This window comes from Prochlorococcus sp. MIT 0801, assembly GCF_000757865.1.
Taxonomy (GTDB): Bacteria; Cyanobacteriota; Cyanobacteriia; order PCC-6307; family Cyanobiaceae; genus Prochlorococcus_B.
This window is the reverse complement of the sequence record NZ_CP007754.1, coordinates 1,755,925-1,871,267: the sequence shown is the minus strand read 5'-3', so window position 1 is coordinate 1,871,267 and position 115,343 is coordinate 1,755,925. Positions and strand designations below refer to the sequence as shown.

General features: G+C 34.9%; 100 protein-coding genes, 1 tRNA gene and 1 riboswitch (2 of these 102 only partly in view). Of the genes, 62 read left to right on the top strand and 39 right to left on the bottom strand.

Annotation, left to right across the window (positions count from 1 at the left end):
* A protein-coding gene (locus EW15_RS10010; RefSeq protein ID WP_038654787.1) for a hypothetical protein crosses the window boundary here: on the bottom strand, window positions 1-68 show its 5' end (the start). 355 nt of this gene lie to the left of the window's left edge; only the first 68 of its 423 coding nucleotides appear in the window; the start codon lies at window positions 66-68; its stop codon lies off the left edge, out of view.
* Between the two features lie 118 nt (window positions 69-186).
* On the opposite strand from EW15_RS10010, the gene EW15_RS10005 reads away from it, so the two are divergent.
* Complete coding sequence (locus EW15_RS10005; RefSeq protein WP_038654784.1) at window positions 187-738, top strand: SprT family zinc-dependent metalloprotease; 552 nt, start codon at window positions 187-189, stop codon at window positions 736-738.
* Between the two features lie 92 nt (window positions 739-830).
* Window positions 831-1,364, top strand: a complete 534-nt coding sequence (locus tag EW15_RS10000) for a hypothetical protein (RefSeq protein WP_038654781.1) — start codon at window positions 831-833, stop codon at window positions 1,362-1,364.
* 5 nt (window positions 1,365-1,369) lie between these two features.
* Here EW15_RS10000 and EW15_RS09995 read toward each other — a convergent pair whose 3' ends face one another.
* From EW15_RS09995 to EW15_RS09975, 5 genes are read right to left on the bottom strand one after another with little or no spacing between them, the layout of a single operon-like run.
* Entirely contained in the window at window positions 1,370-1,957 is a 588-nt protein-coding gene (locus EW15_RS09995) for a chorismate lyase (RefSeq protein WP_038654778.1), read from the bottom strand.
* A gap of 5 nt (window positions 1,958-1,962) precedes the next feature.
* Window positions 1,963-3,933: a tRNA uridine-5-carboxymethylaminomethyl(34) synthesis enzyme MnmG gene (mnmG, locus tag EW15_RS09990; protein WP_038654775.1), complete on the bottom strand. Its 1,971-nt coding sequence runs from the start codon at window positions 3,931-3,933 to the stop codon at window positions 1,963-1,965.
* Window positions 3,934-3,967: 34 nt separating this feature from the next.
* On the bottom strand, window positions 3,968-5,383 hold the full coding sequence (gene dnaB, locus EW15_RS09985; protein ID WP_038654774.1) for a replicative DNA helicase: 1,416 nt from the start codon (window positions 5,381-5,383) through the stop codon (window positions 3,968-3,970).
* Window positions 5,384-5,440: 57 nt separating this feature from the next.
* Window positions 5,441-5,899, bottom strand: coding sequence for a 50S ribosomal protein L9 (rplI, locus tag EW15_RS09980; RefSeq protein ID WP_038654773.1), 459 nt, complete (start codon window positions 5,897-5,899; stop codon window positions 5,441-5,443).
* 44 nt (window positions 5,900-5,943) lie between these two features.
* Entirely contained in the window at window positions 5,944-6,873 is a 930-nt protein-coding gene (locus EW15_RS09975; RefSeq protein ID WP_038654772.1) for a fatty acid desaturase, read from the bottom strand.
* A gap of 79 nt (window positions 6,874-6,952) precedes the next feature.
* On the opposite strand from EW15_RS09975, the gene EW15_RS09970 reads away from it, so the two are divergent.
* The 5 genes from EW15_RS09970 (at window position 6,953) to EW15_RS09950 (ending at window position 12,792) form a co-directional block, all read left to right on the top strand.
* Window positions 6,953-7,687, top strand: a complete 735-nt coding sequence (locus EW15_RS09970) for a hypothetical protein (protein ID WP_038654771.1) — start codon at window positions 6,953-6,955, stop codon at window positions 7,685-7,687.
* Window positions 7,688-7,725: 38 nt separating this feature from the next.
* Window positions 7,726-8,991 carry an aminotransferase class I/II-fold pyridoxal phosphate-dependent enzyme gene (locus EW15_RS09965; RefSeq protein WP_038654770.1) on the top strand — a complete coding sequence of 422 codons (1,266 nt, stop codon included), beginning with the start codon at window positions 7,726-7,728 and terminating at the stop codon, window positions 8,989-8,991.
* Between the two features lie 20 nt (window positions 8,992-9,011).
* On the top strand, window positions 9,012-9,398 hold the full coding sequence (gene gcvH, locus EW15_RS09960; RefSeq protein WP_038654769.1) for a glycine cleavage system protein GcvH: 387 nt from the start codon (window positions 9,012-9,014) through the stop codon (window positions 9,396-9,398).
* 101 nt (window positions 9,399-9,499) lie between these two features.
* The gene (gene gcvP / locus EW15_RS09955; RefSeq protein WP_038654767.1) at window positions 9,500-12,406 is read left to right on the top strand and encodes an aminomethyl-transferring glycine dehydrogenase; all 2,907 of its coding nucleotides are present in this window, start codon (window positions 9,500-9,502) and stop codon (window positions 12,404-12,406) included.
* Window positions 12,407-12,531: 125 nt separating this feature from the next.
* Window positions 12,532-12,792, top strand: a complete 261-nt coding sequence (locus EW15_RS09950) for a hypothetical protein (RefSeq protein ID WP_038654764.1) — start codon at window positions 12,532-12,534, stop codon at window positions 12,790-12,792.
* Between the two features lie 3 nt (window positions 12,793-12,795).
* Here the strand turns inward: EW15_RS09950 and EW15_RS09945 are convergent, their stop codons facing one another.
* The 7 genes from EW15_RS09945 to rpmI all read right to left on the bottom strand — a co-directional run bounded on the left by EW15_RS09945 (window position 12,796) and on the right by rpmI (window position 17,579).
* Window positions 12,796-13,944: a glycosyltransferase family 1 protein gene (locus EW15_RS09945; protein WP_038654761.1), complete on the bottom strand. Its 1,149-nt coding sequence runs from the start codon at window positions 13,942-13,944 to the stop codon at window positions 12,796-12,798.
* 35 nt (window positions 13,945-13,979) lie between these two features.
* Window positions 13,980-15,173 carry an NAD-dependent epimerase/dehydratase family protein gene (locus EW15_RS09940; protein WP_038654757.1) on the bottom strand — a complete coding sequence of 398 codons (1,194 nt, stop codon included), beginning with the start codon at window positions 15,171-15,173 and terminating at the stop codon, window positions 13,980-13,982.
* A 56-nt stretch (window positions 15,174-15,229) separates the two neighbouring features.
* Window positions 15,230-15,397 (bottom strand): hypothetical protein, encoded by a 168-nt coding sequence (locus tag EW15_RS09935; protein ID WP_038654754.1) that lies wholly within the window; start codon window positions 15,395-15,397, stop codon window positions 15,230-15,232.
* A 49-nt stretch (window positions 15,398-15,446) separates the two neighbouring features.
* Entirely contained in the window at window positions 15,447-16,253 is an 807-nt protein-coding gene (locus EW15_RS09930) for a thiazole synthase (protein ID WP_038654751.1), read from the bottom strand.
* Window positions 16,254-16,281: 28 nt separating this feature from the next.
* On the bottom strand, window positions 16,282-16,839 hold the full coding sequence (locus EW15_RS09925) for a tetratricopeptide repeat protein (protein ID WP_038654748.1): 558 nt from the start codon (window positions 16,837-16,839) through the stop codon (window positions 16,282-16,284).
* A gap of 143 nt (window positions 16,840-16,982) precedes the next feature.
* Window positions 16,983-17,330, bottom strand: a complete 348-nt coding sequence (gene rplT, locus EW15_RS09920) for a 50S ribosomal protein L20 (protein WP_038654745.1) — start codon at window positions 17,328-17,330, stop codon at window positions 16,983-16,985.
* 51 nt (window positions 17,331-17,381) lie between these two features.
* The gene (gene rpmI, locus EW15_RS09915; protein ID WP_038654742.1) at window positions 17,382-17,579 is read right to left on the bottom strand and encodes a 50S ribosomal protein L35; all 198 of its coding nucleotides are present in this window, start codon (window positions 17,577-17,579) and stop codon (window positions 17,382-17,384) included.
* A 92-nt stretch (window positions 17,580-17,671) separates the two neighbouring features.
* Between rpmI and EW15_RS09910 the strand changes: the two genes are divergently transcribed.
* Both EW15_RS09910 and EW15_RS09905 read left to right on the top strand, forming a co-directional pair.
* Entirely contained in the window at window positions 17,672-19,225 is a 1,554-nt protein-coding gene (locus EW15_RS09910) for a SpoIID/LytB domain-containing protein (protein ID WP_038654738.1), read from the top strand.
* Window positions 19,226-19,270: 45 nt separating this feature from the next.
* The gene (locus EW15_RS09905) at window positions 19,271-20,587 is read left to right on the top strand and encodes a glycosyltransferase family 2 protein (protein WP_038654735.1); all 1,317 of its coding nucleotides are present in this window, start codon (window positions 19,271-19,273) and stop codon (window positions 20,585-20,587) included.
* Window positions 20,588-20,601: 14 nt separating this feature from the next.
* Here EW15_RS09905 and EW15_RS09900 read toward each other — a convergent pair whose 3' ends face one another.
* The 4 genes from EW15_RS09900 to tig form a co-directional block, all read right to left on the bottom strand.
* Window positions 20,602-22,299, bottom strand: coding sequence for a DNA polymerase III subunit gamma/tau (locus tag EW15_RS09900; protein ID WP_038654732.1), 1,698 nt, complete (start codon window positions 22,297-22,299; stop codon window positions 20,602-20,604).
* A gap of 161 nt (window positions 22,300-22,460) precedes the next feature.
* On the bottom strand, window positions 22,461-23,816 hold the full coding sequence (gene clpX, locus EW15_RS09895) for an ATP-dependent protease ATP-binding subunit ClpX (protein ID WP_038654729.1): 1,356 nt from the start codon (window positions 23,814-23,816) through the stop codon (window positions 22,461-22,463).
* 105 nt (window positions 23,817-23,921) lie between these two features.
* A complete protein-coding gene (gene clpP, locus EW15_RS09890) occupies window positions 23,922-24,578 on the bottom strand; it encodes an ATP-dependent Clp endopeptidase proteolytic subunit ClpP (protein WP_038654726.1) in 657 nt (218 codons plus the stop codon).
* 43 nt (window positions 24,579-24,621) lie between these two features.
* A complete protein-coding gene (gene tig, locus EW15_RS09885) occupies window positions 24,622-26,040 on the bottom strand; it encodes a trigger factor (protein WP_038654723.1) in 1,419 nt (472 codons plus the stop codon).
* Between the two features lie 153 nt (window positions 26,041-26,193).
* Between tig and EW15_RS09880 the strand changes: the two genes are divergently transcribed.
* The 3 genes from EW15_RS09880 to EW15_RS09870 all read left to right on the top strand — a co-directional run bounded on the left by EW15_RS09880 (window position 26,194) and on the right by EW15_RS09870 (window position 30,154).
* Window positions 26,194-27,231, top strand: a complete 1,038-nt coding sequence (locus EW15_RS09880; RefSeq protein ID WP_038654721.1) for an aspartate-semialdehyde dehydrogenase — start codon at window positions 26,194-26,196, stop codon at window positions 27,229-27,231.
* Entirely contained in the window at window positions 27,224-28,132 is a 909-nt protein-coding gene (gene dapA / locus EW15_RS09875; protein ID WP_038654718.1) for a 4-hydroxy-tetrahydrodipicolinate synthase, read from the top strand. Before EW15_RS09880 ends, dapA begins: the two co-directional genes overlap by 8 nt.
* Before the next feature lie 72 nt (window positions 28,133-28,204).
* A complete protein-coding gene (locus EW15_RS09870; protein ID WP_038654715.1) occupies window positions 28,205-30,154 on the top strand; it encodes a ribonuclease J in 1,950 nt (649 codons plus the stop codon).
* On the opposite strand, the gene tilS is transcribed toward EW15_RS09870, so the two are convergent.
* On the bottom strand, window positions 30,140-31,153 hold the full coding sequence (gene tilS, locus EW15_RS09865) for a tRNA lysidine(34) synthetase TilS (RefSeq protein ID WP_052041250.1): 1,014 nt from the start codon (window positions 31,151-31,153) through the stop codon (window positions 30,140-30,142). The two genes, EW15_RS09870 and tilS, sit on opposite strands and share 15 nt — an antisense overlap.
* Window positions 31,154-31,283: 130 nt before the next feature.
* On the opposite strand from tilS, the gene EW15_RS09860 reads away from it, so the two are divergent.
* Both EW15_RS09860 and uvrB read left to right on the top strand, forming a co-directional pair.
* Window positions 31,284-32,063, top strand: coding sequence for a DUF561 domain-containing protein (locus EW15_RS09860; RefSeq protein WP_038654712.1), 780 nt, complete (start codon window positions 31,284-31,286; stop codon window positions 32,061-32,063).
* Window positions 32,064-32,152: 89 nt separating this feature from the next.
* Window positions 32,153-34,189 (top strand): excinuclease ABC subunit UvrB, encoded by a 2,037-nt coding sequence (gene uvrB / locus EW15_RS09855; RefSeq protein WP_038654709.1) that lies wholly within the window; start codon window positions 32,153-32,155, stop codon window positions 34,187-34,189.
* 7 nt (window positions 34,190-34,196) lie between these two features.
* On the opposite strand, the gene EW15_RS09850 is transcribed toward uvrB, so the two are convergent.
* Both EW15_RS09850 and holA read right to left on the bottom strand, forming a co-directional pair.
* Entirely contained in the window at window positions 34,197-35,963 is a 1,767-nt protein-coding gene (locus EW15_RS09850) for an aspartate kinase (RefSeq protein WP_038654706.1), read from the bottom strand.
* A gap of 27 nt (window positions 35,964-35,990) precedes the next feature.
* Entirely contained in the window at window positions 35,991-37,019 is a 1,029-nt protein-coding gene (gene holA / locus EW15_RS09845) for a DNA polymerase III subunit delta (protein WP_038654703.1), read from the bottom strand.
* A 58-nt stretch (window positions 37,020-37,077) separates the two neighbouring features.
* Here holA and EW15_RS09840 point away from each other — a divergent pair, with 58 nt between their 5' ends.
* Window positions 37,078-37,722, top strand: a complete 645-nt coding sequence (locus EW15_RS09840) for a precorrin-8X methylmutase (protein WP_038654700.1) — start codon at window positions 37,078-37,080, stop codon at window positions 37,720-37,722.
* Between the two features lie 22 nt (window positions 37,723-37,744).
* On the opposite strand, the gene mutS is transcribed toward EW15_RS09840, so the two are convergent.
* Complete coding sequence (gene mutS, locus EW15_RS09835; RefSeq protein WP_038655532.1) at window positions 37,745-40,525, bottom strand: DNA mismatch repair protein MutS; 2,781 nt, start codon at window positions 40,523-40,525, stop codon at window positions 37,745-37,747.
* Window positions 40,526-40,649: 124 nt separating this feature from the next.
* Between mutS and psbZ the strand changes: the two genes are divergently transcribed.
* The 5 genes from psbZ (at window position 40,650) to EW15_RS10385 (ending at window position 46,085) form a co-directional block, all read left to right on the top strand.
* Window positions 40,650-40,892 carry a photosystem II reaction center protein PsbZ gene (gene psbZ / locus EW15_RS09830; RefSeq protein ID WP_225866568.1) on the top strand — a complete coding sequence of 81 codons (243 nt, stop codon included), beginning with the start codon at window positions 40,650-40,652 and terminating at the stop codon, window positions 40,890-40,892.
* A 105-nt stretch (window positions 40,893-40,997) separates the two neighbouring features.
* Window positions 40,998-41,474, top strand: a complete 477-nt coding sequence (gene ribH, locus EW15_RS09825) for a 6,7-dimethyl-8-ribityllumazine synthase (RefSeq protein WP_038654698.1) — start codon at window positions 40,998-41,000, stop codon at window positions 41,472-41,474.
* Between the two features lie 83 nt (window positions 41,475-41,557).
* Window positions 41,558-41,629 (top strand) — tRNA-Gly (locus EW15_RS09820).
* 22 nt (window positions 41,630-41,651) lie between these two features.
* Complete coding sequence (locus EW15_RS09815; RefSeq protein WP_038654695.1) at window positions 41,652-43,802, top strand: tetratricopeptide repeat protein; 2,151 nt, start codon at window positions 41,652-41,654, stop codon at window positions 43,800-43,802.
* 30 nt (window positions 43,803-43,832) lie between these two features.
* Complete coding sequence (locus tag EW15_RS10385; protein WP_052041220.1) at window positions 43,833-46,085, top strand: tetratricopeptide repeat protein; 2,253 nt, start codon at window positions 43,833-43,835, stop codon at window positions 46,083-46,085.
* 1 nt (window position 46,086) lies between these two features.
* Here EW15_RS10385 and EW15_RS09805 read toward each other — a convergent pair whose 3' ends face one another.
* Window positions 46,087-46,536 carry a GNAT family N-acetyltransferase gene (locus EW15_RS09805; RefSeq protein WP_038654691.1) on the bottom strand — a complete coding sequence of 150 codons (450 nt, stop codon included), beginning with the start codon at window positions 46,534-46,536 and terminating at the stop codon, window positions 46,087-46,089.
* Window positions 46,537-46,572: 36 nt separating this feature from the next.
* Between EW15_RS09805 and rfbA the strand changes: the two genes are divergently transcribed.
* The 6 genes from rfbA to EW15_RS09775 all read left to right on the top strand — a co-directional run bounded on the left by rfbA (window position 46,573) and on the right by EW15_RS09775 (window position 55,039).
* Window positions 46,573-47,457: a glucose-1-phosphate thymidylyltransferase RfbA gene (gene rfbA, locus EW15_RS09800; protein ID WP_038654688.1), complete on the top strand. Its 885-nt coding sequence runs from the start codon at window positions 46,573-46,575 to the stop codon at window positions 47,455-47,457.
* A 27-nt stretch (window positions 47,458-47,484) separates the two neighbouring features.
* On the top strand, window positions 47,485-48,060 hold the full coding sequence (gene rfbC / locus EW15_RS09795; protein ID WP_038654684.1) for a dTDP-4-dehydrorhamnose 3,5-epimerase: 576 nt from the start codon (window positions 47,485-47,487) through the stop codon (window positions 48,058-48,060).
* Between the two features lie 34 nt (window positions 48,061-48,094).
* Window positions 48,095-49,006 carry a dTDP-4-dehydrorhamnose reductase gene (rfbD, locus tag EW15_RS09790; protein ID WP_038654681.1) on the top strand — a complete coding sequence of 304 codons (912 nt, stop codon included), beginning with the start codon at window positions 48,095-48,097 and terminating at the stop codon, window positions 49,004-49,006.
* The gene (gene rfbB / locus EW15_RS09785) at window positions 49,006-50,058 is read left to right on the top strand and encodes a dTDP-glucose 4,6-dehydratase (protein ID WP_038654678.1); all 1,053 of its coding nucleotides are present in this window, start codon (window positions 49,006-49,008) and stop codon (window positions 50,056-50,058) included. The genes rfbD and rfbB overlap by 1 nt, the downstream gene beginning before the upstream one ends.
* Before the next feature lie 121 nt (window positions 50,059-50,179).
* Window positions 50,180-51,364 (top strand): class I SAM-dependent methyltransferase, encoded by a 1,185-nt coding sequence (locus EW15_RS10380; protein WP_052041219.1) that lies wholly within the window; start codon window positions 50,180-50,182, stop codon window positions 51,362-51,364.
* 21 nt (window positions 51,365-51,385) lie between these two features.
* Window positions 51,386-55,039, top strand: coding sequence for a glycosyltransferase (locus EW15_RS09775; RefSeq protein ID WP_038654675.1), 3,654 nt, complete (start codon window positions 51,386-51,388; stop codon window positions 55,037-55,039).
* 2 nt (window positions 55,040-55,041) lie between these two features.
* Here EW15_RS09775 and EW15_RS09770 read toward each other — a convergent pair whose 3' ends face one another.
* Window positions 55,042-56,007, bottom strand: coding sequence for a GDP-mannose 4,6-dehydratase (locus EW15_RS09770; protein ID WP_038654672.1), 966 nt, complete (start codon window positions 56,005-56,007; stop codon window positions 55,042-55,044).
* A 602-nt stretch (window positions 56,008-56,609) separates the two neighbouring features.
* Here EW15_RS09770 and EW15_RS09765 point away from each other — a divergent pair.
* The 12 genes from EW15_RS09765 (at window position 56,610) to EW15_RS09710 (ending at window position 75,357) form a co-directional block, all read left to right on the top strand.
* Complete coding sequence (locus EW15_RS09765) at window positions 56,610-63,422, top strand: Calx-beta domain-containing protein (protein WP_038654669.1); 6,813 nt, start codon at window positions 56,610-56,612, stop codon at window positions 63,420-63,422.
* Between the two features lie 66 nt (window positions 63,423-63,488).
* Window positions 63,489-64,682 carry a glycosyltransferase family A protein gene (locus tag EW15_RS09760; RefSeq protein ID WP_038654665.1) on the top strand — a complete coding sequence of 398 codons (1,194 nt, stop codon included), beginning with the start codon at window positions 63,489-63,491 and terminating at the stop codon, window positions 64,680-64,682.
* 2 nt (window positions 64,683-64,684) lie between these two features.
* Window positions 64,685-65,455 carry a glucose-1-phosphate cytidylyltransferase gene (rfbF, locus tag EW15_RS09755; protein ID WP_038654662.1) on the top strand — a complete coding sequence of 257 codons (771 nt, stop codon included), beginning with the start codon at window positions 64,685-64,687 and terminating at the stop codon, window positions 65,453-65,455.
* The gene (gene rfbG / locus EW15_RS09750; protein WP_038654659.1) at window positions 65,449-66,576 is read left to right on the top strand and encodes a CDP-glucose 4,6-dehydratase; all 1,128 of its coding nucleotides are present in this window, start codon (window positions 65,449-65,451) and stop codon (window positions 66,574-66,576) included. The genes rfbF and rfbG overlap by 7 nt, the downstream gene beginning before the upstream one ends.
* 4 nt (window positions 66,577-66,580) lie before the next feature.
* Entirely contained in the window at window positions 66,581-67,111 is a 531-nt protein-coding gene (locus EW15_RS09745) for a dTDP-4-dehydrorhamnose 3,5-epimerase family protein (RefSeq protein WP_038654656.1), read from the top strand.
* A gap of 4 nt (window positions 67,112-67,115) precedes the next feature.
* Window positions 67,116-68,342: a class I SAM-dependent methyltransferase gene (locus EW15_RS09740; protein WP_038654653.1), complete on the top strand. Its 1,227-nt coding sequence runs from the start codon at window positions 67,116-67,118 to the stop codon at window positions 68,340-68,342.
* Between the two features lie 10 nt (window positions 68,343-68,352).
* On the top strand, window positions 68,353-69,480 hold the full coding sequence (locus tag EW15_RS09735; RefSeq protein ID WP_038654650.1) for a DegT/DnrJ/EryC1/StrS aminotransferase family protein: 1,128 nt from the start codon (window positions 68,353-68,355) through the stop codon (window positions 69,478-69,480).
* On the top strand, window positions 69,477-70,109 hold the full coding sequence (locus tag EW15_RS10375) for a NeuD/PglB/VioB family sugar acetyltransferase (protein ID WP_052041218.1): 633 nt from the start codon (window positions 69,477-69,479) through the stop codon (window positions 70,107-70,109). The genes EW15_RS09735 and EW15_RS10375 overlap by 4 nt, the downstream gene beginning before the upstream one ends.
* 4 nt (window positions 70,110-70,113) lie before the next feature.
* Window positions 70,114-71,727: an asparagine synthetase B gene (locus EW15_RS09725; RefSeq protein WP_038654647.1), complete on the top strand. Its 1,614-nt coding sequence runs from the start codon at window positions 70,114-70,116 to the stop codon at window positions 71,725-71,727.
* Window positions 71,709-72,509 (top strand): cephalosporin hydroxylase family protein, encoded by an 801-nt coding sequence (locus EW15_RS09720; RefSeq protein WP_038654644.1) that lies wholly within the window; start codon window positions 71,709-71,711, stop codon window positions 72,507-72,509. The genes EW15_RS09725 and EW15_RS09720 overlap by 19 nt, the downstream gene beginning before the upstream one ends.
* Window positions 72,510-72,685: 176 nt before the next feature.
* Window positions 72,686-74,113, top strand: a complete 1,428-nt coding sequence (locus EW15_RS09715) for an asparagine synthase C-terminal domain-containing protein (RefSeq protein WP_197049681.1) — start codon at window positions 72,686-72,688, stop codon at window positions 74,111-74,113.
* Window positions 74,114-74,127: 14 nt separating this feature from the next.
* Window positions 74,128-75,357 (top strand): glycosyltransferase, encoded by a 1,230-nt coding sequence (locus EW15_RS09710; RefSeq protein ID WP_038654638.1) that lies wholly within the window; start codon window positions 74,128-74,130, stop codon window positions 75,355-75,357.
* Between the two features lies 1 nt (window position 75,358).
* On the opposite strand, the gene EW15_RS09705 is transcribed toward EW15_RS09710, so the two are convergent.
* The 6 genes from EW15_RS09705 to gmd all read right to left on the bottom strand — a co-directional run bounded on the left by EW15_RS09705 (window position 75,359) and on the right by gmd (window position 82,161).
* Window positions 75,359-75,964, bottom strand: a complete 606-nt coding sequence (locus tag EW15_RS09705) for a methyltransferase domain-containing protein (protein ID WP_225866567.1) — start codon at window positions 75,962-75,964, stop codon at window positions 75,359-75,361.
* A gap of 3 nt (window positions 75,965-75,967) precedes the next feature.
* Window positions 75,968-77,107, bottom strand: coding sequence for an HlyD family secretion protein (locus EW15_RS09700; RefSeq protein ID WP_052041217.1), 1,140 nt, complete (start codon window positions 77,105-77,107; stop codon window positions 75,968-75,970).
* The gene (locus tag EW15_RS09695; RefSeq protein ID WP_038654636.1) at window positions 77,104-80,061 is read right to left on the bottom strand and encodes an ABC transporter transmembrane domain-containing protein; all 2,958 of its coding nucleotides are present in this window, start codon (window positions 80,059-80,061) and stop codon (window positions 77,104-77,106) included. Before EW15_RS09695 ends, EW15_RS09700 begins: the two co-directional genes overlap by 4 nt.
* Window positions 80,062-80,081: 20 nt before the next feature.
* The gene (locus EW15_RS09690) at window positions 80,082-80,798 is read right to left on the bottom strand and encodes a peptidylprolyl isomerase (protein ID WP_038654633.1); all 717 of its coding nucleotides are present in this window, start codon (window positions 80,796-80,798) and stop codon (window positions 80,082-80,084) included.
* 11 nt (window positions 80,799-80,809) lie between these two features.
* Window positions 80,810-81,001, bottom strand: coding sequence for a DUF6447 family protein (locus EW15_RS09685; RefSeq protein ID WP_038654630.1), 192 nt, complete (start codon window positions 80,999-81,001; stop codon window positions 80,810-80,812).
* Window positions 81,002-81,105: 104 nt separating this feature from the next.
* Window positions 81,106-82,161, bottom strand: coding sequence for a GDP-mannose 4,6-dehydratase (gene gmd / locus EW15_RS09680; protein WP_038654627.1), 1,056 nt, complete (start codon window positions 82,159-82,161; stop codon window positions 81,106-81,108).
* Between the two features lie 200 nt (window positions 82,162-82,361).
* Here gmd and secA point away from each other — a divergent pair, with 200 nt between their 5' ends.
* From secA to EW15_RS09665, 3 genes are read left to right on the top strand one after another with little or no spacing between them, the layout of a single operon-like run.
* Window positions 82,362-85,202, top strand: a complete 2,841-nt coding sequence (gene secA, locus EW15_RS09675) for a preprotein translocase subunit SecA (protein ID WP_038654624.1) — start codon at window positions 82,362-82,364, stop codon at window positions 85,200-85,202.
* Between the two features lie 15 nt (window positions 85,203-85,217).
* Complete coding sequence (locus EW15_RS09670) at window positions 85,218-86,588, top strand: ABC transporter ATP-binding protein (protein ID WP_225866566.1); 1,371 nt, start codon at window positions 85,218-85,220, stop codon at window positions 86,586-86,588.
* The gene (locus EW15_RS09665; RefSeq protein ID WP_038654617.1) at window positions 86,560-87,357 is read left to right on the top strand and encodes an ABC transporter permease; all 798 of its coding nucleotides are present in this window, start codon (window positions 86,560-86,562) and stop codon (window positions 87,355-87,357) included. The genes EW15_RS09670 and EW15_RS09665 overlap by 29 nt, the downstream gene beginning before the upstream one ends.
* On the opposite strand, the gene cysE is transcribed toward EW15_RS09665, so the two are convergent.
* From cysE to miaA, 4 genes are all read right to left on the bottom strand, one after another.
* A complete protein-coding gene (gene cysE / locus EW15_RS09660) occupies window positions 87,349-88,104 on the bottom strand; it encodes a serine O-acetyltransferase (protein ID WP_038654614.1) in 756 nt (251 codons plus the stop codon). The genes EW15_RS09665 and cysE overlap by 9 nt on opposite strands.
* Before the next feature lie 20 nt (window positions 88,105-88,124).
* Entirely contained in the window at window positions 88,125-89,114 is a 990-nt protein-coding gene (locus tag EW15_RS09655; RefSeq protein ID WP_038654611.1) for a GntR family transcriptional regulator, read from the bottom strand.
* 91 nt (window positions 89,115-89,205) lie between these two features.
* Window positions 89,206-89,814, bottom strand: coding sequence for a translation initiation factor IF-3 (infC, locus tag EW15_RS09650; RefSeq protein ID WP_038654608.1), 609 nt, complete (start codon window positions 89,812-89,814; stop codon window positions 89,206-89,208).
* 60 nt (window positions 89,815-89,874) lie between these two features.
* A complete protein-coding gene (gene miaA, locus EW15_RS09645; RefSeq protein WP_038654605.1) occupies window positions 89,875-90,774 on the bottom strand; it encodes a tRNA (adenosine(37)-N6)-dimethylallyltransferase MiaA in 900 nt (299 codons plus the stop codon).
* 171 nt (window positions 90,775-90,945) lie between these two features.
* On the opposite strand from miaA, the gene gyrB reads away from it, so the two are divergent.
* From gyrB to EW15_RS09625, 4 genes are read left to right on the top strand one after another with little or no spacing between them, the layout of a single operon-like run.
* Window positions 90,946-92,913 (top strand): DNA topoisomerase (ATP-hydrolyzing) subunit B, encoded by a 1,968-nt coding sequence (gene gyrB / locus EW15_RS09640; RefSeq protein ID WP_038654602.1) that lies wholly within the window; start codon window positions 90,946-90,948, stop codon window positions 92,911-92,913.
* The gene (locus EW15_RS09635; RefSeq protein ID WP_038654599.1) at window positions 92,913-93,242 is read left to right on the top strand and encodes a hypothetical protein; all 330 of its coding nucleotides are present in this window, start codon (window positions 92,913-92,915) and stop codon (window positions 93,240-93,242) included. Before gyrB ends, EW15_RS09635 begins: the two co-directional genes overlap by 1 nt.
* A 3-nt stretch (window positions 93,243-93,245) precedes the next feature.
* Window positions 93,246-93,620: a CrcB family protein gene (locus EW15_RS09630; RefSeq protein ID WP_038654596.1), complete on the top strand. Its 375-nt coding sequence runs from the start codon at window positions 93,246-93,248 to the stop codon at window positions 93,618-93,620.
* A 12-nt stretch (window positions 93,621-93,632) separates the two neighbouring features.
* Window positions 93,633-93,965, top strand: a complete 333-nt coding sequence (locus EW15_RS09625) for a CrcB family protein (protein WP_038654592.1) — start codon at window positions 93,633-93,635, stop codon at window positions 93,963-93,965.
* Here the strand turns inward: EW15_RS09625 and EW15_RS09620 are convergent.
* On the bottom strand, window positions 93,962-94,438 hold the full coding sequence (locus EW15_RS09620) for a glutathione peroxidase (RefSeq protein ID WP_038654589.1): 477 nt from the start codon (window positions 94,436-94,438) through the stop codon (window positions 93,962-93,964). The two genes, EW15_RS09625 and EW15_RS09620, sit on opposite strands and share 4 nt — an antisense overlap.
* A gap of 63 nt (window positions 94,439-94,501) precedes the next feature.
* On the opposite strand from EW15_RS09620, the gene mgtE reads away from it, so the two are divergent.
* Window positions 94,502-95,911 carry a magnesium transporter gene (gene mgtE / locus EW15_RS09615; RefSeq protein WP_038654586.1) on the top strand — a complete coding sequence of 470 codons (1,410 nt, stop codon included), beginning with the start codon at window positions 94,502-94,504 and terminating at the stop codon, window positions 95,909-95,911.
* A gap of 100 nt (window positions 95,912-96,011) precedes the next feature.
* Window positions 96,012-97,019, top strand: coding sequence for an RpoD/SigA family RNA polymerase sigma factor (locus EW15_RS09610; RefSeq protein ID WP_038654583.1), 1,008 nt, complete (start codon window positions 96,012-96,014; stop codon window positions 97,017-97,019).
* On the opposite strand, the gene EW15_RS09605 is transcribed toward EW15_RS09610, so the two are convergent.
* A complete protein-coding gene (locus EW15_RS09605) occupies window positions 97,004-97,903 on the bottom strand; it encodes an alpha/beta fold hydrolase (RefSeq protein WP_038654579.1) in 900 nt (299 codons plus the stop codon). The genes EW15_RS09610 and EW15_RS09605 overlap by 16 nt on opposite strands.
* Window positions 97,904-98,081: 178 nt before the next feature.
* On the opposite strand from EW15_RS09605, the gene mutT reads away from it, so the two are divergent.
* Complete coding sequence (mutT, locus tag EW15_RS09600) at window positions 98,082-99,236, top strand: 8-oxo-dGTP diphosphatase MutT (RefSeq protein WP_038654576.1); 1,155 nt, start codon at window positions 98,082-98,084, stop codon at window positions 99,234-99,236.
* 36 nt (window positions 99,237-99,272) lie between these two features.
* Window positions 99,273-100,289 carry a carbohydrate kinase gene (locus tag EW15_RS09595; RefSeq protein WP_038654574.1) on the top strand — a complete coding sequence of 339 codons (1,017 nt, stop codon included), beginning with the start codon at window positions 99,273-99,275 and terminating at the stop codon, window positions 100,287-100,289.
* Here EW15_RS09595 and tsaE read toward each other — a convergent pair.
* Entirely contained in the window at window positions 100,235-100,759 is a 525-nt protein-coding gene (gene tsaE, locus EW15_RS09590) for a tRNA (adenosine(37)-N6)-threonylcarbamoyltransferase complex ATPase subunit type 1 TsaE (protein WP_038655511.1), read from the bottom strand. The genes EW15_RS09595 and tsaE overlap by 55 nt on opposite strands.
* 24 nt (window positions 100,760-100,783) lie before the next feature.
* Here tsaE and ahcY point away from each other — a divergent pair, with 24 nt between their 5' ends.
* Window positions 100,784-102,217 carry an adenosylhomocysteinase gene (gene ahcY / locus EW15_RS09585; protein WP_038654571.1) on the top strand — a complete coding sequence of 478 codons (1,434 nt, stop codon included), beginning with the start codon at window positions 100,784-100,786 and terminating at the stop codon, window positions 102,215-102,217.
* A 24-nt stretch (window positions 102,218-102,241) separates the two neighbouring features.
* Entirely contained in the window at window positions 102,242-102,898 is a 657-nt protein-coding gene (locus EW15_RS09580; protein ID WP_038654568.1) for a DedA family protein, read from the top strand.
* 10 nt (window positions 102,899-102,908) lie between these two features.
* Here the strand turns inward: EW15_RS09580 and EW15_RS09575 are convergent, their stop codons facing one another.
* Window positions 102,909-103,298, bottom strand: a complete 390-nt coding sequence (locus EW15_RS09575) for a single-stranded DNA-binding protein (protein ID WP_038654565.1) — start codon at window positions 103,296-103,298, stop codon at window positions 102,909-102,911.
* Window positions 103,299-103,383: 85 nt separating this feature from the next.
* Between EW15_RS09575 and EW15_RS09570 the strand changes: the two genes are divergently transcribed.
* The 6 genes from EW15_RS09570 (at window position 103,384) to EW15_RS09545 (ending at window position 108,474) form a co-directional block, all read left to right on the top strand.
* Entirely contained in the window at window positions 103,384-104,436 is a 1,053-nt protein-coding gene (locus EW15_RS09570) for a rod shape-determining protein (RefSeq protein WP_038654550.1), read from the top strand.
* Between the two features lie 4 nt (window positions 104,437-104,440).
* Window positions 104,441-105,196, top strand: a complete 756-nt coding sequence (gene mreC, locus EW15_RS09565; protein ID WP_038654547.1) for a rod shape-determining protein MreC — start codon at window positions 104,441-104,443, stop codon at window positions 105,194-105,196.
* Window positions 105,183-105,683, top strand: a complete 501-nt coding sequence (locus EW15_RS09560) for a hypothetical protein (protein ID WP_038654544.1) — start codon at window positions 105,183-105,185, stop codon at window positions 105,681-105,683. Before mreC ends, EW15_RS09560 begins: the two co-directional genes overlap by 14 nt.
* A gap of 167 nt (window positions 105,684-105,850) precedes the next feature.
* Window positions 105,851-106,591, top strand: coding sequence for a response regulator transcription factor RpaB (gene rpaB, locus EW15_RS09555; RefSeq protein WP_038654541.1), 741 nt, complete (start codon window positions 105,851-105,853; stop codon window positions 106,589-106,591).
* Between the two features lie 69 nt (window positions 106,592-106,660).
* A complete protein-coding gene (lysS, locus tag EW15_RS09550) occupies window positions 106,661-108,181 on the top strand; it encodes a lysine--tRNA ligase (RefSeq protein WP_038654538.1) in 1,521 nt (506 codons plus the stop codon).
* Window positions 108,182-108,222: 41 nt separating this feature from the next.
* Window positions 108,223-108,474 carry a hypothetical protein gene (locus tag EW15_RS09545; protein WP_038654535.1) on the top strand — a complete coding sequence of 84 codons (252 nt, stop codon included), beginning with the start codon at window positions 108,223-108,225 and terminating at the stop codon, window positions 108,472-108,474.
* Between the two features lie 62 nt (window positions 108,475-108,536).
* Here EW15_RS09545 and smpB read toward each other — a convergent pair whose 3' ends face one another.
* Window positions 108,537-109,034, bottom strand: a complete 498-nt coding sequence (gene smpB, locus EW15_RS09540; RefSeq protein WP_038655508.1) for an SsrA-binding protein SmpB — start codon at window positions 109,032-109,034, stop codon at window positions 108,537-108,539.
* A 47-nt stretch (window positions 109,035-109,081) separates the two neighbouring features.
* On the opposite strand from smpB, the gene ruvB reads away from it, so the two are divergent.
* The 5 genes from ruvB (at window position 109,082) to thiC (ending at window position 113,957) form a co-directional block, all read left to right on the top strand.
* A complete protein-coding gene (ruvB, locus tag EW15_RS09535) occupies window positions 109,082-110,149 on the top strand; it encodes a Holliday junction branch migration DNA helicase RuvB (protein ID WP_038654532.1) in 1,068 nt (355 codons plus the stop codon).
* Complete coding sequence (locus EW15_RS09530) at window positions 110,146-110,934, top strand: tetratricopeptide repeat protein (RefSeq protein WP_038654529.1); 789 nt, start codon at window positions 110,146-110,148, stop codon at window positions 110,932-110,934. The genes ruvB and EW15_RS09530 overlap by 4 nt, the downstream gene beginning before the upstream one ends.
* A complete protein-coding gene (locus EW15_RS09525) occupies window positions 110,931-112,115 on the top strand; it encodes an amidohydrolase (RefSeq protein ID WP_038654526.1) in 1,185 nt (394 codons plus the stop codon). Before EW15_RS09530 ends, EW15_RS09525 begins: the two co-directional genes overlap by 4 nt.
* 12 nt (window positions 112,116-112,127) lie before the next feature.
* Window positions 112,128-112,349 carry a DUF3188 domain-containing protein gene (locus EW15_RS09520; RefSeq protein ID WP_038654523.1) on the top strand — a complete coding sequence of 74 codons (222 nt, stop codon included), beginning with the start codon at window positions 112,128-112,130 and terminating at the stop codon, window positions 112,347-112,349.
* A 60-nt stretch (window positions 112,350-112,409) separates the two neighbouring features.
* Window positions 112,410-112,513: riboswitch (TPP riboswitch) on the top strand.
* 43 nt (window positions 112,514-112,556) lie between these two features.
* Window positions 112,557-113,957 (top strand): phosphomethylpyrimidine synthase ThiC, encoded by a 1,401-nt coding sequence (gene thiC / locus EW15_RS09515; protein WP_038654520.1) that lies wholly within the window; start codon window positions 112,557-112,559, stop codon window positions 113,955-113,957.
* Between the two features lie 56 nt (window positions 113,958-114,013).
* Here thiC and tkt read toward each other — a convergent pair whose 3' ends face one another.
* Window positions 114,014-115,343, bottom strand: partial view of a transketolase gene (tkt, locus tag EW15_RS09510; RefSeq protein WP_038654517.1) — the 3' portion only. It continues 683 nt past the right edge of the window; the window shows 1,330 of its 2,013 coding nt (coding positions 684-2,013); the start codon falls outside the window, past its right edge — the gene reads right to left on this strand; its stop codon occupies window positions 114,014-114,016.

Genomic DNA, 115,343 nt, shown 5'->3' with positions numbered 1-115,343 from the left:
AGGAGAAGTGCTCCAACTCCAACGAAGAGAGCTTTTAATCCAATTGCCTTGATAAGAGCACTATCCATTTTGTGAATTCCTTTTAGTTAAAGATTCTGACTTATTAGCCATGAGATTAGCTTGTTTGTTATCGATAGTCAGACAGAATGTTATCGGAATTATTATGCTAATGAGTTTTAGGCATCAATGTCTTTAATACCTGTATTGCCATTATTTCTTGAATTAAACAGGCAATATTTTCAGAACTCTTTATCCGAGAATGGACTCCCCAGAGTCTCTGTTCGTTGGAGTGATGGCCGCATGCGTACAACTGCTGGGATCTATAGAAGTAAAACGAATTTCTTTGGAAATAAAGCTAGTGCAATAATTCTGTCCAGACCAGTATTAGAGAATCTTCCCCAAAAAGCTTTGACGAGTACATTGTGTCACGAAATGATTCATGCCTGGATAGATCTTGTCCTGAAAGTTGAAGAGGCACATGGCCCTAATTTTCACCAACGTATGGCAGAGATCAATTCCGCTCAAACTGATTTTCAAGTAACAGTTCGTCACTCGTTCCCAATATTAAAAAGAATCCCCAAATGGGTGGCAACATGCCCTTCATGTAAAAAAAGTTTTAGTTATAGACGTATTGTTAAAGGCGCTGCCTGCCGCAGTTGTTGTAATAATTATTTTGGAGGTCGATGGAATCAAAAATGCGTTCTTGAATTTCAACCTTTTTCTAGAAGTAATAAATAATTTTCTTCTTTAATTGGCTTTTATTTGAATTTTTGAATAATTTCATCTTTACGGTGATTCACTTGTTGGTTTGAAAGCGTTAAATTTAAAAGATGATCTCACATAACAATCGCAATCAAATTCGTCAGCGATCTCGAGCGCCTCTTGATCGCAGAATGGATAAATGGATACAAACTGGAAAACAGGTTGTAGATGGTGTTGCAGGTAATCGCCCAGGTCAAAGAAGGGGAGGGTGGCAAGATAAAGAAACTTCAGCAAATTTCGAAAAAGTTGGTCGTTGGATGGAAGAGAAAATCGATTGGTTTTTTGAGGATGATGACGATTGGTTGGATAATGAAGATTTAGTTGATGAATCGTTTCAAGAAAGCACAAACAATTTAAAAAGACCCTTAAGTGCTATTTCCTTAAGAACTCCTAAAGCTTTACCACCTCAGATTGAAGGAAGGAGAAATAATACAGACGAACTAGATGAATGGCCCGACGATCAATCTTTTAAATTAAATAAGTGGGAAAGAAAAGATAATTTAATTAAACAAAATGCATGCGATGCAAACGATTCTTGTGTCGAGGAACGAACTCCTCCAAGAAGAAAAAACATACCAAGATCTAGTCGAAGAAAATACTAGTTTTCTCAAAAAGCTTTCCTCGGAACTGGTCCTAGCCATTTTTCTAGCTTTGGGCTAAATACTTCTCTGATTACAGTTAATTCTTTTTGTTGACGAAAAAATCGGTAATGCCTGCTCCAAAAAGGACCCTCTTCTTCGAATTCTAATTTCAGCCAATTGGCATCTACTAAACCCAATCCATCTACTTCTCTAAAAAGTTCTGAGCGTCCTTGGGTGAGGCTTTTCCAGATAGGTTGATCCTTATTGCGCAGATGTTTTTCTGCTTCCTGATAATTCCACCAACTTTCAGCCCATGCAAGGGTTAAGTCTCCGCATGTCAGCCAAACTTGTCTTCGTATTAAAGGTGGTTCTAGCTCATTGACTTCTTCTGGTACACCAATTCCATTATTATTTTCAGTAGCCATGGATATAACCTTGATGGCAACTTCATGACCTGTTAATAGCTTGAGATGTCTTGTTGGACTTCCGTCACCCAATAGCATTAACTGCCAAGCCCCAGACAGCTTATGGTTGCCTCTCCCTGAAAGAACATTTTCTTTTGATGCTTTCCAAATTACTAAAGGAGAAGGTAATTGAGATTGACGTGAATTCACTGCTATTAACTTTTTATTTGAAGTGAATCTTTGCTTTTAACTTTTTTCATTTGCTCTATTTTTAACCATACGAGAAGTGCAGTGAGATCAGCTTTGCTCACGCCTGGAAGTTGAGCAGCATGCCCCAGGCTTTTTGGCTGAGAAATTGTTAATTTTTCCCTGGCTTCTTTAGATAATGTTTCTATATTATTGTAATTTAAATTTTTTGGTAATAACTTTTTACTTTGCTGTTTTAATTGATTTATTTGAGCTTTTTGCCTGTCTAAATAACCACTATATTTAATATCTATCTCAACTCCTTCCTCAACATCTAAAGGAATACTTTGAGTTGTTAAATTATAAGTAATCAAATCTTTATAGTGAATATTTGTTCTTCTCAGGAAATTTGCTAAAGTCAAAGATCCTTTTATAGGTATTCCTGTTGTGGAATATATTTCCTTTGCACACTTATCACTTTCTTTAATTCTCTCTTTCTCTAGTCTCTCTTTCTCTTGATTGATTAATTGTTGCTTAGCATTAAATATTTTCCATCTTCTTTCATCGATTAATCCTAATTTATAGCCAAGAGGAGTCAATCTTCTATCTGCATTATCACCCCTAAGGATTAATCGGTACTCACTTCTACTGGTTAACACTCTATATGGCTCTTTTAAATCTTTTGTAACTAAGTCGTCAATCATGGTTCCAATATAACTACTTTCTCTTTCGAAAATAATTCCTTCTTTATTGTTCACTAATCTTGCAGCATTTAAACCTGCTACTAAACCTTGAGCTGCAGCTTCTTCGTATCCTGTTGTTCCATTTAGTTGGCCTGCACTATATAAACCACTTACTCTTTTTGTTTCTAATGTTGCGTCTAGTTGTGTTGCTGGTATGTAGTCATATTCCACTGCATAAGCAGGTCTAAGCATTACGCATTTTTCTAAGCCTGGCAGAGTCCTTAAAAGTTCTAATTGTAAGTTTTCGGGTAGTCCGGTTGAGAAACCTTGCACATACATTTCTGGAGTATCTCTACCTTCCGGTTCCAAGAAAATCTGGTGCGATTCTTTATCAGCAAAACGTACAATTTTATCTTCAATGGATGGACAATATCTTGGACCTTTACTATCAATAAAACCTCCATAAATAGGAGTTAAATGAAGATTATTTTTAATCAGTTGGTGAGTTTCTTTTGTTGTTCGAGTGATATGACAACTCATTTGTTCTCCACTTTTCCACCAAAGAGGATCAAACGAGAAGAATTTATCTGAAGCATCGCTCAATTGCTCATCGAGGGATTTAAGGTCAATAGTTCTTCTATCGACGCGAGCAGGTGTGCCTGTTTTTAAACGATCAGTAGTAAAGCCCAACTTTTTTAACTCTTCCGTTAACCCTTCAGAGGCCTGCTCTCCTGATCGACCTGCACTCATAGATTGATTGCCAATCCAAATCCTGCCTCCTAAAAATGTTCCTGTTGTAAGTACAACTGCTTTTGCATAAAAAACGCTTCCAAAATAGGTTTTAACTCCCTTTATAAATCCAATTCTCTCTTGAATTGCTGGTATTTTTTTGTCAATTTGCTTGGAATAATGTTCAATTTCTAGCCCAGTAACCATTGCTTCTCTAATCTTTAAATTTGGCGTATTTTGGAGGATTTTCAGCATTTCATGTGCATATGACCGCTTATCTGTTTGTGCTCTCAATGCCCTAACCGCAGGTCCTCTGCTTGCGTTAAGCACTCTTTTTTGAAGAGCTGTTAAGTCGGCTAATTTTCCGATTATCCCTCCTAGCGCATCAACTTCATGAACTAATTGACTCTTGGCTGGTCCCCCTACTGCGGGATTACATGGTTGCCATGCGATGCGATCTAAATTGAGTGTAAATAAAGCTGTATTACATCCCAATCTTGCTGAAGTCAGGGCAGCCTCGCAGCCCGCATGACCACCTCCTACAACAATTACGTCAAAACTTTCATTTGAAGATTGTTTAGTAATCATCAATTAAGCATTTAGGAATTTAATTTTCGAACAATTAAGCAGCAAGATTTCTAAATCTAGTGAATTGGGGTTCAAAAAGTAATTTAACTGTTCCAACAGGTCCATTTCTGTGTTTTGTCACGATAACTTCTGTAATTCCTCTATCAGTAGTTTCTGGATTGTAATATTCATCCCTATAAATCATTAGAACCAAGTCCGCATCCTGTTCTATTGAGCCAGATTCACGCAGATCGCTAAGCATTGGTCTTTTATTTGTTCTTGATTCAACTCCTCTACTTAATTGAGATAAAGCGATTACAGGTACTTTAAGTTCTCGTGCCATACCCTTAAGACCTCGAGTAATTCTTGAGATTTCTTGAACTCTATTCTCTGACGTACCTTCCATTAGTTGTAGATAATCAATCACAATTAGTCCCAGTTCTTTGCCTTGTTCGGCAATTAGGCGACGACACAAGGACCTCATCTCAAGAACACTTGAATTTGGTTTGTCGTCAATGAAGATTGGTAATTGACCAAGAGTATTAATACCTTGACCAAGCAATGGCCATTCATCTTGCTGCAAACGTCCAGTTCTTAATCTACTGCTTTCAATACCTACCTCGCTTGATAGCAATCTGTAAGTTAGCTGCTCTTTACTCATCTCAAGACTGAAAACACATACAGGTAAGTCATGTAGTTGCGCTACGTTTTTAGCCAAATTAAGAACAATTGAAGTTTTTCCCATTGCTGGTCTTCCGGCAACAATTATTAGATCGCTCCTCTGAAGTCCTTGTGTCATTGCATCCAGATCGTAAAAATTAACTGGTATTCCTGCAACTGAAGTACCAAGTGATCTACTTTCGATTTCATTGAAAGTACTTGTTAAAATTTCCGACGTGGGTGTTAAACCTTTGGATGGTTGCTCTTGGCTAATAGCAAAGATCTTCTGTTCAGCTTTATCAATAGCTTCTTCCATTGGAAGACTTTGATCAAAGCCTAATTTGATAACATCATTTCCAGATTTAATTAATTGTCTGCGCAGAAATTTATCGCTAATTAATTTAGCAACTTGCTCTATTGAAGCGGTAGATGTAACCCGCTCAACTAGTTCAACTAATCGGTTGTTGCCTCCAACTTTTTCTAAAGAATTTGTATCGGCAAGCCAAGCGCTCATTGCGGTCAAATCTGTAGGCTTGCCTTGGCTATGAAGCATTAATGCAGTTCTATATATTTCTTGATGAGCAGATATGTAAAAAGCTTCAACTTGAAGTAAATCAGCTATTCTTCCTATCGCATCAGGATCCAATAAAATTCCACCAAGAACAGATTCTTCTGCTTCTAAATTTTGTGGTGGTATTTGTTCAGGTTGAGCTTCAAAACGAGGCTTATCAATCTTGGAATTATTAAAAGCTCCAAAATCTCTACCTTGTTTTGAGAAATCCCCGTTATTTGAAGAGGGGGTGCTTATCATCTATTGCTTTTTGAACAAGGACACTTACTTTGGCTTGTTCAGGCAAAGATGCAACTATTAGTAACTTGTGACTTCAAGGTTGATCTCAGCATTTACTTCGTTATGAAGTTTGATTTGCACTTTATATTTCCCAACACCATGTATTTCAGGGACAGATATGTCTCTTCGATCTATATCCTTTTTGGTAGCTTCTTTTACAACTTCGGCTACATCTCCATTTGTCACTGTTCCAAATAAAACTCCATCTTCTCCTACTTGTTTTTTGACAGTAAATCTTCCAATTGTTGTCAGAGCTGTTTGGAAATCAATAGCTTCTTGTTTTTTAGCAGCTTCTTTTTCTGCTTGTTTTGCTCTTCTATGCTCCACTTGTTTTAAAACAGTGGGAGTAACTGGTAATGCTTTTTTGTTAGGTAATAAAAAGTTTCTAGCAAAACCAGGAGCGACCTCAACAAGGTCACCATCTTTGCCAAGACTTTTTATGTCTTCATTTAGAACAACTTGAACTCGCTTAGCCATGAATCGAAAAAGAATTAATTCTATTTAACTTGTTGTTATTAATATTACGACGCGATAGGGAGTCTAATTTTTTTGGCTAACCCAATTGCTTTTAAAAAACGTATGTGTTGCCAAGTTAGATCTATTTGATTTCGTTGAAGGCCATGCTTCGCTGAATTGGGAAAAGCATGATGATTGTTGTGCCACCCTTCTCCAAAAGTAAGCGCTGCAACCCATTTATTATTTTTGGAATTATCTCCACTCTCATATGCAATAGAACCCCAACAATGTGTTGCTGAATTAACCAGCCAAGTTATGTGATAAACAAAAACCAGTCTTAAAGGAATTCCCCATAGGACCATTGCCCATCCTCCAACCCCAGCTGATTGGCCAATTAAATAGAGCGTTGCGCCTAAAGGTAATTGCAAAAGTAGAAAATTCTTATTTAAGAAGCGATAGTAAGGATCTTTGATTAAATCTCCAGAGAGTCTTGGAACGGCTTTCATTGCAGGCACATCTTCAAACATCCATCCCATGTGACTCCACCAAAATCCTTTGTTGCTGTCATGATGATCAGCATCAGTATCGGAAAAAGTATGATGATGCCTATGAAGACCAACCCAATCAATTGGACCATGTTGGCAACTTAATGCTCCACAAGTTGCAAAAAATCTTTCAAGCCATTTTGGAACTTGAAAAGAACGATGTGAAAGCAGGCGATGATATCCAGTAGTTACTCCCAAGCAAGCAGTTACCCAATATAAGAAAATAAATCCAGAGAATGCTAGCCAACTCCAGAATTGAGCTTGCAACGTAAATATTGTTAGAGCATGTATTGCTAACATAAATATAACCGTTCCCCATCTTCTTCTGGCCCTTTGGTTATGAATCCGTCTTGGTACATGCCCTTGGAGCTTTTTCGATGCAGCCATCGCTTTATCGGCAGCAACTGGTTTTTTTAATGGAGCCGAAGCCTCGATTAAACTTGAAACCATTAGTGATCCGTCTAATTGTTGTATATAATATACGATAAGGATCCTAACCGGTTTTATCCGTCAATCTTGAATGTGATTTGTGACTTCTAGTTTTCGGGACCAACTGACAGCAGGCAGAAGGGCAATGGCTCATCTAGTGCATGTATGGCATGAGCGCAATGGCTGGTCTCATAAAGTTCTTCCTGCTTTGGCCGAATGTTTAGATCTGGGTAGAGTTCATAGTTCTCAAATCTCAAATCTTCGAAATGGCAAACTTGTTTCTCCAAGTCCTGAGGTGTTTTTTGCTTTGGGGAAAGTAAATCAAGTACTTTCCCGTGGGTTAGAAAATATTGAAAGTCAAATATTGACTGTCCATCCTGAGTTGCATAGATCACTTCAAGAATCAGCTATTGCTGTTGATGGAAATGATAATAATCCACTCTCTGCTGGTGACTTCTTTGAGATTTTTGTTGGTTTAGCTCCTTTACCTTCGTCCTTTGATTGGTTTATTGAGGAAGCTGAGGCAGCTGTGCTCAGTGCCGCTTTGGCAGATTATTTATGTAAAGGAAGGTCATGGAGAATGTGTAGAGAACAAGTTATGTCAGCATATCCAGTAAGCAAAAAACAACGAAGAGAAAGATTTGAAGCAGTTATGGCGGGTTTGAAGGATTACACTGCCGAGGAACTTGATGGTGAATTGTTAGATTTACATGCAACAAATAAATTGTTAAATACAAATAATTTGCAAGGTGCAGATGGATTTTTGGAAAATCTTCGCCAACGAGGCTTATTACTTAAAGATCAAGAAAAATTAGAAATTATTTTTTCAGATTAATTTAAGAAAAACTTATTTTTGCTTAATTAAAAACTAAGATGTTAAAAAATTCTGCTAAAAATTTTGTTAATCAAATAGAAAAAAAATTATATTTATCTATTAATGAAAAGATTGATAGCATTTCATTTAAATTAGAAAAAGTATTAAATGCTTTCATTAATTCTCATCTAAATGTGCAACATTTTGCCTCTTTAACAGGATATGGACATGGAGATTTAGGTAGAGATATAATTGATAAAATTTATGCAGATATTTTAGATTCTGAAAAAGCAGCAGTAAGGCTTCAGTTTGTAAGTGGAACCCATGCTATTACATCATCTTTGTTTGGGGTTTTAAGACCAGGAGATTATTTATTATCTGTTACTGGAAGGCCCTACGAATCACTTGAAGAGGTGATTGGATTAAGGGGAAACGGCCAAGGATCCTTGATTGAGTTTGGTATTAACTATGAGGAGGTATCTCTAAAAAATGACGGAAATATAGATTTTGTCGCTTTAGAAAAAGCTTTAAATATACCTAGAAAATTAATTTTTATACAACGTAGTTGTGGTTACACATGGCGCCCATCTTTGAGTATTGAGGTTATTAAAGAGATTTGTGACCTATGTCATAAGATTCAGCCTAATTGTATTTGTTTTGTAGATAATTGTTATGGAGAGTTTGTCGAAACTAAGGAACCAACCTCAGTAGGGGCAGATTTGATTGCAGGTTCTTTAATAAAAAATTTAGGGGGAACTATCGTTCCTACTGGTGGGTATGTCGCAGGAAAAGGTGATTTAGTTGATAAAGCATGTTGCCGCTTGACTGCTCCAGGTATTGGATCTGAGGGTGGAATTACTTTTGACTTAAATAGAACTATTTTGCAAGGACTTTTTCTTGCGCCTCAAATGGTCGCTGAGGCCCTAATTGGTGCTGAGATTATTTCTACTACATTCAGTGAATTGGGCTTTCAAGTTTTGCCCACCCCAGGTTCTATTCGAACTGATTTGATCCAAGCAGTAAGAATAGGCGATCCAAAAATTTTACAAATTATTTGTAGGTCTTTTCAAGAAAAATCACCTATTGGATCTTTTCTCGATCCAGTACCTGCACCTATGCCAGGTTATGAAAACAACTTAGTCATGGCTGGAGGAACTTTCATAGATGGTAGTACGAGTGAATTTTCTGCTGATGCGCCTCTAAAACCTCCATTTGATCTTTTTATACAAGGAGGATCTCATCGAGCACATGTCAAAATTGCTTTGATTCATGCACTATCCAATTTATTTCAGGCAGGATTGATCAAATTGCCCCAGAATGATTAAGCCTTTTTCGTTTTGACGCAATGGCTTTTTCCTTCCCAGATCATTTTCGTTTTGCTGACAGTCACGAATATGCTTGTGCTGATGATGCTTTAGTTCGAATTGGCATCAGTGAATTTGCGGTCGATCAGTTAGGTGATATCGTTTTTGTTGATCTACCAGAGGAAGGCACTGCAATAGCCAAAGGACAGAGCTTTGGTTCAGTAGAGTCAGTAAAGGCTGTTGAGGATATGTATGCTCCAGTGAGCGGAGAAATTGTCCATAGAAATAATTCTGTTTTAGCAAGCCCAGAGGAACTTCAAAATGATCCTCATGGCGAAGGATGGCTATTAATAATTCGTCCTGAAAATCCTGAACAATTAAAAGACCTTATGGATTCTGAAACTTATTCAAAAAAAATTGCTGCCTAAAACTTGACTGAATAATTTTTTCTTACAACAAATTAGGAAATTTTTCTCTACACTGGCATTCATTCTAATAGCTTAATTTGCTTGTGCTTGAGAACAAGCTCATGTCAAAAGCAGAATTAAAGGATTTTACTTTTAAGTCTCGCCATATAGGACCAACTAACGAAGAAGAAGCCTTAATGCTTCAAATTCTTGGGTTTGAAAATTCTGAAGAATTTATATCTTCTGTAATTCCCAATGAAATCTTTGATTCTGAAAACATTGGTGTTTCAATACCAGATGGGTGTGATCAAAATCAAGCGTTAAAAGAAATCAATTCAATTGCAAAGAAAAATGTTGAAAATCGTTCCCTGATTGGGCTTGGTTACCATTCGACTGTTTTACCTCCAGTTATACAAAGAAATGTTCTAGAAAATCCCAATTGGTACACTGCTTACACTCCTTATCAAGCAGAAATATCGCAAGGCCGATTAGAAGCTTTATTTAATTTTCAGACTTTAATAACTGAATTAACAGGTTTACCAATATCAAATGCGTCATTACTTGACGAAGCAACTGCGGCAGCTGAGGCAATAAGTTTAAGTTTGGCTGTTAGAAAAAATAAAAATGCTGATAAATTTTTAGTAGATCAAGAAATTTTGCCGCAAACATTTGATGTATTAAAAACTCGATGTGAACCACTAGGAATTGTTCTTGAGATCTTTGATAACAATAAGTTTGAAATTGATAGTAATGTCTTTGGAATCATTATTCAGTTACCTGGAAAAAACGGTCGTATTTGGAACCCAACATCAATAATTAATCAGGTACACAAATTCGATGCACTTGTTACTGTCGCAATCGACCCTTTGGCTCAGGTTTTGATTAAACCAATGGGAGAATTTGGTGCAGATATTGTTGTTGGTAGCGCTCAAAGATTTGGTGTCCCTATTGCTTGTGGTGGACCTCATGCAGCTTTTTTTGCAACTAAAGAAATATATAAAAGACAAATACCAGGAAGGATAGTCGGTCAATCAGTTGATGTAGATGGCAATAAAGTTTTGAGACTGGCTCTTCAAACAAGAGAGCAACATATTCGAAGAGATAAAGCTACAAGTAACATTTGCACTGCTCAAGTTTTATTGGCTGTTCTTTCTTCTTTCTATGCATTACATCATGGTCCAGATGGTCTTAAACAAATAGCAAAAAAGATAATTAAATATAGATCATATTTTGAAAATATTTTAAGTAATTTAGAATATCCATTAGATAGATATCCCAGGTTCGATAGTGTTGATATCTTTTGTCCAGAGGCAGTAAAAGTAATTAACTTAGCCTCAGAAGAAGGGTATAACCTCAGAGTACTTCCCATTGGATCAGATACTGAAAATGCTAAAGGTTTTGGTGTGACTTTTGATGAATTAACTTGTGATGAAGAAATTTATAAACTGCATCAAATTCTTGCAAAAGTCAAAGGAAAAAACGTCAAAGATATTGATACTTATATGAATAAAAATGTAGAAATCATAGATATTCCACTTCGAGTAAAACCTTGGCTTGAACAATCAGTATTTAACCAATATCAAAGTGAAACTGATTTAATGAGATATATTCATTTTTTAGTTTCTAAAGATTTTTCTTTAGTTCAAGGAATGATTCCCCTTGGGAGTTGCACAATGAAATTGAATGCAGCTGCAGAACTTTTACCCATTGAATGGAGCGAGATTTCTTCTATACATCCTTTTGCTCCTCAGGCTCAATTATCTGGATTCCGCGAAATAATTAATGACCTTGAAAGTTGGCTGTCTGCTTTGACTGGTTTTAAGGGAGTTTCTCTTCAGCCAAATGCAGGCTCTCAAGGAGAATTTGCCGGCTTGCTTGTAATACGTTCATGGCATCAGTCTCTTGGAGAAGGCCATAGGAATATTTGCTTGATCCCAACAAGTGCTCACGGCACCAATCCAGCTAGTGCGGTAATGTCTGGCTTTAAAGTTGTTTCCGTTAAATGTGATGAATACGGCAATGTTGATTTAGATGACTTAAGAAATAAATCTAAAATTTATTCAAATAATTTGGCTGCATTGATGGTTACCTACCCTTCAACTCATGGAGTATTCGAGCCAAATATCCGTGAAATGTGCAAAGTCATTCATCAGGAGGGTGGTCAAGTTTATTTGGATGGAGCTAATCTGAATGCTCAAGTAGGTATTTGCAGGCCTGGATCTTATGGCATAGATGTGTGCCATTTAAATCTTCATAAAACTTTTTCCATTCCTCATGGTGGTGGAGGCCCCGGTGTAGGGCCCATAGCTGTAGCAGATCATTTGGTTCCTTATCTTCCTGGACATTCAATTATTAAGTGCGGAGGCGAAAAGGCTATTTCGGCAGTATCTGCCGCTCCATTTGGTAGCGCTGGAATATTGCCCATCAGTTGGATGTACATTCGAATGATGGGTAGCGATGGGTTACGCAAAGCAAGTTCTATAGCAATTCTCTCTGCTAATTATTTAGCAAAAAGACTTGATCCTTATTATCCAGTTTTATTTAAAGACCCCAATGGGCTAGTAGCTCATGAATGCATATTAGATTTACGACCTTTAAAGAGTCAGTTAGGTATAGAAGTTGAGGATGTTGCCAAGAGATTGATGGATTATGGATTTCATGCTCCAACTATAAGTTGGCCTGTTGCTGGAACATTGATGGTTGAACCAACAGAGAGTGAAAGTTTGCCTGAATTAGATCGTTTTTGTGACGCGATGATAGGAATCCGCGAAGAAATTGAACAAATCAAATTAGGAAAGATTGATCCTATAAATAATCCTTTAAAACAATCTCCACATACTTTAAAAACAGTTACCTCTGATGATTGGGATAAACCTTATTCTCGTAAAGAAGCTGCTTATCCATTGCCTGAGCAAGAAAAATATAAATTTTGGCCATCAGTTTCACGTATTAATAATGCTTATGGAGACAGGAATTTGATATGTAGTTGTCCTTCAGTTCAAGATTTAGAAGATACCAATTCTATTTGAATACTGGTTAAAACTTGTTTTATTAGTTAAATTTCAAGCGAAAACCAAATCATTGGTTTTTTTTGGGCTATTTTGCAATTTTTCTTTTAATTTTTGCCAAAGCCTAAAAATTATATGGGGACCAAATGAACAAAAAGACATCTTTTGATCTGTCAGATCAAATAAATAAAAAGGATGATTTGTCCTTGCCTTCTTTTTCTAATTGCTTTGAATCTGTTTTAAATAACGGAGAACTTTTACAAGTTGATGGAACGAATGTCGTTAGAGTTCCATTTGGGGTTCGTCAGCCTAAGAAACAAAGGCCAGCAAAACTTTCTCCATGGGCGACTTTGGTTTTACCATTGCAATCATTTGATTCTCCAACTCCACCTCCTCATGCTGCGTAAAAACTAAGCAGCAATATTTGATTGTTTTTTGTCTAGTACGTCTTCGTAATAACTTCTCAATTGTTTTGTAGCTCCTGCCCACCCCCATCTCTCAGCTTCTGAACGAGCTGCTTGTCTCATTGTTGTCCGCTCTATTTCGTTGCCCAATAATTTTTTTGTAGCCTCAATTAAACTAACAGCTCCATCATTTTCTCCGTCAGGATTGTATAAACATCCATTTTCTCCATCTGAAATAATATCTGGTATGCCTCCTTTATTGGCTCCTACGACTGGGCATCCAGCAGCCATTGCCTCTAAAAGAACTAATCCCAAGGTTTCTGTGCTCGAGGGGAATAAAAAGGCATCACCTGAGGCATAAGCACTTGCTAGTTCCTTCCCACTTAAATATCCCACAAAGGTAGTGGAGGTTCCCTGAAAAATTTTTTCTAATTGTTGTCTATATGGACCATCTCCCACAAGAGCTAGTCGAGTGTTTGGAAGTGCTTCAAGTACAGGTTTAATTCTTTCAATTTGCTTTTCTGCTGAGAGTCTTCCCACATACATCAATAGAGATCCTTCATCGCTAAAGTTTCCTAAAAGACGCTTTCTCATTTCTTTGTCTCTGAGTTCTGGCTTGAAAATATCTGTATCAACTCCTCTTTGCCATAAGGCGGTATTTTGAATTCCTTTTTCTGAGAGTTCTTGCACCATTGCAGTGGAAGTACATAGATTTAGAGTTGCTTGATTATGAGCAGCTTTTAACAACTCCCATAAAAGCGGCTCTAACATGCCCATTCCATAGTGCTCTAGATACTTTGGTAAATGAGTGTGATAACTCGCGACAAGGGGGATATTGTTTGTTTTGGCTAGCCAAATACCACCCAATCCTAGTACTGCAGGGTTAACAACATGTATTAAGTCAGGTTTGAAGTTTTCTAATTCATCTGACACCCCTGGACCAGGGAGCCCTAGTTTGAGTTCTGGATATAAAGGTAATGGCATCGCGGGTACACCTATAACTTTTGCACCCATATAGTTTGATGGACAGCCTTCTGGACAAAAAACGGTTACCTCATCACCAGAATCCACTAAATTTTGAATTGTTTTAGTTAATCGAGTAACTATCCCATCGACTTTGGGTAGGAAAGTTTCTGTAAAGAAAGCTATTTTCACTGAGCGTGTCTTTTCAAGATTTTGTACTGGTAGGTTTAGGATTTATTAATTGCTTTTGCTTGGGTTGATGTCCATGCAGATACACAAGGTATTCGTTTTAAATCACATCGATTGGAAAATTTTTTCGCGACATTAACAACTTCTTCTAAAAGTCCATTATCGAGAGTTGTCGGATCTAATCCAAGCTCAATAAAACATCGATTATCAACTATCAAATCATTTTCGACGGCTTCGTTTCTTGGGTTTGGAAGATAATTAATTTTTGCTCCAGTGAGAGAGGCTACTTTTTTAGCTAATTCCCCAACTTGGTGGCTTTCCGTCATTTGGTTGAAGATTTTCACTCTTTCACCTTTCTCAGGAGGGTTCTCGAGTGCCAATTGAACGCACTTTACTGAATCTTGAATATGTATAAAAGCTCTTGTTTGTCCACCAGTACCATGAACAGTTAATGGATAGCCAATGGCTGCTTGCATTAAAAATCTATTTAACACTGTTCCATAATCACCATCATAGTCAAATCGATTAGTCAGTCTTGGGTCACGACTTGTAACGTCAGTATTCGTTCCCCATACAATTCCTTGATGAAGATCAGTGATTCTGATCTGGTCATTTTTGTTGTAGTAAAGAAATAGCAATTGATCAAGCGTTTTGGTCATGTGATAAACGCTGCCGGGACTTGCTGGATGAAGGATTTCTTCTTCAAAACGACTGCCATCTGGTTGGGGTACTTCCACTTTTAAGTAACCTTCAGGAATGGTCGCGCCTCTATGAGACCCATAGCCGTAAACTCCCATCGTCCCAAGATGAACAATGTGAATATCTAATTGAGATTCAACAATTGCGGCAAGTAGATTATGAGTCCCATTGACATTGTTATCAACTGTATATCTCTTGGTTGCGCTACTTTTCATGGAATATGGAGCAGCACGCTGTTCAGCGAAATGAATTATTGAATCAGGCTTTTCCTCGATCAACAGATCTAAAAGCTTTTGATATTCAGAGGCAAGGTCTAAATGAATAAATTGAATAGGTTTTCCACCTATCTCAGACCAAGCTTTAATCCTTTCTCCAATACTTGTAATTGGAGTTAAGGATTCAACTTCAAGGTCTATATCGATTTTTCGACGACTGAGATTATCCACGATGAATACATCATGACCCTTGTCAGCAAGATTCACTGCACAAGGCCATCCGCAGAAGCCGTCACCACCAAGAACGAAAACTTTCACTCTAAACTCCAAAAGACAGAGCAAATGCTCATATTATTCAAGCTACTACAAGCGTTTCACTTGATTGTTAAAGAATATGCGATAAGCCCAATTACAAGGATAACTCCAGCAAGGGTCAAAAGCCAAGAAGCTTTGTTGCGACTGCTTTCTTTTGTAAGTATTTCAATTCTTGGCTCATCCGCAAAAACGTTCAGCCTGCCTTGACTTTCTCTAGTGACTGCCATGTTTTTTTGTTTATTAGCTTATTACGTTACTAATTTTTAACGAATTGCTCTAATTATTTGAAATAACTCCATCTAGTGGAGAGCTTGCATTGGCAAGAGGGTTCTCTTGCAATCTTCCAGCTAGATAACCATCTCTGCCCGCCTGGGTAGCCTTAGAGAAGGCTTGAGCCATAAGAATTGGGTTCTGAGCTAAAGCAATAGCACTATTAATTAGAACCCCATCAGCACCCATTTCCAATGCTTGAGCTGCTTCGCTTGGAACTCCAATACCTGCATCAATAATTATTGGGATTCGAGATTCTGCGATAATCATGGCAATGTTCGCAGCATTTCTTATGCCTTGCGCAGATCCAATGGGGGAACCAAGAGGCATAACAGTTGCACATCCAATTTCTTCAAGTTGTTTTGCAATTATTGGATCAGAATTTATATATGGAAGAACAGTAAATCCTTCTTTTACTAATTGCTCGGCTGCTTTTAAGGTGCCAATTGGGTCGGGTAATAAATATTTTTTGTCAGGAATAACCTCTAATTTGACAAAATTATTATTTTCTTGACCTGCTAACTTTGCTAATTCTCTGCCAAGCCTTGCTATTCGAATAGCTTCTTCCGCATTTGAGCATCCTGCAGTGTTTGGCAGCATCCATATTCTTTTCCAGTCTATTGATTCCATTAATCCTTTATGTCCACGTTCTAGTCCTTGAATTCTTCTAACTGCGACAGTAACTATTTCACATTTTGTATTTATTAGGCTTTTCTGCATGACTTCTAGGGATGGGTATTTACCTGTTCCAACAAGAAGTCGACTTTTGAACTCTTTATGTCCTATTTTTAGAGATTGATTAGTTTTTTGCATGGATAAAATATGATGAATTAATCTTTATTTAGAAGCCTTTTTTATTCAATAATTGATCTTTATCTTTTCCAACTATACGTTCAAGTCTTTTAATTTGAGAGATCGCGGTTTTATTTTTAGGATCTAGCTTTAAAACCTCTTGATAATTTTTATAAGCTTCATCTTCTTTAAGCAAGCGTTGATAAGCAAAGCCGAGATTATTTAATGCAACTGGGTACTCAGATTTAGCTGTTAAAGCTTTTTTGTAATGAATTACTGCTGATTTAAAGTCATTTTGAGCAGCGAGTGCAAAGCCTAATGCATTTTCAATAAGTGCTTTAGCCTCTTCTGGCTCGCCATCAAGTTTCTTTAAGGCTTGTTTTAAGGTTGATGTGGCTTGAGGGTATAATCTTTTCTTTAATTGAACAGATGCTAATTCATACATTTTTGCTGAATCTTCTTGTGTATTTGAATCTTCTTTCTCTAATTTGAGAAGCTTCATTTCATCTTTTCTTACTTTATATAGTTGGCTTCCTACTAAAATAGAGATAATTACTAAAAGAAAACAGAGTCCTACTAAATAAGTTTGAGGAAGATTAACCATCATCAACTAAAACTCAAAATTGGTTAACAGTATAGTAATTATTTATTATTACCATATTCTTAATTTTTGGAATTTCTTCTTTATTTCTTATCTTAATTGATTACTTATTCATAATTTTAAATAAGATAAACAACACTCAAGGATACTTAACTTTTTGAACTAACTGCAACGTTTGAGAATGTTTTAGGATCCATAACTGCTAATTGAGCCAGCATTTTTCTGTTAATTCTTATATCTGCTTTCTTTAAACCACCTATAAATTTGCTGTAGCTTAATCCATTTAACCTTGCTGCTGCATTAATTCTTGCAATCCAAAGTCTTCTAAAATCACGTTTTCTTCTTCTTCTGTCTCTATACGCGTTACAAAGGGCCTTCATTACTCTTTGATTTGCGGTTCGGAAAAGAGTTCCATTACCTCCTCTAAATCCTCTAGCTAGACGAAGGATTTTGTTTCTACGTTTTCTAGCAACATTACCTCTTTTAACACGTGCCATAATTAATAACCAGAAATCAAGAAATTGAACTAATAAACGTTTTAAGAAAACTTAAGCATAGGGAAGCATAAGGCTTACGTTCTCTGCATCACGTTCATCTACGACTGCTTTTGTTTTAAGGTGCCTTTTTAATTTAGGACTCTTATGGTCGAGTAAGTGATTGTGAAATGCACGACGTCTCATGAATTTGCCAGTGCCTGTTGCTTTGAACCGCTTTGCAGCAGCTTTGCGGGTCTTGAGCTTTGGCATTGATAAAGCATAGTTGATTTAAGACAATACGTCCTTGAGCTCACTTAAGCCAACCCAAAATTATTAAATTCTCATGGAAAGAGATTTTTGTTGTGATTAAAAGTTATTTACAGGCTCAAAAAAGTTTTTTTGTTTGGGGTTTGCTTCTCTTGATTGGTGTGTCTCATTCCAATCAAGTAAGTATTGCGAATCCTCGCAAAGTTAAGTTTTTTGGAACTCATCAGGCCCCACCTGAGACGCCTTTAATTAGTTCCGAAAAAAATGTTCTACTTGTTGGAATAAAGCCATATTTAGGAAAGGAAATCATCAATGATCTTAAATCTCCAACTTTGAGGCTTGTAAGTAATGGCAGAAACTTGATTCTCAAAGATGCTGATGGAGTCATTAGAAAGGCCAAAGAAATTAATATTGGCTGGCGAGCAAAACAATTATTAAATCCAAAAGTATTTGTTCGACACAAAATTGGTCCCTTCGCAAGTTTCGAGTCTGCTGAAAGATTGGCAAATGATTTAAAAGATAAAAGTATTAAATCAACTATTGCTCATCCTTTTGATTGGGAGGTTTGGGTATCAGGCGACACCGAGATTCCTGCATCCATCAAGGCGACTTATCAAAAAATAAAAGTTTCAAAGATTGTTTTTCCTTATCTTGATGGAAATGATGGAAAAATTGCCCTCAAAGGTCCTATCTCTTTGCAAGCCCCTGATGGGTTGCGCTGGGAGCAGGGGATATACTTAGGTCCATTTTCGATCCAGTCAGATGCATATGGCAGTTGGACTTTGGTTGAGCATGTTCCGATTGAGAGATATTTAAACGGAGTAGTCCCTTATGAAATTGGTGCCAGTTCACCTGAAGCAGCATTAGCAGCTCAGGCGATACTAGCCCGAACATGGGCTATAGCTAATAGCCATAGATTCAAAGTTGATGGATACAATCTTTGCCACGATACCCAATGTCAGGTTTACAAAGATCCATCTAACGTCAATTTAAAAATTAAAACAGCTATACAAAAAACTTCTGGCAAAATTCTTACTTGGAATAAAAAGCCAATAAATACTGTTTATCACGCAACTAATGGTGGAGTCATGGCATCGGTCGATGAGGCATGGTCAATTAATCAAGTTCCTTATTTGCAAACGCGCTTGGATGGTCCAAAACAGTGGACTCGTTCGGTTGATTTACCTCTATCAAATGAGAAATATTTGAAATCTTTTTTATTTTCCAAGTCTGAGGCTTTTGGATCTGATCATCCACTTTTTAGATGGGAAAGAACGCTAGATGCTTCTCAGATATCTAAACAGCTCAATCAAGCTAAAAAAGTTGGCAGTTCTTTTGATCCCAATAAAATTGAGGTTGTAAGTAGAGGAAGTAGTGGGAGAGTCACTTCGTTGAAAATTAACGGGAAGAGTGGTTCAGAAATTTTCCTTAAACTTGATGACATTCGTCGTGTTCTTAGAAAATTACCAAGCACATTATTTGTTGTTAAAGAAATTAAAGAAGGTAAATGGCTGTTTTCTGGTGGAGGTTTTGGCCATGGAGCAGGAATGTCTCAGTCTGGGGCTATAGAGTTAGCAAAAAATGGATGGACTACTAAGCAAATTCTTTCTCATTATTATCCGAAAACTAAATATGGATTTTTGCCTTAGTGATGAAAGCCTCTTAGAGTCACTAATTGATAAAAGGATCACTCCATGGCTTTAGCCAAAATCAGTGGAGAAAACCGACGCATTAAATCAATATTATTTTTGATTTGCTGCGCTTTGGCAGGAATTTTTCCTCATTTGATGGAGCCTAGTAAGAATTTATTCCCTTCAATTATTTTGGCCGTCTTGCTGGGTGGGTATGGGTTAAGAGTTGTTTTACGAGATCGTAGGGATAATTATCAATTACAAAACGAGTATCTAATTAAAAGTGAAAAATTTGTTGAGACTCTTCCCAAAGTGGATGTGTTGGTGGCAGCACGTGATGAAGAAAATGTAATAGAGCGATTAGTTTCAAGACTTTTATCAATTGAATATCCAGAGGAGAAGATTTCTTTATGGATCATTGATGATGGCAGCCAAGATCGAACACCTGATTTATTAAAAAAATTACGTACTCGTTTCTCAAGAATTAATGTTTTAAGTCGCCCTTTGATTAGTGATGGTGGAAAATCAGGAGCTCTGAATTCTGTGTTGAATAAAACTGATGGAGAATGGTTATTTATTCTTGATGCGGATGCACAACTACAGAGCAATGTATTACTTAGAGCAATAGCTCTTGCTTTGCATGGTGGATGGTCTGCAGTGCAGTTAAGAAAATCAGTTGTAAATTGTGAGTTGAATCAAATTGCCTCATATCAAGCAATGGAGATGGCAATGGATGCTGTTATTCAAAGAGGCAGACTTGCTAGTGGTGGTGTGTCGGAGTTAAGAGGTAATGGTCAATTAATTAATAGAAAAGTTCTGGAATGTTGCGGAGGCTTTAATGAACAAACTATTACTGACGATTTAGATTTAAGTTTCCGATTTTTATTAACACGATCGCCAATAGTAATAATGTGGGATCCACCTATTCAAGAGGAAGCAGTGGAATCATTGTCGGCTTTATTCCGACAAAGAAAAAGATGGGCTGAAGGAGGCTTGCAAAGGTTCTTTGATTACTGGCCCTTATTGATCTCAAAACGCCTATCAAAATTTAAAAAAATAGATCTAGCTTGCTTTTTCTTATTGCAATATGTTTTACCAGTTGTATCATTTATAGATTTTATTGTATCAATTATTTTATTTGAAATGCCACTATATTGGCCCCTATCTATAGTTGCATTTAGTATTTCTAGTTTAGCTTTTTGGAAAGGATGTTCTCAAAATAGCGAAGGTCCACGATTACCATCACCTAATTTTATTAATATACTTGGAGCAACAATTTACCTTGCACATTGGTTCATTGTTATACCATATATAGTTGTTAAAATGTCATTATTTCGTAAGACTTTGATTTGGGAAAAAACTGATCATATTGGTTCGTGACAAAGTTATCTTATTCATTCAAGATTCACAATCTCTCCATTAAAGAAGTCTGCGAATTTCTTAGCTTTTTGATCAATAGAATTTATCTCCAAATTATTTTTTGATTCTTTTTTCTCCTCTTTAAAAGTATTTTTATTTGGCTCTCTATCAATTTTAATCTGATTTCTTTGTTCTATTTTTTGAAGATTATTTTTAACTTCTTTATGACTTGATAAGTTATCTTTTTGTTGTATTAACAGAACTTTAGTTGATGATCCTCTAGCTTTATAAAAAGCATCTTCAATCAGATTCTTTCGACTTTGAATCATATTTATCCATTTTTCTGAAATTGCTATTTCAGCAGAATCCGATGTCAGATTTATTAATTTAGCTTGTTGTGAAAGCAGCATCTTTGTTGAAGGGAGATCTAACATGGCTATAACTTTTTTCCAAATATCATCAAGACTTAAATCTGGACTTGTTTTAGTTTCGTCTCGAAAAGCTGTTTTTTGAATTGGTTCTTTTTCTGGATTAGGAACTATACTTTCTGATGTATTATTTACATTTTCAGATTCAGAATTATCTGATAGTTTGCTTTTTAAAAGGGATTGCTTTATTCTATTATTTTCTTTTGAATCTTCATCTGAGAGCATTCCAAGTAAATGAATTTCTAACCATAATTTTGGTTGGTTACTGTTTCTTATATTGCTTTCTGATCCTTTTAGCTTGGCCTGTAGGTTGAGTATTTGATCAAGATTACTAGAAGTTGCTAAGTCGTTTAAACTTTCACTATTTTCTGGAGAAATATTACATAAATTCGTTGGATTAGTTGTAACTTTTGTTACAACTAAGTCTCTTAATATAGATGCTATTCCTTGTAAAATTGCAATTGGCTCTTTCCCTTTATTTATTAGGCTATTACAAACATTCAAAATAGAATTCGGATCTTTAATTATTAATGACTTTGCTAATTTAATTAATTCTTCTTCTGGTATAGCTCCTATCAAATTAATGATGTTTAATTGAGTTATTGGCGGAGGAAGTAAACTTACTTGATCAAGTAAACTTTCTGCATCTCTCAACCCTCCTTGTGAGTGTTTCGCAATTAATGATATTGCTTCTTCGTTGATTTGGATTTCTTCTTTTTTAGCAATACTGATTAAATGACTTTCTAAATCATGCAGAGCTATTCTTCTAAAATCAAACCGCATACATCTACTAAGAATTGTAGGTAAAACGCGTTGAGGGTCAGTTGTCGCAAGAATAAAAACGACTTGACGGGGAGGTTCTTCTAAGGTTTTTAAAAGTGCATTAAAGGCTGCGGTTGAAAGCATATGGCATTCATCTATAACATAAACTTTCCAGCGAGCTTTTGCAGGAGCAAATCTAGATCTTTCTATTAATTCACGAATATTTTCAACACCTGTATTCGAGGCTGCATCAATTTCAATTACATCCAATGCATTCCCAGAGCTAATTCCCTTACAGAGTTCACATTGACCGCAAGGCACGGTTGTTGATTTTTCACTTTTTAAGCAATTTAGAGATTTTGCGAAAATTCGCGCGCTTGAAGTTTTCCCTGTTCCTCGAGGTCCAGAAAATATATATGCAGGGGAAATTCGATCACTTATTAATGCCTGTTTTAAAGTTGACTTGATTGGATCTTGCCCAACTAGTTCGTCAAAGCTTGTTGGGCGATATTTATGATGTAATGGCTCATAAGTCGTTATCATTTCAATTGAAAATATGTATGAATTTGATCTTGATTTATTTAATCATATTCACAAAAGATATTCATTCATCAAATATATGACTAATTTAATTTTTGAGAATTTTATAATTTTTCTTATTACTCTAATTAAATTGAATAAAGGTATTCAGAAGTTCATTTTTTCTAAGCAGATTCCTTAACAATTCTTTTTTCATTTGATAAAAGAGGAACTACTTTCCCACCAGTACTTTCATCAACCATTTTTTTTGTTACATTGAAATTTTTAATCTTAGTTTGAGATGGAAGGCTATACATTAGATCTAGCATGATTTCTTCAACAATTCCTCGCAATGCTCTAGCTCCAGTTTTTCTTTTATAAGCTTCTTGCGCAATTGCCTCAACAGCATCTTCATCAAATGAAAGTTCTACATTATCCATACTTAATAGAGTTCTAAATTGTTTTACTAAAGCATCTCTTGGTTCCGTCAGAATGGACTCAAGTGCTTTAGCATTTAGTGGCTCTAATATTGCACTGACAGGCATTCTCCCAATAAATTCGGGAATTAGACCATATTTCACTAAGTCGTCAGGCTGAAGATCATTAATTAGATCTGCACCAATACGATCTCTATTAGATTTTGTTCTTGTCCTATTGTCATTTTGTATGAAACCAATTGAATTTTTCCCAAGTCTTTTTTCAACTACATCATCTAAACCAACAAATGCTCCACCACATATAAAGAGTATTTGGCTCGTATCAATTTGAATAGAGTCACCGTAAGGATGCTTTCTTCCTCCCTGAGGAGGAACGTTGGCGACAGTACCCTCGAGCATTTTTAGAAGAGCTTGCTGCACGCCTTCTCCAGAGACATCTCTAGTAATGGATGGGTTTTCACTTTTTCTCGCAATTTTGTCAATTTCATCTATGTAAATAATTCCTCTTTGTGCTAAATCCACGTCCATATCTGCTTTTTGCAGGAGACGTAAAAGAATGTTTTCTACATCCTCTCCAACATATCCAGCTTCAGTAAGAGTTGTTGCATCAGCAACAGCAAATGGAACATCAAGCATTTCGGCTAATGTTTGGGCAAGCAAAGTTTTCCCACAACCGGTTGGTCCAATTAATAAAATGTTAGATTTTTGTAATTTTGTTGCCGTTAAATCAGTCTCACCAGACCCGTCTCCTTTCCAAGCAAGTCTCTTATAGTGATTGTAGACAGCTACCGATAAGATTTTTTTTGCTGGTTCTTGCCCGACTACTTGGTCATCTAAAAACTTTTTAATTTCAATGGGCTTTGGTATTGATGCCAAGGTTGGAGCCGGTTTAGCTGACGTTGTGGCAGCTTTAGATTTGCGATTTTTGTCATGACCATTACTTTGATGCGTTGGATTATCAATTAGTTCTTCATCTAAAATTTCGTTGCATAAGTCGATACATTCATCGCATATGTAAACTCCTGGACCAGCAATGAGTTTCCTCACCTGATCTTGCGCCTTGCCACAAAAGGAGCATTTAAGATGGGCCTCAAATTTTGCCATCGAGCTCAAAAAAAAAACAGGTTAGATAGACCGATAATTAATTTTATTCAGTCTCAATTAATAGGATCATTGAGGATTGATGCCTTGTCAGCCTTCCTTAATGATTCATATGGAGTTGAGATTGGAAACCACTTTGTCGATCAGGCCATATTCAACCGCTTCTTGGGGAGAAAGAAAGTGGTCTCGATCAGTATCTTCTGAAATCTTTTGAATATTTTGTCCAGTATGCTCAGCTAAAAGTGAATTAAGAGTCTCTTTTAAATAGAGAATTTCTTTGGCTTGAATTTCAATTTCGACAGCTTGACCTTGCGCTCCACCAAGAGGTTGATGAATCATGATTCTGGAATTTGGCAATGCAAGTCTTTTTCCTTTTGTCCCTCCTGAGAGAAGAAAAGCACCCATGCTTGCTGCAAGCCCATAGCAAATTGTTATGACATCAGGACTAACTTGCTGCATGGTGTCATAAATAGCTAGACCAGCAGTCACTGACCCCCCAGGGGAGTTGACGTACAACTGAATATCTTTTTCTGGATCATCAGCTTCTAAAAAAAGCATTTGAGCTACCAATGCATCAGCAACTTGATCATTGACATCAGTTCCTAGAAAGATGATTCTTTCACGAAGTAATCGAGAGTAAATATCAAATGCCCGATCACCTTGACCTGATTGTTCAATTACTGTTGGCAAAACTCCAGGTCCTGAAAATAGACAGGAGTTATTCCATAAACTATTAATGGGGTGACTTTGTCTTGCTTCAATCAACTTGAATTTTAAGTAGCTAATAATCCTAATCTATGCGTAGAAACTAGGATTTGGGTGTTTTAGAACTTTTCTTTTCTTTATTTGTTTTTGTTGTTTTCTTTTTAGAACTTTTCTCCTTAATTGTATCCAAGGCTTTTTCTGGGGGTTTTTCTACAACAGTATTATTTTCTTCAAGCCAAACAAATAATTTTTCTTGCAGTAAGTCATCAGTAATAGCCTCTTTGAGACGATCTGCGTCGATATTTTTTTCGTTTGAAAGTTTAATTTCAGCTTCAACTTGTTCAAGTTTTGAGTTGATTTCTTTGTCTGAAACTTCAATCTTTTCTGACTTAGCCAAAGCATTTAGAGCAAATTTTTGACGCAGCTTTTTCTCTGCTTCGCCTTTTGAAGATTCCATAAGTGATTTCACAAGCTCAGGAGTAAACATTGATTTGACATCAATGCCTTGCTGAGCAAAATTTTGAGCCGTTTGTTCAACAATTATTCGAACTTCCTGGTCAATAAGACTTTTTGGTAGTTCAACTTCAAGTTCTTTGACTAATACGTCAAGAAGCGAGTCCTGACGAGTTTTGGCTTGTTTTCTTTCAGTATCCTCTTTGAGTCTCTTTTCAAGATCTGCGCGTAAGTCAGACATATTTTCTTTGTCACTTGCTTGCTTTGCAAACTCGTCATTGAGTTCAGGTAATTCTTTGATTTTTAAATCTTCAAGACTGACTTTGAATTCAGCTTTTCTGCCTTTCGCTTCTTCCTGATGATAATCCTTGGGAAATTCACACTTCAATATTTTTTCATCTTTAATATTCATTCCAATTACTCCCTCAATAAAACCAGGAATCATTCGCCCTTCTTCAAGTTCTATTTCTATTGAATCGGCGCTTCCGCCTTCAATTTCGCTTCCATCATCTGAGAAACTACCTTTAAAGCTGACTAAGGCAATATCTCCTTTCTTTGCCGCACGATCACTAACTGGGACTTTAGTTGCTAGTTGAGCTCGGGATTGCTCAATAAGTTCATCAACTTTTTTCGGATCAAATATTAAATTTTCTACTTCCGCAGTTAGACCTGATGATTTTTTTAAAGTTGGGATAGGGGTAATATCGGTTTCAAGTTTTAATACTAAAGTTTTTTCAGGGTTAAAATTCTCCAAAATAGTTTCAAAGCCATCTTCTAGTTCAGGCTCACATAAAGGTTCTATTCCCTCTTGATCTAAGGTTTCTGTCCATACTTTTTGTAAGAGTGATTCCAGTGCAGAGGCCTGTATCCTTTTGACTCCAAGTTGCTGGATTACTACTGTTTTAGGGACTTTACCTTTGCGAAAGCCTGGGATTGAGATAGATCTGCTGAGTTTGCTTAAAGCTTCGTCGTAACTATTTTTGCATCGATCTGCTGGCACCTCTATCTCTACAGCAATTCTGCTATTGGGTTTTGAACTGGTTTTTACGTTTAATTTGGCAGCACTCATTGAAACGGAATTCTCAAATTTGGTTAGCGTAAGAAAGCGTTAATTCACTTCCAAAGCTATTGTGGCCTAAAAAGTATCGAAAAATTTGTTATTTGTTGATTTTTCTAATAAGAAAAACTTTTTTGTTAAATCGTTTAATTCTCCTCATCAAGTTTGAAACCACAATTTCTCCTTCCAAATAGACCCCTTACAGTTGCGATTCTCGGATCGAGTGGAGCTGTAGGCAAGGAATTATTGGCTTTGCTTGAAGAGAGATCGTTTCCTATTAAAAAGTTAATTTTACTAGCCTCTCATCGTTCAGCAGGGGACATTCAGAGTTTTTGCGGGACTGAGTTGAAAGTCGAAGAGACAACTAAAGATAGTTTTGAAAATGTAGATTTAATTTTGGCTTCAGCTGGTAGTTCAATATCTCTTAAATGGAAAGATATAATTCAAAGTTCTGGAGCTTTGATGATTGATAACTCCAGTGCCTTTCGAATGAACGAGAATGTTCCTTTAATTGTTCCAGAAGTCAATCCTTCAGATGCTATTAAGCACAAAGGTATAATTTCAAATCCTAATTGCACCACTATTTTATTAGCATTGGTTTTATCTCCATTGACTAGGCATATCCCCATCAAGAGGATTGTTGTATCAACCTATCAATCCGCTAGCGGTGCAGGTGCAATGGCAATGGAAGAATTAGAAAAATTAAGCCAAGAAGTTTTAGATGGAATAACTCCAAAAAGCAAAGTTCTTCCGTATTCTTTGGCGTTTAATCTTTTTTTGCATAATTCACCTTTGCAATCGAATAATTATTGTGAGGAAGAGATGAAAATGGTTAATGAAACCCGAAAGATTCTTGGAGATCCTGATCTTTCATTGACCGCAACATGTGTAAGAGTTCCAGTTTTTAGAGCCCATTCTGAATCGGTCAATATTGAATTTACAAAGCCTTTTCCAGTAAAAGAAGCTTATGAGATTTTGGAAGCTGCACCAGGAGTTGAGATACTTGAGGACTTGGAAAATAATCGTTTTCCGATGCCACAAGATGTAACTGGCAGAGACCCCATATCAGTTGGCCGAATAAGGCAAGATATAAGTAACCCCAATGCTTTGGAACTATGGTTATGTGGAGATCAAATCCGCAAGGGTGCCGCACTGAATGCAGTGCAAATTGCTGAACTTCTATTGCCAAAAAATCATGAATAAGTCAGCTTCATTATCACCAGCACCTTTTGGAAGGCTGCTAACCGCAATGGTGACACCATTTAATGATGAAGGGAAAGTTGATTATGGCCTTGCTGCCGATTTGGCAAATTATTTAGTAGATCAAGGTTCAGATGGCATTGTTGTCTGTGGAACTACGGGTGAGTCACCTACTCTAACTTGGCAAGAACAACAAAAAATGCTGGAAACAGTGAGAAATTCTTTAGGCTCTAGGGCCAAAGTTTTAGCTGGAACTGGAAGTAATTCGACCTCTGAGGCAATTGAAGCTACAAAGGAAGCGGCTAATTCTGGTGCTGACGGTGCATTAGTTGTTGTTCCTTATTACAATAAACCACCACAAGAAGGATTAGAAGTTCATTTTCGAGCTATTGCAAATGCAGCTCCAAAGTTGCCTTTAATGCTCTATAACATCCCTGGGAGGACAGGTTGTTCGATATCACCTAGTATTGTAAGTAAGCTTATGGATTGCAGTAATGTAGTCAGTTTTAAAGCCGCAAGTGGAACAACCGAGGAAGTGACTCAATTAAGGAACTATTGTGGATCAGATTTAGCTATTTATAGCGGTGATGATGCTTTGGTTTTACCAATGCTTTCAGTTGGGGCTGTTGGCGTTGTTAGTGTCGCAAGTCATTTGGTTGGTCCTAATTTGAAGAAAATTATAGAGAGTTTTTTAGAGGGTAAATATGCTGAGGCACTTTATTTGCACGAGACATTGCAACCTCTTTTTAAATCCCTTTTTGCAACCACAAATCCAATTCCTGTTAAATCGGCACTTCAACTCATCGGCTGGTCTGTTGGACCTCCTCGAAGTCCTCTAGTCTCTTTAAACAGTGAAATGAAAGAAGAACTCGTGAAGATACTCTCTTCTATGAGATTGATTTGATCTACCCCCTTTCTAATAGTGGGTTTGGCTTTCATTTAGGTAACAATCAAGTTTTTTCACATAAATTTTTCCATGACATCAAGTTCAATGAATTCTCAAGGTTCAAAAAATAATCAAACAAATTCTCCTTGTTTGAGAATTATTCCCTTAGGTGGCCTCGGAGAAATCGGAAAAAATACTTGCGTATTTGAATACGGAGACGACATCATGATTCTTGATGCTGGTCTGGCTTTCCCAACGGATGGGATGCATGGAGTAAATGTTGTTATGCCTGACACTACTTATCTACGTGAAAATCAAAATCGGATAAGAGGTTTGGTGGTTACTCATGGGCATGAGGATCATATTGGAGGAATTTCTCATCATTTAAAGAACTTTAATATCCCAATTGTTTACGGCCCGCCCCTTGCTATGTCAATGCTTAGGGGAAAAATGGAGGAAGCTGGAGTTGCTGATCGGACAACAATACAAGTATGTGGACCCAGAGAAGTTATCAAAGTTGGGCAACATTTTTCAGTTGAATTTGTAAGAAATACACATTCAATTTCTGATAGTTATTCCTTCGCAGTGACGACTCCAGTGGGAGTAGTATTTTTCACTGGTGATTTTAAGTTCGACCATACCCCACCTGACGGACAGCCTGCCGATCTAGCCAGAATGGCTCACTATGGAGATAAAGGTGTTTTATGCCTTCTATCTGATTCAACCAACTCTGAAGTTGCAGGTTTCACACCCTCTGAATATTCTGTTTTTCCAAATCTAGATAGATATATTGCTACTGCTGAGGGCAGAGTTATGGTCACTACTTTTGCTAGTTCAACTCATCGTGTATCGATGCTTTTAGAGCTAGCAATGAAAAACGGTAGAAAAGTTGGCTTGCTAGGTCGTTCAATGCTGAATGTGGTTGGAAAAGCAAGAGAACTGGGATATATGCGTTTTCCTGATGATTTATTTTTTCCCATTAAACAGATCAGAGATTTGCCTGATAGAGAGACTTTTTTATTGATGACAGGTAGTCAAGGAGAATCAATGGCTGCTTTAAGTCGTATTGCTAGAGGCGAGCATCAACATGTTCAATTGAAAACTAGTGATACTGTCATTTTTTCTGCTAGCCCTATTCCTGGAAATACTATTTCCGTAATGCATACGATTGATAAATTAATCAAATTGGGTGCAAAAGTAATTTATGGAAAAGATAAGGGAATTCATGTTTCAGGCCATGGATGCCAAGAAGATCAAAAATGGATGCTTGGATTAACAAGACCCAAATACTTTATTCCTGTTCATGGTGAGTACAGAATGCAAGTTCTACATGGGAGAACTGCAGTATCAATGGGGGTTCATCCCGAGAATGTATTAGTGATGGAGAATGGGGACGTTGCTGAACTAAGACCAGACTCTATTGTTCAAGGTTCACCAGTTAAATCAGGAGTGGAATTACTCGATTCTTCTAGAACGGGCGTTGTGGATACTCGAGTCTTAAAAGAACGTCAGCAACTTGCTGATGATGGAGTTATTACCGTTCTTACTCCAATTAGTACTGATGGCGTGATGGTTGCTCCCCCTAGGGTGAATCTTCGAGGTGTTATTACTAATGTTGATGCCAAAACGATGGTTAATTGGACTGAAAGAGAGATTAATTGGGTCCTTGAAAATCGATGGAAACAGCTCGTTCTTAATACGGGCGGAAAGTCAGTTGAGGTTGATTGGATTGGATTGCAAAGAGAGGTTGAATCAGGATTATCTCGTCGGTTGAGAAGAGAGGTTCAAGCTGAGCCTTTAATTCTTTGCCTTGTTCAACCTGCTCCAGGAGGAACTCGAGCATATAAACCTCAACTTGATCAACAGCCAGACTCAAGACAAGTAGTTAAGAAAACGGTTGATAAAGACCCTAAGACGAGAAATGCATCTGTAGTAAATAAAGAGACAAGTTCATCTGCAGAACAAAAAATAAATAAGGAATCTAATGCAGAGGAAATGCCATCAGGAAGAACAAGACGTCGCAGATCAGCAATTAGTTGATAACTGAAAATTGTCTTTTTTATTAGCTTTAGTTGAGATATAAATAGTTTCTTTGTCCCAAGATAGTTGGAAGTCTCCATGAAGATGGATACTTCCAGGTGGTTTCCTTTGAGACACTTTGGTATTTATTTCTTCAATTTGCAGAGCTGTTACTCTTGTCACACCTGTTGTCTTTAACCAATTAGATAGAATTATTTGTCTAATAGAGTTTGTTAGGCTGAATAGTTTTTTTCTCGATATGGAATTGGGTTTTTCTCCTTGGCAAAATTCTATTGCTATTTTTGCAAATATTTTTTGGTCTTCGTTATAACTTTCAAGTCTATTAGCTACTGAGGCTATTCTTGAATCTGCTCCCTTATAGATTGAATTCAAGATTGGCAAAATTTCTTTTCTTATTTTATTTCTTGTTAAATTAATATTTTCATTTGAAGGATCAATCCAAATTGGTAAATTAAAATCTTTACAAATCTCGAGAGTTTCACTCCTATTGAAAATTAGTAGAGGTCTTGCTAAATCTATATTATTGTCTACAGTTCTTTGCTCTTTAAGAGTAGTAAGTCCAGTCAGATCAGTCCCCCTGGCTAAGTTCATAATGACTGTTTCTGCTCGATCAGTAGCAGTATGACCAGTTAATATTCTTGTACACGGAAAATGTATATTTTTTGATGATAATAACTTAGCTCTCAATATTAGGTTTTTATATCTCCAATCTCTTGCTTTTTCTTCATTAGCAACTTCTTTTTTATCTGCTTTATTAGAGTGAAATGAAATTTGATTATTCAGACACCAAAGTTTTAGCTCTTTTTCGATTTTCTCGGATTTAGCATGCCATTGGTGATCTCCATGCCAGATTTCGACTTGCCATTTATGTAGTCTTTTTAAATCAATAATTAGTTTGAGAAGGGCCATCGAATCTTGGCCACCAGATATTGCTAAAAGAATGGTGGAGTTACTGGGAAGCAGAGATTTATTTTGTTTCAGCCTTTTGTGTAAACGCATATGCCATTTACTCCAAGACCTGTCATTTTTAGAAGATTGTGACATTTGCTTTGGTTTCAGAGCTCAATACACATTTTTTTAGTTCTTTTGCTGAGTCAATGTCACAATCAGGTTAATAGTTGATGTTTTTATGACACGTTTGCAAACATTGCCAGCTTCACTTCAAAAGAGTATTAAAAACAGATCTTTATTGAAAGTAATTTCTGGTTTGAGTAATTTTAATCCAGAATCAGTGCTTCTAATTGCCAAAGCTGCTGGTCATGGGGGCGCCGACTTATTGGACATTGCCTGTGAACCAAAATTAGTAGAGCTAGCTGTAGAGGCCTCGAATATTCCTGTGTGTGTAAGTTCTGTTGAACCAAGGCTCTTCCCTAACGCTGTTAAAGCAGGAGCATCAATGATTGAGATTGGGAATTTTGATTCTTTTTATCCAGATGGGCGTTTCTTTTCAGCTGATGAGGTGCTCTCATTAGCTAGTGAATCTCGACGCCTGTTACCGGAAGTTTTTTTGTCAGTGACCGTTCCCCATGTTTTGCCTTTAGATAGTCAAGCTCAATTAGCGTTAGATCTTGTTGATAGAGGGGTCGACTTAATTCAGACAGAAGGAGGCACAAGCTCTCATCCCTTGAGTCCTGGAACTTTAGGTTTAATAGAAAAAGCTTCACCTACTTTGGCCGCGACTTTCGCTATCGCATCTTCTTTAAAGGAGAGTCAGCATGATGTGCCTGTGATTTGTGCTTCTGGGCTCTCTGAAGTCACTGTCCCAATGGCTATTTCAGTAGGAGCTAATGGGGTTGGTATTGGATCAGCAGTAAATAAATTGAAGACTGAATTAGCTATGGTTGCTACTGTCAAAGGTCTTCGTCAGGCTTTAGATTCGTTAAAACTGGTTTCCACGATTAATCGATGAGCCTTATAAGGTGATTTAAGATTTTTATGATCAAAATTTGAAGAATATAGAATTAATAAATCTATCTTTGTTTAGCATTTAACAAGAATATGCCTGAATATAAACTTCAAGCTCCTTATGTTCCAAAAGGTGATCAACCTGAAGCGATTAAAGGTCTCGTTAGAGGTGTAAATGATGGGGAAAAGTTTCAAACTTTATTAGGTGCAACTGGAACAGGCAAGACTTTTACAATAGCTAATTTGATAGCTCAAACTGGAAGACCTGCGTTAGTTTTAGCTCATAACAAAACACTTGCAGCTCAATTATGCAATGAATTAAGGGAATTTTTTCCTGATAATGCTGTTGAATATTTTATCTCATATTATGATTATTATCAGCCAGAAGCTTATGTTCCAGTAAGTGATACATACATAGCCAAGACTTCATCAATTAATGAAGAAATTGATATGTTACGCCACTCTGCGACTAGGTCTTTATTTGAACGAGATGATGTCATAGTCGTTGCCTCAATTAGTTGTATATATGGTTTAGGAATTCCAAGTGAATACTTAAAGGCTTCTGTAAAGTTTCAAGTTGGTCAAAGTATTGATTTAAGATCTTGTCTTAGATCATTAGTTTCCAATCAATATACACGTAATGATATCGAAATCAGTAGAGGTAGATTTAGAGTTAGAGGAGATGTATTAGAAATAGGGCCAGCATATGATGACAGACTTGTAAGACTTGAATTATTTGGAGATGAAGTCGAAAGTATTAGCTATGTCGATCCTACTACTGGAGAAATCTTAAATAAACTTGACTCAATCAACATCTATCCAGCAAAACATTTTGTTACCCCAAAAGATCGCTTAGAATCCGCAATTCAAGCAATAAAAAAAGAGTTAAAAGATAGATTAGAATTTCTTAACCAAGAGGGTAAATTACTCGAGGCTCAAAGGTTAGAACAACGAACTATTTATGACTTAGAAATGTTAAAGGAAGTTGGATATTGTAATGGAGTTGAAAATTATGCTCGTCATCTTTCTGGAAGAGAACCTGGCTCAGCCCCAGAATGCCTAATTGATTACTTCCCTAAAGACTGGTTATTACTTTTAGATGAAAGTCATGTTACTTGTCCTCAATTAAGAGCTATGTATAATGGCGATCAAGCTAGAAAAAAAGTGTTAATAGATCATGGATTTAGACTACCAAGTGCAGCTGATAATCGTCCTTTAATGGATATAGAATTTTGGAATAAGGTAAAACAAACTGTTTTTATAAGCGCAACTCCTGGTGATTGGGAATTGTCCCAAAGTACAGGAAATATAGTTGAGCAAGTTATCAGACCTACTGGTGTTCTAGATCCTCTAGTTGAAGTACGTCCAACCCATGGTCAAGTCGAAGATTTGCTTTTCGAAATTAGAAAAAGAGCATCAAAAAAGCAAAGAATACTTGTCACAACTCTCACGAAAAGAATGGCTGAAGATCTTACAGATTATTTATCTGAAAATAAAATAAGAGTTCGCTATTTACATTCAGAGATTCATTCAATTGAGAGAATTGAAATAATTCAAGATTTACGACTGGGAGAATATGATGTATTAGTTGGAGTTAATCTTCTAAGAGAAGGTTTGGATTTACCTGAGGTCTCTCTTGTAGTAATTCTTGATGCAGATAAAGAAGGATTTTTAAGATCTCAAAGATCTTTGATACAAACAATCGGTCGAGCAGCAAGACATGTTGAAGGCTTAGCTTTGCTCTATGCAGATAATATGACTGACTCCATGGCAAAGGCCATTAGTGAGACTGAAAGACGCCGAGAAATACAGAATATTTATAATATTGAGAATTGTATAACTCCTAAACCAGCAGGTAAGAAAGCAAGTAATTCAATTCTTTCTTTCTTAGAGATATCCAGAAGATTAAATCAAGCTGGAAATACTGATGATTTTGTTGATATTGCTGATAAGTTGATTGATCACAGCTCTAAGGATTCTGATAGCGGAATATCTTTAGAATCTCTGCCTGAATTAATTGAAAAATTGGAATCAAAAATGAAAATAACAGCTAAAGATCTAGATTTTGAAAAAGCTGCAATTCTTAGAGATCGTATAAAAAAATTAAGGCATAGGTTAGTCGGTAGATAATATATTTTTATTTTTCATTATTTCCTAATTTAAAGCAAGAATGAATTTCATTTAATGCTTTTTCACCATATTTTTCTGAGATAATACAAGTTGTTCTTATTTCACTAGTAGCGATCATTTCGATATTGATTTTTTGATTTGCTAGTGCTCTAAATATTTTACCTGCTGTTCCTTTTGTAAATGGCATCCCAGATCCTACTGCGCTAATTCGTACTATGGATTCTCCTTCTTCAATTTTTGATCCTTGCCAATTTTCAATCAATTCTTTTAATGCATATTTAGCATCGCTTCTATCATTTTTCTTTAAAGTGAAGCTAATATCTTTGGTTTTATCTTTATGCTTTCTTTCTGATTGAACTATTGTATCTAAGCTGATGTTTTTATCAGCCAAAGTGGAACATATTGTGGAGGCAGTCCCTGGCTGATCTGGAACATTCTTCACGCTAATTTGGATTTGATCTCTATCTAAAGCTATTCCTCTTACTTCTGGCTCGTTGTTATCTACAATAGTTGGATTTAGCGAAATTTGTTTATCAGTAAGCTTGAAAACTTCGCCTACATTACGTAATGCTTTTTTCCCTAATTCTGCATCAATAACACAACTTACTTTGACTTCACTAGTTGCGATTAATCGTATATTAATACCAGAGTCAGAAAGAATTTGGAATAGAGATGACGCTATCCCAGGTCTTCCCATTATTCCAGCTCCATAAATACTTAGTTTAGTCAGATCTTTTTGAAAAGATATATCACCTCCAATAGTATTAATGAGTTTTTCACATTGAGTTAGTGCATTATTTAATTCATTTTCAGCAACAGTAAAAGTGATGTCGTTAGAGTCGATCTGATGTGTCGCTTGAATAATGAGATCGACATTCACTCCACCCTTTGATAGAGATTCAAAAAGTTCAGCAGCAATTCCTGGACGATCTGGAATATTAGATAAAGCTACGACTGCTTGATTCTCAAGAAGTTCTAAACCATCGACAGGACTGCGATGTTCTATTCCACCTTGAGAAAAATCAGGATTCTTATTACTAGTTAGAGTTGTTCCATCAAGGTTGTCCCAACTTGATTTGACGACAAGAGTTACGCCGAAATTTCTTGCTATTTCAACTGCTCGAGGATGTAAAACAGCAGCTCCAAGGCTGGCCAGCTCTAACATTTCATCACAACTAATATTTTTCATTAATTTTGCATTTTTAACAATTCTTGGGTCAGTTGTGAGAACGCCAGGAACATCGGTATAAATTTCACACCTAGCAGCTTTAAGAGATGCTGCTAGAGCGACTGCAGAAGTATCTGATCCTCCTCTTCCTAAAGTTGTGATTTCAGCAATTCCTCCTATGCCAAGACTGGTTCCTTGGAATCCAGCTATAACTATGGTTTTACCTTGATCTAAGAGATTTTTTATTCGTTCTGTCCTTATCTCGAGGATTCTGGCTCGTCCATGAGCTGATTCTGTAATAATTCCAGCTTGAGTTCCTGTTAATGAGATTGCTGGCGTGCCCAATTCATTCAGGGCCATTGTTAATAATGATATTGAGACTTGTTCCCCAGTTGAGAGGAGCATATCCATTTCTCGATGAGGAGGATCAACAGTTATTTCTGAAGCAAGCCGTGTTAATTCGTCAGTTTGATGTCCCATTGCAGACACAACAACTACCAGATCATCACCTTTTTCTTTACTTGATTTGATTCTCTGTGCGACAGCTTTTATGCGCTCAATGCTTCCTAGAGAGGTGCCGCCAAATTTTTGAACCAACAATGCCATTAAACTTTCGTTAACTTATTGATTATTTCAGTTATTAGTCAAAATTTTACTGTCTGTTAGCAGATTATCTTTAAAAGAATCGATTGGATTGGTTCCTGATTTAATTGAGGCCTCAATTTTTAAAAGTTTTTTCATCAATTCAAGCAATATTTCCAAAGATGTATCTTGAATTTGTTTTCGAATTACAAAAATACGTTTTGGGTTGGCGATCCCAGCAAGTTTGGCTATTTCTTTGACATCTTGATTTCCCTGTGAATCCAATAGATGTACCCAAAGCCATCCTCTTGATTGACCAGTTAAGGTTGTAATTAACCGTAAAGCAGGCTCTCCATTTTTAAGTAAGGATTGAATCTTATTTAGAGCTATAATTATCTCTCCTTTCAATAGTAAATTGGCAATTTCTAGTGCGTTAGTCGAATTGTTTTGAATTAGTTTTTTTACTAGTTCTTTTGATATTTCTCTCGGGCTATCTGTATTTAAGTTTTTATTAACAGCATCTGATAATAAGGAAAGCTTTTGAAGTTCAGTATTAATTAAAGAGCTATCATTACCTATGCTCTCTACTATTAAATCAATCGTTTCATGATTCATTTTAAGATTGAATTTGTATAAAATATTTTTTACTAGATTGCGTTGTCCATTTATATCCCATGGTAGTGGAAGAAGAAAACTCTTTTCCTTTGACAAGCTATTTGTTTGAATACTTTTTTCTATTAATTTTGTTGTCTTAAGTCTTTTATCTGGTTTATTTGAATTATTTAGAATTAGATATGTATTATCAGGAATTAGTTTAATTGCTTGTTCAAGTTTGTTAGCTAGTTCAATTGTACATCCGTTGCAAAAAGGGCTTCTTCTAACTAGTACAATTCTCCCTCCGCTTCCAAAAGGGGCACTTTGAACCTCTTCAAGTGCTCTGAAATTTTGCTTTGGGTCATTTCCATCTATCTGACTATAGTTAAAACTTTTCCACGATGGATTAATCACTGTTTGAATTATTTCTTCTATTTCTCTGTTACAGGCCTCATAATCATCCCCCCATATTAAATGTATTGGCATAAATTCGATATATGTTATTAAAAAGATTTTGATCTTAAATTAGCTCAGAAATTTAACAGTGAAAACACCCGAACATCCCATCTTTCTCGAAAGTGTTAATTACATTAGATCTAAAATAGGCATTACAGGACTTGATGAGGTTCAGCAATCAATTTTAGAACGCATTATTCATTCAAGTGGAGACTTTGACTTGCTGTCATGTGTCAAGTTTAGTCCCACTGCTTGTCAGGATGCTATTAAGGCATTGAAAAATGGTGCAACGATTTTGACTGACACTTATATGGCAGAGGCAGCAATATCGCCTATGGCTAAACGAACCTTGAATTCAAATATTGAATGCATTTTAGGTATGGCTCCAGCTTCCATGTCCATTGATACAACTTTAACTACTAGAAGTGAAATTGGTATGAAAAAAAAATGGTTAAACTTTGAGGATAAAGACACCATAAACGATTTAAATGCTCCATTGGTCATAATTGGGAGTTCTCCAACAGCTTTAATTTCTTTATTAGATCTTGTTGAAGCTGGCTATAAGAGACCAAGTTTAATTGTTGGAATGCCAGTGGGATTTATTGGGGTGAATGAGAGTAAAACTCGATTATTAAATAGTGGTTGTGCATATATTGTCTTGGAAGGTTCTAAAGGAGGTGCATCCTTAGCTGCAGCTACTACTAATGCTTTATTGAGAGCGGCTGAGAATTAAATTGCAAGGATTGTTTTTTATTTTATTTGCAACTTTCAATTGGCTTAGTGACTTGAATAGTGTTTGAGTTATTTTTTTCTAGATTTTTTAATATTAATCTTGCATTATTGACTACTTCTGAGGGAACTCCCGCAAGCCTGGCAGCTTCAATTCCATAACTTTTATTTGCTCCTCCTCTTTCGACCTTGTGAAGGAATGAAAGGGAATGATTTTTATATTCAACTATAACTTTGTAATTTTCTACATTTTCAATATATTCAGAAATTTGATTCAATTCATGGTAATGAGTTGCAAAGATTGAACGACTTTTAATTTTTTTTGCTAGAAACTCGCTTACTGACCAGGCAATAGATAACCCATCAAAAGTTGAAGTTCCTCGTCCAATTTCATCTAATAAAACTAATGAGTTTTCAGTGGCATTATTAAGAATGAAAGCAGTTTCAATCATTTCGACCATGAAAGTTGATTGGCCTGAAGCTAAATCATCCACAGCTCCAACACGTGTAAATACTTGATCAGCGATTCCAATATGTGCTGATTTAGCTGGGATCCAACTTCCAATTTGAGCCATGATTTGTAATAGACCTACCTGTCTTAAATAACAACTTTTTCCACTAGCATTTGGCCCTGAAAGAATAATCAGATCGGTCTTAGAACCAAGTTCTATATCATTAGGTACAAAAAATTTATCAACAAGAATTTGCTCAACTACTGGATGACGGCCATTAATAATAGATAGTTTTCTTGATTTATCTTGCTGATTAATATCTATTATCTTAGGTTGAATATAGTTGTGAGTAGCGGCTACTTCGGCTAGTCCAGCTAAAACATCTAAGTAAGATATTGATTTTGCTGCTTGTCTAATAATGTTGGATTTATTCCCTGTAAGTGTTCTTAAATCACAAAAAAGCTCATATTCTAGTTCTGATATTCTTGCTCTAACTTGAAAGATTTTTCCTTCTCTTTCTTTTAAGCCTGGTGTCACAAAACGTTCTTCATTAGTTAAGGTTTGTCTTCTGATCCAGTGATCTGGAACATTTATAGCCTTTGATTTACTCACAGCTAAAAAGTATCCAAAGGATCGATGATATTGAAGCTTTAAATTATTTATATTGCTTTTCTTTCTCTCTTCTGCTTCTTGAGACTTGAGCCATATATTATGATCATCTAGTTGGTTTCTTAGTCCATCAAGTACAGGGCTTATACCATCATAAAATAGACCACCTTCTGTAAGGCTAAGTGGCGGATTGTTTATGATTTGATTATTGATTTTTGAAGCAAGTTCTATTAAGTCTTTATCTATATTTATAATGGACTTGAAATACTCAGTTTTATCAAAAATGGGGTCACTTAGATATTTTTTAATTAAGGGTAAACGGTTAATTCCTTCTGCGATAGCAATTAAATCTCGTGCTCCCGCTTGTTGAGCTCCTGCCCTACCTGAAAGACGTTCTAAGTCACCCATGGCTCTAAGAATCTTTCTAATATTTTTTCTTAATGTCGATGATTTTATTAGTAATCCAATTATATTTTGTCGATCATTAATTGCATTAATATCTTTTAAAGGTTCTTCTATCCACCTCCTAATGCATCTTGCACCCATTGCAGTTAATGTTTTATCAATTGCCCAAAGTAATGAGCCTTGAAATTTTCCATCCTTCTGAGTTGAAGTAATTTCTAAATTTCTTCGTGTTTGACTATCTATAATTAATCCAGATCGACTATTTTTTATTCGAGGGTAATCAATACAGATATTTGTTTTGATTTCATTGTTAGATTTATTATCTATATTTGGGTGCGTTTTATTTAAATATGAAATTAACCCTCCAATAGTTCTGATTGATAGAGAGTTGGCATTTATCCCTAAGCTATCAATATTATTTAAACAATAATGATTTTTAATAGTTGTTATTGCCTCCAAGCTAGAGAATGATGTTTTATTAAATTCTGTTATTTCTATTAATCCCTCATGCCAGATTTTATTTGAAATTGAGTTTTTTTCTGAAATAACCTCAGCTGCATTTAATTTAATTAATTCGTGACGTAAATTATTACTTTCTTGACCTTCTTGAACAATAAATTCCCCGGTGCTTACATCTATTTTTGCTAAAGACCAGTGTATTATTGCTGGATTATATTTGGCCTCTAGCAGAACAGAAGCTAGCCAATTATTTTGTTTAGCACTTAACATTCCCTCTTCTAGAATTGTTCCAGGGGTGATTAATCTTGTTATGCCTCTTTTTATTAATTTATTGCCTTTTGCTGGAGCAGCTTCAAGTTGATCACAAATAGCAATAGATAAACCCTTTTTAATTAGTTCTGTGCAATAACGATCAGATGCATGATGAGGAATTCCAGCCATTGGGATTTTGCCAATTTTTTTCCCAGCTTCTTTACTTGTGAGTGTGATTTCTAAAAGCTGTGAGAGTGTTATTGCATCTTCAAAAAAACATTCGAAGAAATCTCCAAGCCTATAAAGCAAAACTCGGTCAGGATTTTCTTTCTTTAATTCGACATAATGTCTTAGTGCAGGAGTGAGATCATCAATTTTTGGTAAATTGTGATGTGACCATTTGGGTTCTTCGATTTCTACATGAGAAAACTCATCAAAATCAATGATTTGTTTTTGATTTTTAGCAGTCTGTTTTATGCGAGGTCTAAGCGATGCGTCTTCTTCTAGTTGTTGATGTGACAGATTTCCGTTCGATGCTTCTGAACTATTAAGCCTTTCAGCATCATTGATATCGATGTGCTCATTTTCCCCGAATAGACTGCCTTGTATGGGGTTTTGGCTGGCAGCCATTTCATTGCTCACTGTTTAATCAATGCATATTAGAAGAATTAATTTTTTTTGCATGTGAAGCCTCGCTACAAATATGAAGATGAACAACTCAAACAAAACACTTACATGGGAGAATTATTGAATATTGAGAAATTTTTCTGCAGCTTCAACTATGTTGGCTATTAATTCAGTCGTTGCTAACGCACTTTTGTTCTCTTCTTTGCTTTTGGTAATTGGTGTTCCTGTTTTTTACATGACCCAAACCAACCCAGAGGACAATAGAAATCCCAATATTAAAAAGATCGAGATCCTTGCAGGAGTTTGGTTTCATTTGGTCCTCCTTCAGGCCTTAGTTGGCGAATACATCACTCATCAAATGAGTGTGTAAGAACATTAATTAAGTAAGATCTATATACAAACTAAATTTTAAAGCTGATGTTTTAAATTTACTCGAAAGACGTTAGTGTTAGTGAGTATAAAAAGCCTTTAAGAAATGGCGACAATTGAGGGTACCTTTGAGAAAGCATCTTCTTTTAAAATAGCTATTGTGGTAGCTAGATTTAATGATCTTATAACTACTAAGCTTTTAAGCGGCTGTTTAGATTGCCTTTCTAGGCATGGAATTAATATTTCAGAGTCCAGTAATCAGTTGGATGTGGCTTGGGTTCCAGGCGCATTTGAGCTACCAATTATTTCGCAAGAACTTGCTCGAAAAGCTAATTATGATGTTGTAATTACTTTGGGAGCAGTTATTCGCGGCGATACCCCTCATTTTGATGTTGTGGTATCCGAGGCAAGTAAAGGCATTGCTACTGTCTCCAGAGAAACAGGATTGCCTATTATTTTTGGGGTTTTAACAACAGATACTATGCAGCAGGCCTTAGAGAGAGCAGGAATTAAGAATAATCTTGGATGGAGTTATGCTTTACAAGCCCTAGAGATGGCGTCATTGATGAAGGCGTTGGATTAAGTAATCTTGTTACTTAAGAAAATCATTTGACCACATCACCTCTTTTGAGGCATGCTTATTAAACAAGATCTTCGGGTTTTGATGCGGATGTAGCTCAGTGGTAGAGCATCTCCTTGCCAAGGAGAATGTCGAGAGTTCGAATCTCTTCATCCGCTTTTGAGCCTTCTGACTAAATAGATGAGCTCAAGGAAAACTACTAAAGAAAGACTCCAAAAGGCCTTAGATTACCTTCAAATTGGTCAAATAGATCTTGCAGAAAAAGTATATTTAGATTGTATTGATGATGCTATTGAGAATAACGTTATTTACGCGAATTTAGGTGCCATATGTTTGATGAAACAGGAATTGAAGCGTGCGGTTTTTTTCTTAAAAAAAGCATTATTTATCCAGCCAAAAGATTCAGATGCTTTAAATAATTTAGCTATAGCTTATAAGGAATTAAAAAATTATTATGAGGCTTTTGATTATGCTTTTAAGTCAATTCGAGTTAAACCATCATGTTCAAATTATTATCAAACACTAGCTTTAATTTATTTAGATTCTGGAGATATTGTAAATAGTATCAGGTATTTTAATAAAGTTCTTGAATTAGAACCTAATTCTTTCAAAGCTTATTCATTTTTAGGTAGAGCTTTTAAGTTGCAAAATCAGTATAGTTTAGCAATAGAGAATTATCAAAAAGCTTTATTAATACGACCAAATCATCTTGATTCCATTATAGGATTGGGGAATTTATTTAGAAATCAATTTAAATTTGAGTTAGCAATAAATTATTTTGAAAAAGTGATAAATATACAGAAAGATAATTATAAAGCATTACATGGTTTGGCAATTACATATGGGTTGATGGGATTTTATCCTAAGGCGAAATTACTTTTTGAAGAAGTTCTTTTAATTAATCCTAATTTTGAATCAGCACTAATTAATCTTGGACATATTGAATTTCGTAATAAATGCTATGTAAAAGCTATTACACTTTATCAACAAGTACTTTCCATTAATCCCTTACAAAAATCTTTAATAATTTATTTATTAAGATCTAAAGCTCATATTTGTGATTGGTCTGACTACTCTCAGGATATTTCCTTGTTAGAAAATATTGACTCTGGTAATAATGCTATATCCCCAATGCTATTTATGTCTTTTCAGGACAAACCTAATTTAAGTTTGTCTCGAGCAAAGAATTTCTTTCTTCAAAATTTTAAAAGAGAATCGAAAGAAATTAAAAAAATTAAAAAGTCTAAGATTAGAATTGCTTATTTCTCTGCAAATTTTAATAATCATCCTGTAACTTTATTAATTAGATATATTTTAAAACTTCATAATAGAGATGAGTTTGAGGTATTCGCTTATTCGTATTCTACTTTTGAGGAAGATGAATTTACTTGGGAAATTAGAAATAATGTAGATAAATATATTGATATTAAGGGATTAGATGATCTAAAAGTACTTCGTCAGGTTAGAGAGGATTCTATAGATATAGCGATTGATTTAATGGGATTTACAACAGATACTAGATTTGCATTATTTTCCTATAGGTTAGCTCCAATCCAAATTTCATATTTGGGCTATCCAGGAACTACTGGCTCGGATGCTATAGATTATTTAATTGCAGATAGATTTTTAATACCTGAATCACATCAAAGATTTTATTCAGAAGAAGTAATTTATCTTCCGAATACTTATTTAGCTCATGACGATCGACTTATTCCCAAAGGTATTAAAAAGGATACTCTAGAAGACTTCCCTAAGGATAAAGTGATTTTTACTTCTTTTAATGCCAATTACAAGATAAGTAAAACTATTTTTGATGTATGGATAGAAATATTATTAACTTTTGAGGAGAGTATTTTGTGGATTTATGCATCTAATGAACTATCAAAAAAAAATTTAATTCTTTATGCTGAAGATAATGGGCTTAATGCAGAACGATTGATATTTTCGAAAAAAGTTTCAATTGAAAGTCATTTAAATAGACACCAAAATGCAGATGTTTTTCTAGATACCTTTTGCTACTCTTCTGGTGCAACAGCATGGCTATCTCTTGCTTCTGGAGTTCCAATTGTGACTCTATGTGGAAATAGTTATACCGCACGAATGAGTAGTAGCTTATTACAAGCTATAGATATGACTGAGTTAATAACTTACAACCTAAAAGACTATAAGCAGTTAGCTTTGAAATTAGCAAGAGATAAAGATTATTTGCATCATGTTAAAAGTAAATTAAAGATGTCATTAGAGGATTCATCTATTTTTAATTCTCAATTATTTACAAAAGAACTAGATAATTTATATAAAAAACTATATATTAAACATTTTAATACTTAAAAATCTTATAAAATATATCATTATGGCATTATGAAAATCAATAAAGAAGAGATCAAAACCTTACAGAATTTATCTGAAAAGTATATTAAAGAGTCAAGCTTTCATGATGCTAAGTTGATTTATAATAAATTATTAAAGATAGATCCTGATAATCATTTTTATATAGCTCGTCTTGCTTATGTGGAATTACTTTTAAATAACTTTACGGAAGCAAAAACTTTATTTCTAAACTCTATTTCTATTTGTTCTAATTATACTGAGGGTTATAATTGTCTTGGTTATATTTTTAAGGCAGAGGGAGATTTTGTTCAAGCAGAATATTATTTTAATCAGGCATTAAATATCAATAAGAATTATCTTCCTGCTTTAACTAACCTTGCTAATTTGATGATGAGTAAGGATCCATTGAAGGCGATACAGATTTTAACTAAAGCACTTTCTATTGATAATGATAACGTACAAATAAATTATAATTTAGGTATTGCATATGTGATGATAAAAGATTATGATAAGGCAATAAAGTTCTATACAAATTCTATTTTAATTAATCCGAAATTTATACCAGCATTATTTAATTTAGGTAATTTAAATTTTTCTTTAAGGCGATTCAAAAAAGCTTTAAATTTTTATCAGCAGGTTATTGAAATAGATAGTTTTCATGCTGATTCTTTAAGTAATATAGGTACATGTTTACAGGAACTTGGAAACATTAATAAAGCAAAATTTTATTATAAAAAAGCTTTAGAAAATAATCCTAATCATGTCAATAGTTTAAATAGCTTAGCGGTATTATATATTAATACATGTAATACAAATATGGCTATAAATTTATTAAAAAAAGTAGTTATTCTTGATTCTAATAATCCAATTTATTTGTATAATCTAGCTAATGCCTTTAAAGAGAAAGGTGATTTCTTAAAGTCTATAGACTATCTTAAAAAAGCTATTTTACTTGATAAATATTTTTATAAGGCTCATGCAGATTTGATTCATTTAAAACATAGATTATGTGACTGGGAAGAGTTTGAAAATGATTTAGTCATAGCAAATAGGATAGGAATTAAAGGCGATAAACCTATTGTTCATTTGGGGATGTTAGCTATGTATGATGATCCCAAAACTGATTTAATTAGAGCTAAAAGGTTATTTAAGTTTTACTTCGATGTTGAGGAAAAAAGTATTATCATTAAGCAAAAAAAAATAATACGTTTGGGTTATATTTCAGCTAATTTTAATGATCATCCAGTAATTCAATTATTGATACGAACTTTAGAACTTCATGATAGTAGTAAGTTTGAGTTGTATTTATATTCATTAGATAATCACAAGACTGATTCTTATACTTCTCGAATAAAAAATTTGAAAGCTAAATATATTCCGATAGAAAATTTGTCTAATTCGGAACAGATTGAATTGATTCGAAGTCATGATATCGATATAGCAATTGATTTAATGGGTTATACAAAAGGTAACAACTTTATTATTTTTGCTCATAGAATAGCTCCTATTCAAATTTCCTATTTAGGCTATCCAGGAAGCACTGGTTCCGATTGTATAGATTATATAATTGCTGATCAATATTTAATACCTAATAATATGAAGAAGTACTATTCCGAGAAAGTTGTTTATTTACCTCTTACATATCAGTGTAACGATGATCAATTACCAAGAATTTGTAAATCTCCTGAATTAAATAAAGATGTTGATTTTAATAATAAATTTGTTTTTACTTGTTTTAACTCTAGTTACAAAATATCCCCTATTGAGTTTGATATTTGGATGAATTTGTTAAAAAGGGTTGATGAATCTATATTGTGGTTATATGAGTCTTCAGAAGAAACAAAATTAAATCTTTTAAATTCAGCCAAAATTAGAGGAATAGATCCTAAAAGACTAGTTTTTGCTGAAACATTACCATTAAATGATCATATAATTCGACATCAAAATGCAGATTTGTTTTTAGACACTTTTAATTACTCTGCTGGAGCTACAGCTTTTATTGCTCTTAAAGCTGGTACACCAATTATTGCCTATGAAGGAAAAAGTTATACATCTAGAATGTCGTCAAGTATATTAAATGCTTTAGGACTTAATAAGTTAATTGCTAGAAGTTTATCTGAATATGAAGAATTAGCATTTAATCTTGCCACTAATTACGAGTTTTTTGATGAAATCAAAAATAAGTTGTATGATCTAAATGATAACTCAAAGTTCTTTAATTCTGATAGTTTTGTTCAGGATTATGAATCTTTACTTATACAAATTTATTCAAATCATATTTAGTCTATTCTTTAATCATTAAATATTGATTCTCTTCCAATTTAAAGCCCATTTGAAGATAAAAGTCTTTTTGATTTGTTGTCATTACATATATTTTACAAATTTGTCTTAGTTTTTTCATCTTTAGTATTTCTGCAATAACAAGTTTTCCTATTCCGCTGCCTTGGTATTGTTTTTCTACAATAACATCCCAAATTACCGCTCTATATGAACAATCAGTAGTTACTCTTCCAAAGCCAATTATCTCTTTGTTTTTCCAAATACTAATCACACCTGAACTATTCGCTAGCATTTTGCGAATAGATTTTAAATCTCTATCTTTGGCCCAAAATGCATTTCTATTAAATAAGTTCTGTAGCTTTTTCAACCCATCGCTAGGCAGTAAACCTGGTCCCAGTCCTAGTAACCGTAAACCTGGAGCACCTTCAGCATGTTTTATGATATGAATTACCATTAAAATGATGGTTATTAAATAAAGAATTTTCCAATCATGAGGAAAGGGATCATTCTTGCTGGTGGAACTGGTTCACGTTTAAGCCCCATTACAAAATCAATTAGTAAACAGCTTTTACCAATTTATGATAAACCAATGATTTATTACCCTCTAACAACTCTTATGTTGGCAGGGATAAATGAAATTTTAATAATTACTACTCCAATTGATAAGTCGTCTTTTCAGCGATTGCTTGGAGATGGAAGTTCATTTGGAATATCAATAACATATGAAATTCAACCAGAGCCTCAAGGCTTAGCTCAAGCACTCTTAATAGCTACTGATTTCTTAAAAGACTCTCCTTGTGCTTTAATTTTGGGTGATAATTTATTTTATGGCTCTGATCTCAGAGACCAATTGAGAAAAGCTGATAAAAATAAAGATTCTGCGACTGTTTTTGCATATCGAGTATCAGACCCACATCGCTATGGTGTTGTGGAATTTGATCAGAATGGTTTGGCCCTATCGATTGAAGAAAAACCAGTGAAACCAAAAAGTAGATTTGCAATTACAGGTTTGTATTTTTTTGATAAAACTGTTATTGAAAAAGCGAAAACCGTTACACCCTCTGAAAGAGGGGAATTGGAAATTACTGATATAAATCGGCAGTATTTGCAAGAAAATAAACTTAAAGTGCAAATCATGGGTAGAGGTATGGCTTGGTTAGATACGGGTACCTTTGACTCCTTGCATGAAGCAGGAGCTTTTATTCGGACTCTTGAGAGACGACAAGGATTAAAAGTAGGTTGCCCTGAAGAGGTTGCATGGCGTCAGGGTTGGATAAGTAATAAAAAGATTTACCAAATTGCTCAATTACAATCAAAAAGCGGTTATGGTGAATATTTAAATCAGTTATTATCTAATGAAAGTGATAAAGATTGACTAATATTATATACAAGAATTTATTTTATGAAGAGCTATTATTTAAAAAATATTAAAGGTGAAAATTTTAAAGGACCTTTGATGTTTGTCTCAGAAATCTTTCAAGATGAAAGAGGTTTTTTTACCGAAAGTTGGAACAAAAGGAATTTTAATAATCTATTGAGCCAAGATATAAATTTTGTTCAGGATAATCATTCTCTATCCACTTTTAATGTATTGCGAGGTTTACATTTTCAAGTTGCGCCTCATTCTCAAGGTAAATTGATTAGATGTTTGCAAGGTGAGATTTACGATGTTGGAGTTGATCTTAGAATTAATTCCTCCACTTTTGGTAATTGGTTTGGGGTTACTTTAAGTAGTACTAATCGAAAACAACTATGGTTACCAAGTGGATTTGCTCATGGCTTTCTGACTATGAGCAGTGAAGCTGAGGTAATGTATAAAGTTTCTGACTATTGGGACCAAGATGCTGAAATTACTCTTAGATGGAATGATCCAACTATTTCTATTAAGTGGCCATTAATTTCAGACTTACCTATAATTTCATCTAAAGATAATGATGGAAAATGTTTAGATGAAATTCATGATTTATTGTATTTCTAATAAATATTAGAATTTTTATTTTGTAAGTTTTAAAATGAAGGTCTTATTAGTAGGAAAAAATGGTCAATTAGGTTTGAGTTTAATTGAAACTTTACCAGTGGATATTGCGGGTAAAACTGTAGATTTGAAGATGACCTCTAGAGAAGAATTAGATCTCTCAATTCCTAATCAATGTGAGAAAATTATTTTGGAATATCAACCAGATTATCTTATAAATGCAGCTGCATATACAGCTGTTGATCTTGCAGAGTCACAAGAGAAATTGACTTATAAAATTAATGCAGATGCACCAGCTGTATTTGCTAAAGCTTTAAAAAAAATAGGTGGTAAATTAATTCATTTCAGTACAGATTATGTATTTGATGGAAATCAATCCTTGCCTTATAAAACTACTGACCTTGTTAACCCTTTGAATACATATGGCTTAAGCAAAGTTCAAGGAGAAGAAAAAATATTGGAAATTTTGTCATCCACTGAGCAGGTGAAGATAATTCGAACTAGCTGGCTGTATTCTGCTTGGGGGAATAATTTCGTTAATAAAATTATTAATTTAATGAAGCTTAAGAAAACTCTAAAAATAGTTTCTGATCAAGTTAGTACTCCAACAAGTAGTATTTCTTTAGCAAAATTTTGCTGGAGTTTGATTAAATCTATGGAAGAAGGTCTTAAGTCATCTAATCTTATTCATTTTTCAGATGCTGGAATAGCTAGTTGGTATGATTTTGCATACGCGGTTCTGGAGATAGGAAATGATATTGGGTTATTTAATTTAAATACAAAAATTCTTCCAATTAAGTCCGATGCATATGAAACTTTGGCTTTACGTCCAGCTTTTTCTGCTTTGGATTCTTCTCTTATGCTTAGTCAATTGAATATAGAGCCTCAACACTGGCGAATTTGTTTACGCGCTGTATTAAATGAAATTAAGAATAGTAATATTAGCTAATGCAATCATCATTTCTTGGGAAGCAAAGAAAAATCCTAGTGACTGGAGGCGCTGGCTTTATAGGTTCCAATCTCATCAGTAAATTAATTAATAATAGAAACTTTAAAATATATAATCTTGATAAATTATCTTATGCTAGCTCAAAATATAATATAGACGATTTTTTTGTTCACAGTAAAAGTCTTATCGAACAGAATTATGAATTGTTAGAGGTAGATCTTGTAGACGCAAATAAGACAACAGATGCTATAAAATATTCAGATCCGGATTTAGTATTTCATTTAGCTGCTGAAAGTCATGTTGATCGTTCTATAAAAGGTCCAAATGAGTTTATAAACAGTAATATTGTAGGCACTTATAATTTACTTAATTCACTAAGAAATCATTATGAAACATTACCTGAAGATAGACAACTTTGCTTTAAATTAATACACATAAGTACTGACGAAGTTTTTGGTGAGCTTGGAGTTACTGGGTATTTTTCTGAAACTTCACAATATTGTCCAAGAAGTCCATATTCAGCATCCAAAGCTGGAAGTGATCATTTAGTGAATTCATGGTTTCATACTTATGGACTCCCTTCTATTATCACTAATTGTTGTAATAATTATGGACCTCGACAATTCCCGGAGAAATTAATACCTTTGGTAATATCCAGAGCATTAAATAATCGAGATATTCCTATGTTTGGTCAAGGAGAAAATATTAGAGATTGGTTATTTGTTGATGATCATATTAGTGCTCTATTGTTAATTGCAGAAAAAGCATATGCAGGACAACGTTTTTGTATTGGAGCAGGAGAGGAATATTCAAATAAAGAAGTTATTAATATGATATGTGATATTTTAGATCATAAAAAACCTAATCATTATCCGTATAAAAACCTCGTAAAATCAGTAGAAGATAGATTAGGTCATGACTACAGGTATGCTATAGATTCATCAAAGCTAAAAAGGGAATTAGGATGGAGACCTAAATACAATTTTAAAATAGGAATTGAAAAAACTGTTGATTGGTACCTAAAAAATATGCAATGGATAGCTCAGGATTAATAAATACTGATTCTCAATGTTTTCTTAGCTTCTGCAAAAACGTGAAATCAAATGAATTATCCTGTTTTTTGAAGTAGTTCCTTTATATGCTACTTTTTAAATAGGTATTTTTGCAAATTATATGGACAAGGAATCTTATTTAAAATTTGAAAATAAATTTAGAGGCTCTAGAGATAAAATAAAAAAACGTTTATATAACTACTATGGCTTATTAGAATATATATTGGATAACTTTGATTCTCCCAAATTATTAGATTTAGGCTGTGGCAGGGGGGAATGGCTTGAGATATGTAATGATAAAGGTATTAGCTCTCTAGGTATAGAAAGCAATGATTCTATGTATGAATTTTGTAAAGGCTTAAAATTAAATGTTGTTAAAGAGGATGCTTTAATAGAATTAAAAAGATATAATCAAAGTTCATTTCAAATTATTAGTGCTTTTCATTTAATAGAACATTTAGATAATAATAAATTAGAAGTTCTAATGAGAGAATGCCAAAGACTTTTAGAACCTGGCGGGGTTTTAATTTTAGAAACTCCAAGTATTGATAATATTAAAGTTTCTACAAAAAATTTTTATTTAGATCCTACACATATTAATCATATTAATCCTGATAGTTTCGTACATAGATTAAATGTAATTGGTTTTGAAAAGGTCAAATATTATTTGATTAACGGGGGCCCGTTGTATAATCCAAAATCTTTTTCTTTATTAGAGGTGATTGGTTCTGTCGCTCAAGATGTTGTGTTTATCGGAACTATTAATAATGAATATAATTCTCATCTTTTTGCTCATGAATCTTTTTGGAAAGACAAATTAAATATCGCTATTAGTACGGATCAAGCTTATAGCTTATTTGATGAAAAGATATTTAATATTGAGCAGAGTATAAAATTAATGAATAAACAATATGATAATGAAATTAATAACTTGAAAAATACAATTAATTTCTTGCTATTTAGACAAAATAAAATATTTAATTCACTACCTTTTAAATTAATTAGAAAAATAAAAGCGAATATTAAATTTATCTTGCTAAATATCAGGAATTTTGTTGTTTATTTTATACATTTTAGCTTTAGAATGATTACATCAGTTTTATCAGATTCTCATACAATAGTATTCTATAAATTTATTTCTAAAATCTCTAAACTTCTTGGTCAGGATGTTCTAGCAAGAAAAATTCTTTCTAAAATCATACAGATAGATAAGATTAATCATAATTCACATACTTTGAATGATATGCTATCAGGATATTATGAGTCCTCCTCTGAAGCTAAAAAAACTTATCAAGATTTTAAATAAATGTCATTCTAGAGTGAAAATATGAGGATAATAATTGATTTACAAGGATGTCAATCAGAGGCCAGTAGATTACGAGGGATTGGACGCTATTCCATGGCCTTAATCAAGGCTTTGATTAAATATCAAAATCAACATGAGTATATTTTATTTGCTAATAATTCTCTAAGAGATATGAGAGAAGATTTCAAAGAGGAAATTACATCAGATAAAATGAACGTAAAATATTTTCAATGGTACTCTCCAGGCCCTATTAATAAAAAATTTGGCCAGCAAGGGAATAATTCATTTATTGCTAGTGAATTAAGAAGTTATGCAATTTCATTATTGGATGCAGATATTTTTTTTATAACTAGTTTTTTTGAGGGCTTCCTTGATAATTGCTTAACTGATCTTTCAGAATTATATATAACACCCTCTATAATTTCAATAATTTATGATTTAATACCACTTATTAATCCTAAATTATATTTAGAAAAAAATCCACTTTTCTCTGAATTTTATCACCGTAAATTGGCTAGTCTTTCTAAATTTGATTCTTTATTATCTATTTCAGAATCCTCTAAAAGTGAAGCCGAACAATATTTAGCATTTGATCAAGAATGTCTTTTCAATATATCTTCTGCTTGTGATGAGAACCTATTTGCTTCCAAAGTGTCTAATATTAAAGATGATCCTTTGAAAATAGATTATGAATATATTTTATATTCTGGAGCAGGTGATCCTCGCAAGAATTTATGTCGTTTGATTGAAGCTTATGCTCTTTTATCTGAGGAATTAAGAAACAAATATAAACTAGTTTTTGTTGGTTATCTTTTACCTGAAGAATTAGAGCAATTAAAAGATTGGATAGCAAGTAATCATTTAAGTTCAAAATTAGTAAAAATTTTAGGGTATGTATCTGATGAGCAATTATCTCGTTTATATCGAAATTGTAGTTTGTTTATTTTCCCTTCTCTTCATGAGGGCTTTGGCCTTCCTGTTTTAGAGGCTATGACCTGTGGTGCTCCTGTTATTGGTTCAAACACAAGTAGTATTCCTGAAATAGTTGGAGATGCAAATGCTCTTTTCGACCCATTTGATGTTGCTGATATAGCGAAAACATTAGAAAAAGCTTTAGTTGATGAACGATTTAGAGAACTGCTAGCTAATAACTCAAAGAATCGATCAAAATTATTTTCATGGAAACAAACAGCAGAAAACTGTATTAATGCTTTTGAAAAAAGTATGGTTATAAATAAAAATAAGAGTCATAACAATAAACTTATGAGTTATACTCAATTTATTAAAAGAATTAAGACTATAGTTAATTCTATCGATGATGCTTCAAAATCAGATTGTTTATTAAAACAAATAAGTTCTTCATTAGTATTAATAAAAAATCAAATTAGGTATATAAAATGTGAACATAAATGGTTGGCTGATAAATTAGTCTGGAGAGTAGAGGGACCCTATGATTCCACTTATAGTCTTGCAATACTTAATCGACAATTTGCATTAGCTCTAAAAGCTTTAGATGTTGACGTTAAGATTCTATCAACGGAAGGACCAGGTGATTATGCACCAGATTTAAAATTTTTAGAAAGTCATAAGGATATTTTAAAATTGCATGAAGATTCTAGGATTAATAATTATCAACCAACAATTATTAGTAGAAACCTTTACCCTCCAAGAGTCAATGACTTTGATAATGGAATTAATATTTTACATTCATATGGTTGGGAGGAAACTGAATTCCCATCTGAATGGATAGAAGAATTTAACAAAAATCTAGATGGATTATCTGTAATGTCTTCACAAGTAAAGCAGATATTAATTGATAATGGTTGTCAATTGCCAATTAAAGTTACTAGTTTAGGCGTTAATCATATAAAGCCGAATAAGGATATTCTTAGTTTAGATGCAAAAAAATTCAAATTTCTGCATGTTTCATCTTGTTTTCCAAGGAAGGGAATATCAATACTTTTAACAGCGTATGGTAATGCTTTTAGTTCTAAAGATGATGTATCCCTAATTATTAAAACTGCTCCTAATCCACATAACAATGTAAGTCAGATTCTTGAACAATTAATTCTATCAAATCCTTCATATCCTCATGTCTTGATAATAGATAGTGATTTTTCAGATATTCAAATGTCTTCGCTATTTAATTCATCAAATTGTCTTGTAGCACCAAGTTACGGAGAAGGTTTTGGGCTTTTAATTGCTGAAGCTATGCATTTAGGTCTACCAGTTATAACCAATGGTTGGGGTGGTCAGATTGATTTTTGTAATCATTTAAATTCATGGTTATTAGATTTCTCTTTTGAATATGCAAATACGCATTTTAATTTAACATCATCAGTTTGGGCTAAGCCATCTGAAAGTCATTTAACTGAATTATTGAAAGAAGTTTATTGTGAAACTCCTGAAGTGATAACTTCTAAATTAAAGGCTGCAAAACAGACTATTAAGGAATATAAATGGTCGAATGTTGCTAAGAAAAATATAAGCTTTGTAAGGAATTTAGCTCTTGGATCATCATTTTGTGAATCCAGGATTGGTTGGGTATCGACATGGAATTCAAGATGTGGTATTGCGGCATATTCTAAACATCTTATTGAATATATCTCTGATTTTAAAATTATCTTATCTCCTAAGCAAGAGGATCTAATTGCTGATGACAATTTAATAGTTAAAAGATGCTGGAATTTAGAGGGTTCAGTTCCAGATGAATTAGAGGAGTTATACGAAACAATTATTCACGAGAAATTAACAACCGTTGTAGTTCAATTTAATTATGGATTTTATAATTTTGATTCTTTATGTTTATTTATTAATCGATTAACGAATAATAAGGTGAATATAATTATGATGATGCATTCAACAAAAGATCCTGTAGATAATCCGTCTAAAAAACTATCAAATCTAAAAAAAGCCTTTCAAAAGTGTTCTCGTATCTTGGTACATACTCCAGAAGATTTAAATAGGCTTAAGGATCTTGACCTTTTATCAAATATTGGAATTTTTCCACATGGAATTTTGGACTTTTATTTTGAAAATAATTCTAATATCACATCCTTTAAAAGACGTATATTTACTCAAATAATGAATGATAAAACTGAAAGATTGATTTCTGCATATGGTTATTGTTTGCCAAATAAAGGATTTAGTGAGTTAATTAAAGCAATAAAAATTCTTAAAGATCGAGAATTTGTTGTTAATTTAAGATTATATGCTGCTATTCATAGTTCTATTTGTTCCAAAGAATACTATCTTGAACTTCTAGATTTAATTGATCAGTATTCACTTTCTAACCTAATTATTTTAGATACTACATATGACTCTGATCAATCAACACTATCAAAACTCTCAGAATCTGACTTAATTGTTTTCCCCTATCAAAATTCTAATGAATCTTCTAGTGCTTCAGTTCGTCATGGCTTGGCTAGCGGTGTACCAGTTGCAGTGACCCCTATTTCAATATTCTCTGATGTATTTAAAGTCGTTGATGTTTTACCTGGTGTTACTGAGGATTTATTAGCTGAGGGTATACAAAATTGGTATCTTAATAAAAAGATATCAAAGAAAGAAAAGTCTTTAAATGAATATCAACACGCTTGGAGGTCTCAACATAGGTTTAGTAAACTTGGTCCACGATTACAAGGAATGATTAGAGGAATTGAATTGAATAATTAAAATTATTTATTTATTTTCTCTTTTATAAGTTTTTTGATTAACGAATCAATATCAACTGAAGATTTCCATCCTGTATCGTTGAAGCAATCTTCAGGATTCCCAACACTTCTTTGGATATCTGATTTTCGAAATAGGTTGGGTTCTATTTCTACATGCTTTTCCCATTGTAAGGCAAGTTGACTAAATACTTTATTAATAAATTCTCGAAGGCTGGTACCTTTTCCTGTGCATATTATTTGGTCTTTTAATATTGTTGCTCTTGTTATAATTTGCATGGCCTCTACATATTCTTCAGCGTCTCCCCAGTCTCTGATAATGTCAACATTACCAACTTTGAATTTATATTGTTGATCCCTTAAACTTTTAATTGCCCCTGTAATAATTTTTTGAGTTACAAAACTTTCAGCTCGTAAAGTTGATTCATGATTAAAGAGTACTCCTGTTAAACAATTTAGTTTGTATATTTCTCGATAAAATTTAACAAAATTCATACTAGATATCTTTGCTAAAGCGTAAGGGTTTATTGGGACTTTTGGATCATTGATTTTAGCTTTTCCTTTCACATTTCCATATATCTCACTGCTTCCTGCAAAGAAAATTCTTCCTTCATAATTCGCTTTTCGGCAAATTTCTAATAAATTGTAGGTTGCATTGATGATACTTTGATAGGTCTCTAATGGTTTCTCAAAAGACAATCCAACCGAGGATTGTGCAGATAGATTATAAATTTCAGATGGTTGATACTCTTCGATTAAATTTATGTATTGCTCATGATTTTTTAAATCAAGTGTTATGACCTTGAATTTACCTCGAATATCTAATTTTTTAAAATTTACGCTTGAATAATTTATTTTTCTGGTAAGACCTACAACTTCAAAACCTTTTTTCAGCAACGATCTACACATCATAGACCCATCTTGGCCAGTACAACCAATTACAAAACAAGATTTACTTGGCACTTTTGTCATCGCCTTTCGAATACGCCTTATAAAATTATTTAAAATATTTACTCAATATTTAACATTGGTATGCGCATATTCTCAAGAGAATATTTTTGATTTTATTGAAAAATTCAAGTAATTATTTCGTGCTTTTGGCTACTTTTCTTTAAAAAGTTTCTATAAATCGCATTTTCTAGGTGTGCACTTTATGTTCTGCACACAACAGTGTTAGGTCCTTTGGGATTGAGGATGGCTTATTTGATTCGCTTGTTTTGCTCAAGTTTTATTCTTTTGGAAATAATTGAAGAAGTTAGTGATGGAAAGCTATTTGGAGACTTCACAAGTGATTTTTTGAGTATGATATTACATAGTTTTTGGTAAATCATTGTTCAAATTTTTAAATAGAACTTGATTGATTTAATTGTCTTGATTTCCTTGAGTGTACATTTTATCTATTGTGCTTGTCGGTTAATAGTTTATAGTTTGGCGAGATTCTCGTGAGGAGTGTCTGTTGAATTATTTCTACAGGCTTTCTTACAGCTTCCTATATTCTCCGGGATCCACTTCAGCTGGTTACTCGGTAACCGCAGCTAAACTGCAAATCCCCTTTACTTAGACACAATTCCAGAATGGCCAACGCGACTGCGACTCAACTACAACAGCTGTACATCGCTTACTTCGGACGCGCAGCTGATCCAACTGGTCTTGATTATTGGACCGACACAGGCGTTACTACAAAGGCTTTTGCAGCTAGTCAGTACGCTCAGAATGAATTTAAATCTGTATATGGAAGTCTTTCAGTAGAGGCTCAAGTTAACCAGATCTATCAAAATCTATTTGATAGATCAGCCGACGCTGCAGGACTTGTTTATTGGACTAAACAGATAAATTCAGGCGCGTTGGAACTTGCTTCAATAGCTAATGATCTTATATGGGCTGCAACCAATAATTCTGGTAGTGATGATGACAAGACTGCACTAACAAACAAAACGAATGCTGCTGTTGCATATACAGCTGCAGTTAAAGCTGATGCTACAGCTCTTCTTGCTTATCAGCCTCAATCTTCAGATCCATGGGTTGAAGGAAACAATTTTGCTGAAGGTAAAACATTTATTGCTGGTATAGATAAAGATACAACTCATACAGCTGCTCAGGTTACTGCGAGTATTACAACTATAAAAACTAATGGTATCCAAGATGGGAAATATACACTTACTTCTAACGCGCCAAGCATTACTGAAACTGATTCAGGTACTAAAACTCTTGCATTTACATTAACGCTTGATCAAGCAGCTACTACTGAAACCACAGTTAACTACGAGACATTAACTACTGGAACAGCTACAGCTGGTGATGACTTCACAGCAGCATCAGGAACAGTTACTTTTGCGGCTGGTCAAAAGACAGCGACGGTAAATGTTTCTGTACTTGGTGATACAGATGTTGAATCAGATGAGACAGTTAAGGTCAAGTTCTCTGGTTCAAGCCTTTCTGCTGATGTAACTGGTACAGGTACGATCAGTAATGACGATGCTGCTGCTTCAACTTATACACTTACTTCAACCTCACCAAGTGTTACTGAAACTGATTCAGGTACTAAAACTCTTGCATTTACATTAACGCTTGATTCTGCAGCAACTGCTGAAACCACAGTTAATTACGAGACATTAACTACTGGTACAGCAACAGTTGGTACAGATTTCACAGCAACATCAGGAACAGTTACTTTTGCGGCTGGTCAAAAGACAGCGACGGTAAATGTTTCTGTACTTGGTGATACAGATGTTGAATCAGATGAGACAGTTAAGGTCAAGTTCTCTGGTTCAAGCCTTTCTGCTGATGTAACTGGTACAGGTACGATCAGTAATGACGATGCTGCTGCTTCAACTTATACACTTACTTCAACCTCACCAAGTGTTACTGAAACTGATTCAGGTACTAAAACTCTTGCATTTACATTAACGCTTGATTCTGCAGCAACTGCTGAAACCACAGTTAATTACGAGACATTAACTACTGGTACAGCAACAGTTGGTACAGATTTCACAGCAGCATCAGGAACAGTTACTTTTGCGGCTGGTCAAAAGACAGCGACGGTAAATGTTTCTGTACTTGGTGATACAGATGTTGAATCAGATGAGACAGTTAAGGTCAAGTTCTCTGGTTCAAGCCTTACTGCTGATGTAACTGGTACAGGTACGATCAGTAATGACGATGCTGCTGCTTCAACTTATACACTTACTTCAACCTCACCAAGTGTTACTGAAACTGATTCAGGTACAAAAAACCTTGCATTTACAGTAACGCTTGATTCTGCAGTAACTGCTGAAACCACAGTTAATTACGAGACATTAACTACTGGTACAGCAACAGTTGGTACAGATTTCACAGCAACATCAGGAACAATTACTTTTGCGGCTGGTCAAAAGACAGCGACGGTAAATGTTTCTGTACTTGGTGATACAGACTATGAATCAGATGAGACAGTTGTGGTCAAGTTCTCTGGTTCAAGCCTTACTGCTGATGTAACTGCTACAGGTACGATCAGTAATGACGATACTGACCCTGCTCAAACAGCTAAAACATTAGTTTTAACTACAGGTACTAACACCGGATCTGATTTCACTGGATCAAGTGTTGCAGATACTTTCGACGCAAGTACATCTAATTCATTAAACAACGGAGATGTGCTAGCAGGTGGTGATGGCGATGATGTTTTAAACGCAACATTCAGTACTGCTCATACTGCCTCAGTTACCTCTACGTCGATTGAAACTTTCAACTTAACCTCTGGTAACGCAGCTGTTACTTTGAATCTTGCTGCAGCAACTGGTATTACAACTATTACTAATACTGGTTCTAATGATAATAATCTAGTCCTCAATAATATCGTAGCTGTACCTACAACAATCAACATCAATACAAATGATGGTGATTCAACATTCCAATTTACTAATACTGCACTAGCTGGTTCAACTGATGATCTTTTGATCAATCTAGATGGAGCAACTGGAAACTCAACAATCACAATTTCTAGGGCAGCAGGTGCAACTAACGATCTGGAAACACTTTCATTAGTTTCTAGATCAACAGCCAATGTAGTTGCAACTATTACTACTGATGCTGTTGATACAGCGACAGTAGAAATTAGTGGTGATCAAAATCTTGAAGTTACAAATGCTTTTGGGAATGAAGTTTTAACGATTTCTGCTGGTTCTGCTACTGGAGATTTAGACCTAACTACTGGTACTGGAGACATGACTGTCACTACCGGAGCAGGTGCTGACACTATTATTTCTAGTACTGGTGATGACACCATTACCGCTGGAGGTGGAGCTGACAGTATCACACTTGGTACTGGTACTGATAACGCTTCAGGTGGTGCAGGTATTGATACTTTCATTGAAACATCAGCAGGTTTGACATCTGTTGACACAATTTCTGGAGGAGATGGAGTTGATATTCTTTCAATCTCTGATGCTTCAACAGTTATTGATTCGGACTTCAACAATGTCACATCTGTTGAGACATTGACTCAAGGTACGACTAATGCTGCTAACACCATTACTCTTGGTTCACTAGCTGATGCTTCAGGTTTAGCCACAATCACTGGTAATGGAACTGGTGTAGATACAGTTACCGTCGGAGCAGGTTTTGATAATGCTCTTACCGTAAATGTCGCAACTGGTAATGATCAAATTGATGCTTCTGCTTCAGCGGCTGCAGTCAATATCGCCGCTGCTGCTGCTTCAATTACTACCAATGACACACTCAAAGGTGGTACTGGTGCAAATGACACAATTACATTGACAGCCGATTCAGGTACAGCAAACCTTGGTGCTTCAGTTACTGGATTTGAAACAGTCACAGTCGCTGCTGCAACAACTAATGACATAAAAATTACTACTAAGGACGAAAACGCAACAACTTCTCAAGCACTAACTGTTAACGCATCTGCTTTAACCAACACAGCTGCGGCTTTAACTTTCACATCTAGTGAAAACAGCACAGCAACTATCAACGTTACTGGTGGTGCTGGTGCTGATTCCATTACAGCTGGAACAGAGACATCTAACTTTGCTGGTGGAGGAGGAATTGATACCTTTAGTTTCACTTCAGCTCAATTAGTATCTACAGATACAATTTCTGGAGGAGATGGAGTTGATATCCTTTCAATCTCTGATGCTTCAACAGTTATTGACTCGGACTTCACCAATGTCACATCGGTTGAGACATTGACTCAAGGTACGACTAATGCTGCTAACACCATTACTCTTGGTTCAGTAGCTGATGCTGGTGCTTTGGCCACAATCACTGGTAATGGATCTGGTGTAGATACAGTTACCGTCGGAGCAGGTTTTGATAATGCTCTTACCGTAAACGTCTTAACTGGTAATGATGTAATTGATGCTTCTGCTTCAGCGGCTGCAGTCAATATCGCCGCTGCTGCTGCTTCAATTACTACCAATGACACACTTAAAGGTGGTACTGGTGCAAGTGACACAATTACATTGACAGCCGGTTCAGATACAGCAAACCTTGGTGCTTCAGTTACTGGATTTGAAACAGTCACAGTCGCTGCTGCAACAACTCATGACATAAAAATTACTACTAAGGACGAAAACGCAACAACTTCTCAAGCACTAACTGTTAACGCATCTGCTTTAACCAACACAGCTGCGGCTTTAACTTTCACATCTAGTGAAAACAGCACAGCAACTATCAACGTTACTGGTGGTGCTGGTGCTGATTCCATTACAGCTGGAACAGAGACATCTAACTTTGCTGGTGGAGGAGGAATTGATACCTTTAGTTTCACTTCAGCTCAATTAGTATCTACAGATACAATTTCTGGAGGAGATGGAGTTGATATCCTTTCAATCTCTGATGCTTCAACAGTTATTGACTCGGACTTCACCAATGTCACATCGGTTGAGACATTGACTCAAGGTACGACTAATGCTGCTAACACCATTACTCTTGGTTCAGTAGCTGATGCTGGTGCTTTGGCCACAATCACTGGTAATGGATCTGGTGTAGATACAGTTACCGTCGGAGCAGGTTTTGATAATGCTCTTACCGTAAACGTCTTAACTGGTAATGATGTAATTGATGCTTCTGCTTCAGCGGCTGCAGTCAATATCGCCGCTGCTGCTGCTTCAATTACTACCAATGACACACTTAAAGGTGGTACTGGTGCAAGTGACACAATTACATTGACAGCCGGTTCAGATACAGCAAACCTTGGTGCTTCAGTTACTGGATTTGAAACAGTCACAGTCGCTGCTGCAACAACTCATGACATAAAAATTACTACTAAGGACGAAAACGCAACAACTTCTCAAGCACTAACTGTTAACGCATCTGCTTTAACCAACACAGCTGCGGCTTTAACTTTCACATCTAGTGAAAACAGCACAGCAACTATCAACGTTACTGGTGGTGCTGGTGCTGATTCCATTACAGCTGGAACAGAGACATCTAACTTTGCTGGTGGAGGAGGAATTGATACTTTTATTTTCACTTCAGCTGGTTTGGTATCTGTTGATACAATTTCTGGAGGAGATGGAGTTGATATTCTTTCAATCTCTGATGCTTCAACAGTTATTGATTCGGACTTCACCAATGTCACATCGGTTGAGACATTGACTCAAGGTACGACTAATGCTGCTAACACCATTACTCTTGGTTCAGTAGCTGATGCTGGTGCTTTGGCCACAATCACTGGTAATGGATCTGGTGTAGATACAGTTACCGTCGGAGCAGGTTTTGATAATGCTCTTACCGTAAACGTCTTAACTGGTAATGATGTAATTGATGCTTCTGCTTCAGCGGCTGCAGTCAATATCGCCGCTGCTGCTGCTTCAATTACTACCAATGACACACTTAAAGGTGGTACTGGTTCAAGTGACACAATTACATTGACAGCCGATTCAGGTACAGCAAACCTTGGTGCTTCAGTTACTGGATTTGAAACAGTCACAGTCGCTGCTGCAACAACAAATACTATAAAAGTTACTACTAAGAACGAAAACGCAACAACTTCTCAAGCACTAACTGTTAACGCATCTGCTTTAACCAGCACAGCAGCTACGTTTACCTTTGTCTCTGGAGAAACTGGTACAGGTGAATCACTTGCAACTGTCAACGTAACTGGTGGTGCTGGTGCTGACTCAATAACAGGTGGAACTGAGAAATCTAACTTTGTTGGAGCCGGTGGAGCAGATACATTTACATTCGCATCGGGTAGTTTAACTTCTGCAGATACCGTTTCTGGTGGAGATGGAGCTGACGTCCTTACATTCTCTGATGCATCAACAGTTGTTGATGCTGACTTCACGAACATAACTAGTGTTGTCAACCTTGACGGTACAGGAGGTGCAAATACAATTACTCTTGGTTCAAAAGCTGATGCAACGGGTATAGCAAGTATTCAAGGAGCTGCAAGTGCTGTAGATACAGTTACTGTTGGAGCTGGTTTTGATAACGCACTATCCGTGAATATCAACGCTGGTGCTGACTCAATTGATGGTTCGGCATCATCAGCTGCAATAACAATTATTGCCGCTGATGGAGAAATCACAGCAGATGACACACTGAAAGGTGGTACTGGTGCTAATGACATCATTCAAATCACTGCTGTTGAGGGTGGTACAACTACCTTCGGAGCAAGTTTCACAGGATTTGAAACGATTGGGGTTACTGCTGCTACAACTCAACAGTTGAAAATTGTTATGGGTGATGCTTTGTCTGCAGGAGAGACAATTACCCTTACAGCAGCAGTATTGACTGGTGGTAGCGGTGAACTTGATTTCAACGGCTCTGCTGAAATAGAAGGTAGTTTCAATATCACTGGTTCTGCCGGTGCAGATACTATTAAGGGTGGACTTGGTACAGATACTCTTAATGGTGGTGCTGATGGTGTTGACGTCTTCTACACTTACAAAGGTAACGACGTTGTTGACTTTGGAGAAACTACAGGCGATAACGACGTTTGGTACATGAGTGGTGCGGCAAACAGTTCAAGTAACCTTGACACAATCACCAACTTTGAAGCTGGTGCAAGTAAGGACATCTTGAATCTAACCTCACTCGCTTCATTCAATAACACAACCACTGAGGCATTGCATGTACTTACAACGTTTAATGACGCTGGTGCAGACAATGACAACGTTCTTGTACTGAATACAGGCAACTACTACGCTAACGCTGCTGCATTATTGGATACTCTTGAAGAGGGTAACACCACTATTGGTTCATCTGTTCATACAGCTGCCTCACAAGTTGTAGTTGCTTACCAAGCTGCAAGTGGAGGTAATGTAAGAATTGCTGAAGCTACTCTCGCAACTGCTGGAGGTTTCACTGCAGTGGCAGATTTGGCAATACTTTCAGGTGTTACTGATGTCACAACCTTGGCTGCTACAAACTTCGTTCTTGACTAATTAACTTAGTTAAATCTTATTTAAAGAGGGGGTAATAACCCCTCTTTTTTTTTTATAAATCAGTCTATGAGTGTTTTTCATTCTTTAATTATTCCTACCCGTAATAGGCAAGAATACGTTGTAGATGCAGTATCTTATTATTTACGATCTGTTGATAATCTCGGAGAGGTAATTGTTGCTGATAATTCTGATCAAAGACAATTAATTTTGAAATATCTTCAACCTTTCTTATACGATAAAAGATTAAAAATTTTAGCCTCACCTAATCCGACTCTATCAATGAGAGAGAATTGGGAGAGAGGTGTATCTGTTAGTCAGGGTGAGTGGGTCTCTATCATTGGCGATGATGATATTCTTAGCCCTGATTTAGTTTTTTTTCTTAGACACTTTTTAACTAATGCTGGTTCTGAGCAATTTGAATCTTTGAACTGGAGAGGAATTAATTTTTCTTGGAAAGGTGTTACTGTAGATTCTAGGAGAAATCCTGCAGCAATTCCTGTCGATGGTGATCAGTTACGAAGAATTCCTTCTGAGGAACATTTAAAAAAATCTTTAAGGTGGGATGAACCTAAAAGATCAATGGGTTCTGGACCAACTATTTATCATGGATGTTGGAAACGTAGCTTAATTAATAAAGTTAAAGATTTGAATAATGGCGTTGTCTTTGGCGCTGAGACCGTTGACTATGAGGCTGGTTACAATGCCCTGTTGTGTACTAATGAATTCGTTATGATAGAGCGCCCTTTCTCAATTCTAGGTGCTTGCGAAAAATCTAATTCAGCTGCTGTTATTGATTATAAACATAAGAAAAATGCTATTGATAACTGGTATAAAGATGCTGGAACGGTTGATGGATTAGCAAGTGATCAACGTCTACCATTTTCACTAGCACTTTGCATTTATTTTTTAAATAATTATTGGATGGAAAAACATAATTATTTTGTTGAGGTAAATAAAGTTAATGTAATTAAAGGCGTAGCTCAAGAACTGACAACACTTGATCCTATTTATTTTGATAAATTTAAAGATGAGCTAATTACTTTTATTCAGCAGACTGACTTAGCTGAATTTTTACCTGAGTTTAAACCGCAAAAAAGGCAAAAACATGAAGTAGGTTGGAATGGTTTAATGAATGGCGCAATGATTATCGATCCTGATAAATATGCAGATAGAGTTATAGACTTTGCTGACATTGCATTTTCTATGTTAACTCCTTGGCAAAGAATTGGGACTAAATATAAAGTGGATAAAATCTTATAATTATGTTAGCTGTAATACTTGCAGGTGGCTTAGGGACCAGACTTTCTGAAGAAACAGTAATAAGACCTAAACCACTGGTCGAAATCGGAGGAATGCCAATCTTGTGGCATATTCTAAAGATCTATAGTTCTTTTGGTGTTAATGAATTTATTATTTGCTGCGGATATAAAGGATATTTGATTAAAGAGTATTTTGCTAATTATTTTCTTCATATGAGTGATATTACGTTTCATATGGATGAGGATAATCGAATGGAAGTTCATCAAAAAAGAAGTGAGCCATGGAAAGTTACTCTTGTAGATACTGGAGATTTAAGTCAAACTGCTGGTAGATTAAAAAGAGTAAAGTCATATATTCACTCTGAATCTTTTTGTTTTACATATGGAGATGGGCTCTCAAATGTAAATATAGATGAGTTAATCAAATTTCATAACAATCAAAATTGTTTAGCAACTCTTACTTCTGTTCGGCCACCTGGTAGGTATGGCGCAATCAAATCGAATGGCAATAAAGTAACTGATTTTACTGAAAAACCAGAAGGGAATTTGTCTTGGATCAATGGTGGATTTTTTGTAGTAAATAAAAAAATTTTTGATTTAATTAAAAATGATGATTCCAGTTGGGAGAATGATGTTCTTCCTAAGTTAGCTTCAAAAGGTGAGCTTTCTACTTTCAACCATGACGGTTTTTGGCAACCTATGGATACTTTGCGTGATAAAAATAAACTTCAAGATCTATGGTTATCTGGTCAAGCACCGTGGAAGTTATGGTAGCTAAAAGTTTACTAAAGGGAGATGATACTTTTTGGAAAAATAAAAAAGTTCTAATTACTGGTCATACTGGTTTTAAAGGTTCCTGGCTAGCTCTATGGTTATTAAGAATGGGTGCCGATGTGTCTGGTTTTTCTTTACCTACTTCAAACAAAAATAAGTTATTTAATGAATTAGATTTAGCTCAATTATCAACTTCTAATGCTTATGGTAACTTTAAACATTATGAGGGAGATATAAGGGATAGTAATACTTTAAAAAAAATAATTGTTGAGGTACAACCACAAGTTGTTTTTCATCTTGCAGCTCAAAGTTTAGTTTTAAATAGTTACTTAAATCCTATAGAAACTTGGGAAATTAATATTATTGGAAGTTTAAAAGTTTTGGAATCTTTAAGGGATTTGGATCACGATTGTGCCGTTGTTTGTATAACTTCAGATAAAGTCTATCAAAATAGACAATCTCTATATGGATATCGTGAGGATGATCGCTTAGGGGGAAAAGATCCTTATAGTTCAAGTAAAGCTGCAATGGAGATCGTAATAAATAGTTGGAGAGAAAGTTTTTGTGGAATTGGCAATTATCAAATCAAAAATATATCTATTGCGACTGCTCGTTCTGGCAATGTAGTAGGAGGTGGAGATTGGGCAGAGAATCGCTTGGTTCCAGATGCTATTAGTAGTTTGATTCAAAATGAAACTATTCCTTTACGAAATCCAAATTCAAGTCGTCCCTGGCTTCATGTCCTTGAACCTCTCTCTGGTTATTTAATTCTTGCGAAAGAGTTATTTTTAAATCATAGGAATAAAGTTAGTGCCAAATTTAGCCAACCTTTTAATTTTGGACCAAATATTCAATCAAATAATACAGTTAGACAATTGATTGAATGCTTATTAGAATATTGGCCAGGAGAATGGGTTGAAATATTATCTGAAGACACTCCAAAAGAAGAGGAATTATTATTTTTGACAAGTGAGAAATCTTATAGACTTTTAGGGTGGAAGCCTAAATGGGATTTCTCACAAACTATTTGTAAAACCGTTTCATGGTATAAAAAGAATTACGATGGAATAAATGCTTTAGACTGTTGTATCTCTGATCTAGAAGCATATCAATCAAAATAATAATATGCATATAAAAGAACTCTCTATTGAAGGTTTATTTGAGATATATGCCATTGAGAATTCAGATAGTCGTGGTTCATTTATTAACATTTTTAGAGACAATAATTTATTATTTAGGGAAGCTTGGGGTAATAGAAAAATTCGTCAGGTTAACATCAGTAATAATATTAAAGTTGGCTCTATAAGAGGTTTACATTTTCAATCAAATCCTTATATGGATGCAAAGATTGTTCGTTGTCTTAGTGGTAAGATTTGGGATGTTGCAATTGATTTGCGTGTAAATTCATTAACCTATTGTCAATGGGTTGCAACTACTTTGTCGCCTGAAAAATTAAATGCCTTATTTATCCCTGAGGGGTTTGCTCATGGTTTTCAAGTTTTAGAGCCAAATAGTCAAGTATTATATCTTCATTCTCAGGATTGGGTGCCAGAATTTGAAAAAGGCTATCGATGGAATGATTTCAAATTTAAAATTAATTGGCCTTTACCTTTAACTGAAATAAGTATGAAAGATCAATTATTACCTTATTTTTAAAAAGATGAAATACAAGTGTCGTCATTGTTCTGCTTTACTTGAAGAGGAAGTTATTGATTTAGGCCATCAACCTCCAAGTAATGCTTATATTTCTAAATCGAATCTTCATTTACCTGAAATTACTTATCCTTTGAAATTATTTGTTTGTTCAAAATGTTGGCTTGTCCAACTACCTGAACATGCTAAAGCTGAAGAGCTATTTACTTCAGATTATGCTTATTTCTCAAGTACTTCTAAATCTTGGTGCGAGCATGCTAAACAGTTTACATATAAAGCAATTGAAAAACTAGGTCTTAATCGAACTAGTTTAGTTATAGAAATAGCGAGTAATGATGGTTATTTATTAGAGTATCTTCAACGCGAAAAAATACCGAATATTGGGATTGAGCCAACTATGGAAACGGCTTATGCTTCTAGGAAGAAAGGTATAGAAACAATTCAGAAATTTTTTGGATCTAATCTTGCAAATGAATTGCTGGAGAATAATCTTAAAGTAAAAAATAAAGCAGATTTGATAATTGCAAATAATGTTTTAGCTCATGTTCCAGATATTAATGATTTCATGTTAGGTGTGAAACTTTTACTTAAAAATGATGGGTATGTTTCTATTGAATTTCCTCATTTATTAAATTTAATCAAATATAATCAATTTGATACAATATATCATGAACACTACAGTTATCTGAGCTTGAATTTTGTTCAGGTATTGTCAAATCATGTTGGATTATCCATTGTAGATGTTGAAGAATTAAATACTCATGGTGGGAGTTTAAGAGTTTGGCTAAGACATAATAATATTTCTCAACCTAATCAATCTGTAGAAAAAATATTAAATATCGAAAAAGATTATGGATTACTTCATTTAGAAACTTACAAAAACTTCCAAAGAAATGCTGAGTTTTCAAAATACAATTTAATTGAATATTTGATAACTCAAAAGAAGATTGGTAAGAAAGTTATGGCTTACGGTGCTGCTGCTAAAGGTAATACATTAATTAATTATGCAGGTATTAAATCTGATTTAATACCTGCTGTTTTTGATAATGCAAAAAGCAAACAAGGCAAGTTTCTTCCAGGTAGTCATATTCCTATTCTTTCGCCAGAAAAGTTGAATGATTTGAATCCTGATTCAATTTTAATTTTGCCCTGGAATCTTATTGATGAATTACAAAAAGATTTATTAGGATATAAACTTTTCGTTGCGATGCCTAAAATGAAAGAGATTTCTTGATCTGAGAAATATGTCTCCTAAAGTACAAGATAAAATTCCATATACTAGACCATCAATAACGGATTTAGAAACTAATTATGCTACTGATGCTGCAGCTAATGGCTGGGGTGAAAGATGTTATGACTATATTTATAAATTTGAAAATAGATTTAAAGATTATGTAGGAACTTCTTTCGCAATTTCAACTAGTAGTTGTACTGGTGCACTTCATATGGGTATGAAAGCACTTGGTATTGGCCCTGGGGATGAGGTCATTTTGGCAGATACTAATTGGATTGCCACAGTTTCACCAGTAGTCCATCTTGGCGCACAGCCTGTTTTTGTAGATATTGAAGAGGAAAGTTGGTGCTTAGATCCAATACAAGTTGAAAACGCAATAACAAAAAGAACGAAAGCAATAATTGCAGTTCATCTTTATGGGAATTTAGCTGATATGAGTAAATTATTATCAATAAGTAAGAAGTATAATCTTTATTTAATTGAAGATGCTGCTGAAGCCATCGGATCAGTTTATCTTGGTAAAAAAGCAGGATGCATTGGTATTTTCGGTGCTTTTTCTTTTCATGGAACAAAAACCATTACAACTGGCGAGGGAGGCGCATTAGTAACTAATGATTCTAATCTTTACGAGAAGGTATTGACATTGTCCAATCATGGAAGATCTAAATTTCAAAAGAAGCAGTTTTGGGCGGACAACGTTGGGTATAAATATAAGATGTCAAATATTCAAGCTGCTATAGGGCTTGCTCAGCTTGAAAGAATCGAGGACTTGGTAGCGAGAAAAAGAGAAATTTTAAGTCAATATAAAAATTATTTATCTAACTTTAGTGGTTTAACTTTTAATTATGAACGCACTTCTTGCATCAATGGAGCGTGGATGCCTACAGTCGTTTTTGATGATTATCTGAATATCAATAGAGACTCTTTAGCTCATGCTTTTGCAGAGCAGAATATTGATGCAAGGGTATTTTTTTGGCCACTTTCTTCGCTTCCTATGTTTACATCCCAGCGAAATAATATTAATTCATGGTCTATACCAGAGAGGGCAATAAATCTTCCAAGCTTTCACGATATTTCGGAGGAACAAATTATGAGATCTGTTAATTGTATTCGTCATTTATTTAATCAAACCAAATGAAATTTAAAAATACGATAATTATTGGTGCTAATAATCCTACAATTATTAGAACTATTAATGATATCAATAGTTTTTCAAAAACAATAAATGTTTTAGGATTTATAGATAATAATTTTCAGAATATAGGTAATTTCTATCATGGAATTCCTATCTTAGGAGGTTTAAATGATTTAAAATATTTTCCCGAAGATGTCAGTTTAATTAACACAATCGCTAGCAAAACAAATCTTAGAAAAGAAATTACTAATTCATTTATTGAACAAGGATTTAATTTTTTAAATGTAATTCACCCTTCAATTAATATAGATTCTGTTACTTTTGGTCAGGGTAATATAGTATATGAAAATTCCATGATTCATCCTCAAGTAAAAATTGGATCTCATAATGTTATATCTAGTTGTTCTGGTATAGCTCATGAAAGTTCTATTGGTGATTATAATTTTATTGGACCTGCCTCTTATATCTGTGGCAAAGTGAAAATTTGTGATTTAGTATACATAGGTGTAGGAGCAAAAGTCCTACCTAGACTTACTCTGGGATCTGATTCTTTGATTGCTGCTGGTGCTGTTGTTATTTCTGATATAAAATCCAATAGCAGAGTGCGTGGTGTCCCAGCAAAACCATTTTAAATATATGTGTGGTTTCGTTTGTTCTTATAATGATAATAGTTTTCAACTAACTAATTCTCTTAATTTAATTAGTCATAGAGGACCTGATTCATCTAAAACTCTTATAAAAAATAATTGGCAAATTGGTTTTAATCGTCTTTCTATAGTGGGAAATCAAGAAGATTTTGATCAACCTTATACAGAAAATAGTAATGAAGATTGCTTAGTTTTTAATGGAGAAATTTATAATTTTAAAGAACTAGCAGATGAATATGATATTAAATCCTCAAAAATTTCTGATACAGAAGTTTTGTATAAACTTTTAAAGTTTAATATTAAAGAAATTATACCAAAACTTGATGGGATATTTGCTTTTGCTTATATAAATTTTAGAAGAAATGAAGTCTTTTTAGCGAGAGACTTCTTTGGAGTTAAACCAGCTTATTATTCTTTTCTAAACGGAAAACTATATATTTCAAGTGAATTAAGGCCTCTTTCTTCTCATTTAAATTCTTCATATAATTCTCAGGCTTTAGTAGAATATTTATCTTATGGCACTACTTGGAATTCAGATACTATTTATAAATCTATAAATAAAATTAATGCAGGTGAAATTATTCATTTTAATTTAAAAAATAATAAGAGAAATCAATATTCATTTGATTTGATAGTTAATAAAACTCTCAAAGCTAAAAAAACATACTCTGAAATTTTTTCGAATTCTGTAAAAAGCCAAATTCCTGATTTGCCTTTTGGAATTTTGTTTAGCGGTGGAATTGATTCTACTTTAATTTTATTAGAGCTAATGAAAAATAAGAAACTAACTTCAATATTTTCTATTACTCTAGATGATATTGAGATGAATGAAAAATATTGGCAAGATTTGGTAATAAAAACTTTTAATATTAAATCTAATTACTATGAAGTAAAAACTAACAATAATGATTTTACTCCTGAGAATATTTATCATTCTTTATATCAATTAGATTTACCTATTACACATCCTAATTTTTTAGGAGCACTAGCAATTGCCGAAAAAGCTAAATTCTATGGACTTAAAGTTTTGATCTCTGGAGAGGGTGCAGATGAATTATTCTGCGGCTATAGATGGCACTTACAAGATTCAATCAATATGGAAAATATTCTTGGTTATGTTCCTTCTTCAATTATTGCAAAGGTCTTAGGAATACAGAATTTCAATCCACCAAAATTCACTGAGATGAGTATGGATGAATTTTTTATTAAATATTATCTTCAAAGATGGTTAACAAGAGCAGATTTGACTGGCATGAAACATTCAATAGAAAATAGAGTTCCATTCCTTTCTAATTCTTTATATGAATTTTCAAGATCTTTTTCTTTAGATCAAAAAACTGCAAATAAAACTATCACTAAGATTCAGTTAAAAAAAATGCTTGCAGGATCATTATCTAATGATTTTATTTATCGAAGAAAAAGGGGTTTTGATTATCCGCTAAATTCCTGGGTTGATGGTTCTTTAGAGAAAATTATATCTAGTCGCTCAAATGAGATGATTAATGATATTAAGACTTTACTGATTCCTCACCAAAATTCATATTTTTATTCCAGAATTATATTCATACTTTCCAGCTTTTTTTTATGGGAGAAGGGTCTTTAAATCTTGAGCCTGTTTTAGACTTTCAAAACGAAGTAAGTGAGAATCTTAAAAAATTATCTTCTGCAGACGAACTTAAAAGGTTTTCAAAAGACTGGATAAATGCTGCCGCTCCTTATCGATACACATACAACTTTAGTTGGCTAGGAAGACCAATCATACAATTTCCTAATGACTCATGGGCTTTACAAGAAATTATTTGGAAAACAAAGCCTGATTTAATAATTGAAACTGGAATTGCTCATGGAGGATCATTAATCATGAATGCTTCTATTTTGGCTCTAATGGATATGTCTGAAGCAATTCTCAATAATCAATCATTAGATCCAAGAATATCTAAGCGTAAAGTTTTGGGAATTGATATTGATATAAGAAAGCATAATCAAGCAATGATTGATTCACATCCGATGGCATCTAGGATTGAAATGATTGAGGGGTCAAGCATTAATCCTGATGTAGTTGATGAGGTTAAAGATTTTTCTTCCGAGTTTAAAAATATCATGGTTTGTTTAGATTCTAATCATTCTCATGAACATGTACTGTCTGAATTGAATTCATACGCACCACTTGTTAGTAAAGGGTCCTATTGTGTTGTATTTGATACTGTTGTTGAAACAATGCCAAAGGATCTATTTTTAGATCGTCCTTGGGGGCCAAATGATAACCCTAAGACTGCATTGAAAGAGTATCTGTCTACACATAAAGAATTTGTAATAGATTTAGAAATAGATAATAAATTAATGATATCTTCTGCCCCAAATGGATATTTAAAGCGTATTTCATAGCTTAAATATTAATCTTAGTATTTATGAATTATCCTAAATTCTGATCGATTATCTTATGTATGAAGAATTTTGAATTTAATGGAATAAGGTTTTCAACTCTATTCCCTTCGCGTTATGTAAAAGAGACCTTAAATGGATCCTCTGGAAGAATATTAGTTGGAAGACAATATAAAGGTTTGATAAATAAAATAGATGGTAATTATATAGAAATTAAATTTTCTGATAATAAGGTTTCAATTTTAAGAGATAAATTTGGTAGTATTCCTCTTTATTATCGCTTGGATTGTTCTTATATATCTACATCCTTAAGTGATTTGGTTTTACCAGATGATGAATATTGTATTAATTCAATGAGTCATTATATTACGAATGGAATCCTTTTTGGCTCAGATACTCCATATAAAAATATCAAGAAATTATGTCCTTATGAAAGATTAATTTTCATAAATAAAAATTTTAAGGTGATAAATATAGAAAATTATTTTCCTAATATATCTAATGATTTCAAAATTGAGATTTTAGAAGAAATAATTTTGAATTCTATAGAAAATATTAGATCAATTGAAGATAATTCAAATAAAATACTTCTCAATCTTTCTGGAGGAAATGATTCATCTTTATTATTATCATTAATGAATCATGTAGGTTTTGATTCTGATTCTATTATTTCAAATACTTTCTATCATTCTGATTGGAGAACTGATTTTGATGATTGGATTTGGTCAAAAAGGGTTGCGGATATTTATTCTATAAATAATCAATTATGTAAGATTGATGTTTCAGATTTCAATAAATTTAATTTAGAATTGATACATCAAACTAAAGGTTTGTACCATACATATGGAACTGCATTTCATTGTCAAACATCATTTGTTAAGAATAATCTAGATAATGAGAGTATAATTATTAACGGATCAGGCCCTGATGAAGTAATTATTGGAACCGAAAAGATAGAAGTTTCTACCTTAATTAATCAAGGAAATAAAAGCTATCAAGATTATTTTAATTATTTATTCACTGCTCAAGATTATAATAAAATTCCATTAGAAGAAGTTTCTGAATACTTCTTAGAAAAAGTTTGTATTCAGGATTTAAATTTTACAAAATTAGTTGAACAAAGTTTTAATACGAAAAAGTCATTTGCTGATAACCAAAGATGCTTTCATTCTTTATTTGTTTTACAAGATCATATATCGACATTATTTGCTGCATCTGGATGTTCAAAAATGGCTATGATTTTTCCCTTCCTAACAAATGATTTTTTTGATTTCTGTTTTTCAACTCAATTTAATATATTAAATAATGAAAGTATTTATAAAAAATGTATTAAAGATATTCTGATCAAATATCTACCTCATGACATTGTATATAGGAAGAAAATTGGATTTCAATCACCTAGTAGGATATATTTTGCTAATAAAAATTTAATGGGACTTGAACTATTAACATATTTTGAAAAGAATAGTTCCATTTTGAATTTGGATAAATTAATTCAACCAATAAATAAAAGATTAATGATTGAAGCATCTCTTATAAAACGTTATGATTTTTTAGAATGGAATATATTAAATATACTAAGATTAGAAAATATTAGCTCCTCATAGGATTTTACATAGACATGGATATATTATTTATACATCAAAATTTTCCAGCCCAGTTTATTCATTTAGCCCCTGCTCTTGTTCGTGAAGGACTTAATATAACCACCTTGACCAATTCACAATCAGTTTCTAAAAATATTGATGGAATACGATTTTTTAATTATCCTATTAAACGATCAAGTTCGAAAAATATACATCCTTGGCTTACTGATTTAGAAACTAAAACTATTAGAGGAGAATATTGTTTTAGGGCTGCATATGAATTATGTCAAAAAGGATATAAACCAAATCTTATAATTTCTCATCCAGCATGGGGAGAAAGTCTATTTTTAAAAGAAATATGGCCTGATGCCAAAATAGCTATTTACTGCGAATTCTTTTATCGTTCTTTAGGAGCAGATATTAATTTTGATCCTGAATTTCCGATTACGGACCCTGGTGATCCATGTAGAGTAATGATGAAAAATATTAATAATAATCTTCATTTACAAATTGCTGATGTTGGTATTAGTCCAACCAAATGGCAAAAAAGTACCTTTCCAGAATATTTCCAAAAAAAAATTAGTGTTATTCATGATGGTATAAATACTACTTTATTAAGGCCTAATGATTCGATTGAAATTACTTTAGATTCTGGATTGAAATTATCAAAAAGTAATGAGATTATAACCTTTGTCAATCGTAATCTCGAGCCTTATCGAGGATTTCATACTTTTATGAGGTCATTACCTAAGATATTAAAGGAAAGGCCTAATTTATATGTATTAATTGTAGGAGGAGACTCAACTAGTTATGGAACCCTCCCTGAGAATGGTAAAACTTGGAAAGATATTTATGCCAATGAGGTTAAAGAGAAATTGACCGATGATCAATATAAAAGAGTAATCTTTCTTGGAACTTTGACATATGATAAATATATGTCTGTTTTACAAATATCAACTATTCATGTATATTTAACCTATCCATTTGTACTCTCTTGGAGTTTATTGGAGGCAATGAGTATTGGTTGTCCTGTGATTGTCAGTAATACAGAACCCTTACATGAAATTATAAAAGATCATGAAAATGGTGTGTATGTAGATTTTTTTGATTTTGAGGATCTTTCAAAACAAATCTTAAGTATTTTAAATAATTTTAAATTACGATCAAAACTATCTGAGAATGCCAGAAAATTTATTGTGAAAACTTACGATTTGAAAACTATATGCTTACCAAAGCAAATTTCATGGGTTAAAAGTCTTTTATGAATTATGGAAATAAATCTATTGCTAAAGATTTTATATCTTTTTCTTGCCATTCCTTACAAGTTGCCAATGCCCAAATATCAAATTCCGAACTTCTCGTTTGACTTATAACTTGACAAAAACCAGATTTTTGAAGAACTTTGATAAGCACTTTCTCTGTGAATCCGCATTTATGTGCCATAAATGTATTACCTTTTGCAATTGAACTTCTGTGACCGTAAATTATATCTAATGGCGAGATAGGTCCTTTGCCACTTTCATAAGCAGGTTCGAGTAATTTATCTTGTACAACAAGTGAACAAACAGACTTTAAATCAGGGCATGTTATCAAAATAAATCCTTGAGGTTTAAGTTTTTTTTGAAATTCTTTTAATGCTACTGTGACTTCGTGTGGATATAAATGCTCAATATTATGAGATGAGAAAATTGCATCTAGTGAATTATTTTCAATGTTATTCATCTCTGTCATACTTCCAACAACATCAGGATTTACTTGCGGATCAATATCAAATCTAATTTCTTCCCAACTTGATAACTTAAAAGGAGTATTAGAGATGTCTTTAACTCCGCATCCAACATGGAGAAACTTTTTTTTATAGTTAATACTCAATTTTTATAGAGCTCTCAAAGAATCAGCTTTGTCTTCAAAATTATTTAAAAGCAATTGTAGATAGCTAACTTTTCTTAATTTTATATTTGCAGTAAGACTCATACCTGTTTGCAATGGTAGCCTTTTTTTATTCTTTAAGATTAAGTGCTGTGATTCCAATTTGATATCTGCAGGGAACCTAAACCCCTTATTTTGAGATGGCTCGGGCACCAATGCATCGGATCCAATTTTAGTTACCTGTCCGTGAATTACTCCAAAATCTGTAGCAGGAAATGAATCAATACTTATATCCACTGATTTACCAACACTTACAAAACCTATATCTTTGCTTGCTATTTCTACTGTTGCTTTTAGTTTTTCAATAGGGACTATTTTCATGACTGGCTCGGTTGTTCTCCCAACAAAACCAGATGCTTTTGGCTTCAAATCAAAAACTATTCCATTTGAAGGTGCAATAATCGATTGATATTTTAGTGTGACGTTTGACTCGGCTATCCTGCTTTCTAATTCAGAAATTTTATTTTGTTGATCGAGAAGCTGTATTTCTGCAATTGCCCCTTCTTTAACAAGAGCTTTATATCTTTCTAGCAAATCTTTACTAATCAATAAACTATTAGATAATGCTTTTCTCCTTGCATCAGTCACTTCGGTATCTAATTTAAGTAGGATTTGACCTTTTTCAACTTTCTCACCTTCCTCAACAAGTATTTCTCCAATGATACCCTCAAAAGGCATTTGAACATCTACTACACCATTTATTGGTTCGAGTTTCCCTTGAGCGATTACTATCTCTTCTGTCTTGGCAAATGCCAACCAACTTAAGCCAAACACAGTTCCACCCATAATTGACCAACTAATTGCGCTTGCCCAATAAGTTGAATCTTTTAAAACAACTTCATTTGAGTTTCGAGCAATAGCTTTTTCACTGAAATCTTTTAATTTCTTAATCCATCTATTAGGTTCTATTTTATCAAGTGAAATTTGATTATATGTTTTTCCAATAATATTATTCTGTCTTAAATAATTGAATTTTTTAACTAATTTATTGATTTTGATTTTATCAAGAATAATTTTTTTATTATTTATCCAAAAGTTTTTTTCATATAACGAAGAAATATTTAGTTTTTTAATTTTATTAATCAACTTGCCTCCTGCTGTCTATAAAGAGCATAGTACCTTCCAAGTTTATTCATTAGCTCTTCATGGGTGCCAATTTCACATAATGATCCTTGGTGTAACATCACAACTAAATCGGCATTTTTGATTGTACTTAAGCGGTGCGTAATGAAAAATACTGTTGTGTTTTTACAGAATTCTTTTAAGTTGTCGCAGACTTGCCTCTCAGTGTTGTAATCAAGTGCACTAGTAGCCTCATCCATTATAAGAAGTTTAGGTTTACTGATTATTGTTCTAGCTATTGCAATTCTTTGTCTTTGACCGCCTGAAAGCCCAGCTCCTCTCTCTCCTACATTTGAACTATATCCATTTGGTAATTCCATTATAAACTCATGAGCACCAGCGATTCTTGCAGCTTGCACAATTTTGTCGCTAGATGCCTCAGGATCAGTTAATGCAATATTTTCACTGACTGTTCCAGCAAATAACAGAGGGTCTTGTGGAACGATACCTACTTGTCGTCTCAAAGAATAAAGTTCAACTTTATTAATGTCATAGTTATCTATTTTTATTGTTCCTGAATTAGGGCTATATAGTCTTGGAAGCAATTTCATTAAAGTGCTTTTTCCGCTTCCGCTCTGTCCAACTATTCCAGTAAAAGTTCCCTGATCTATATCAAGGTTAATGTTATTTAATACATTAATTTCACTGTTATCAAAAGCAAAAGATACATTTTTGAACTCTACTTTACCTTTTATAGATGGTAGTGGAATGTTGGTTTTGTCGGATTCTGAAGATTCCTCAGGGGTGTCAATTATATCGGCTAATCTTTCGAAAGAAACTCTCAATTCTTGTAGGTTTTGCCAAATAGTACTGAGTCTTAGAAGTGGTTGTGTTACGTAACCAGAAATTATTCTAAAAGCAATTAGTTGACCTAATGTTAGTTTCCCAGATAAAACTAAAGAAGCACCAACCCAAAGGACTAGCAGTTGAGAGAGTTGCTGTAATACTTGACTAGTTTCGTTTAAAGCTGTCCCAGTTATGGTTCTCTCAAATGTTCTGGAAATGTATTTATTGTAAAGGTTTTGCCATTTCCAACGACTAACAGTTTCAACATTTTGTGCTTTTACCGTTTGAATTCCAGTAAGAACTTCAACTAGGTGACTTTGTGTATTTGCATTTTCAATTGCGACCTCTCTTATTTGTTTTCTTATTAAAGGAGTTCCTATTAAAGTTAAACCAACTTGTAAAGGAACAACTGCTAAAGCTATAAATGTTAATAGCCAGCTATAAATAACCATCACTAATATATATATTACAGAGAATGCCGCATCAAGAACAGTTGTAAGGGCTTGACCAGTTAAAAAGTTTCTAATCTTTTCTAATTCTGCAATTCGACTTCCGAGTTCACCAACGGGTCTTTTATCAAAATAATTAAGTGGTAATCTTAATAAATGATCTATAACTTCAGATCCTAATCTGGTATCTATACGATTCGTAGTTTCTGTAAACATAAATGTTCTTAGACCACCCATTATGCCACCAAGAATAGTTACAAAAATGAGGGCAATACCAAGTATTTGAAGAGTGTCTAAACTTCTTTGATTAATGACTTTGTCGATAATAACCTGGATTAATAAAGGATTAGCTAAACCAAAAAGTTGAACGATGAATGAAGCTAAAAATACTTGAGATAAAACTGTTTTATATTTTTTAAGTGATGGCCAAAACCAATTTGCTCCAAATTTAATTTGAGGACTTGAGTTGGTTCTATCTACAAATAGAACTTCAATACCATCGGGAAAAATATCCTCTAGTTCTTCGGAATTAATTATTAATTCACCCTCACTAGGTGATGCAATAACTAATCCTTTGGAATTACTTTCTTGAACCAATACAAAACTTCCTTTCCATGGAATTAGAGATGGAGTTTGCAACCGAGTACCACTCTCTGCGGATATTCTTGCACTTCCAGCATGTAATCCAAGCATTGCACATATGCCGCCTAAAAGCTCCATTGTTGGTGCTCTGCCATCAGACAAATTATCTCTTAAGATTTTTTGAACAGCATCTTTTCTGAATGGCAAATCCATTTGTATAGATAACATTTGTAGACAAGCAAGTGCCTCTTCAGCCCTACCTTTTGCTCTGATTATTGCTCTGTTTTTAAATTTCTTATTTGTATTTTTTCCCAAATCAATACTACTGCGGCTAGGTAAAATTGGTGCTAAATTTTTAGAATCGGTTTCTATGAGATTATTGTTTATTTCAGTTTCATTCTGTGAAATATCTTCCTTCTGTTTGCTTATTGATCTATAAAAATCTATAGGTATAGAAATTATTCTTGTCTCTAACGGTGGACGGGCAATTAATTTAGTCTTATGATCTATTATTTGATGTAAATTATGATTTTCGATATTTGAACTTGCAGTAAAAAATATTCTATTTTTATCTTCTTTTAGATATTCATTATTTTGAAGAGTATGTAGATTAACTTGAGCTAATGAATCTTTAAAGAAAGACATGAAGTTATTCTCTTGTAATGCGTTTTCATTTGCCAGATTTCTCACTAAAGAATGTATTTCTGCAGGAAAGAGTTTACTTTTGCACCATTCTCTAAAATCTGGTTCTTCTTCATATAAACTAATAATAATTTGATCAGGTATTGATAAAGCAATTACTTTAGTGATGGCACTTACTTCTTCACAACCTTCGACTCTAAGCAATGAAGCTAACCCAACAAATGCTCCTGCACCTAATTTGCCAATAGTATAGTTCTCATTGCCATCTTGACCTATTAGTCTTGCAGTTCCATCAAGAATAAATAATATTGAATCTTGTATATTTTCTTCCTTAGATAATGGTTGGCCGATATTAAAAATGACAGATTTTGAGCTACCTAAGACTTTGTTTAAGGCTTTTTCACTTAATAGTTTGAATGGTGGTAAGTTGTTAAGTGAAAGAGTATTGATGTTATCCATTTTCTATAAATCTGCGTAAATTATGGATTACTCAATAATCTACTCATTATAGACTTTGATTGTTCCTCTACCCATTCCATTAGTAATTCTTTAGCCATATGTAACTTCATATTGTGATCTAGAGTTGCAGATTCAAAGGATTCTAACCGAAGAATAATGTGCCAATTATCCAGAGTAAAAGGTTTGTAAATTTCTCCTGGTTTTATAGAACTAAGGATTTCGATTACTTTGGGGTGAGCTTTGTTAAGAGGTATTGGACCTATTAATCCTTTAGTTACCTTTTCAACTCCCTCAGAGAATTGGAATGCTAAATCATTGAAATTAGCTTCTTGCTCTTTTAGTTTTAAGTAAATTTCTCTAGCTTGAAATTGATCTTTTAATCTGATTAGGCTATATACGACAATATCAAGTTCCGATTTTCTTTTTAAAAACCTAGATTCAGTTTTGTGGAAGAATTTATCTATACAGAGTTTTTTCAATTTTTCATTATAATAAATGTTAGTTTCAAATTCATCTTTTTTAAAATTATTAGTTTTAATCCATTCGTAATACTCTTCATCGCTATTTAGTTTATGTTCCTTTCGGAATTGATCTTGAATATTTTTTTTCTCTATAGAAGTTAATTCAACATCGTTAATACTTTTTTCATAAAAAATATTTTTAATTAAAGCAAGTAAAATATCATGTTTATGTAAAAGTTTTATAGTTGCTTGATCAAGATTTTTTAATTCATCCATTTAAATTGCTGTTAACTTTGTTTTGATAATTCATCTTTAAGAGCTTGAGAATAAGCTGATACGGCAGTTTTGAAAACAGCAATTTGAGCATCTAATCTTTTAAGTTCATTTTGGGCAAACTGTAAACTTAAAAGCTGAGAATTAACTGTATCACTGAGCTCGTCAGTATTGTATTCTTTGCCATCAATTGTTACTTTAGCCATTGTAAAAATTTTTTCGGATAATAATCCAGGTAAATGTATGTTGCTAGTGGGGTTACCCGCCCAAAAAATTTTTGCTTTTAATTAAGATTTTCAATTTTAAAACTTTATGTGTTGATCCTTTCTTGTTTTAAGTCAAAATCAATCATTTCTTCAACTAATGAATCAAGCGTAGTTGTTGGTTGCCATCCAAGTTGAGCATGTGCCTTACTTGGATCACCTAAAAGTGTTTCGACCTCAGCTGGACGGAAATATTTTGGACTGATTTTAATAACTTTTTTCCCCGTATCTTTTCTAATCCCAATTTCTTCTATTCCTGACCCTGTCCATTCAATACCTCCCCAGCCTAATTTGATTGCAGATAATTCAATGAACTCTCTTACTGAAGCTTGAATTCCAGTAGCAATTACATAATCTTCTGCTTTATCTTGTTGGAGCATTCTCCATTGCATTTCAACATAATCACGAGCATGACCCCAATCTCGAAGTGAGTTAAGGTTCCCCATGTGAAGTAAATCTTGCAAACCTAACTCAATTCTTGCCAAACCTTTGGTGATTTTCCTGGTTACAAAAGTTTCACCTCTTCTGGGAGATTCGTGATTAAAAAGGATGCCATTGCATGCAAACATTCCGTATGATTCTCTGTAGTTAATTGTTATCCAATAGGCGTAAAGTTTAGCTACGCCATATGGACTTCTTGGATAAAAAGGAGTGTTTTCTGATTGTGGAATTTGACATGCCTTACCAAAAAGTTCAGAAGTACTAGCTTGATAAATTTTTGTTTTTTTCTGTAAATTTAAAATTCGTACAGCTTCGAGTATCCTCAATGGTCCTAATGCATCAGTTTGAGCTGTATATTCTGGAGATTCGAAGCTTACTGCTACATGACTTTGTGCTCCTAAGTTATATATTTCATCAGGTTCAATTTCATTAATTATTCTTATAATGTTTGTACTATGAGTTAGATCTCCATAGTGAAGATTAACTAAATCGTGCCCATTTTTCTCTTTTAAAATATGGTCTATTCTAGTTGTATTACTTGTACTCGTTCGTCTTTTGATCCCATGAACTTTGTAGCCTTTTTCGAGTAATAGTTCGGCAAGATAGCTTCCATCTTGACCTGTAATCCCTGTTATAAGAGCAGTTTTCTGTTGACCTGCCACTCTTGTTCAACTTACAAAAGATTATTGTACCCCATCAACTTATTGAATTTTTAATCTAATTGATTGTAAAAGGATCTTTGTTCCAGAAAGTGAAATAACGTAGTTGAGGGTCAATAATTCAGAAGTATTATTTTGTAATGCATCTTCAAGTTATTTTCAGTATCGTAAAATGAAAAATAAAATCAATAACAAAATAGTTGATGCTTAAGAATCTCTTTGGTGATCCTAATGCTCGCAAGTTGCGCAGTTATGCCCCGTTAATCAGCGATATCAATTTACTTGAAGAAGATTTTTCTCCTCTTACAGATGATGAACTTAGAAGAAATGTCAATGAGTTTCGTCAGAAATTAGCTAATGCGTCGGATACTAAAAATCAATTGGTTTTATTAGATGAACTATTACCTCAATGCTTTGCCTTAGTTAGAGAGGCTTCTAAAAGAGTCTTAGGGATGCGTCATTTTGATGTTCAATTATTGGGGGGCATGGTTCTGCATGAAGGTCAGATAGCAGAAATGAAAACAGGTGAAGGGAAAACATTAGTTTCAACTTTGCCAAGCTTTTTGAATGCTCTTACTGGAAGAGGCGTGCATGTTGTAACTGTTAATGATTATTTAGCTCGTCGTGATGCGGAGTGGATGGGTCAGGTGCATCGTTTCCTTGGATTAAGTGTTGGACTTATTCAGCAAAATATGAATCCAATTGAAAGAAAAAAAAATTATGCTTGCGACATTACTTATGCTACAAATTCTGAACTTGGATTTGATTATTTAAGAGATAATATGGCTGCTGATCAAGCAGAAATAGTGCAAAAGGATTTTAATTTTTGTGTTATCGATGAAGTCGATTCAATATTGATTGATGAGGCTAGAACTCCTTTGATAATATCTGGTCAAGTTGAGCGACCACAAGAAAAATATCAAAAAGCGGCTGAAGTTGTTAATCAATTGCTCAGAGCAGCTGATATGAGTAAGGATGGTGTTGATCCTGAAGGCGATTATGAAGTAGATGAAAAGCAAAGAAGTTGCATATTAACTGACGAAGGTTTTGCAAAGACTGAGAAATTATTAAAGGTCGAAGATTTATTTAATCCTAAAGATCCATGGGCTCATTATGTTACTAATGCACTAAAAGCAAAAGAACTTTTTACTAAAGATGTTAACTACATAGTTAGAAATGATGAGGCTGTAATTGTTGATGAATTTACCGGAAGGGTTATGCCTGGCAGGCGTTGGAGCGATGGACAGCATCAAGCTATTGAGGCTAAAGAAAATCTTCCGATTCAGCCTGAAACTCAAACTCTTGCTTCCATAACATATCAAAATTTCTTTTTACTTTATCCTCGTCTTTCTGGAATGACAGGTACTGCTAAAACAGAAGAAGTTGAATTTGAAAAAACTTATAAATTGCAGACATCAGTTATTCCTACAAATAGAAAAATTTCAAGAGAGGATTGGAGTGATCAAGTTTTTAAAACAGAGGCGGCAAAATGGAGAGCAGTAGCGAAAGAAACAGCAGCTATTTATAAAAAAGGTAGGCCTGTACTTGTTGGTACAACTAGTGTTGAAAAAAGTGAACTTTTAAGTTCATTGCTTGCAGAAGAAGAGATCCCTCATAACTTGCTTAACGCTAAGCCTGAAAATGTAGAAAGGGAAGCTGAAATAGTTGCCCAAGCTGGTCGATCTGGTGCCGTGACTATTGCTACGAATATGGCTGGTCGTGGAACTGACATAATTTTAGGAGGTAATAGCGATTACATGGCTCGATTAAAAATAAAAGAAATTTTGAGCTCTAGATTGGTCAAACCCGAAGAAGATCATAAACCTCCTATTCCATCTCAGAGGAAAAATGATACTCAAGGTTTTAAGTCCACAAGTAAAGAGATTGAGTCAAATTCTTTCAAGGTCAAGCAATCATCTTCATTGAAAAAATTATTTCCGGTTACATTAACGGAAGAAACAGATCGAGTTCTCGCAAAACTTGCTTCTAACTTGGTCGCATCTTGGGGGGATAGGAGTCTTAGCTTAATAGAACTTGAGGATCGAATTGCTACTGCGGCTGAAAATACTCCGACAGATGATGATGAAATTTCCTCTTTACGTTCAGCAATTAAGTTAATTAAGGAAGAGTACGAATCAGTGATAAAAAATGAGGAAAAAGCTGTCAGGGAAGCAGGGGGGCTACATGTTATTGGTACTGAGAGGCATGAATCTAGACGAGTTGATAATCAGTTAAGAGGACGCTCGGGAAGACAGGGTGATTTGGGAAGTACAAGATTCTTTTTATCTCTTGAGGATAATTTGTTAAGAATCTTTGGAGGTGATCGTGTCGCTGGATTAATGAATGCTTTTAGAGTTGAAGAAGATATGCCAATAGAATCTGGGATGCTTACTCGTTCACTTGAAGGAGCTCAGAAAAAGGTAGAAACATATTATTATGACATTAGAAAGCAAATATTTGAATACGATGAAGTGATGAATAATCAAAGGAGAGCAGTTTATTCTGAACGTAGGAGAGTTCTCAAAGGTAATGAATTAAAAGAGCAAGTTATTAGCTATGGACAAAGAACGATGGAAGAAATTGTTGAAGCTTATGTGAACGAAGATCTTCCTCCTGAGGAATGGGATCTTGAAAAATTATTGTCAAAAGTAAAGGAGTTTATTTACTTATTGAAAGATTTAAAACCCATAGAATTAACCGGATTAAATATTGATCAATTAAAGGAATTTTTAAAAGAACAAATGAGAAATGCGTACGATTTGAAAGAGCAAATGGTTGAATCTACGCATCCAGGAATAATGCGACAAGCTGAAAGATTTTTTATACTTCAACAATTAGATACTTTATGGAGAGAACATCTCCAATCCATGGATTCATTACGCGAGTCAGTTGGATTAAGAGGTTATGGCCAAAAAGATCCATTAATTGAATATAAAAATGAGGGATATGATATGTTTTTGGAGATGATGATTAATATGAGAAGGAATGTGATTTATTCTATGTTTATGTTTGAGCCAGCTCAAAAGACAAAACAAACTTCCTAATTCGAATAATAGGTGATGAATGTTAAATCTAGTCACATACAAAAACTATATATAGCTTATTTTGGAAGACCTGCTGATCCTTCTGGTATCAATTATTGGTTAATCAATTCTCCTCCAGGTACTACGATTAATGATATTTCAGAGATAATTTCTACACAAGATGAATATACGGAATCGATACTTTCTGATAGATCAATTGAATCCCAGATTAATTATATTCATATGAATTTATTTGGTAGGAAAGTTGATTTTGATTGTATTAATAATTGGCATTCTTCAATTGATCAGGGTAAAAGTATTATTAGTGACTTTGTATGTGAATTGATTTCTTGTGATAGGAATATTAAAAACAATGATCAATTAAGAAAAGATTATATAACTTTGGAGAGCAAGGTTAATGCAGCAGAGTTATTCACAAAAAAAGTAAGTTCTAGCATAAGTTGGATTAATTTATATCAGCCTGAATCTCTTGATCCATGGAAAACAGGTAAAGCTTTAAATGCAGGATTTGTATTTCTTCGTCAATTTAATCATGAAAAGATAGCCTCAATAGATCATGTTATGGATACCTTGAAATCAATTACCTTAGACTCTATCGAAATACTTAAGGATCCTGTAATACAGTTGAAAGATGTAAGTTTAAAAATACCAATTTATTGCGCAGAAAATAGAAAGTTTACAAAAATATTAACAGAAAAAATGTTTAATAGTGTCATAGGTGGAGAATTAGTATATAAGGATAAGAGAACTAATATTGAAGCTTTAAAAAATATAAATCTAACTATTATGAATGGTGAACGAGTTGCATTGATTGGTCATAATGGTTCGGGAAAAAGTAGTTTTCTGAGGTTAATATCTGGTATTTATACACCTAACTCTGGTCAATTTATAAAAAAAATAGAGGTTTATCCTATGCTCCAAAAAACTTTTTTGACAAGTAATGAACTAAGTGGATTGGATGCTTCCAAAGCCTATTATTTAATGATAAATAATAACTTGAAAGGTTTTGATATTTTTTTAGAAGATATTGTGACTTTTTCTGGTTTAGGTTCATTTATAAATTTACCTATCAAAACATATAGCGAGGGAATGTGTGCACGTTTGATTTTTTCTATGTTGACTTCATACCCACATGAATGTTTAGCGATTGATGAAGGTTTTGGAACTGGTGATGCAGATTTCTTTGAAAGAGCTCAGGAGAGAATGCAATCTTTTATGGATTCCGCAACCACATTGATTTTAGCAAGTCACTCTGAACAACTTTTGAAACAATTTTGCTTTAGAGGTATAGTTTTTAACCATGGATCTGTTGTTTATGATGGTCAGCTAGATGCCGCCTTAAATTATTATCATACTCATGATTATAATAATAATTATGCTTCTTGATAATTTAAAATTTGCCTGGAATTCTCGAAGATTTTGGTTGTATACAGCTACATCAAGGACACGAGCAAGATTTGCAAAAACCAATCTTGGAAGCTTTTGGTTAGGTTTTTCTAATTTATTGTCAATATCAACACTGGGTATAGTTTATGGAACGGTTTTTTCAGTTAATGACTTTAAAGAATATTTTGTATACTTGGGAATTGGTTTAGTTATTTGGAATACTATTTCTTCTTCAATATCTTCTGCGCCTGATTTATTTGCTCATAACTCTCAGAATATAAAGAACATAAATATTAATCCACTGTTCTATACACTAGAAGAATGGGCATTCCAAATTCAAACCTTTTTCCAGTCTTTTTCACTTGTATTCTTTATTCTTTTATTTATTAAAAAATCTCTTATATTTAATATTATTTTGTTTTCTTGGCTTCCATTTATTAATCTTTTAATGTTTTTATATTGGTTTCCTCTTATTATTTGTTTAGTTGGTGTCAGATATACAGACTTTGCACAATTAGTACCAATTATATTGCAATTAGTTTTTCTAACCTCACCCATATTATATAGAAAGGAAAATCTCGGAGGTTTGGAATGGATAACTAATTATAATTTGATATACAAAATTCTCGAACCACTTAGGGTGTCGCTAATTCAAGGTAATGTTGATTATAAGCTTGTTTTTATCACTTTATTAGTGAATATAGTTGGTATTCTGATTTCTTTTTTCTTATTGCAAAAAAGTACTAGGGAGTTACCCTTTTTAGTTTAGTTCTTCAATATTGTTTTCCTCTCCTAGGAACTCTATTATTTCTTTATCTTTTAAACTCTGAGAAGGTCTTATTTCACTATTTATAAGTTCAGAATTTTTTAGCTTATTTTTTGCTGAATTTCTGAGCGAAAGAATTTCAGCTTCTAATTGATCAATTCTCTCCATTAAATTTCTTATTACATTTGCTTCAGTGTCAGGCAAAGCAGAGTGCGCAAGAGGGTTGATCTTTACACCGCTTTGATGAACAATTCTGCCAGGTATTCCAACAACAGTACTGTTGGCTTCTACGTTTTTAACTACCACTGAGCCAGCTCCAATTCTTGTGTTAGTTCCTACGTGAATAGCTCCAAGTACTTTGGCACCGGCTCCAATAACAACATTATCCTCAAGTGTTGGATGCCTTTTGCCACTTTCTTTACCAGTTCCTCCCAAAGTTACTCCTTGATAAAGAAGACAGCGACTACCTATTTCACTAGTCTCACCAATAACAACTCCCATGCCATGATCAATGAATACTCCACGCCCAATCTTTGCTCCTGGATGAATCTCTACACCTGTGAAAATCCTTGAAATATGACTCAGCACTCTTGGTATAAGTGGAAGTTTTGATTTCCATAATTGATGGCTAATTCTATGGATTATCAAAGCTTGGAAACCTGGGTAACAAAGAATAATTTCTAGGAATCCTTTTGCGGCTGGATCTCGCTCTTTAATAATTGAGAAATCGGATCTTATTGATCGAAACATTGATTTAATAAATAGTTCTTTTAATCAACAACACCAATCTCTTTTCGAAGCTCTTCAATAGTAGAAACACTCAGATATTTCTGGGCACAATGCACTTGAGGCAAACGCATTAATTGTGATCTGTTTTGTCTGAGTGTATGCTCAACAAGAGGAAGGCTTGGACTATCGCAAATAACATGATTTGCTGCTCTTAAAAGTGCAATAAGACGACTTCCTACATCTGGATTGGCTGTCATTAAAAGAATTTCATTTCCGCGCATGCTATGTAAAATCACTTCCGCAGCTCTAAGAATTCCTGGACTAATGCTTACAATTCCAACGCAACTTCCGGATCGTAGTTTTTTTAATATAGTTAACTCTTTTTGGAAATCACTTAAATCAACAGCTATTGCTCTTACTTGATGTCGCTTGGCAACTTCTTCAATAGGTTGTAAAAAATATCTACTAGTCACAACTGTACCTTTGCTAGAGCTTTCTAATACACTCTCCAGCTCTTCCATAGGTACTACTTCAACAGGAACCTCGAGGTGTGGTGCTAACTCTTCGGCAATCAACAGAGATGCTCCAATGTCTTCTCTTGGTGTGCTAACCAGTAAACGAGCTCCGCATCTCAAACGCCAATCGATTTCTCGGGTAAATAATTCTCTAGTTTGCTGCAAAGTGCATCCTGCATTTAAAAGTTCATCAATACTTTGACGAACCTCGTGGTCAATATCTTTTATTCCTTTTTTACGGATTGATTGAGAGTTAGTTCTCAAATCTTTTTGCTTTTGTTGATCTCGAGCATAGATACCTGAGCCTGCGATAGCCTCGACAACTCCATCTGTTTCTAATTGTCGATAAACTTTACTGATGGTATTTCTATGCAAACCTGTTTGCATAGCAAGTTGCCTAGTACTAGGCAATCTGTGTCCAGGAGGATAATGCCTTGCTGCAATGGCAAAGCAAATTTGGTTATATAACTGACTTGATGCAGGGATTTCACTTTCCTGTTGTATATGGAATCTCACGCGCTATATATGCCAAGTGTGAATGTGGCTACACTAATAAATAGAATGACAAGTGACAATTAATTGTTTGTCCATTGACAAGTTTGTTTATTTAATTAATTTTTCTCATAGCTTTTTTGGGCTCAGTTGTCTCTGTCTCTTTTTTCAGAAGAGGCGTTTTACGAGGAGTCAAAAACATGATCATATTTCTTCCCTCTCTTTTGGGCGATTGTTGTACTTCAGCCTTTTCTTCCAAATCCTTGGCCATTCTTTTTAAAAGTGTTTCTGCTAGAGCAGTATGTTGAATTTCTCGGCCTCTAAATATAACCGTGCATTTTACTTTATCTCCAGACTTTAAGAATCTAGTGGCCTGACTAATACGGACTTGATAATCATGCTGGTCAATTTTATACCTCATTTTTACTTCTTTAACTTCCGTTTGATGTGATTTTTTCTTGGCTTCTTTTGCTTTTTTTTCTTGCTCAAACTTAAATTTACCATAATTCATTATTCGGCATACAGGAGGAGTAGCCTTCTCACTTACTAAAACAAGATCTAATTCTCTCTCTTTCGCGACCTCTAGAGCTTCATCTCGACTGATGACACCAAGTTGAGTGCCATCTGAATCAACAACCCTCAAGTTCGAATAGCTGATTCTTTCATTAATGTTGGGCAACTCCCTTTCTGGAGCGCGACGATCAAAACGGGGACGTGGTGGCATTCAGTAATTAATTAACGTGGAAAGAACCTTTTGGAGCAATTCTAAGCATATATGATCTAATCAACCTAGAAACTCATAGATAGAAGTTAAAGCTTCGGGTAATGCATTTTCATCATTTAGCCATTTAGAATTATGCTTATTTCTAAACCAAGTTTTTTGTCTTTTGGCTAATTGGCAAGTTCGTTTTATTGTTATTTCTAAAGCCTCCTCATAATTAATCTTTCCATTAATCATAGACCTTACTTCACCATATCCAATAGTTTTAAGCAACTCTAAATTATTTCCGTATTTATTGATCAAATCTCTTGTTTCTTCTATTAACCCTTTTTTATACATTTCTTCAGTTCTACGTTGAATTCTACTGATTAAATTTTCAGGATTTAATCCAAGTTCCAAAACTCTCCAAGGTAGAGGCCTCATGTTTCTTTCCTTCGAAAACATTTTTCCTGTTGCATAAAAAACTTCAAGAGCACGAATTACTCTTATTGAGTCTTCTGGATGTATTCTCTGCCCTGAAAAAGGGTCACATAACTTTAATAATTTGTGTCGTTCGGTTTTATCGATTTTGTTAAGTTGATCTCTTAAGAATTTTTGAGGAGGTACCGCTGGAGGATTAAGGCCTCCAATTAAGGCTTGAAGATATAAGCCACTTCCTCCTACAAGTAACGTTATACCCTTTTCTTCTAGATCTCTCTCAATGGATGTTTGGGCTATGGATTGAAAGTCATGAAGATTGATTGGTTTAGATGGCAAGCAAACATCAATAAGGAAATGGTTTACTTGGCTTTGTTGAACTGCTGTTGGCTTTGCGGTGCCAATATCCATATCGATATAGATTTGGCGAGAATCAATATTATGAATATTAGAATTGATTTTTTTTGCAATATCAATCGCAAGTTCAGTTTTACCACTTGCAGTTGGGCCCATAAGAGCTACGACAAGAGGTTTATTGGGTTGCATGATTGCCTTTGAGGGGTTTTATTAGCAGTAATTGCATGAAATTAAATTGTTTAATTTGGTTTTAAATTTTTCCTAAGACTTTCCTTGATACCGATGTTAAATTGAAACTTGGGGAAAGGTTTCGGCTAATGCTCGTATCAAATACAACCTTGCCTGCATCCGTTTATCAGAATGAGTAAAGATTCAAAAGTCCAAGAGGCTTATGGTGCTGAGCAGATCCAAGTTCTTGAAGGCTTGGAACCTGTAAGGAAGCGGCCTGGAATGTATATAGGCTCAACAGGGTCTAAAGGACTTCATCATCTTGTGTATGAAGTGGTTGATAATGCTGTAGACGAGGCACTAGCTGGTCACTGTGATCAAATAACAATATTGCTTTGTGAGGATGGTTCAGCATCTGTCTCAGACAATGGTCGGGGAATTCCAACTGACTTACATCCTCGCACTGGTAAAAGTGCTCTTGAGACAGTTCTAACTGTTTTGCATGCAGGTGGCAAATTTGGAAGCGGTGGTTATAAGGTTTCTGGAGGTTTGCATGGTGTTGGAATATCTGTTGTAAATGCTTTAAGTGAATGGGTGGAAGTAACTGTTAGGAGGCAACAACAAGTTCATTTCCAGCGGTTTGAAAGAGGCGCATCAATTGGGAGTCTAAAGTCTGAGAATCTCTCGAAATCAGATGCAAATTTAACTGGTACTACTGTTTGTTTTAAACCTGATGATCAAATTTTTACGGATGGAATATCGTTTGAATATGGGATTTTATCATCGAGACTAAGAGAGCTAGCTTATTTAAACGGAGGGGTTCGTATCGTTTTTCGTGATGAGAGAAAGCAATCGAGTGATTCTTCACAAACTCCACATGAAGAAGTTTATTTTTATGAAGGTGGAATTAAAGAATATGTAGAGTATATGACTAAAGCAAAAGACTCATTACATCCAGATATTATTTATGTTAATTCAGAAAAAGATGGAGTTCAAGTAGAAGCAGCAATGCAATGGTGCGTTGATGCTTATTCAGATAGCATTCTTGGATTTGCTAATAATATTCGCACCATAGATGGAGGAACTCATATTGAGGGCTTGAAAACAGTTTTAACTAGAACGTTAAACTCGTTTGCGAAGAAAAGAGGTAAAAGAAAAGATGGAGATTCGAATTTAGCAGGAGAAAATATTCGAGAAGGTTTAACAGCTGTTTTATCTGTAAAAGTTCCAGATCCAGAATTTGAAGGTCAAACAAAAACTAAATTAGGTAATACTGAGGTACGAGGAATTGTTGATAGTTTGGTAGGTACTTCTCTAAGTCAATATTTAGAATTTAACCCAAATGTTATTGACTTGATTTTAGAGAAAGCAATCCAAGCGTTTAATGCTGCTGAGGCAGCAAGAAGAGCTAGAGAATTGGTTCGTAGGAAAAGTGTTTTAGAAAGTTCTACTTTGCCAGGGAAATTAGCTGACTGTAGTTCACGAGACCCATCAGAATCAGAAATTTACATAGTTGAGGGAGATTCTGCTGGAGGATCGGCTAAGCAGGGAAGAGATCGAAAGTTTCAAGCAATTTTACCTTTGAGAGGAAAAATTCTAAATATTGAGAAAACCGATGATGCGAAGATGTATAGAAATACTGAGATCCAATCTTTAATAACTGCTCTTGGTTTAGGAATAAAAGGTGAGGATTTTGAAGTTAAGAATCTCAGATATCACAGAGTTGTAATCATGACTGATGCTGATGTAGATGGTGCTCATATAAGAACGTTGCTTTTGACTTTCTTTTATAGATATCAAAAGGATCTTGTAGAAGGTGGATATATTTATATTGCTTGTCCTCCTCTCTATAAAGTTACAAGAGGAAAGAATCATAAATATTGTTATAACGAATCAGATATGCAAAAAACTCTTGCAAGTTTTGGAGAAAAAGCCAATTATACAATCCAACGATTTAAAGGTTTAGGAGAAATGATGCCTAAACAGTTATGGGAAACAACTATGGACCCAACAACTCGAATGATGAAAAGAGTTGAGATTGAAGATGCTCTTGAAGCTGATCGGATATTTACAATTTTAATGGGTGATAAAGTCGCACCAAGAAGAGAATTTATTGAAACTCATAGTGTTGATCTGGATCTAGCTACTTTAGATATTTGATGAATTTAATTAGTACTTTTATTGTCTGGACTTGGCTTTTATGTATTGGTTTGGTAGCCCCTACTTCATTGCCTGCTGGGGGTGCGCAAGAATCAATTATTCAGCATAGAAGAAATAATATTGGATCACCAATAATTGCATTAAAAGATTTTAATCTGCTTACTTCAGCCTCTAATAATTCATCTACTTTAACTAAAGTTAGAGCAGGAACACCAGTTAAAATTATTAAAGTATGGGAAAGTAATGAGAGTAGAAATTGGTTATTGGTAAGTGTTTTTTGTAATAATCATGATCAGTTGTTTTACAGAAGAGGATGGGTGGAAATATAATATATGTCTGATATCTTTCTTGTTTCTATTGGAGCAATTCTAGGTGCTAATATTAGATTTAAAATTCATAATAAATTAGTAAAATTAAACTTCAGTAAATATTATTTAATACTAATAATAAATACTTTTTCTTCATTTTGTGTTGGTTTATTCCTTGCACTTCTAGAGCAGTTTAGAACTTTTACTTATTATCACCAATTAGTTTTATTCTTTTCAATTGGTTTTTTTGGAAGCCTCAGTACTTTCTCTTCATTTATATATGATCTGTTTGATTTATGTTTGCAATTGGAATTTTTTAGAGCTTTAAAGTTATTTATCATTTCTGCGTCTATAGGAATCATTGCTGTTGCATTTGGATTTTTCTTAGGTAATCAATAGAGGGGTAAAGATATTAAAAATAATACATTTTTTTTAGTATCTGTAGGAGCCATTCTAGGAGCTGTATTTCGATGGCAAATTGATGAAATTTTTATAGTCAATTTAATTGGTTGCTTTTTATTAGGTTTTTTTAATTCATTAGATATTTTAAAGAGATATAAATTAACTCTCTGTGTTGGACTTTGTGGCTCTATGACTACCTTTAGTGGCTGGTCTTTTTATTTGTATAAATTATTAAATCAAGGCCTTTATCAATTGTTTTTACTTGACTCGATATCAATTGTATTGTTGGGAGTTTTGGCTATTGGTTTAGGACACATCTTTGCTAAGAAATTAAATGCTTAATCGAGTAATTTTTCTATTGCTTGAGTAATTTCAAGACTGTCGGGTTCTATTGAACTTTTAAATCGTTCGACCGCATCTCCCTTACTATTAATGAGAAATTTTTCAAAGTTCCACTCAACGTCTCCTGCTGGACTTAATTGATTCAAGGTAGTAAATGGTTCTGTTGTTTTGCCTCTGGCATGAACTTTTTGGAAAAGTTGGAAATTTACTCCATAAGTTGTTGAACAGAAGTCTTTTATTTCTTCCAATTGCCCAGGCTCTTGGTTCCCAAAGTCATTGCAAGGAAAGCCTAAAACTTTGAAGCCTTTGGATTCATATTTATCCTGAAGATGTTGAAGGGCTTTATATTGCTTAGTAAATCCGCACTTGCTTGCGACATTGACAATCAATAAAACATTTCCTTTGTAATGATCAAAAGTTATTTTCTGATTGTTAAAAGAGAAAACCTCCACTTTGCTGATATTTACGGACATGGATATGGAAGTAATAAAAAAAGGAAGTTAGCCATAAAATAATAGTCGCTTGCTGCTCCAAATATGAACGAAGAAATAGGTGTATCTCGTGAGACTCAAGCTTTGGCTAATTGCAGTTTGGTCGCTGATGCAGTTGCTCAGCAATTAGAGGCAATGCTTTCAGCGGGAAATTACGACGGCGTCAAATTACTTCTGAGCCCTGTGCAGCCTGTCGATATAGCTCAGGCTATTGGAACTTTGCCGATGATTTTACAAGCCTTGGCTTTTAGGCTTTTGAATAAAAACGAAGCAATCGAGGTTTACGAATACTTAGATCCTTTGGTACAACAAAATCTTTTAGATCGTTTGAGATCAAACGAAGTACTTGATTTGGTTGAAGAAATGTCACCCGATGATCGTGTCCGATTATTTGATGAGTTACCTGCAAAAGTTGTAAGGCGTTTACTTGCAGAGCTTAGTCCCGAAGAAAGAAGAGTAACTGCTCAGCTGTTGGGATATGAGTCTGAAACGGCTGGCAGATTAATGACAACAGAATTTATAGATCTCAAAGAATTTCTTAGTGTTTCACAAGCTTTAAAACTAGTCAGACAAAGAGCTACTTTTTCAGAAACCATTTACAGCCTTTATGTGACTGATAAAGAGAGGCATTTGACTGGAATTTTATCTTTAAGGGATTTAGTAGTTGCCGATCCTGAATCACTTATTGGAGAAGTGATGACCAGAGAGGTTGTCAATGTCAGAACCGATACTGATCAAGAAGAGGTTGCAAGAGCAATTCAAAGATATGATTTTTTAGCTTTACCGGTTGTTGATCTTGAGAAAAGACTAGTGGGCATTGTCACTGTTGATGATGTGATTGATGTCATTGAGCAAGAAGCTACTAGGGATATTTATGCAGCTGGAGCGGTTCAAGCTGGAGATGAAGATGATTACTTCCAAAGCAATTTATTCGTTGTAGCCAGAAGACGTATTGTCTGGCTTGCCGTTTTGGTATTAGCAAATGGATTAACAACTCAAGTGATTGCTATGAATGACGAGGTTTTAAAGCAAGTGGTTTTATTGACTGCTTTCATTCCTTTATTGATTGGCGCAGGAGGGAATGTTGGGGCTCAAAGCTCAACGGTTGTTATACGCGGTTTGAGTACTCAACGAATACAACGACTTGGTCTGTTTAGGGCTATTGCAAAAGAAACTTTGGCAGGAGCCTTGTTGGGAGTTTTGATGGCTGTTTTTGTTGTACCTTTTGCTTGGTGGCAAGGACAGGGACCTTTGGTCGCAACTGCTGTAGGAATAAGCTTGATTGCTATTACAACTCTTGCTGCCACTGCAGGGGCATCATTACCTTTGCTTTTTGATCGTATGGGCTTAGACCCCGCTTTAATGTCTGCACCATTTATTACTACTGCCACAGATGTTGCAGGAGTTCTTATTTATTTGAAAACAGCTTCTTGGCTCTTAGGGAGATTGGGGTAGAAGCTGAATGAGTGTTTTTACTCAAAGTGTGGGAAGCCGAGCTATTCTTATTTGATCTTTACAATTCTTAGTAGTAAGCTTTACAAAACTCAACAAACCTATGACAACGGCAGTAGAGGTTACTAAGACTAAGAATTCATCTTCCGCTGCTTCCGCAAGATCCTTATCGGACATTGACTTAGTTCGTTCTTACTTAAGAGATATTGGAAGAGTTCCTTTGTTGTCACACGAGCAGGAAATCACATTAGGAAGACAAGTTCAAGATCTTGTTGTACTTGAAAATCTTGAGACCGAACTTGAGAGTGATTTGGGGGAAAAGCCAGATATCAACTTTTTCGCTGATAAGGCAGGAATTTCTCCAATTCAATTAAAAAAGAAGTTGAAGAGTGGGAGAAGAGCAAAAGAGAGAATGGTTGCAGCCAATCTTCGTTTGGTAGTAAGTGTTGCTAAGAAATATACAAAAAGAAATATGGAATTACTTGATTTAATTCAAGAAGGAACTATTGGTTTGGTTCGGGGAGTTGAGAAATTTGATCCCACTCGTGGATACAAGTTTTCTACCTATGCCTACTGGTGGATACGTCAAGGCATCACACGTGCAATTGCTGAAAAGAGTAGATCCATAAGACTCCCTATTCATATAACTGAAATGCTAAACAAGTTGAAAAAAGGTCAACGTGAATTAAGTCAAGAACTTTCAAGAACTCCAACCTTGAAAGAATTATCTGAATACGTTGAGTTACCGGAAAGTGACGTTAAAGATTTAATGAGTAGAGCTGGTCAGCCGGTTAGCTTGGAAACCAAAATTGGCGATGGTGAAGACACTATTTTATTGGACTTATTGTCTAACGAAATTGATATGCCCTCCGAACAAATAGAAAGTGACTGCATGAAAGGTGACTTGGAAACACTTCTTGAACAACTACCGGAATTGCAAAACCGTGTTTTAAGAATGAGATATGGTATAGATGGTGATGATCCAATGAGTCTCACAGGTATTGGTCGAGTCTTGGGTATTAGTAGAGATAGAGTCAGAAATTTAGAAAGAGACGGTTTGAGAGGCTTACGAAAAACTGGAGAATCAGTTGAAGCTTATATGGCGTCCTGAATTATTCTTGTAAGAATAGGGTTAACTTTTTCTGGCTTCTCATCATGAGGACAATGCCCCGCTTCAGGAATAACATCTAAACTTTTTATACATTCAAAAGTTTCAAACCATTTTTGAGCTTCTTTAACAGGTTCCCAAGGATCTTTTTCACCCCAGATTAAATGTACTGGATTATCCAATTTCTTTAGTAAATCTGGAGCGAGATAATCATCAAATAAGTTGATAAATCCTCGAAAAGCCTCAGGAGCTCCTTTTCTTTGGGTTGGTTGAAAAAGTAAATCTATTAACTCTTCATCAACATTATTTCCACTTGGATAAGCTACTTTTAAAATTTTTTCAATAAAAGTTGGATTTGCTGCATTTTTAAAAATGTTGGAACTTAAAAGTCTTTGTCTTACAAAAGTTTTAATCACTGGTCTAAAAAATCTCATTAATAATGATTGCTCAGCTAAGCGCTTATCATCCATTGTCCTTTGAGCACAATCAATTAATATTACCCCTAAGCATTTTCGAGATAATTTTTTCGATGTATTTAATGCAATAACTCCCCCAATTGAATTTCCTATTAGTAAGACAGGTTTTTTAACTATTTCGTTGCAGAAATCATAAACTAGCTGACTCCAATTATCAAAACAATAATTGAAATTTTGAGAGGTTTTCTTTTCATATGAAATCTGTGAATTTGGCTGACTACTGTCTCCAAAACCTATTAAATCTAATGCATAGCATGGTGCAATTGAGCTGATGTTTTTTTGATTAAATCTCCAATGATCTTTACATGCTCCAAAACCATGAATTAATACTATTGCGATTTTAGAATTCTTATCTTTATCTTCTACTTGCCATGCAATTTGATAATTTTTCCAATTCCAGAATTGCTTCATATTTTTAGAGAAGAATATAAATTATTTTTACTAAAGATATATCTTTAGTAAAGTGAATGGCTTTTTTATTCATATTATCCTATAGATTAGATGTTCAGAAAGTATTAATTTGAGTTGATAAAAATTATCAAAATAATGATAGTGTTAAAAAATATTTTTTCAATTTTGATTTATTTTGATGGGCATTTTTGATTCTCCTCAAGAGATTCAATATTCACTTCTGGAATGGTTTAGGAGACATGGTAGATACTGGATACCCTGGAAATTAAAAAAAGATGGTTCTATTCCTCAATTGGGTGAAAGTATATCTCCTTATGGAATTTGGATTGCAGAGGTCATGCTTCAGCAGACTCAGTTGAAGGTCGTTATTCCTTATTGGGAAAAATGGATGAAGGCTTTTCCTACTTTGACTTCTTTAGCAGAGGCTGATTTAGAGAGTGTTCTTATGATATGGCAAGGTCTGGGATATTATTCACGTGCAAATCGAATAAATCAATCCTCTAAAATATTAGTTGAATTGTTGGGCAAAAATATAGAACAAGATCCACATTCTTGGCCTAATCGAATAGATCAGTGGATGTCTCTTCCTGGAATTGGTAGAAGTACTGCAGGTAGCATTATCTCATCTGCCTTTGACCTGCCAACCCCAATATTGGATGGCAATGTAAAAAGAATTTTTTCTAGACTGTCAGCCAATGAGAGCAAATCTATTAAAGATGATAAAAAGTTCTGGGAATTTAGCTCTTTATTAATTTCAACGCAAAGTCCAAGGGATTTGAATCAGGCATTGATGGACTTAGGAGCAATTATTTGTACTCCCAAAAAACCAAGTTGTTCTTCTTGCCCACTGCAAAACTTTTGTGTTGCTTATACAAAGTACGATCCTGATGATTTTCCTAAAAAAAAAATGACCAAAATAAAGCCTATTCAAGAAATTGGTATTGGTCTTGTTTTTAATAAAAAAGGAGAATTGCTTATAGATCAACGATTAGAAGGCTCAAGTATGGGCGGAATGTGGGAATTTCCAGGAGGAAAAAAAATGCCCAACGAATCGATTGAGAAAACGATTGAGCGAGAATTAAAAGAGGAGCTTGGGATTATTGTCACAGTTGGAGAAAAGCTTTTATCTTTTGAACACGCTTATAGCCACAAGAAGCTTTATTTTATTGTTCATATTTGTGAATGGTTATCAGGTCAGCCGAAACCTTTAGCTAGTCAAAAATTACTTTGGGTGTCTCCAGACAAACTTTTTGATTTTCCTTTTCCTGCTGCTAATACTAAAATTATTTCTGAATTACATAAACATCTTTGTATTAGAAATAAAAAACTTTAAATCACTAATAATAACGTTATTGATATTTAATTAGACATGCATTCTGGAAGCGTAATTGCGTTTGGAGAAGCTTTAATAGATCGACTTGGCCCTCCTGGTGGAGACCCATCTTTGGATTTGCCAATAACAGATTGTTTTGGTGGTGCTCCAGCTAATGTCGCTTGTGCTTTAAGTCGACTAGGAGCAAATGTTTCTTTTATTGGCTCTTTAGGAAATGATGCTTTTGGAGAAAATTTTAAGAATCTATTAATTCAGAGAGGAATGAATACCTCTGGATTACAGGAGGATAGTCTTCGTCCTACAAGAGTTGTATTGGTTCGCAGAGACTCTGATGGAGAAAGATTTTTTGAAAAATTTGTGGGAGAAAAAGGCTTGGGTTTTGCCGATCAAGCCATATTCTGTGAACAAATTATTCGAGATTGGCCACTTCTTGCCGAAAATGCGAAATGGTTAGTTACGGGAACAATTCCTTTGGCTTCAGAAATATCATCTAAAGCTTTTTTGTGGTGTATTGAAAATGCTTTGCATTCAGAAATAAAGATTGCAGTTGATCTCAATTGGCGCCCAACCTTTTGGCGAAAAGAAGTTTCAACCGTCTTAGAGCCCTCTCTAAAAGAAAAAAATCAAATATTGTCAATTTTAAAAAACGTTTCATTAATAAAACTCGCAAAAGAGGAGGCTCAATGGTTTTTTAATACCTCTGATCCAACTGAAATCTCTTCTTCTCTTCCACAAAGTCCATCTGTTGTAGTTACCGATGGATCGAATCCCATTTTATGGCGGCTCAATAATCACCTTGGTAAATCATTTGCGATTATCCCCTCGTCTGTGGTTGATACGACTGGAGCTGGTGATGCATTCACTGCAGGATTAATTTATAAACTCATCTCTGTTGAATTAGATCAAATCAGTCAACAAATTGCTCAAGATATTATTCAATTTGGAATTGCATGCGGTTCTCATGTTTGCAAGGGAGTAGGAGCGATAGAACCACAACCTTATCTCGATGAAATTGATAATTTATTGTCTTTATCTAAAGGAGGAATTAGCTGAAAAAAACGGGATTGATTTTCTGAGGAATATTCTAATTTTCCTATCCAAGCATCAGGCATTGGCAGTGATAACCTCTCTGGCCATTCAACAACCATCAATGCACCAATGGCTTTGGATTCCTCTTCCTCTTGTAAAAAAAATTCGTTTGCCGCATTTTCTTCTTCAATTCTGTACAGATCAAGATGTACCAATGGAGGAGATCCAAAAGGATAATGCTGGGATAAAGGAAAAGTTGGAGAAGTGATAGGCTCCTGTATCTTTAGGCTTTTGGCAATTCCTTTAACTAATGTGGTCTTTCCTGCTCCAAGAGGCCCAATTAAAAGGAGAATCCTTAGATCTGGAATTTTTTTTGTTAATGTTGAACCTAATAACATCGTTGATTCAGGTTTATCCAAAGTCCAGCAGAAATTATTTGTTTGCTGAGCAAATGAATTAAAATCATTGAATTGTTTTTCAGTATCTTTTTCCACAATCTCCCATAGAGAGTTCAACTTATGTTCGCAGCAACCAAGTCAAATCTCAACAGTATTGAGAAGAATACTGATTATGTAGTTAAAGACATAACCGAAGCAGAATTCGGTAGAAAAGAACTTTTGATCGCCGAAACAGAAATGCCAGGTTTAATGGCATTGAGAAAAAAATATGGAGCCCAAAAACCATTAAAAGGGGCTTTCATAGCAGGTAGTCTCCACATGACTATTCAAACAGGAGTTCTTATTGAGACTCTTGTAGAACTTGGTGCAAAAGTGAGATGGGCTTCATGTAATATTTTTTCCACGCAAGATCATGCTGCTGCAGCTATTGCAAATTTAGGAGTCCCAGTATTTGCTAAGAAGGGTGAAACTTTGGATGAATACTGGGAATATACTCATAAAATTTTTGAGTGGAGAGATGGTGAATATGCAAATATGATTCTTGACGATGGTGGTGATGCGACTGGATTGATTATTTTGGGGAGCAAAGCGGAAGAAGATATTTCAGTTCTTGATAACCCCTCAAATGAAGAGGAAATTGCATTATTTGCTTCTATTAAGAAAAAACTTACAAAAGATCCAAATTTTTATTCAAAAGCTAAATCTTTTATAAAAGGAATCACTGAGGAAACCACAACTGGTGTAGCTCGTCTTTACCAAATGGAAAAAAATGGAGACCTTGTTTTTCCAGCTATTAACGTAAATGATTCCGTGACTAAAAGTAAGTTTGATAATCTATATGGTTGCCGAGAGTCCTTGGTTGATGGCATTAAAAGGGCTACAGATGTCATGGTGGCTGGCAAGGTAGCCCTTGTCATGGGATATGGAGATGTTGGAAAAGGTTCTGCTCAATCTTTAAGGGGGTTAGGCGCGACAGTAATGATTTCTGAGATAGATCCAATATGTGCTCTTCAAGCCGCAATGGAGGGTTATAGAGTTGTGAGACTAGATGAAGTAGTTGAAGATGTTGATATTTTTGTTACGGCCACTGGAAATTTTCAAGTGATTCGTCATGAGCATTTGATCAGGATGAAGAACGAATCGATTGTTTGTAATATTGGCCATTTTGATAATGAAATAGAGGTTTCCTCTTTAAAGTCCTATGAATGGGAAAATATTAAAGCTCAAGTAGATCACATAACTTTACCAAGTGGTAACAAAATAATTCTTTTAGCAGAAGGAAGATTAGTCAATCTTGGATGTGCTACTGGTCATCCAAGTTTTGTTATGAGCAATTCTTTTACTAATCAAGTTTTAGCTCAAATTGAATTATTTAAATATGGCGTTAAATATTTGAACAAAGTTTATGTCTTGCCAAAACATTTAGATGAAATGGTGGCTGTTCTTCATTTAGATAAGATTGGAGCAAAGTTAACTAAGTTAACTCAAGAACAAGCTGAATATATTAATGTTCCAATTGAAGGTCCCTACAAGACAAATCAATATCGTTATTGATTTTATTTAAACAGTTCAAATTAAATGGAAATATCTGAATTTATTTCTTCTTTACCAGTATTTATAGGAAATGCAGTTGAGACTAATCAGTGGATTGGTTATGGGGCGATTTTATTGTCAATGTTTTTGGAAAACCTAATTCCGCCAATTCCTTCGGAGTTAATTATGCCTCTTGGAGGATTTTATGTAGCTCAAGGTCAATTAGATTTTTTACCAGTTGTTTTAGCAGGTTTAATCGGAACTGTTATTGGGGCTTTGCCTTGGTATGGAATTGGCAGATTAGTAAATGAAGAAAGACTTGAAAAATGGCTTGAGAAGAATGGACGGTGGATTGGAATTAATCCTCAAGAACTTGCTCGCAGTCGTAAATGGTTCAACAGGTATGGAGTGTCTTTAGTCTTTTGGGGAAGATTAGTCCCTGGAATTCGTACTTTGATTTCTGTCCCCGCAGGGGTTGAATTAATGCCTATTACCCCTTTTCTAATTTGGACAACCGCAGGAAGCCTAATTTGGACGTTGTTTTTAACAATTGCAGGTTTTTATTTAGGCGATAATTATGCAAATATTGAAACGTTTATTAGTCCTTTCTCAAGTATCTTTAAGACGATCATTGTTTTAATTATCTCTGGAGTTTTGATCAGTTTAATTTATAAATCCCTTCGTAAACTAATTAACAATTAAAAAGATATTTTTAAAATGGAATTTCGTCATTATTACTTGGTTGCTGATTAAAATTGTTGTTTTGAAAATTACTATTTTCTGAATCTCTTTTGGATCCTAATAATTCAAGACGATCAACTCTAACAACTGGCTTATTTCTATCCTCTCCAGTATTACGATCCTTCCAAGTATCCAATTTGAAGCTACCAGTTATACCGATCAAAGAGCCTTTTTTTACATAATCAGCAGCTACTTGGGCTTGTTTGCCCCAAATTTCTAAATTGAACCAATCTGGTTCATCGCTCCGATTCCTTCTATTTACAGCCATTGTTAGATTTGCTACTACAGTTCCAGATTCAAAATATCTAACTTCAGGATCTCTTCCTGCTCTGCCAACAAGGGTGACCGAATTTATTCCCATCTTTACCTCCTATGTTTACTGGTTGCTGAATAATATATTTATCTTAGTTCAACTCTCTTTATGATGGCTCAAATGATTGAAATCCGTGTTTTTTAACCGTTTCAAATTCTCCCGGGATATTGGGATTGATTTAGGTACGGCAAATACCTTGATTTATGTTTCTGGCAAAGGAATTGTACTGCAAGAACCTTCGGTTGTAGCAATGGACTTAGAAGAGGGGATTCCTCTTGCAGTAGGCGATGATGCGAAATTAATGTTAGGGCGAACACCAGGAAATATTCGTGCCGTTCGTCCGCTTCGCGATGGTGTAATAGCCGACTTTGATGCTGCTGAGCAAATGCTTAAGACATTTATTCAAAAATGTAATGAGGGTCGTGGAATAATTGCACCTAGACTAGTAGTTGGTATTCCCAGTGGTGTGACTGGAGTAGAGAGACGAGCAGTGCGTGAGGCTGGTCTTGCGGGAGCAAGAGAGGTGCATTTGATTGATGAACCTGTAGCTGCTGCAATTGGAGCTTCTTTGCCGGTTACAGAGCCCATAGGCACAATGATTGTTGATATTGGTGGAGGTACTACTGAAGTTGCTGTGTTAAGTCTTGGCGGGACAGTCTTAAGCGAATCTGTAAGAGTTGCAGGCGATGAAATCAATGATTCCATCGCAACATATTTAAAAAAAGTACATAATTTAGTAGTTGGTGAGAGAACAGCTGAAGAGATAAAAATTAAAATTGGATCAGCTTTTCCATCAAATGAATTTGATTTGCAATCAATAGATGTAAGGGGATTACATTTACTCTCAGGTTTGCCTCGCTCAATCAACTTGAAAGCAGGCGATTTACGTGAAGCCATGTCAGAGCCTTTGAATAAGATTGTTGACGCGGTTAAAAGAACTCTAGAAAGAACTCCGCCCGAACTGGCGGCAGATATTGTTGATAGGGGGATAATGCTTGCAGGAGGGGGGGCTTTAGTTAGAGGAATTAGTGATCTATTAAGTCATGAAACAGGAATTTTTACTCACGTAGCTGAGGATCCATTGCTTTGTGTCGTAAACGGATGTGGTTTGGTTTTAGATGATTTTAAATCAATGCGAAGAGTTTTAGATACGCCTGATTTTGCTAGGAATGTAATTAGAGATTGAACAAATGATTAAAGCCCGAAGGGAAATTGGGTTTCAGTTGCTTTTGAAAGGAAGGTTTTGGGTAATATTTTTATTTGGAGCTTTATTATTTGGGATTCGTTGGTCAAAAGGAGCAGGATATTTAGATTTATACTCTGTTTTACTGAAACCCATACTCCCAGGTACTGCTCAACGTGAATGGATTAAGGAAGGAAATAATGTTGAAAGAAGCATTCGATTAAAATTACTTGAGGATGATAACACTCGTTTAAGGAGAGCTCTTTCGTTAAAAGACTTTAATACTGGTCAAAGAATTTCAGCTGCTGTCATATCAAGATCCTCAAGAAATTGGTGGCAACAGTTAGAAATTAATAAGGGGTCAAAAGATGGAGTTTTGAAAGGGCTAACAGTAATTGGTCCAGGCGGCTTGATTGGTCTAATTGACAGCGTAACCCCATTGACTGCAAGAGTTAGATTATTGACTGATCCTGGTCATCAGGTAGGAGCTTGGATTGATCGCACTCAGCACCATGGGATTTTGACTGGGATGGGTACAAATAGACCAAAATTAATTTTCTTAAATAAAAATAGTTTGGCTAAAATTGGAGATGCTGTTACTACATCTCCAGCAAGTACTTTATTACCCCCAAACTTAACAATTGGAATTGTTAAGTCTGTGAACGAAAAAGCCTTACCATCTCCCTATGCAATAGTTCAATTAACTGCATCACCTGAGGCAATTGATTGGGTTCAAATCTTGAAAAATAATGCCCAAAAATAATAAGAAGATATTAATATTTTTGAATTTAATTTGTTTACAGTTTTGTATAATCACAGCTCCTGATTGGCTAAAAATAAATGGAATAACTCCATGTTGGCCTGTTATCTTATTATTGCCATTTTCGCTTCAAAACAGTCGTTTGAACTCTGCCATAGCTGCAGTTTTATTGGGTATCTTCATAGACTCTTTTACGATTGGTGATGTTTCTTATGTTCCATCTTTGCTGCTTTTGTCTGTAGCCTGGAGTACGTATAGATTGCATAATAAAAAAATTGAATTATTTTTAAATATTGGTTTGATGGCTATTTTGGGAACTGCCTTTGTTGGCTTTTCTATTTGGATTCAAAAAATTTTTCTTTATAACGTTTTAAGAAATAATTGGTTTCATTCATGGTCAATTTTTGTATTAATTTCCGAGGTCATAATTACTGGATTAGTTGCTCCATTTTTCTCTTCATGGCTTCTTCTAGCTAATAAAAAAAATTAATGAAAAATTGTATAAAGCTTTAAAAATAGGATAAATACTTATTTATTAGTGGGGACTCTGTCTTTATATATTATTCAAATGGCTTTGAATACCTAACTTGAAGATGATATCGTCATATAATAAAAAGCCATTTCTATGGTCATGTCACTAAGGAAACAGCTAATCTCATGACCTGCATTTTGGTTGTAGATGATGAACCAGCAGTGTTGAAAGTCTTGGTTACAAGACTAAATCTTGCTGGTTATAAAGTTTTATCTGCGCAGGATGGGGAGCAAGCACTAGAGGTTTTTCACAGAGAAGCACCAGACTTAGTGGTACTGGATGTCATGCTCCCGAAGATGGATGGTTTTGCAGTCTGTCGAAGAATAAGAGCAGAGTCTTGTGTCCCAATAATATTCTTGACTGCTCTTGAAGCGATTTCAGAAAGAGTCGCAGGTTTGGATTTAGGCGCTGATGATTATTTAGCTAAACCATTCAGCCCAAAGGAGTTAGAAGCAAGAATTGCGACAATTTTGAGAAGAGTCGGACCTGCTCCGACTGTTGATGAGCCCAGAGAGGTTCCATCAGGTCAAGGAGTAATGAAGCTTGGTGATCTTGTTGTAGACACTAATAGAAGGCAAGTCAGTAGAGGAGGAGAAAGAATAGGGCTTACATATACAGAATTTAGCTTGCTGGAATTATTATTCCGTGACCCTGGTCGTGTTGTACCTCGAGCAGAAATTTTAGAACAACTTTGGGGTTACCCTCCCAGAAGAGCAGCAGATTTAAGAGTTGTGGATGTCTATGTTGCGCGCTTAAGAGGCAAGCTTGAACCAGATCCAAGAAATCCGGAACTGATTTTAACGGTAAGAGGTATTGGCTATGCGTCTCAAAGAATGGGGGAATTTCCTACTGCTATTGCCAGTTGAAGATTAATAGCTCAAAATTGATAGGTTTGCAATTGATATTGTGTATTACTGCCGTTTGTACCCATTGCCTTGTCTGAATTAAGAGATACCCGCCTTGAGAAGGCAAAAGCACTAAATAAGCTTGGTCAAGGTCCCTATGGTTTGAATTTTAGACCTACTGATTCTGCCGCTGTTTTGCAGGAAAAATATGAAGATTTGCCAAATGGCGAAGAAAAAAACGACGAAGTATCTATGGCAGGGCGAGTAACTTCTAGAAGAGTGATGGGAAAACTTGCTTTTTTTACTCTTGCCGATGAAACAGGCACAGTGCAGCTCTTTTTGGAAAAGGCGACCTTAAATCGGAATGAAGATAGCGAGAATCTAAATAATAATTTTGAGAACATTACATCTCTCGTTGATTCTGGTGATTGGATAGGAGTCAGTGGAATATTAAGGAGAACTGATAGAGGCGAACTTTCTATAAAGGTTTTTGAATGGTCAATGCTATCAAAATCGTTACAACCCTTACCAGATAAATGGCATGGACTTGCAGATGTAGAAAAGCGCTATAGACAAAGATATTTAGATTTAATTGTAAATCCGCAGTCAAGAAAAACTTTTCGAACCAGGGCTTTATTAGTTAGTTCAATTCGACGATGGTTAGATGAAAAAGACTTTCTTGAAATCGAGACCCCAGTTCTACAATCAGAAGCTGGAGGAGCGGACGCAAGGCCTTTCATAACTCATCACAACACGCTCGATTTGCCTTTGTATTTGAGGATTGCAACAGAATTGCATCTTAAAAGACTTGTGGTGGGTGGATTTCAAAGGGTCTATGAACTTGGAAGAATTTTTAGAAATGAAGGAATTAGCACTAGGCATAATCCTGAATTTACATCTGTTGAGATTTATGAGGCCTTTTCAGATTATTTCGACATGATGGATTTAACAGAAAAATTACTTTCCTCAGTTTGTGAAAAGATTTGTGGATCGACCAAAATTAATTATCAAGAGCAAGAAATAGATTTGCAACCTCCTTGGAGAAGGGCCACGATGCATGATTTAGTTAAGGAATTTACTGGAATTGATTTTGAATTGTTTGGAGACAATGCTGATAATGCTAGGACTGAAATGCGTCGAAAGGGGCTTCAAGTGCCCAACAAGGCTGATAGTGTAGGAAGCCTATTGAATGAAGCTTTTGAACAAGCAGTAGAGCCTGAACTGGTTCAACCTACATTTGTGATGGATTATCCAATTGAGATTTCTCCATTGGCTAGAAAACACAGAAGCAAGAAAGGTTTAGTGGAAAGATTTGAACTTTTTATTGTTGGAAGAGAAACTGCTAATGCTTTTAGTGAATTAATTGACCCTATTGATCAAAGAGAGCGTTTACTTTTACAGCAAGCAAAAAAAGAAGCGGGTGATCTTGAGGCTCAAAGTTTGGATGAGGATTTTATCAATGCTCTTGAAGTCGGAATGCCTCCAACAGGAGGCCTAGGAATAGGAATAGATAGGTTCGTAATGCTGTTAACGGATAGTCCTTCAATAAGAGATGTCATAGCTTTTCCACTTTTACGACCAGAATCAAATTTAAAACAAACTGGAAAGTGACCCATCAGAGTGGATAATAGGCGAGTAACTATTTTGTTCAGATGAGTGGCGAGAGAGTTGGTTTCCGATTCAAGCATGCAGATGCTGTTGTGAAAAGGAACCCCCAAGGGCGATCAAGACGCGGTTGGGTTATGGAACCTGTTGAACAAACGACAAGCAGGGGCACAAAAATGCCTGCTTATCGAATCAGATGGAGAGATAGCGAGCGTCCTGAAATCGTTTTGCAACACATGCTCATTGCTGATCCTGATCCAACACCGCCACCAGAAAATGTTAGTTTGGATGTCAAATGAAAAAGGATTATTAATGTTTGATTTTTTATACAAATTCGAATAAAAAGTAATAAATTTTTTTTTTAAAAACGTTTTATAGCATTAGCTAAATCTCTTTTTGAGTCATTACTCTTTTCTCTCTCTCTTTTGTCATGAAGCTTCCTTCCTTTACCTACACCTATTTTTAACTTGATCCATGAGCCTTTTAGATAAAGACTTAAAGGTATTATTGTTAAACCTTTTCTCTCTAAATTTATTTTTAATTTCTCGATTTCTTTTCGATGAGCAAGAAGTCTTTTGATTCTCAGAGGTTCGTGATTGAAAAATTTACCTGCATAATTATGAGGTGATATATGAACATTGTGAAGTTGAATTTGATCTTTTTTAATCAGGCAAAAGCCATCTTTTAAATTTACTTTTCCAGCTCTAATTGATTTAACTTCTGTTCCAAGAAGCTCTAATCCAGTTTCAAGTGTTTCTAGGATTTCATATTCATATCTTGCTTGTCGATTCTCTGCTAATCGACGATTTCCATCGACTGAGGAATCTTTTTTGGATTTTTTCTTTCCTTTTTTGCTCATTCTTCTATTTTCCTCCATTTTAGTTGAGATGCCACTACCCTTCGGTCATGGCAATTGTGTCTTCAATTACTAATCATTCTTCTCTTCCCAATGATAAGGGAGAGGAAAGATTGGTTGACCCCAGTCTTTTAAAGGAGGAGATTAAATCATCTCAACAAGATTCACTAAGGCCTAAATCTTTTGATGATTTTGTAGGTCAATCTGAATTAAAAAAAGTTCTTGAGATTTCAGTTAAAGCATCATTAAAAAGAGGTGAAGCACTTGATCATTTAATGCTTTATGGGCCACCAGGATTGGGCAAAACTACCATGGCTCTTGTTATTGCTGAGGAATTGGGGGTTAAAGCCAGAGTTACAAGCGCTCCTGCTCTTGAACGACCAAGGGATATTGTTGGATTATTGATTAATATGCAGCCACGTGAATTGATTTTTGTAGATGAAATTCACAGACTAAATCGAATATCACAGGAACTTTTGTACCCTGCGATGGAAGATAGAAGGTTAGATTTAACTGTAGGTAAGGGTACTTCCTCGAGACTGCGAGCAATCGAACTCCCACCTTTTACCTTAGTAGGTGCTACGACAAAACCTGCAGCCTTAAGTTCCCCTATGCGAGATCGTTTTGGCATAACTCAGCGACTAGATTTTTACAATTATTTGGACCTTGAAAATATAATTAAAAGATCTGCAAAACTCATTAATTTATTAATTTCAGAGGAAGCATCTCACCAATTAGCCAAAAGAAGTCGAGGTACTCCTCGAATTGCAAATAGGCTGATACGAAGAGTTAGAGATTATGCAGAAGTGCATTCTTCTTCGAAAAAGATTGATGTTGAAGTCGTTAACGATGCGCTTGATCTTCATCGTGTGGATCAAAGAGGTCTAGATGCAACAGATAGAAGTTATTTGAGCTTGTTAGTTAATCAATATCAAGGAGGCCCAGTAGGACTTGAGACTTTGGCTGCTGCACTTGGAGAGGATTCAACCACTCTTGAAACTGTGGTTGAGCCTTATTTAATGCAAATTGGTTTTTTGCAGAGAACTTCTAGGGGAAGGGTTGTTACTCCAGCAGCTAAAAAACATTATTTGCTTTCCGCAAATAATATAGATATATGATTTCTGGAAGAGTTGTAAAAGTTCTACTTTTACTTTCTATTATTTTTGTTTTCGTACCATTTTCTACCCAAGCCAAAGTGCTTCCTAAAGTTTTATTTGAGAAGGCTCTTCAAGAAAGTAAAGAAGGAGATTTCATTCGAGCTGAAAAAGATTGGAGTTCTTACTTAAATGAGAATCCAGAGGATGCGGCTGCCTTAAGTAATAGAGGTAATATTCGTCTCGCCCTTGGCGATCCTAAAGGAGCCATAAGAGACCAAACTAAGGCTATTGAAATTTCGCCTGAAGATTTAGACCCTTATCTGAATAGAGGAATTGCCGAAGAAGCACTGCAGCGTTGGGAGGACGCCAGTAAAGATTACAACTATGTTTTAAACATTAATCCTAAAGATGTTTCAGCTTTATATAACTTAGCTAACGTGATGGGCTCCATGGATAATTGGATGGAAGCGAAGAAATTGTTTGCTAAAGCTGCCTCGTCAAATAATGCCATAGCTATGGCTAGGTCTAGTGAGGCGCTTGCGATTTATCAATTGGGCGATCTTGAACTCGCTGAAAAGAAAATCAGAATATTAATCCGTAAATATCCTTTATTCGCAGATGCGAGAGCAGCATTAAGTGCTCTTCTATGGAGTAAAGGCTTCTCAGGTGAAGCTGAGAGCAATTGGGCTGCGGCGGCTGGATTAGATATTCGATACCGCGAGGAGGATTGGTTATTGAATATTCGCCGTTGGCCTCCGAGACCTACAAATGATTTGATTGCATTTCTAGCTTTGGATGATAAATGAAAGATTTAGGAAAAAAAATTGACGCTTTAACTAAGGATATACTCCCTGATTTGATTCGATTACGTCGTCATCTCCATGCTCACCCAGAGCTAAGCGGTCAGGAATATCAAACTGCTGCTCTTGTTGCTGGGGAGCTTAGAAAATCAGGTTGGGAAGTAAAAGAAGCCGTTGGTAAAACGGGGGTGGTAGCTGAAATGGGTAACAAAAACGGACCTGTTGTTGGCTTACGAGTTGATATGGATGCTTTGCCAATCGAGGAGAGAACAGATTTAGATTATTCTTCTGCAATTCAAGGTCTGATGCATGCATGTGGCCATGATCTGCATACTTGTATTGGTTTGGGGGTGGCAAAAGTATTAGCAAAAAACAAATTTACAAATTCTCGAATCCGAATCATTTTTCAACCTGCTGAGGAGATTGCTCAAGGTGCAAATTGGATGAGAGCTGAAAAGGTCCTTGAGGGAGTTCAAGCTCTATTTGGTGTGCATGTTTATCCAGATTTGTCAGTTGGCAAGATTGGAATAAAAACTGGTACTTTTACAGCAGCCGCGGCTGAATTGGAAATAGATATTATTGGAAATGGAGGGCATGGAGCTAGACCACATGAAGGCATCGATTCAATTTGGATTTCTGCAAAAGTTATTAGTGGACTTCAAGAGGCCATTAGTAGACGCTTGGATGCTCTTAAGCCAGTAGTTATTAGCTTTGGGAAAATTTCAGGAGGTAATGCTTTTAATGTAATTGCTGAGAGGGTTAAGCTTCTAGGTACAGTAAGGTGTCTTGATAAAAACCTTTATGAAAATTTGCCTCAATGGATTGAGAAAATAGTGCAAAATATAGCCTCTAATTATGGAGGCAAGGCTAATATAAAATTCAAGTCTATTGCTCCTCCAGTTTATAACGATCCAGAGTTGACTGGTTTGTTATCTAGCTGTGCAAAGAATTTTATGGATCAAGAAAATATTGTTTATTTAGAAAATCCATCATTAGGAGCTGAAGATTTTGCTTTCTTCTTGCAAGATGTTCCAGGCACCATGTTTAGATTAGGAGTTGCTGGCGATCAAGGTTGTGCTCCATTGCACAGCGGATATTTTTCTTTGGATGAAAAAAGCCTGGAATTAGGAATAAAAATTTTGTCTCAAACACTAGTCATGGCAACTAAAACTCTCCAAGACATCTAGTCACTTGATTTTATGAACAAGTTGGGTAACCCATTAATCTCAATTTCAGCACCATTGCTAGTTTTATTAGCAATTACAGGCTTTTTAAATAGAGAGGGCAAAAATAAAATCCAAGCCATACCTGCTTTAGTTGTTGGAAGTGGATTGGTTTTGACTGGCGCGGTTAGAAGATTTAGCAGACGCAGAATGTTGTTTTTAGAGATAAAAAAAGATATGAATGATCAAAATTTTTGATTCGAAAATTTTTATCTATAAAAACTTTAGGGTTTAGTTCCGGTTTTCGAGCTAATTTGTATTTATCGCTAGGGGTGCCATATCGCTTTGCTATATGGCTGAGATCACACCCTCTGAACTTGATCTGGTTTGTACCAGTGTAAGGAAAGTGAAGTCTTGTGATCTTTATTCATATTGCTCCTTTTTTATTCAATAGCTTTTTAGTTCATGCGGAATTCATGGGTGGCTTCCAGAAAAGGTAAAACTAATGTTTCTCAGATGCATTTTGCTCGCAAAGGCGAAATTACTGAAGAAATGAGATACGTGGCAAAGCGTGAGAATCTTCCTGAGTCTCTAGTTATGGAGGAGGTAGCAAGAGGTCGAATGGTTATTCCTGCAAATATTAACCATGCGAACTTAGAGCCGATGGCAATAGGTATTGCCTCAACATGTAAAGTTAATGCAAATATTGGTGCTTCGCCAAATGCAAGCGACATTGGTGAAGAATTAAAGAAGCTTGAGCTGGCAGTTAAATATGGCGCAGATACTCTCATGGATCTCTCTACTGGAGGGGTTAATTTAGATGAAGTGCGAACTGCAATCATAAATGCATCCCCTATCCCCATTGGTACAGTTCCTGTTTATCAAGCTTTAGAAAGTGTTCATGGTTCTATTTCAAGGTTAACTGAGGATGATTTTTTACACATAATAGAAAAGCATTGTCAGCAAGGAGTTGATTATCAAACTATTCATGCAGGCTTATTGATTGAACATTTACCCAAGGTTAAAGGTCGAATTACTGGAATAGTTAGTCGTGGTGGTGGAATTCTTGCTCAATGGATGCTTTATCACTACAAGCAAAACCCTTTGTTTACTCGTTTTGATGATATTTGTGAAATATTTAAACGCTATGACTGCACTTTTTCTTTGGGGGACTCTCTAAGACCTGGATGTCTGCATGATGCATCAGATGAAGCTCAACTTGCTGAGTTGAAAACCCTTGGTGAATTGACTAGACGTGCTTGGAAACATGATGTTCAAGTCATGGTTGAAGGACCTGGTCATGTACCTATGGATCAAATTGAATTCAATGTTAGGAAGCAAATGGAGGAGTGTTCAGAAGCACCTTTCTATGTTCTAGGTCCATTAGTAACAGATATTTCTCCTGGTTATGATCACATCTCAAGTGCAATTGGTGCAGCCATGGCAGGTTGGTACGGGACTGCGATGCTCTGTTATGTGACACCTAAGGAACATCTTGGGTTGCCAAATCCTGAGGATGTCAGAGAAGGTTTGATTGCTTATAAAATTGCTGCCCATGCTGCAGATGTAGCAAGACATAGATCAGGAGCTCGTGATCGTGATGATGAGTTAAGTAAGGCTCGTAAAGAATTTGACTGGAACAAACAGTTTGAATTGTCCTTGGATCCCGAGAGAGCTAAGCAATATCATGACGAAACTTTACCTGAAGAAATTTTCAAAAAAGCAGAGTTTTGTTCAATGTGTGGCCCTAATCATTGTCCAATGAATACAAAAATCACAGATGAAGATCTTGATAAATTAAACGATAAAATGAAGTCAAAAGGGGCAGGTGAATTAACTCCAGTAAAGTTAAATAAAGAAAATTAGTTCTTTATTTAACTTTACTGGAGTTAATTAATTAGTTGAGAATTATATTTTGAATTTTATTTGTTGAGAAGATTTCTAGATTTATCAATTACGTTCTCAACTGTAAATCCAAATTTTTCCATACATAATCCACCTGGGGCAGATGCTCCAAAGCTATTCATAGTTACGCTATCACCATCAAGACCAATATATTTATGCCATCCGAAGCTCTCTGCAGCTTCAACTACTATCCGTTTCCTGATATTTGATGGTAAAACTTCTTCTTTATAACGCTCGCTTTGTTCTTCAAAAAGTTCAACGCATGGCATAGAAACAACACGCACTTTTCTTCCTTCGATAGTTAACTTTTTAGCTGCTTGAACACATAAATCAAGTTCAGTTCCGGTTCCGATAAGTATTAGTTCTGGAGTGCCATCGCAATCTTCAAGTACGTATCCACCTAAAGCAACTTTGTCTACAGATGAATTTTGTTGATTGGCCATACCCTGCCTACTTAGGCATAAGGAACTTGGTCTCTTACGATTTTTTATTGCAACTTTATAGGCACCACTGGTTTCATTGCCATCGCCTGGACGGAAAACCATCATATTTGGCATTGCTCTCAATGATGGAATGGTTTCTATGGGTTGATGTGTTGGGCCATCTTCACCAACACCTATGGAATCATGGGTTAAAACATAAATAACCCCTAGCTCACTAAGAGCTGAAAGACGCATCGAACCTCTCATGTAGTCTGCGAAGACTAAGAAGGTTCCACCATATGGAATCAAACCACTATCGTGATAAGCAATACCATTCAATATGGCTGCCATGGCATGTTCTCTGACACCAAAATGTAAATAACGTTTCTCAGGACTGTCATATTGAAAAGATCCAGTCTCACCTTTTATATCTGTGTAATTTGAATGAGTTAAATCGGCAGAACCTCCTATTAGTTCAGGAATGTTTGGACCAAGAGCGCCTAGACATATTTGAGAATGTTTTCTAGTAGCTACCCCCTTATCATCAGCTGTATAGGTTGGTAAATCTTTATCCCATCCTTCTGGGAGCTCGCCTCTCAACATACGCTCAAATTGAGATGCTTCATTGGGATATTTTTCTTTATACGTAGCAAGAGTTTCATTCCACTTTTCTTCTAGTTGTGCACCTTTTTGAATAGCTTGACGATATTGATCGTATGCATCTTGAGGAACCTCGAAAGGCTTGTAAGACCAACCTAATTGTTCCCTTGTGAGTTCCGCTTCTTCCTCACCTAAAGGAGCACCGTGAATACCTGCAGTATCGCTTTTGTTGGGTGAACCATAACCAATGGTTGTGGTTACTTTGATAATTGATGGCTTATCTGTGACTGCTTTTGCATTTTCAATAGCTTTAGATATCCCTTCT

Bases quoted from the DNA above. Each gene is read 5' to 3' on its own strand.
- EW15_RS10005 (WP_038654784.1), top strand. From the start codon at position 187: ATGTCTTTAATACCTGTATTGCCATTATTTCTTGAATTAAACAGGCAA.
- EW15_RS10000 (WP_038654781.1), top strand. From the start codon at position 831: ATGATCTCACATAACAATCGCAATCAAATTCGTCAGCGATCTCGAGCG.
- mnmG (WP_038654775.1), bottom strand. From the start codon at position 3,933: ATGATTACTAAACAATCTTCAAATGAAAGTTTTGACGTAATTGTTGTA.
- dnaB (WP_038654774.1), bottom strand. From the start codon at position 5,383: ATGATAAGCACCCCCTCTTCAAATAACGGGGATTTCTCAAAACAAGGT.
- rplI (WP_038654773.1), bottom strand. From the start codon at position 5,899: ATGGCTAAGCGAGTTCAAGTTGTTCTAAATGAAGACATAAAAAGTCTT.
- EW15_RS09975 (WP_038654772.1), bottom strand. From the start codon at position 6,873: ATGGTTTCAAGTTTAATCGAGGCTTCGGCTCCATTAAAAAAACCAGTT.
- EW15_RS09965 (WP_038654770.1), top strand. From the start codon at position 7,726: ATGTTAAAAAATTCTGCTAAAAATTTTGTTAATCAAATAGAAAAAAAA.
- gcvH (WP_038654769.1), top strand. From the start codon at position 9,012: ATGGCTTTTTCCTTCCCAGATCATTTTCGTTTTGCTGACAGTCACGAA.
- gcvP (WP_038654767.1), top strand. From the start codon at position 9,500: ATGTCAAAAGCAGAATTAAAGGATTTTACTTTTAAGTCTCGCCATATA.
- EW15_RS09950 (WP_038654764.1), top strand. From the start codon at position 12,532: ATGAACAAAAAGACATCTTTTGATCTGTCAGATCAAATAAATAAAAAG.
- EW15_RS09935 (WP_038654754.1), bottom strand. From the start codon at position 15,397: ATGGCAGTCACTAGAGAAAGTCAAGGCAGGCTGAACGTTTTTGCGGAT.
- EW15_RS09930 (WP_038654751.1), bottom strand. From the start codon at position 16,253: ATGCAAAAAACTAATCAATCTCTAAAAATAGGACATAAAGAGTTCAAA.
- EW15_RS09925 (WP_038654748.1), bottom strand. From the start codon at position 16,839: ATGATGGTTAATCTTCCTCAAACTTATTTAGTAGGACTCTGTTTTCTT.
- rplT (WP_038654745.1), bottom strand. From the start codon at position 17,330: ATGGCACGTGTTAAAAGAGGTAATGTTGCTAGAAAACGTAGAAACAAA.
- rpmI (WP_038654742.1), bottom strand. From the start codon at position 17,579: ATGCCAAAGCTCAAGACCCGCAAAGCTGCTGCAAAGCGGTTCAAAGCA.
- EW15_RS09905 (WP_038654735.1), top strand. From the start codon at position 19,271: ATGGCTTTAGCCAAAATCAGTGGAGAAAACCGACGCATTAAATCAATA.
- EW15_RS09900 (WP_038654732.1), bottom strand. From the start codon at position 22,299: ATGATAACGACTTATGAGCCATTACATCATAAATATCGCCCAACAAGC.
- clpX (WP_038654729.1), bottom strand. From the start codon at position 23,816: ATGGCAAAATTTGAGGCCCATCTTAAATGCTCCTTTTGTGGCAAGGCG.
- tig (WP_038654723.1), bottom strand. From the start codon at position 26,040: ATGAGTGCTGCCAAATTAAACGTAAAAACCAGTTCAAAACCCAATAGC.
- dapA (WP_038654718.1), top strand. From the start codon at position 27,224: ATGAATAAGTCAGCTTCATTATCACCAGCACCTTTTGGAAGGCTGCTA.
- EW15_RS09870 (WP_038654715.1), top strand. From the start codon at position 28,205: ATGACATCAAGTTCAATGAATTCTCAAGGTTCAAAAAATAATCAAACA.
- tilS (WP_052041250.1), bottom strand. From the start codon at position 31,153: ATGCGTTTACACAAAAGGCTGAAACAAAATAAATCTCTGCTTCCCAGT.
- EW15_RS09860 (WP_038654712.1), top strand. From the start codon at position 31,284: ATGACACGTTTGCAAACATTGCCAGCTTCACTTCAAAAGAGTATTAAA.
- uvrB (WP_038654709.1), top strand. From the start codon at position 32,153: ATGCCTGAATATAAACTTCAAGCTCCTTATGTTCCAAAAGGTGATCAA.
- EW15_RS09850 (WP_038654706.1), bottom strand. From the start codon at position 35,963: ATGGCATTGTTGGTTCAAAAATTTGGCGGCACCTCTCTAGGAAGCATT.
- holA (WP_038654703.1), bottom strand. From the start codon at position 37,019: ATGCCAATACATTTAATATGGGGGGATGATTATGAGGCCTGTAACAGA.
- mutS (WP_038655532.1), bottom strand. From the start codon at position 40,525: ATGGCTGCCAGCCAAAACCCCATACAAGGCAGTCTATTCGGGGAAAAT.
- ribH (WP_038654698.1), top strand. From the start codon at position 40,998: ATGGCGACAATTGAGGGTACCTTTGAGAAAGCATCTTCTTTTAAAATA.
- EW15_RS09815 (WP_038654695.1), top strand. From the start codon at position 41,652: ATGAGCTCAAGGAAAACTACTAAAGAAAGACTCCAAAAGGCCTTAGAT.
- EW15_RS10385 (WP_052041220.1), top strand. From the start codon at position 43,833: ATGAAAATCAATAAAGAAGAGATCAAAACCTTACAGAATTTATCTGAA.
- EW15_RS09805 (WP_038654691.1), bottom strand. From the start codon at position 46,536: ATGGTAATTCATATCATAAAACATGCTGAAGGTGCTCCAGGTTTACGG.
- rfbA (WP_038654688.1), top strand. From the start codon at position 46,573: ATGAGGAAAGGGATCATTCTTGCTGGTGGAACTGGTTCACGTTTAAGC.
- rfbC (WP_038654684.1), top strand. From the start codon at position 47,485: ATGAAGAGCTATTATTTAAAAAATATTAAAGGTGAAAATTTTAAAGGA.
- rfbD (WP_038654681.1), top strand. From the start codon at position 48,095: ATGAAGGTCTTATTAGTAGGAAAAAATGGTCAATTAGGTTTGAGTTTA.
- rfbB (WP_038654678.1), top strand. From the start codon at position 49,006: ATGCAATCATCATTTCTTGGGAAGCAAAGAAAAATCCTAGTGACTGGA.
- EW15_RS10380 (WP_052041219.1), top strand. From the start codon at position 50,180: ATGGACAAGGAATCTTATTTAAAATTTGAAAATAAATTTAGAGGCTCT.
- EW15_RS09775 (WP_038654675.1), top strand. From the start codon at position 51,386: ATGAGGATAATAATTGATTTACAAGGATGTCAATCAGAGGCCAGTAGA.
- EW15_RS09770 (WP_038654672.1), bottom strand. From the start codon at position 56,007: ATGACAAAAGTGCCAAGTAAATCTTGTTTTGTAATTGGTTGTACTGGC.
- EW15_RS09765 (WP_038654669.1), top strand. From the start codon at position 56,610: ATGGCCAACGCGACTGCGACTCAACTACAACAGCTGTACATCGCTTAC.
- EW15_RS09760 (WP_038654665.1), top strand. From the start codon at position 63,489: ATGAGTGTTTTTCATTCTTTAATTATTCCTACCCGTAATAGGCAAGAA.
- rfbF (WP_038654662.1), top strand. From the start codon at position 64,685: ATGTTAGCTGTAATACTTGCAGGTGGCTTAGGGACCAGACTTTCTGAA.
- rfbG (WP_038654659.1), top strand. From the start codon at position 65,449: ATGGTAGCTAAAAGTTTACTAAAGGGAGATGATACTTTTTGGAAAAAT.
- EW15_RS09745 (WP_038654656.1), top strand. From the start codon at position 66,581: ATGCATATAAAAGAACTCTCTATTGAAGGTTTATTTGAGATATATGCC.
- EW15_RS09740 (WP_038654653.1), top strand. From the start codon at position 67,116: ATGAAATACAAGTGTCGTCATTGTTCTGCTTTACTTGAAGAGGAAGTT.
- EW15_RS09735 (WP_038654650.1), top strand. From the start codon at position 68,353: ATGTCTCCTAAAGTACAAGATAAAATTCCATATACTAGACCATCAATA.
- EW15_RS10375 (WP_052041218.1), top strand. From the start codon at position 69,477: ATGAAATTTAAAAATACGATAATTATTGGTGCTAATAATCCTACAATT.
- EW15_RS09725 (WP_038654647.1), top strand. From the start codon at position 70,114: ATGTGTGGTTTCGTTTGTTCTTATAATGATAATAGTTTTCAACTAACT.
- EW15_RS09720 (WP_038654644.1), top strand. From the start codon at position 71,709: ATGGGAGAAGGGTCTTTAAATCTTGAGCCTGTTTTAGACTTTCAAAAC.
- EW15_RS09710 (WP_038654638.1), top strand. From the start codon at position 74,128: ATGGATATATTATTTATACATCAAAATTTTCCAGCCCAGTTTATTCAT.
- EW15_RS09695 (WP_038654636.1), bottom strand. From the start codon at position 80,061: ATGGATAACATCAATACTCTTTCACTTAACAACTTACCACCATTCAAA.
- EW15_RS09690 (WP_038654633.1), bottom strand. From the start codon at position 80,798: ATGGATGAATTAAAAAATCTTGATCAAGCAACTATAAAACTTTTACAT.
- EW15_RS09685 (WP_038654630.1), bottom strand. From the start codon at position 81,001: ATGGCTAAAGTAACAATTGATGGCAAAGAATACAATACTGACGAGCTC.
- secA (WP_038654624.1), top strand. From the start codon at position 82,362: ATGCTTAAGAATCTCTTTGGTGATCCTAATGCTCGCAAGTTGCGCAGT.
- EW15_RS09670 (WP_225866566.1), top strand. From the start codon at position 85,218: ATGAATGTTAAATCTAGTCACATACAAAAACTATATATAGCTTATTTT.
- EW15_RS09665 (WP_038654617.1), top strand. From the start codon at position 86,560: ATGATTATAATAATAATTATGCTTCTTGATAATTTAAAATTTGCCTGG.
- cysE (WP_038654614.1), bottom strand. From the start codon at position 88,104: ATGTTTCGATCAATAAGATCCGATTTCTCAATTATTAAAGAGCGAGAT.
- infC (WP_038654608.1), bottom strand. From the start codon at position 89,814: ATGCCACCACGTCCCCGTTTTGATCGTCGCGCTCCAGAAAGGGAGTTG.
- miaA (WP_038654605.1), bottom strand. From the start codon at position 90,774: ATGCAACCCAATAAACCTCTTGTCGTAGCTCTTATGGGCCCAACTGCA.
- gyrB (WP_038654602.1), top strand. From the start codon at position 90,946: ATGAGTAAAGATTCAAAAGTCCAAGAGGCTTATGGTGCTGAGCAGATC.
- EW15_RS09635 (WP_038654599.1), top strand. From the start codon at position 92,913: ATGAATTTAATTAGTACTTTTATTGTCTGGACTTGGCTTTTATGTATT.
- EW15_RS09630 (WP_038654596.1), top strand. From the start codon at position 93,246: ATGTCTGATATCTTTCTTGTTTCTATTGGAGCAATTCTAGGTGCTAAT.
- EW15_RS09620 (WP_038654589.1), bottom strand. From the start codon at position 94,438: ATGTCCGTAAATATCAGCAAAGTGGAGGTTTTCTCTTTTAACAATCAG.
- mgtE (WP_038654586.1), top strand. From the start codon at position 94,502: ATGAACGAAGAAATAGGTGTATCTCGTGAGACTCAAGCTTTGGCTAAT.
- EW15_RS09610 (WP_038654583.1), top strand. From the start codon at position 96,012: ATGACAACGGCAGTAGAGGTTACTAAGACTAAGAATTCATCTTCCGCT.
- EW15_RS09605 (WP_038654579.1), bottom strand. From the start codon at position 97,903: ATGAAGCAATTCTGGAATTGGAAAAATTATCAAATTGCATGGCAAGTA.
- mutT (WP_038654576.1), top strand. From the start codon at position 98,082: ATGGGCATTTTTGATTCTCCTCAAGAGATTCAATATTCACTTCTGGAA.
- EW15_RS09595 (WP_038654574.1), top strand. From the start codon at position 99,273: ATGCATTCTGGAAGCGTAATTGCGTTTGGAGAAGCTTTAATAGATCGA.
- ahcY (WP_038654571.1), top strand. From the start codon at position 100,784: ATGTTCGCAGCAACCAAGTCAAATCTCAACAGTATTGAGAAGAATACT.
- EW15_RS09580 (WP_038654568.1), top strand. From the start codon at position 102,242: ATGGAAATATCTGAATTTATTTCTTCTTTACCAGTATTTATAGGAAAT.
- EW15_RS09575 (WP_038654565.1), bottom strand. From the start codon at position 103,298: ATGGGAATAAATTCGGTCACCCTTGTTGGCAGAGCAGGAAGAGATCCT.
- mreC (WP_038654547.1), top strand. From the start codon at position 104,441: ATGATTAAAGCCCGAAGGGAAATTGGGTTTCAGTTGCTTTTGAAAGGA.
- EW15_RS09560 (WP_038654544.1), top strand. From the start codon at position 105,183: ATGCCCAAAAATAATAAGAAGATATTAATATTTTTGAATTTAATTTGT.
- rpaB (WP_038654541.1), top strand. From the start codon at position 105,851: ATGACCTGCATTTTGGTTGTAGATGATGAACCAGCAGTGTTGAAAGTC.
- EW15_RS09545 (WP_038654535.1), top strand. From the start codon at position 108,223: ATGAGTGGCGAGAGAGTTGGTTTCCGATTCAAGCATGCAGATGCTGTT.
- smpB (WP_038655508.1), bottom strand. From the start codon at position 109,034: ATGAGCAAAAAAGGAAAGAAAAAATCCAAAAAAGATTCCTCAGTCGAT.
- ruvB (WP_038654532.1), top strand. From the start codon at position 109,082: ATGGCAATTGTGTCTTCAATTACTAATCATTCTTCTCTTCCCAATGAT.
- EW15_RS09530 (WP_038654529.1), top strand. From the start codon at position 110,146: ATGATTTCTGGAAGAGTTGTAAAAGTTCTACTTTTACTTTCTATTATT.
- EW15_RS09525 (WP_038654526.1), top strand. From the start codon at position 110,931: ATGAAAGATTTAGGAAAAAAAATTGACGCTTTAACTAAGGATATACTC.
- EW15_RS09520 (WP_038654523.1), top strand. From the start codon at position 112,128: ATGAACAAGTTGGGTAACCCATTAATCTCAATTTCAGCACCATTGCTA.
- thiC (WP_038654520.1), top strand. From the start codon at position 112,557: ATGCGGAATTCATGGGTGGCTTCCAGAAAAGGTAAAACTAATGTTTCT.